General features: G+C 54.3%; 107 protein-coding genes, 3 tRNA genes and 2 pseudogenes (1 of these 112 cut by a window edge). 61 read left to right on the plus strand and 51 right to left on the minus strand.

All coding sequences use genetic code 11. The features are described 5' to 3' along the window. Together QVF11_RS11950 and QVF11_RS11955 are read left to right on the plus strand one after the other, a co-directional pair. Positions 1-275 (plus strand): hypothetical protein (locus QVF11_RS11950; protein WP_287857093.1); only part of this gene is annotated, 275 nt, incomplete at its 5' end. Continuing rightward, positions 272-1012, plus strand: coding sequence for a substrate-binding domain-containing protein (locus QVF11_RS11955; RefSeq protein ID WP_287857095.1), 741 nt, complete (start codon positions 272-274; stop codon positions 1010-1012). The genes QVF11_RS11950 and QVF11_RS11955, both read left to right, overlap by 4 nt. On the opposite strand, the gene QVF11_RS11960 is transcribed toward QVF11_RS11955, so the two are convergent. The 4 genes from QVF11_RS11960 to QVF11_RS11975 all read right to left on the minus strand — a co-directional run bounded on the left by QVF11_RS11960 (position 996) and on the right by QVF11_RS11975 (position 4705). Beyond that, positions 996-1745 (minus strand): ABC transporter ATP-binding protein, encoded by a 750-nt coding sequence (locus QVF11_RS11960; protein WP_287857097.1) that lies wholly within the window; start codon positions 1743-1745, stop codon positions 996-998. The genes QVF11_RS11955 and QVF11_RS11960 overlap by 17 nt on opposite strands. Next, positions 1745-2749 carry a FecCD family ABC transporter permease gene (locus tag QVF11_RS11965; protein WP_287857099.1) on the minus strand — a complete coding sequence of 335 codons (1005 nt, stop codon included), beginning with the start codon at positions 2747-2749 and terminating at the stop codon, positions 1745-1747. The genes QVF11_RS11960 and QVF11_RS11965 overlap by 1 nt, the downstream gene beginning before the upstream one ends. Beyond that, positions 2739-3800 (minus strand): ABC transporter substrate-binding protein, encoded by a 1062-nt coding sequence (locus QVF11_RS11970; RefSeq protein ID WP_287857101.1) that lies wholly within the window; start codon positions 3798-3800, stop codon positions 2739-2741. The genes QVF11_RS11965 and QVF11_RS11970 overlap by 11 nt, the downstream gene beginning before the upstream one ends. Positions 3801-3898: 98 nt before the next feature. After that, the gene (locus tag QVF11_RS11975; protein ID WP_112213437.1) at positions 3899-4705 is read right to left on the minus strand and encodes a DNA-binding transcriptional regulator; all 807 of its coding nucleotides are present in this window, start codon (positions 4703-4705) and stop codon (positions 3899-3901) included. 190 nt (positions 4706-4895) lie between these two features. On the opposite strand from QVF11_RS11975, the gene QVF11_RS11980 reads away from it, so the two are divergent. The 9 genes and pseudogenes from QVF11_RS11980 to QVF11_RS12020 form a co-directional block, all read left to right on the plus strand. Further along, positions 4896-6560 carry a bifunctional 3-(3-hydroxy-phenyl)propionate/3-hydroxycinnamic acid hydroxylase gene (locus QVF11_RS11980; protein ID WP_112213438.1) on the plus strand — a complete coding sequence of 555 codons (1665 nt, stop codon included), beginning with the start codon at positions 4896-4898 and terminating at the stop codon, positions 6558-6560. A gap of 1 nt (position 6561) precedes the next feature. Next, the gene (gene mhpB / locus QVF11_RS11985; protein WP_287857104.1) at positions 6562-7506 is read left to right on the plus strand and encodes a 2,3-dihydroxyphenylpropionate/2,3-dihydroxicinnamic acid 1,2-dioxygenase; all 945 of its coding nucleotides are present in this window, start codon (positions 6562-6564) and stop codon (positions 7504-7506) included. Between the two features lie 17 nt (positions 7507-7523). Beyond that, entirely contained in the window at positions 7524-8390 is an 867-nt protein-coding gene (gene mhpC / locus QVF11_RS11990) for a 2-hydroxy-6-oxonona-2,4-dienedioate hydrolase (RefSeq protein ID WP_287857106.1), read from the plus strand. A 9-nt stretch (positions 8391-8399) separates the two neighbouring features. Beyond that, the gene (mhpD, locus tag QVF11_RS11995; RefSeq protein WP_142514023.1) at positions 8400-9206 is read left to right on the plus strand and encodes a 2-keto-4-pentenoate hydratase; all 807 of its coding nucleotides are present in this window, start codon (positions 8400-8402) and stop codon (positions 9204-9206) included. Then, positions 9199-10149, plus strand: coding sequence for an acetaldehyde dehydrogenase (mhpF, locus tag QVF11_RS12000; RefSeq protein ID WP_142514022.1), 951 nt, complete (start codon positions 9199-9201; stop codon positions 10147-10149). Before mhpD ends, mhpF begins: the two co-directional genes overlap by 8 nt. Continuing rightward, positions 10146-11162 carry a 4-hydroxy-2-oxovalerate aldolase gene (gene mhpE, locus QVF11_RS12005; RefSeq protein WP_181485926.1) on the plus strand — a complete coding sequence of 339 codons (1017 nt, stop codon included), beginning with the start codon at positions 10146-10148 and terminating at the stop codon, positions 11160-11162. Before mhpF ends, mhpE begins: the two co-directional genes overlap by 4 nt. 74 nt (positions 11163-11236) lie before the next feature. After that, entirely contained in the window at positions 11237-12433 is a 1197-nt protein-coding gene (gene mhpT / locus QVF11_RS12010; RefSeq protein WP_287857109.1) for a 3-(3-hydroxy-phenyl)propionate transporter MhpT, read from the plus strand. 251 nt (positions 12434-12684) lie between these two features. Next, the gene (locus QVF11_RS12015) at positions 12685-13443 is read left to right on the plus strand and encodes a purine nucleoside phosphorylase YfiH/LACC1 family protein (protein WP_287857111.1); all 759 of its coding nucleotides are present in this window, start codon (positions 12685-12687) and stop codon (positions 13441-13443) included. 60 nt (positions 13444-13503) lie between these two features. Beyond that, positions 13504-13730, plus strand: a pseudogene (locus tag QVF11_RS12020) (hypothetical protein); the annotation flags it as partial. Positions 13731-13950: 220 nt separating this feature from the next. Here the strand turns inward: QVF11_RS12020 and QVF11_RS12025 are convergent. Both QVF11_RS12025 and QVF11_RS12030 read right to left on the minus strand, forming a co-directional pair. Beyond that, positions 13951-15531 carry a rhodanese homology domain-containing protein gene (locus QVF11_RS12025; protein ID WP_287857113.1) on the minus strand — a complete coding sequence of 527 codons (1581 nt, stop codon included), beginning with the start codon at positions 15529-15531 and terminating at the stop codon, positions 13951-13953. Position 15532: 1 nt separating this feature from the next. Then, positions 15533-16129, minus strand: coding sequence for a cysteine dioxygenase family protein (locus tag QVF11_RS12030; protein WP_112213447.1), 597 nt, complete (start codon positions 16127-16129; stop codon positions 15533-15535). 107 nt (positions 16130-16236) lie between these two features. Here QVF11_RS12030 and QVF11_RS12035 point away from each other — a divergent pair, with 107 nt between their 5' ends. The 7 genes and pseudogenes from QVF11_RS12035 (at position 16237) to QVF11_RS12065 (ending at position 23281) form a co-directional block, all read left to right on the plus strand. Next, the gene (locus QVF11_RS12035) at positions 16237-17130 is read left to right on the plus strand and encodes a LysR family transcriptional regulator (RefSeq protein WP_287857115.1); all 894 of its coding nucleotides are present in this window, start codon (positions 16237-16239) and stop codon (positions 17128-17130) included. 145 nt (positions 17131-17275) lie between these two features. Continuing rightward, positions 17276-18380 (plus strand): annotated as a pseudogene (locus QVF11_RS12040) (LLM class flavin-dependent oxidoreductase). 34 nt (positions 18381-18414) lie between these two features. Then, on the plus strand, positions 18415-19503 hold the full coding sequence (locus tag QVF11_RS12045) for an acyl-CoA dehydrogenase family protein (RefSeq protein WP_353738520.1): 1089 nt from the start codon (positions 18415-18417) through the stop codon (positions 19501-19503). Positions 19504-19514: 11 nt separating this feature from the next. Continuing rightward, positions 19515-20489, plus strand: coding sequence for an ABC transporter substrate-binding protein (locus tag QVF11_RS12050; protein ID WP_287857118.1), 975 nt, complete (start codon positions 19515-19517; stop codon positions 20487-20489). After that, entirely contained in the window at positions 20486-21523 is a 1038-nt protein-coding gene (locus QVF11_RS12055) for an ABC transporter substrate-binding protein (protein WP_139537493.1), read from the plus strand. Before QVF11_RS12050 ends, QVF11_RS12055 begins: the two co-directional genes overlap by 4 nt. Next, the gene (locus QVF11_RS12060; protein WP_287857122.1) at positions 21504-22499 is read left to right on the plus strand and encodes an ABC transporter permease; all 996 of its coding nucleotides are present in this window, start codon (positions 21504-21506) and stop codon (positions 22497-22499) included. Before QVF11_RS12055 ends, QVF11_RS12060 begins: the two co-directional genes overlap by 20 nt. After that, positions 22493-23281, plus strand: coding sequence for an ABC transporter ATP-binding protein (locus tag QVF11_RS12065; protein ID WP_287857124.1), 789 nt, complete (start codon positions 22493-22495; stop codon positions 23279-23281). Before QVF11_RS12060 ends, QVF11_RS12065 begins: the two co-directional genes overlap by 7 nt. A 176-nt stretch (positions 23282-23457) precedes the next feature. Here QVF11_RS12065 and QVF11_RS12070 read toward each other — a convergent pair whose 3' ends face one another. After that, entirely contained in the window at positions 23458-25530 is a 2073-nt protein-coding gene (locus tag QVF11_RS12070; protein ID WP_112213504.1) for a TonB-dependent siderophore receptor, read from the minus strand. Positions 25531-26035: 505 nt separating this feature from the next. Between QVF11_RS12070 and QVF11_RS12075 the strand changes: the two genes are divergently transcribed. The 9 genes from QVF11_RS12075 (at position 26036) to QVF11_RS12115 (ending at position 33718) form a co-directional block, all read left to right on the plus strand. After that, complete coding sequence (locus QVF11_RS12075) at positions 26036-26857, plus strand: ABC transporter ATP-binding protein (protein ID WP_142514012.1); 822 nt, start codon at positions 26036-26038, stop codon at positions 26855-26857. After that, a complete protein-coding gene (locus QVF11_RS12080; protein ID WP_112213455.1) occupies positions 26854-27879 on the plus strand; it encodes a FecCD family ABC transporter permease in 1026 nt (341 codons plus the stop codon). Before QVF11_RS12075 ends, QVF11_RS12080 begins: the two co-directional genes overlap by 4 nt. After that, on the plus strand, positions 27876-28928 hold the full coding sequence (locus QVF11_RS12085; RefSeq protein WP_142514011.1) for a FecCD family ABC transporter permease: 1053 nt from the start codon (positions 27876-27878) through the stop codon (positions 28926-28928). The genes QVF11_RS12080 and QVF11_RS12085 overlap by 4 nt, the downstream gene beginning before the upstream one ends. Positions 28929-28943: 15 nt before the next feature. Continuing rightward, positions 28944-29891, plus strand: a complete 948-nt coding sequence (locus QVF11_RS12090) for an ABC transporter substrate-binding protein (RefSeq protein WP_112213457.1) — start codon at positions 28944-28946, stop codon at positions 29889-29891. Next, positions 29888-30787, plus strand: a complete 900-nt coding sequence (locus QVF11_RS12095; RefSeq protein WP_110277275.1) for a MurR/RpiR family transcriptional regulator — start codon at positions 29888-29890, stop codon at positions 30785-30787. Before QVF11_RS12090 ends, QVF11_RS12095 begins: the two co-directional genes overlap by 4 nt. A 95-nt stretch (positions 30788-30882) precedes the next feature. After that, a complete protein-coding gene (locus QVF11_RS12100) occupies positions 30883-31650 on the plus strand; it encodes a basic amino acid ABC transporter substrate-binding protein (RefSeq protein WP_182239302.1) in 768 nt (255 codons plus the stop codon). 65 nt (positions 31651-31715) lie between these two features. Further along, positions 31716-32483, plus strand: coding sequence for an amino acid ABC transporter permease (locus QVF11_RS12105; protein ID WP_287857129.1), 768 nt, complete (start codon positions 31716-31718; stop codon positions 32481-32483). Continuing rightward, positions 32467-33189 (plus strand): amino acid ABC transporter ATP-binding protein, encoded by a 723-nt coding sequence (locus QVF11_RS12110; RefSeq protein ID WP_142514147.1) that lies wholly within the window; start codon positions 32467-32469, stop codon positions 33187-33189. The genes QVF11_RS12105 and QVF11_RS12110 overlap by 17 nt, the downstream gene beginning before the upstream one ends. 79 nt (positions 33190-33268) lie before the next feature. Next, complete coding sequence (locus QVF11_RS12115; RefSeq protein ID WP_287857131.1) at positions 33269-33718, plus strand: methyltransferase family protein; 450 nt, start codon at positions 33269-33271, stop codon at positions 33716-33718. A 48-nt stretch (positions 33719-33766) separates the two neighbouring features. Here QVF11_RS12115 and QVF11_RS12120 read toward each other — a convergent pair whose 3' ends face one another. Continuing rightward, the gene (locus QVF11_RS12120) at positions 33767-34972 is read right to left on the minus strand and encodes an MFS transporter (protein WP_142514008.1); all 1206 of its coding nucleotides are present in this window, start codon (positions 34970-34972) and stop codon (positions 33767-33769) included. Between the two features lie 282 nt (positions 34973-35254). On the opposite strand from QVF11_RS12120, the gene QVF11_RS12125 reads away from it, so the two are divergent. Next, positions 35255-36406, plus strand: coding sequence for a M20 aminoacylase family protein (locus tag QVF11_RS12125; protein WP_142514007.1), 1152 nt, complete (start codon positions 35255-35257; stop codon positions 36404-36406). A gap of 141 nt (positions 36407-36547) precedes the next feature. Here the strand turns inward: QVF11_RS12125 and fdhF are convergent, their stop codons facing one another. Both fdhF and QVF11_RS12135 read right to left on the minus strand, forming a co-directional pair. After that, the gene (gene fdhF / locus QVF11_RS12130) at positions 36548-38698 is read right to left on the minus strand and encodes a formate dehydrogenase subunit alpha (RefSeq protein ID WP_287857133.1); all 2151 of its coding nucleotides are present in this window, start codon (positions 38696-38698) and stop codon (positions 36548-36550) included. A gap of 238 nt (positions 38699-38936) precedes the next feature. Continuing rightward, entirely contained in the window at positions 38937-40019 is a 1083-nt protein-coding gene (locus QVF11_RS12135; RefSeq protein ID WP_287857135.1) for a malate/lactate/ureidoglycolate dehydrogenase, read from the minus strand. A gap of 237 nt (positions 40020-40256) precedes the next feature. Here QVF11_RS12135 and QVF11_RS12140 point away from each other — a divergent pair, with 237 nt between their 5' ends. Continuing rightward, a complete protein-coding gene (locus QVF11_RS12140; RefSeq protein WP_227015994.1) occupies positions 40257-40382 on the plus strand; it encodes a small membrane protein in 126 nt (41 codons plus the stop codon). 20 nt (positions 40383-40402) lie between these two features. Here QVF11_RS12140 and QVF11_RS12145 read toward each other — a convergent pair whose 3' ends face one another. Next, on the minus strand, positions 40403-41368 hold the full coding sequence (locus QVF11_RS12145) for a helix-turn-helix domain-containing protein (protein ID WP_112213464.1): 966 nt from the start codon (positions 41366-41368) through the stop codon (positions 40403-40405). Positions 41369-41704: 336 nt separating this feature from the next. Between QVF11_RS12145 and nqrC the strand changes: the two genes are divergently transcribed. The 8 genes from nqrC (at position 41705) to QVF11_RS12185 (ending at position 50449) form a co-directional block, all read left to right on the plus strand. Next, complete coding sequence (gene nqrC, locus QVF11_RS12150) at positions 41705-42466, plus strand: NADH:ubiquinone reductase (Na(+)-transporting) subunit C (RefSeq protein WP_142514005.1); 762 nt, start codon at positions 41705-41707, stop codon at positions 42464-42466. Between the two features lie 251 nt (positions 42467-42717). Next, complete coding sequence (locus QVF11_RS12155; RefSeq protein ID WP_287857139.1) at positions 42718-44658, plus strand: FTR1 family iron permease; 1941 nt, start codon at positions 42718-42720, stop codon at positions 44656-44658. 27 nt (positions 44659-44685) lie between these two features. Further along, on the plus strand, positions 44686-45213 hold the full coding sequence (locus tag QVF11_RS12160) for an iron transporter (protein WP_064176588.1): 528 nt from the start codon (positions 44686-44688) through the stop codon (positions 45211-45213). A gap of 278 nt (positions 45214-45491) precedes the next feature. Beyond that, complete coding sequence (locus QVF11_RS12165; RefSeq protein ID WP_139537467.1) at positions 45492-46871, plus strand: Fe-S-containing protein; 1380 nt, start codon at positions 45492-45494, stop codon at positions 46869-46871. A gap of 2 nt (positions 46872-46873) precedes the next feature. Beyond that, on the plus strand, positions 46874-48157 hold the full coding sequence (locus QVF11_RS12170) for an ABC transporter permease (RefSeq protein WP_142462901.1): 1284 nt from the start codon (positions 46874-46876) through the stop codon (positions 48155-48157). Beyond that, a complete protein-coding gene (locus QVF11_RS12175) occupies positions 48147-49277 on the plus strand; it encodes an ABC transporter permease (RefSeq protein ID WP_287857143.1) in 1131 nt (376 codons plus the stop codon). The genes QVF11_RS12170 and QVF11_RS12175 overlap by 11 nt, the downstream gene beginning before the upstream one ends. Before the next feature lie 4 nt (positions 49278-49281). Further along, on the plus strand, positions 49282-49977 hold the full coding sequence (locus QVF11_RS12180) for an ABC transporter ATP-binding protein (RefSeq protein ID WP_064176584.1): 696 nt from the start codon (positions 49282-49284) through the stop codon (positions 49975-49977). After that, positions 49964-50449, plus strand: a complete 486-nt coding sequence (locus QVF11_RS12185) for a TlpA family protein disulfide reductase (protein ID WP_287857146.1) — start codon at positions 49964-49966, stop codon at positions 50447-50449. The genes QVF11_RS12180 and QVF11_RS12185 overlap by 14 nt, the downstream gene beginning before the upstream one ends. A 155-nt stretch (positions 50450-50604) precedes the next feature. Here the strand turns inward: QVF11_RS12185 and tal are convergent, their stop codons facing one another. The 5 genes from tal to ptsP (QVF11_RS12210) form a co-directional block, all read right to left on the minus strand. Then, on the minus strand, positions 50605-51555 hold the full coding sequence (gene tal / locus QVF11_RS12190; protein ID WP_287857148.1) for a transaldolase: 951 nt from the start codon (positions 51553-51555) through the stop codon (positions 50605-50607). An 84-nt stretch (positions 51556-51639) separates the two neighbouring features. Next, entirely contained in the window at positions 51640-52893 is a 1254-nt protein-coding gene (locus QVF11_RS12195) for a class II D-tagatose-bisphosphate aldolase non-catalytic subunit (RefSeq protein WP_139537463.1), read from the minus strand. A gap of 9 nt (positions 52894-52902) precedes the next feature. After that, positions 52903-54006 (minus strand): PTS fructose transporter subunit IIC, encoded by a 1104-nt coding sequence (locus QVF11_RS12200; RefSeq protein ID WP_112213471.1) that lies wholly within the window; start codon positions 54004-54006, stop codon positions 52903-52905. A 172-nt stretch (positions 54007-54178) separates the two neighbouring features. Beyond that, complete coding sequence (locus tag QVF11_RS12205) at positions 54179-54499, minus strand: PTS fructose transporter subunit IIB (RefSeq protein ID WP_112213472.1); 321 nt, start codon at positions 54497-54499, stop codon at positions 54179-54181. A gap of 61 nt (positions 54500-54560) precedes the next feature. Then, entirely contained in the window at positions 54561-57071 is a 2511-nt protein-coding gene (ptsP, locus tag QVF11_RS12210; RefSeq protein WP_287857152.1) for a phosphoenolpyruvate--protein phosphotransferase, read from the minus strand. A 333-nt stretch (positions 57072-57404) separates the two neighbouring features. On the opposite strand from ptsP (QVF11_RS12210), the gene QVF11_RS12215 reads away from it, so the two are divergent. Genes QVF11_RS12215 through QVF11_RS12225 form a run of 3 tightly spaced genes read left to right on the plus strand, consistent with a single transcriptional unit; the run spans position 57405 to position 60861 of the window. Beyond that, positions 57405-58070 (plus strand): HAD-IA family hydrolase, encoded by a 666-nt coding sequence (locus QVF11_RS12215; protein WP_287857154.1) that lies wholly within the window; start codon positions 57405-57407, stop codon positions 58068-58070. Beyond that, positions 58071-60065: a transketolase gene (gene tkt / locus QVF11_RS12220; protein WP_287857155.1), complete on the plus strand. Its 1995-nt coding sequence runs from the start codon at positions 58071-58073 to the stop codon at positions 60063-60065. It begins immediately after the preceding gene. A 55-nt stretch (positions 60066-60120) separates the two neighbouring features. After that, positions 60121-60861 carry a phosphatase gene (locus QVF11_RS12225; protein ID WP_287857157.1) on the plus strand — a complete coding sequence of 247 codons (741 nt, stop codon included), beginning with the start codon at positions 60121-60123 and terminating at the stop codon, positions 60859-60861. A gap of 136 nt (positions 60862-60997) precedes the next feature. Here the strand turns inward: QVF11_RS12225 and QVF11_RS12230 are convergent, their stop codons facing one another. The 7 genes from QVF11_RS12230 to QVF11_RS12260 all read right to left on the minus strand — a co-directional run bounded on the left by QVF11_RS12230 (position 60998) and on the right by QVF11_RS12260 (position 67790). Beyond that, entirely contained in the window at positions 60998-61387 is a 390-nt protein-coding gene (locus QVF11_RS12230; protein ID WP_112213477.1) for a PTS fructose transporter subunit IIB, read from the minus strand. Further along, positions 61384-62238: a helix-turn-helix domain-containing protein gene (locus tag QVF11_RS12235; protein ID WP_112213478.1), complete on the minus strand. Its 855-nt coding sequence runs from the start codon at positions 62236-62238 to the stop codon at positions 61384-61386. The genes QVF11_RS12230 and QVF11_RS12235 overlap by 4 nt, the downstream gene beginning before the upstream one ends. A 1-nt stretch (position 62239) precedes the next feature. Further along, positions 62240-63259 carry a PTS fructose transporter subunit IIC gene (locus QVF11_RS12240; protein ID WP_139537455.1) on the minus strand — a complete coding sequence of 340 codons (1020 nt, stop codon included), beginning with the start codon at positions 63257-63259 and terminating at the stop codon, positions 62240-62242. A gap of 23 nt (positions 63260-63282) precedes the next feature. Beyond that, the gene (gene ptsP, locus QVF11_RS12245; RefSeq protein WP_287857160.1) at positions 63283-65784 is read right to left on the minus strand and encodes a phosphoenolpyruvate--protein phosphotransferase; all 2502 of its coding nucleotides are present in this window, start codon (positions 65782-65784) and stop codon (positions 63283-63285) included. Between the two features lie 413 nt (positions 65785-66197). Then, positions 66198-66410, minus strand: coding sequence for a cold shock-like protein CspF (gene cspF, locus QVF11_RS12250; RefSeq protein WP_112213481.1), 213 nt, complete (start codon positions 66408-66410; stop codon positions 66198-66200). 186 nt (positions 66411-66596) lie between these two features. Then, complete coding sequence (locus QVF11_RS12255) at positions 66597-66800, minus strand: YnfU family zinc-binding protein (protein WP_323808951.1); 204 nt, start codon at positions 66798-66800, stop codon at positions 66597-66599. A gap of 141 nt (positions 66801-66941) precedes the next feature. Next, positions 66942-67790, minus strand: coding sequence for an HAD-IIB family hydrolase (locus tag QVF11_RS12260; RefSeq protein ID WP_287857165.1), 849 nt, complete (start codon positions 67788-67790; stop codon positions 66942-66944). Positions 67791-68046: 256 nt separating this feature from the next. Between QVF11_RS12260 and QVF11_RS12265 the strand changes: the two genes are divergently transcribed. From QVF11_RS12265 to QVF11_RS12290, 6 genes are all read left to right on the plus strand, one after another. Next, a complete protein-coding gene (locus tag QVF11_RS12265) occupies positions 68047-68865 on the plus strand; it encodes a GntR family transcriptional regulator (protein WP_287857167.1) in 819 nt (272 codons plus the stop codon). A gap of 201 nt (positions 68866-69066) precedes the next feature. Further along, the gene (gene deoC / locus QVF11_RS12270) at positions 69067-69810 is read left to right on the plus strand and encodes a deoxyribose-phosphate aldolase (protein ID WP_139537450.1); all 744 of its coding nucleotides are present in this window, start codon (positions 69067-69069) and stop codon (positions 69808-69810) included. Positions 69811-70338: 528 nt separating this feature from the next. Beyond that, positions 70339-71526, plus strand: coding sequence for a trans-sulfuration enzyme family protein (locus QVF11_RS12275; RefSeq protein WP_139537449.1), 1188 nt, complete (start codon positions 70339-70341; stop codon positions 71524-71526). Next, a complete protein-coding gene (locus QVF11_RS12280) occupies positions 71519-72937 on the plus strand; it encodes a Na+/H+ antiporter NhaC family protein (RefSeq protein ID WP_110273939.1) in 1419 nt (472 codons plus the stop codon). The genes QVF11_RS12275 and QVF11_RS12280 overlap by 8 nt, the downstream gene beginning before the upstream one ends. 26 nt (positions 72938-72963) lie before the next feature. Further along, positions 72964-73350, plus strand: coding sequence for a RidA family protein (locus QVF11_RS12285; protein ID WP_110273940.1), 387 nt, complete (start codon positions 72964-72966; stop codon positions 73348-73350). A 64-nt stretch (positions 73351-73414) separates the two neighbouring features. Continuing rightward, entirely contained in the window at positions 73415-74407 is a 993-nt protein-coding gene (locus tag QVF11_RS12290; protein ID WP_110273941.1) for a D-cysteine desulfhydrase, read from the plus strand. 157 nt (positions 74408-74564) lie between these two features. On the opposite strand, the gene QVF11_RS12295 is transcribed toward QVF11_RS12290, so the two are convergent. After that, positions 74565-75875, minus strand: coding sequence for an L-cysteine desulfidase family protein (locus QVF11_RS12295; protein WP_287857170.1), 1311 nt, complete (start codon positions 75873-75875; stop codon positions 74565-74567). Between the two features lie 281 nt (positions 75876-76156). After that, positions 76157-76297 carry a hypothetical protein gene (locus QVF11_RS12300; protein ID WP_004102786.1) on the minus strand — a complete coding sequence of 47 codons (141 nt, stop codon included), beginning with the start codon at positions 76295-76297 and terminating at the stop codon, positions 76157-76159. Positions 76298-76666: 369 nt separating this feature from the next. Here QVF11_RS12300 and QVF11_RS12305 point away from each other — a divergent pair, with 369 nt between their 5' ends. The 3 genes from QVF11_RS12305 to QVF11_RS12315 all read left to right on the plus strand — a co-directional run bounded on the left by QVF11_RS12305 (position 76667) and on the right by QVF11_RS12315 (position 81055). Continuing rightward, complete coding sequence (locus tag QVF11_RS12305; protein WP_112216990.1) at positions 76667-77578, plus strand: DUF535 family protein; 912 nt, start codon at positions 76667-76669, stop codon at positions 77576-77578. A gap of 326 nt (positions 77579-77904) precedes the next feature. Continuing rightward, positions 77905-80310, plus strand: a complete 2406-nt coding sequence (locus QVF11_RS12310; protein ID WP_287857174.1) for a membrane-bound PQQ-dependent dehydrogenase, glucose/quinate/shikimate family — start codon at positions 77905-77907, stop codon at positions 80308-80310. Between the two features lie 232 nt (positions 80311-80542). Next, entirely contained in the window at positions 80543-81055 is a 513-nt protein-coding gene (locus QVF11_RS12315; protein ID WP_182239230.1) for a DUF1543 domain-containing protein, read from the plus strand. Positions 81056-81058: 3 nt separating this feature from the next. Here QVF11_RS12315 and QVF11_RS12320 read toward each other — a convergent pair whose 3' ends face one another. The 3 genes from QVF11_RS12320 to QVF11_RS12330 are packed head-to-tail and all read right to left on the minus strand — an operon-like array spanning position 81059 to position 82507. Continuing rightward, positions 81059-81445 carry a GFA family protein gene (locus tag QVF11_RS12320; protein WP_287857330.1) on the minus strand — a complete coding sequence of 129 codons (387 nt, stop codon included), beginning with the start codon at positions 81443-81445 and terminating at the stop codon, positions 81059-81061. Positions 81446-81454: 9 nt separating this feature from the next. Continuing rightward, the gene (locus tag QVF11_RS12325) at positions 81455-82093 is read right to left on the minus strand and encodes a CatA-like O-acetyltransferase, family 1 (RefSeq protein WP_185930830.1); all 639 of its coding nucleotides are present in this window, start codon (positions 82091-82093) and stop codon (positions 81455-81457) included. Between the two features lie 30 nt (positions 82094-82123). Then, positions 82124-82507: a VOC family protein gene (locus tag QVF11_RS12330; RefSeq protein WP_142513962.1), complete on the minus strand. Its 384-nt coding sequence runs from the start codon at positions 82505-82507 to the stop codon at positions 82124-82126. Between the two features lie 91 nt (positions 82508-82598). Between QVF11_RS12330 and QVF11_RS12335 the strand changes: the two genes are divergently transcribed. After that, positions 82599-83369 carry a DeoR/GlpR family DNA-binding transcription regulator gene (locus tag QVF11_RS12335; RefSeq protein WP_112216996.1) on the plus strand — a complete coding sequence of 257 codons (771 nt, stop codon included), beginning with the start codon at positions 82599-82601 and terminating at the stop codon, positions 83367-83369. 45 nt (positions 83370-83414) lie between these two features. Here the strand turns inward: QVF11_RS12335 and QVF11_RS12340 are convergent, their stop codons facing one another. Further along, positions 83415-84044, minus strand: a complete 630-nt coding sequence (locus QVF11_RS12340; protein WP_112216997.1) for a LysE family translocator — start codon at positions 84042-84044, stop codon at positions 83415-83417. A gap of 379 nt (positions 84045-84423) precedes the next feature. On the opposite strand from QVF11_RS12340, the gene QVF11_RS12345 reads away from it, so the two are divergent. Continuing rightward, the gene (locus tag QVF11_RS12345) at positions 84424-85059 is read left to right on the plus strand and encodes a carbonic anhydrase (RefSeq protein ID WP_110273955.1); all 636 of its coding nucleotides are present in this window, start codon (positions 84424-84426) and stop codon (positions 85057-85059) included. A 134-nt stretch (positions 85060-85193) separates the two neighbouring features. Here QVF11_RS12345 and QVF11_RS12350 read toward each other — a convergent pair whose 3' ends face one another. The 5 genes from QVF11_RS12350 to QVF11_RS12370 all read right to left on the minus strand — a co-directional run bounded on the left by QVF11_RS12350 (position 85194) and on the right by QVF11_RS12370 (position 92746). Next, the gene (locus QVF11_RS12350) at positions 85194-86804 is read right to left on the minus strand and encodes an FAD-NAD(P)-binding protein (protein ID WP_287857180.1); all 1611 of its coding nucleotides are present in this window, start codon (positions 86802-86804) and stop codon (positions 85194-85196) included. A gap of 133 nt (positions 86805-86937) precedes the next feature. Then, the gene (locus tag QVF11_RS12355) at positions 86938-88509 is read right to left on the minus strand and encodes a carbohydrate porin (RefSeq protein ID WP_287857182.1); all 1572 of its coding nucleotides are present in this window, start codon (positions 88507-88509) and stop codon (positions 86938-86940) included. 123 nt (positions 88510-88632) lie between these two features. After that, positions 88633-90030: a PTS transporter subunit EIIC gene (locus tag QVF11_RS12360; RefSeq protein ID WP_142513958.1), complete on the minus strand. Its 1398-nt coding sequence runs from the start codon at positions 90028-90030 to the stop codon at positions 88633-88635. A gap of 7 nt (positions 90031-90037) precedes the next feature. Then, entirely contained in the window at positions 90038-91702 is a 1665-nt protein-coding gene (locus QVF11_RS12365; RefSeq protein ID WP_287857185.1) for an alpha-glucosidase, read from the minus strand. A 45-nt stretch (positions 91703-91747) separates the two neighbouring features. Then, positions 91748-92746: a LacI family DNA-binding transcriptional regulator gene (locus tag QVF11_RS12370; protein ID WP_287857187.1), complete on the minus strand. Its 999-nt coding sequence runs from the start codon at positions 92744-92746 to the stop codon at positions 91748-91750. Between the two features lie 190 nt (positions 92747-92936). On the opposite strand from QVF11_RS12370, the gene QVF11_RS12375 reads away from it, so the two are divergent. Beyond that, on the plus strand, positions 92937-93428 hold the full coding sequence (locus QVF11_RS12375) for a GNAT family N-acetyltransferase (RefSeq protein ID WP_112214420.1): 492 nt from the start codon (positions 92937-92939) through the stop codon (positions 93426-93428). Between the two features lie 64 nt (positions 93429-93492). After that, a complete protein-coding gene (locus QVF11_RS12380; RefSeq protein WP_287857189.1) occupies positions 93493-93870 on the plus strand; it encodes a RidA family protein in 378 nt (125 codons plus the stop codon). A 145-nt stretch (positions 93871-94015) separates the two neighbouring features. On the opposite strand, the gene QVF11_RS12385 is transcribed toward QVF11_RS12380, so the two are convergent. From QVF11_RS12385 to mdtK, 4 genes are all read right to left on the minus strand, one after another. After that, positions 94016-94092 (minus strand) — tRNA-Val (locus tag QVF11_RS12385). Positions 94093-94096: 4 nt separating this feature from the next. Next, positions 94097-94173, minus strand: a tRNA-Val gene (locus QVF11_RS12390). 4 nt (positions 94174-94177) lie between these two features. Then, a tRNA-Val gene (locus tag QVF11_RS12395) sits at positions 94178-94254 on the minus strand. A gap of 397 nt (positions 94255-94651) precedes the next feature. Next, positions 94652-96025 carry an MdtK family multidrug efflux MATE transporter gene (mdtK, locus tag QVF11_RS12400; protein WP_110273962.1) on the minus strand — a complete coding sequence of 458 codons (1374 nt, stop codon included), beginning with the start codon at positions 96023-96025 and terminating at the stop codon, positions 94652-94654. A gap of 231 nt (positions 96026-96256) precedes the next feature. Between mdtK and QVF11_RS12405 the strand changes: the two genes are divergently transcribed. Beyond that, a complete protein-coding gene (locus QVF11_RS12405; RefSeq protein WP_142513954.1) occupies positions 96257-96892 on the plus strand; it encodes a riboflavin synthase subunit alpha in 636 nt (211 codons plus the stop codon). A gap of 123 nt (positions 96893-97015) precedes the next feature. Here QVF11_RS12405 and cfa read toward each other — a convergent pair whose 3' ends face one another. Then, positions 97016-98164 carry a cyclopropane fatty acyl phospholipid synthase gene (gene cfa / locus QVF11_RS12410; protein ID WP_112214416.1) on the minus strand — a complete coding sequence of 383 codons (1149 nt, stop codon included), beginning with the start codon at positions 98162-98164 and terminating at the stop codon, positions 97016-97018. Positions 98165-98462: 298 nt separating this feature from the next. After that, positions 98463-99647 carry a purine nucleoside transporter PunC gene (gene punC / locus QVF11_RS12415; protein WP_181421791.1) on the minus strand — a complete coding sequence of 395 codons (1185 nt, stop codon included), beginning with the start codon at positions 99645-99647 and terminating at the stop codon, positions 98463-98465. Positions 99648-99768: 121 nt separating this feature from the next. On the opposite strand from punC, the gene punR reads away from it, so the two are divergent. Next, positions 99769-100680, plus strand: a complete 912-nt coding sequence (gene punR / locus QVF11_RS12420; protein WP_287857192.1) for a DNA-binding transcriptional activator PunR — start codon at positions 99769-99771, stop codon at positions 100678-100680. Positions 100681-100698: 18 nt separating this feature from the next. Here punR and purR read toward each other — a convergent pair whose 3' ends face one another. After that, a complete protein-coding gene (purR, locus tag QVF11_RS12425; protein ID WP_110273968.1) occupies positions 100699-101724 on the minus strand; it encodes an HTH-type transcriptional repressor PurR in 1026 nt (341 codons plus the stop codon). A 296-nt stretch (positions 101725-102020) separates the two neighbouring features. Between purR and cydH the strand changes: the two genes are divergently transcribed. Both cydH and QVF11_RS12435 read left to right on the plus strand, forming a co-directional pair. Beyond that, complete coding sequence (gene cydH, locus QVF11_RS12430) at positions 102021-102110, plus strand: cytochrome bd-I oxidase subunit CydH (RefSeq protein ID WP_110273969.1); 90 nt, start codon at positions 102021-102023, stop codon at positions 102108-102110. 167 nt (positions 102111-102277) lie between these two features. Further along, positions 102278-103444, plus strand: coding sequence for an MFS transporter (locus QVF11_RS12435; RefSeq protein WP_110273970.1), 1167 nt, complete (start codon positions 102278-102280; stop codon positions 103442-103444). A 77-nt stretch (positions 103445-103521) separates the two neighbouring features. Here the strand turns inward: QVF11_RS12435 and sodB are convergent, their stop codons facing one another. Continuing rightward, positions 103522-104103: a superoxide dismutase [Fe] gene (gene sodB / locus QVF11_RS12440; protein WP_004102696.1), complete on the minus strand. Its 582-nt coding sequence runs from the start codon at positions 104101-104103 to the stop codon at positions 103522-103524. A 313-nt stretch (positions 104104-104416) separates the two neighbouring features. Then, positions 104417-105301 carry a C40 family peptidase gene (locus tag QVF11_RS12445; protein WP_287857196.1) on the minus strand — a complete coding sequence of 295 codons (885 nt, stop codon included), beginning with the start codon at positions 105299-105301 and terminating at the stop codon, positions 104417-104419. Positions 105302-105640: 339 nt separating this feature from the next. Here QVF11_RS12445 and QVF11_RS12450 point away from each other — a divergent pair, with 339 nt between their 5' ends. Continuing rightward, positions 105641-105988 (plus strand): Grx4 family monothiol glutaredoxin, encoded by a 348-nt coding sequence (locus tag QVF11_RS12450; protein WP_112214411.1) that lies wholly within the window; start codon positions 105641-105643, stop codon positions 105986-105988. A gap of 54 nt (positions 105989-106042) precedes the next feature. Here the strand turns inward: QVF11_RS12450 and rnt are convergent, their stop codons facing one another. From rnt to QVF11_RS12470, 4 genes are all read right to left on the minus strand, one after another. Continuing rightward, entirely contained in the window at positions 106043-106687 is a 645-nt protein-coding gene (gene rnt, locus QVF11_RS12455) for a ribonuclease T (RefSeq protein ID WP_112214410.1), read from the minus strand. A gap of 111 nt (positions 106688-106798) precedes the next feature. Continuing rightward, the gene (gloA, locus tag QVF11_RS12460) at positions 106799-107206 is read right to left on the minus strand and encodes a lactoylglutathione lyase (protein ID WP_112214409.1); all 408 of its coding nucleotides are present in this window, start codon (positions 107204-107206) and stop codon (positions 106799-106801) included. 84 nt (positions 107207-107290) lie between these two features. Continuing rightward, on the minus strand, positions 107291-108388 hold the full coding sequence (gene nemA, locus QVF11_RS12465; RefSeq protein ID WP_287857200.1) for an alkene reductase: 1098 nt from the start codon (positions 108386-108388) through the stop codon (positions 107291-107293). A gap of 53 nt (positions 108389-108441) precedes the next feature. Next, a complete protein-coding gene (locus QVF11_RS12470) occupies positions 108442-109041 on the minus strand; it encodes a TetR/AcrR family transcriptional regulator (RefSeq protein WP_112214407.1) in 600 nt (199 codons plus the stop codon). A gap of 91 nt (positions 109042-109132) precedes the next feature. Here QVF11_RS12470 and QVF11_RS12475 point away from each other — a divergent pair, with 91 nt between their 5' ends. Both QVF11_RS12475 and QVF11_RS12480 read left to right on the plus strand, forming a co-directional pair. Beyond that, positions 109133-109423, plus strand: coding sequence for a DUF1289 domain-containing protein (locus tag QVF11_RS12475; protein WP_182240796.1), 291 nt, complete (start codon positions 109133-109135; stop codon positions 109421-109423). Positions 109424-109471: 48 nt separating this feature from the next. Beyond that, on the plus strand, positions 109472-110368 hold the full coding sequence (locus tag QVF11_RS12480) for an aldo/keto reductase (protein WP_112214405.1): 897 nt from the start codon (positions 109472-109474) through the stop codon (positions 110366-110368). Positions 110369-110431: 63 nt separating this feature from the next. On the opposite strand, the gene QVF11_RS12485 is transcribed toward QVF11_RS12480, so the two are convergent. From QVF11_RS12485 to QVF11_RS12495, 3 genes are read right to left on the minus strand one after another with little or no spacing between them, the layout of a single operon-like run. After that, positions 110432-112456, minus strand: a complete 2025-nt coding sequence (locus tag QVF11_RS12485) for an FUSC family protein (protein ID WP_112214404.1) — start codon at positions 112454-112456, stop codon at positions 110432-110434. Continuing rightward, positions 112456-113352 (minus strand): efflux RND transporter periplasmic adaptor subunit, encoded by an 897-nt coding sequence (locus QVF11_RS12490; protein ID WP_110273980.1) that lies wholly within the window; start codon positions 113350-113352, stop codon positions 112456-112458. The genes QVF11_RS12485 and QVF11_RS12490 overlap by 1 nt, the downstream gene beginning before the upstream one ends. Positions 113353-113362: 10 nt before the next feature. After that, positions 113363-113599 (minus strand): DUF1656 domain-containing protein, encoded by a 237-nt coding sequence (locus QVF11_RS12495; protein WP_112214402.1) that lies wholly within the window; start codon positions 113597-113599, stop codon positions 113363-113365. Positions 113600-113769: 170 nt separating this feature from the next. Here QVF11_RS12495 and slyA point away from each other — a divergent pair, with 170 nt between their 5' ends. Then, entirely contained in the window at positions 113770-114210 is a 441-nt protein-coding gene (gene slyA / locus QVF11_RS12500) for a transcriptional regulator SlyA (protein ID WP_110273982.1), read from the plus strand. Positions 114211-114255: 45 nt separating this feature from the next. Here slyA and QVF11_RS12505 read toward each other — a convergent pair whose 3' ends face one another. After that, positions 114256-114931, minus strand: the 3' portion of a protein-coding gene (locus QVF11_RS12505; protein WP_112214401.1) for a sensor domain-containing diguanylate cyclase. It continues 677 nt past the right edge of the window; the window shows 676 of its 1353 coding nt (coding positions 678-1353); its start codon lies beyond the right edge, outside the window — the gene reads right to left on this strand; its stop codon occupies positions 114256-114258.

Here is a 114931-nt window from a genome sequence, read left to right on the forward strand (position 1 = left end):
AATTTATCGTCAAAATCGGTGTTGCAAAAACGGGAGTGACCATAGATTCCGTTTTATATACCCGTCATACTTCAAGTTGCTTGTACGTTGGCTACGGATTACTCGGCCCATCCATGGGCCTCGCCCTTACGGGCCGTCGCAAGCGACGTTCAAATCTGCTCCCGGCAGATTTGTCGTTCACCCCAGTCACTTACTTCAGTAAGCTCCTGGGGATTTTCTCACTTGCCGCCTTCACGCAACTCGAATTATTTAGGGTAGAGCGATTGTTCTTATGACCATCTCTTTAACGCTGCTGGCGGCGGGAAGCCTGAAAAGTGCTTTTATCCCGCTGCTGGCACGTTTTCAGCAGCAAACCGGCATCCCGGTCGATGTTCATTTTGGTCCAGCAGGCCTGCTGCGCGAGCGCATTGAGGCCGGAGAACCCTGTTCGGTGTTTGCTTCAGCCAACGTTCAGCATCCGCAGGCGCTGCGCCAGGCCGGGCTGGCCGGGGAGTGCCATTCGTTCGCCCGTAATCAGCTTATGCTGACTGCCCGGCGCGGCGCGGAAACAGACCGGCGGGACTGGCTGGCGCTTCTCAGCGATCCGAGCTTACGCCTGGCAACCTCCACTCCGGGCTGCGACCCGTCGGGTGACTATACCTGGCAGCTTTTTTCCCTGATTGAACAACGTTGCCCCGGCGTGGGGGGCGCCATTATGGCCCGCGCTCAGCAACTGGTGGGGGGACGAGACTCTCTTACCATACCTGCCGGTGAAACCGCCGGAGCGTGGCTGATTCGCGAAAACTTAGCCGATTTGTTTATTGGCTATGCGCATTACGCTACGCAGATGACGGCGTGCGATGACCTGCTTACCCTCGTCATACCGCCGTCGTGGAATATTTGCTGTGACTATCAGCTGGCGCAGATTGAACAGAGTGCCGGTGCGCAGCAGCTGTGCCGCTTTATCCTCGGCGCAGAGGGCCAGCGCTTCCTGAAAAACGCCGGTTTTTTAGCTATCAACGATGAATGGTAAACTGCGGGGCCAGCAGCGGAACCGCCGATCCGGGATGATTGATTTTGCGCACCGGTAAACCATAAGCGCGCTGAAGGTTCTCTTCCGTCAGCACGTTGGTGGATTCGCCTGCCAGCCATTGCCCATCCGGTAACAGAAGCAAGGTATGGCTTGCCACCTGCAGAGCATGGGTCGGGTCGTGAGTGGTAAACACCACAGTGCGCCGCTGGCGGTGGGCGAGGTCGCTGATTAATTGCAGTACCACCTGCTGGTTGGCCAGATCCAGCGCCGAGCAGGGTTCATCCAGCAGGATATTCTGGCTGGCTCCCACCAGCGCTCTGGCGATCAGTACCAGCTGCTGCTGGCCGCCGGATAGCGAACGAAACACCTTACCGGCCAGCGACGCGATGCCGAGCTGCATCAGCGCTTCCTGCACCTGGCGCTCATCTTCCGCTGACGGCTGAGCGAACAGATTGACGTGGCGGGCACGGCCCATCAGCACCATGTCGCGCACCTGCCAGCTAAAAGCCGGGCGAAAAGATTGCGGCACAATAGCAATACCGCCCTCGCAGGTAAACTGACCGCCGAGCGGCGTCAGCACCCCGGTCAGCGTATCAAGCAGGGTGCTTTTGCCGCGCCCGTTTGCGCCGAGTACCGCCCAGATATCGCCGGAACCGCACTGTAAACTCAACGGCGTAAACAGCGGCTGGCTATGACCATATAACAGGTCGGTTAAACGCAAGGAAAGCGTCATCAGAATGCCCCTCTGCGCCGTGAATGTACCAGCAGATAAGTGAACAGCGGCGCGCCAAGCAGGGCAGTAATAATGCCAATGGGGATTTCGGCCTGGGTTAGCGTACGGGCAAGGTCATCGACGACAATCATAAAACCGCCGCCAAGCCAGAAGGCGGTGGGCAGAAGACGCCGATGATCGGCCCCCACCAGCAGCCGCGCCAGATGCGGAATAACCAGTCCGACCCATGCAATGCTGCCGCTTACCGCCACCTGGGCGGCAACCAGTACCGCGCAGCATACCAGCACGCCGCGACGTAAAGCGGTAACGGAAACCCCCAGCCCGCGCGCATCTTTGTCCTCCAGCGCCAGCAGGTTGATCCGCCAGCGCAGCTTAAAGAGCACCGCCGCCGCGCAGCCCACTGGAATTGCCATGATCAGCACTTTGTGCCAGTTGGCGGTGGCGAAGCTACCGAGCAGCCAGAACACAATATTCGGCAGCGTTTCTTCAGTATCGGCCAGGTACTGCATCAGGCTCACCAGGGCAGCAAAAAATCCGCTGAGGATAATCCCTGAGAGGATCAGCACCAGCGTGCTTTCCCGACCCTGAAGCGCGGCAATCAGGTACACCAGAATCAGTGCGGCAAGACCGAAGAAAAAGGTTGAGGTCATCATCAGAACGGTATTAAGCCCCAGCAAAATCGCCAGCGTACCGCCGAAAGCGGATCCGGAGGTGACGCCGATGATATGCGGATCCACCAGCGGGTTCTGGAACACTCCCTGTAAGGTGGCTCCGCACAGCCCCAGCGCGCCGCCGGCCAGCAGCGCCATCACAATCCTTGGCAGCCTCACTGACCAGACAACCTGTCCGGCCACGCCGTCAACGGGCGAAAGATGCGCCAACTGGCGGAAAACTTCCGCCAGACTTAATGGATATTGGCCAAAACAGATTGAAGCGACGGCAATTAACAGCGTAACCAGTGCGAGGGTGCATTGCAGCAGGGCCGGGTGGCGATTACTGAGCATCTGGGGTCCACTTCACGCGATAGAAACGCTGATAGTAATCCTGCGCTTTCGCATCAACATCGACGTTGTTATAGCGGGACGGGTAGAGCTTTTTCGCCATCCACAGTTCGCCAATAGCCAGCGCTTCCGGCATCGGGTAGCCCCACGCCTTGGCGTATTCCGGCATCAGCCACACGCGGTGGTTTTTCACCGCGTCAATGCTTTGCCACTGCGGGTCGTTCTGGATCTGTTTGACGACGTCCGGATAGCGGTCCTGGACAAAAATCACCTCAGGGTTCCACTGCAGCACCTGCTCCAGCGAAACCTGGCGTGCGCCTTTCACGCTGGCGGCAGCGACGTTCAGCGCCCCGGCGTGCGTCATCATCAGGCCGGTATATTTACCTGAACCATAGGTGTTGAGATCCGGATTGGCCATATATACGCGCACCCGCTGGTTTTCCGGGATATCGGCGACCGGCGCATTGGCCTGCTTACGGGCGCTAAAGGTGTAGTTAATCAGATCTTCGGCCTGCGTTTTGCGATCGACCACTTCGCCAATCAGGCGGATACCCTGTTTCAGGCCCTCGTTGTAGGCCTGCTCTTCATCGGCCATCGTCGGGTTCATTTTGTTTTTCTCGCCAGCGGCATCCTGGCGCAGCGAGACGGCCACCACCGGGATCCCGGCGTTCTGGATCTGCTGGATCATCGCCTGCGGCGCATAGTTGGCGACGAAGACCACCTGCGGATGCAGCGCCAGCAGACTCTCGATATTGACCTGAGTCAGATCGCCCGGCATCGGCAGTTTCTCAATACCCGGCATAAAGCGGGCAAACTGCGGGCCGAGCTGCTTTTTCCAACTGCTCATGACGCCGACGATATCGTCAGCGGCGTTAAGCTGCACCAGCAGGTTTAAGGTCTGGTGCTGAAGCACCACGGCGCGGGTGACGTGGTCGGGGAGAGTGACTACACGACCTAACTGGTCGGTGACGGTACGGTCGGCAAAAGCCTGGCTGGCGAACAGGCTGGCGCTGAAAAGCGTCAGGGCGAGGAGAAAACGCGGCTGTTTTGACATGGAATGGCTCGGTTATATAAGGATTATCGCTATGCATTAAAATATATAGCGACGCCGAGCGCAATTGTTACCGGGCCATTTACCCCTTCAGGACAAGGCTATTCGTAAAAAACCTCTTCATCGGCCATGCGTTCTTCGAGCTGGCTGGCCACTTTTTGCAATGAGGCGAGATACTTTTGTGCCGCCTGGTCGATGGTCATGGCTTTGGCCATATATACGAGGTTCAGGCAGCCAATAACCCGCTGTTGGCTACGGATAGGGACGGCAATTGAGGCGATTTTTTCCTCCTGCTGCCAGCTGCGAAAGTTCTCACCGTAGCCGTTTTGCCGGGTGCGTTCGAGAATGGTGGTCAGTTTTTCCGGCTCACGCGCCAGTTGGTACTCCGCTTCCGGGCGCGCGGCCAGCATCTCGATGATTGGGTTTCGTTCATGTTCCGGGGCGAAGGCCAGCCAGGTCAGCCCGGACGCCGTCAGCAGCAGCGGCAGACGGCGGCCGACCATCGCACGGTGGAAGGAGAGGCGGCTGAAGCGGTGGGTGGTTTCGCGCACCACCATCGCATCGACGTCAAGCGTGGTGATGTCAGTTGGCCATAGAACCTCCCGCAAAAGCTCACCAAGCAGCGGCGTGGCGAGGGCAGAAATCCAATGTTCGTCACGAAATCCCTCACTTAACTGACGAACTTTAATCGTCAATCGAAAGCTATCATCGGAGCGGCTGCGGCGAACATATCCTTCATCCTGTAGCGTTTCCAGCAGTCGTCTGACGGTGGTGCGATGCAGGCCGCTAAACTCGGCCAGGGTGCCAACCGTCGCGCCTCCGTCGAATTTATTTAACAAGTTTAATAACAATAATCCGCGGCTTAATCCGCGTACCGTCTTGTAATCTGCTGACGAATTTTCGCTCATGTTGCCTCGATAAAAATCATTTTAAACAATCATGTGCACCTGGTGCATATCTGATGATGTTTTGATTGTAGCGCAAATTACCAAACCTATACTGACCTCACTATAAAAATATATTCACATTTAATTAACAAATTGCCGCATTGATGTTTTCCAGATAGCGGCAATTTGTCCGAAGCGTGAGGTTTTGAAAATGACAACATCTAATCCTGATATCCAACCGGCCGTGCAGCATACCGCCCAGGTGGCGATTGCCGGTGCTGGCCCTGTTGGTCTGATGATCGCCAACTACCTGGGGCAAATGGGCGTCAGCGTGCTGCTGATTGAGAAGCTGGATTCACTGATCGATTACCCCCGCGCCATCGGTATCGACGATGAAGCGCTGCGGGCGATGCAGGCCGTCGGACTGGTGGACAACGTGCTGCCGCACACCACGCCGTGGCACGCCATGCGCTTTCTGACTCCGAAAGGGCGCTGCTTCGCCGATATTCAACCGATGACCGACGAGTTTGGCTGGTCGCGGCGTAACGCCTTTATTCAGCCGCAGGTTGACGGGGTGCTGTACGAAGGCCTCAGCCGTTTTCCCCACGTCCGTTGCCTGTTTTCCCGCGAAGTTGAAGCCTTTAGCCAGGATAGTGACGGTGTCACGTTAAATCTGCAAGGCAGCGATGGCGAGCACGAAACCGTACGCGCCGACTGGCTGGTGGCCTGCGACGGCGGTGCCAGCATTATTCGCCGCACGCTGAATATTCCCTTTGAAGGGAAAACCGCGCCAAATCAGTGGATTGTTATCGATATCGCTAATGATCCTCTGGCCACTCCGCACGTCTATCTGTGCTGCGACCCGGTGCGCCCGTATGTCTCCGCCGCGCTGCCACATGGCGTTCGGCGATTTGAATTTATGGTGATGCCCGGTGAAACCGAAGCCCAGCTTAGCGAGCCGGGCAATATGCGCCAACTGTTGAGCAAGGTACTACCGGACCCGGACCACGTCGAACTGATCCGCCAGCGCGTCTATACCCATAACGCGCGCATTGCCGAACGCTTTCGCGTGGATCGCATACTGCTGGCGGGCGACGCCGCGCACATCATGCCGGTCTGGCAGGGGCAAGGTTACAACAGCGGCATGCGCGATGCCTTCAATCTGGCGTGGAAGCTGGCGCTGGTGGTGAACGGCAAAGCCGGAGAGTCGCTGCTCGATAGCTACCAACAGGAGCGACGGGACCACGCGAAAGCGATGATCGACCTGTCGGTCACTGCCGGTAACGTCCTGGCACCGCCGAAACGCTGGCACGGCGCAGTACGCGACGGTATCTCGTGGTTACTCAACTATCTGCCGCCGGTAAAACGCTACTTCCTCGAAATGCGCTTCAAGCCGATGCCGCAGTATCGCGACGGCGCGCTGCTGGCGGAAGATGAAGGTAAAAGCTCCCCGGTTGGCAAAATGTTTATCCAGCCAAAGGTAACGCTTGAGAACGGTCAGGTCACGCTGCTGGATGAGGTGATTGGCGCGAACTTCGCCATCCTCTGCTGGGGTTGCAACCCGCTCTGGGGACTAAATGAAGAACAGATTTCCCGCTGGCACGCTGTCGGGGTGCGTTTTATCCAGGTGGTACCGGAGGTACAGATTCATTGCGACCAGGACAACGTGCCCGGCGTTATCCGCCTCGGCGACACGCAAAACCGTCTGAAAAGCTGGTTTGCGCAGCACGATACCGCCATCGCCGTCGTGCGTCCGGACCGCTTCGTCGCCACCGTGGCAATACCGCAAACCCTGGGCAATAAGCTTGATGCGCTGGCGAGCAAAATGCAGTTAGCACCCGCGCCATCCACAACAACGATGGAAAAGGTGGCCTGATATGAATGCTTATCTTCATTGTCTCTCGCATACCCCGCTGGTGGGCTATGTTGACCCGGAGCAGGCGGTGCTGGACGAGGTCAACGGCGTGATTGCCGAGGCGCGGGCGCGAATTGCCGCCTTCGACCCGGAGCTGGTGGTGCTGTTTGCCCCGGATCACTACAACGGCTTTTTCTACGACGTGATGCCGCCATTCTGTCTAGGCATTGGCGCAACCTCTATTGGCGATTTCGCCAGCGCCAGCGGCGAGCTGCCGGTACCGACGGCGCTGGCAGAGGCCTGCGCTCACGCGGTGATGAAAGACGGTATCGACCTGGCGGTCTCTTACTGTATGCAGGTGGATCATGGCTTTGCGCAACCGTTGGAGTTCCTGCTCGGCGGGCTGGATAAGCTGCCTGTTCTGCCGGTGTTTATCAACGGCGTGGCGACGCCGCTACCGGGCTTTCAGCGCACCCGGATGCTGGGCGAAGCCATTGGTCGCTTCCTTACCACCCTCAATAAACGCGTGCTGATCCTCGGTTCCGGCGGGCTTTCGCATCAACCGCCGGTACCGGAGCTGGCGAAAGCCGATGCCCATATGCGCGACCGGCTGCTGGGTAGCGGCAAACAACTGCCGCCTGATGAGCGCGAGCTGCGTCAGCAGCGGGTAATCGGCGCGGCGAAGCAGTTTATTAAGGATCAGAACTCGCTCTATCCGCTCAACCCCATCTGGGATAACCGCTTTATGAGCCTGCTGGAGCAGGGACGACTGGCTGAGCTGGACGCCGTGAGTAACGAAGAGCTGTCGGCGATGGCGGGGAAATCGACGCACGAGATTAAAACCTGGGTGGCTGCCTTTGCCGCGCTATCCGCCTTTGGCAACTGGCGCAGCGAAGGCCGCTACTACCGGCCAATCCCCGAGTGGATTGCCGGATTTGGCTCGCTGAGCGCCACCACGCAGAACTGAACTAACGGGAGAATATCATGAGTTACCAACCGCAAACCGAAGCCGCCACTAGCCGTTTTCTCAACGTTGAAGAGGACGGAAAAACACTACGTATTCATTTTAACGACTGCGGCCAGGGGGATGAAACCGTGGTCCTGCTGCACGGCTCCGGCCCCGGTGCCACCGGCTGGGCCAACTTTAGCCGCAATATCGATCCGCTGGTCGAGGCGGGCTACCGGGTGATTCTGCTGGATTGCCCCGGCTGGGGGAAAAGCGACTCTATCATCAACAGTGGTTCCCGTTCAGACCTGAACGCCCGGGTGCTGAAAAGCGTGATTGACCAACTGGATATCAGCAAAGTGCATCTGTTGGGCAACTCGATGGGCGGCCATAGCGCGGTGGCCTTCACCCTGAGCTGGCCCGAGCGCGTCGGCAAGCTGGTGCTGATGGGCGGCGGAACCGGCGGCATGAGCCTGTTTACGCCGATGCCGACGGAGGGCATCAAGCTACTGAACGGCCTGTATCGTGAGCCGACCATCGAAAATCTGAAAAAGATGATGAACATCTTCGTTTTCGATACCCGCGATCTGACCGAAGCGCTGTTCGAAGCGCGCCTCAACAATATGTTGTCGCGGCGGGATCACCTGGAAAATTTCGTTAAAAGTCTGGAAGCCAATCCGAAGCAGTTCCCGGATTTTAGCCCGCACCTCGGCGAAATTAGCGCCCGGACTCTGATCGTCTGGGGGCGCAACGACCGCTTTGTACCGATGGACGCCGGGCTGCGTCTGCTGGCGGGCATTAACGGCTCCGAGCTGCATATCTATCGCGACTGCGGCCACTGGGCGCAGTGGGAACATGCGGAGAGCTTCAACCAGCTGGTGCTCGATTTTCTGGCGCGGAATTAAGGAATCGTGATGACAACGTTATCTCTTGAACAACTGGCGCAGCGTCTGCGTGAGGCGGAAACCCACGGGCAGGCCATTGAACCGCTGCGCGATATTCTCGGCGTCGACAACGCCGAGGCAGCCTACGCCATCCAGCGTATTAACGTACAGCACCACGTCGCCATGGGGCGCCGGGTGGTAGGGCGTAAGGTGGGACTGACCCATCCTAAAGTGCAGCAGCAGCTGGGCGTTGACCAGCCGGACTTTGGCACTCTGTTTGCCGACATGTGCTACGGAGATAACGCCAATGTGCCGTTCTCCCGCATCCTGCAGCCGAAGGTTGAGGCCGAAATCGCCCTTGTGCTCAAGCATGACCTGCCGCATGCCGACACCACCTTTGATGAGCTGTACGCCGCTATCGACTGGGTGCTGCCCGCGCTGGAAGTGGTCGGTAGCCGCATTCGCGACTGGTCGATTGGTTTCGTTGATACGGTAGCCGACAACGCTTCCTGCGGTGTCTACGTGATCGGCAGCCCGGCGCGCCGACCGGAGGGGCTGGATCTGAAAAACTGCACCATGCGCATGACCCGCAATCAGGAGGAAGTCTCCAGCGGACGCGGCAGCGAGTGCCTGGGCCATCCGCTGAACGCGGCGGTATGGCTGGCGCGCAAAATGGCCAGCCTTGGCGAGCCGCTGCGGGCGGGCGATATCGTGCTGACGGGTGCGCTGGGGCCGATGGTGGCGATTAACGCAGGAGATCGTTTTGAAGCCCATATTGAGGGTTTAGGTTCAGTGGCGGCAACGTTCGTCGCGCAAGAGGAAGGTCGTCATGAGTAAACGTAAAGTCGCAATTATCGGCTCCGGCAATATCGGTACCGATTTAATGATCAAAATTCTGCGCCACGGGCAGCATCTGGAGATGGCGGTAATGGTCGGCATCGACCCGGAATCCGACGGCCTGGCCCGCGCCCGGCGCATGGGTGTCGCCACCACCCACGAAGGTGTCGGCGGTCTGATGCAGATGGCGGAATTTGCCGACATTGACTTTGTTTTCGACGCCACCAGCGCCGGGGCGCACGTGAAAAACGACGCCGCGCTGCGCGAAGCCAAACCGGGAATTCGCGTTATCGACCTGACTCCGGCGGCTATCGGTCCGTACTGCGTACCGGTGGTCAACCTTGATGCCAATCTGCAACAGGGAAACGTCAATATGGTGACCTGCGGCGGCCAGGCGACCATCCCGATGGTGGCCGCGGTGTCTCGGGTAGCGAAAGTGCACTATGCGGAAATCATCGCCTCGATTGCCAGCAAATCCGCCGGGCCGGGGACGCGGGCCAATATTGATGAATTTACTGAAACCACCTCACAGGCCATTGAAAAAGTCGGCGGCGCGGCGAAGGGCAAAGCGATTATCGTGCTGAACCCGGCGGAGCCGCCGCTGATGATGCGCGATACCGTTTATGTGTTAAGCGAAGACGCGTCGCAGCAGGACATTGCCGCCTCGATTGAGAAAATGGCGGCGGCGGTGCAGGCCTATGTGCCGGGCTACCGCCTGAAACAGCAGGTGCAGTTTGAAGTGATCCCGGAAGATAAGCCGGTGAACCTGCCGGGCGTTGGCCGCTTCTCCGGCCTGAAAACATCGGTTTATCTCGAAGTCGAAGGGGCAGCGCACTACCTGCCAGCCTACGCGGGCAACCTCGATATTATGACCTCGGCGGCGCTGGCAACGGCGGAGAAAATGGCCCAGGCAATGAACGGCGCAGCGGGAGAAGTAGTATGAACGGTAAAAAACTCTATATCTCAGACGTGACCCTGCGCGACGGGATGCATGCCATTCGCCATCAGTATTCACTCGATAATGTGCGCCAGATTGCCCGGGCGCTGGACAGTGCGGGGGTGGATTCGATCGAAGTGGCGCACGGCGACGGCCTGCAAGGCTCCAGTTTTAACTACGGCTTTGGCGCGCACAGCGACCTGGAGTGGATTGAAGCGGCGGCGGAATCGGTCAGCCAGGCGAAAATCGCCACTTTACTGCTGCCCGGTATCGGCACCCTGCACGACCTGAAAAACGCCTATCAGGCTGGGGCTCGGGTGGTGCGCGTCGCCACTCATTGCACCGAAGCGGACGTCTCGGCACAGCATATCGCCTTCGCCCGCGAGCTGGGCATGGACACCGTTGGCTTCCTGATGATGAGCCATATGACCACTCCGGAACAATTGGCACAGCAGGCGCTGAAGATGGAATCTTATGGCGCGACCTGTATCTACGTGGTCGATTCCGGCGGGGCGATGAATATGAACGACATTCGCGATCGTTTTCGCGCCCTGAAGGCGGTGCTGAAACCGGAAACTGCCACCGGTATGCATGCGCACCATAACCTCAGCCTCGGCGTTGCCAACTCCATCGCCGCGGTGGAAGAGGGTTGTGACCGCATCGACGCCAGCCTGGCAGGGATGGGCGCAGGAGCAGGCAACGCGCCGCTGGAGGTGTTTATCGCCGCTGCCGACAAACTCGGCTGGAACCACGGTACCGATCTCTACGCCTTAATGAACGCTGCCGATGAACTGGTGCGCCCGCTACAGGACCGTCCGGTGCGCGTTGACCGCGAAACGCTGGCGCTGGGCTATGCCGGGGTGTACTCGAGCTTCCTGCGCCATAGCGAAGTGGCGGCGGCGCGCTACGGCCTGAGCGCGGTGGATATTCTCGTCGAACTCGGCAAGCGGCGGATGGTGGGCGGTCAGGAAGATATGATCGTCGACGTCGCGCTGGACCTGCTTAATCGTAACAAATAGAAGAAATGCGCGGCTGGCAACGTATCAGCCGCCATTCACCTGCTCCGATTGTCCGGATATCGCAAAGGTACCCTATGACCCAAACCACGACTGCAAGCAATTCACGCCTGATGTTAACCGTCGGGCTCTGTTTTATGGTGGCCCTGATGGAAGGGCTGGATCTGCAGGCGGCAGGCATTGCCGCCGTCGGCATGGCGCAGGCCTTCGCGCTGGATAAAATGCAGATGGGCTGGATTTTTAGCGCCGGGATCCTCGGCCTGCTGCCCGGCGCGCTGGTGGGCGGCATTCTGGCGGATCGTTATGGCCGCAAGCGCATTCTGCTGGGTTCGGTTCTGCTCTTTGGCCTGTTCTCCATCGCCACTGCGCTGGCGTGGAATTACCCGACGCTGCTGCTGGCCCGGTTGTTGACCGGCGTTGGGCTGGGCGCGGCCCTACCCAATCTGATTGCTTTAACTTCCGAGGCCGCTGGTCCGCGTTTTCGCGGCAGGGCGGTGAGCCTGATGTACTGCGGCGTGCCGATTGGCGCAGCGCTGGCGGCGGCGCTGGGTTTTTTCGGCCTCGCTTCGGCCTGGCAAACGGTATTCTGGGTTGGCGGTGTCGTTCCGCTGCTGCTGGTGCCGTTATTAATGCGTTGGCTGCCGGAATCGCCGGTCTTTCAGCGCAGCGTGGAAGGCGTGCCGTTGCGTACGCTGCTCGCGCCGGGTAACGCCACCGCCACGTTGCTACTGTGGCTGTGTTATTTCTTCACGCTGCTGGTGGTGTATATGCTGATTAACTGGCTGCCGATGCTGTTAGTCGGTCAGGGTTTCAGCGCCAGCGAGGCGGCGGGCGTGATGTTTGTTCTCCAGTTTGGTGCTGCCTGCGGCACGCTGCTGCTGGGGGCGCTGATGGATAAGCTCAGCCCGCTGTGGATGTCGCTGCTGATATACACCGGCATGCTGGCGTCGCTGCTGGCGCTGGGCACTGCATCGTCTCTTGGCGCGATGCTGTTTTCAGGATTCGTCGCAGGGCTGTTCGCCACAGGCGGGCAGAGCGTACTGTATGCCCTGGCGCCGCTGTTTTATCGCACCGAAATCCGCGCGACCGGCGTGGGGACTGCGGTGGCGATAGGGCGTTTAGGGGCAATGAGCGGCCCGCTGCTGGCGGGAAAAATGCTCGCGCTGGGCACCGGCACCCTTGGCGTGATGGCGGCTTCTGCTCCCGGTATTTTGCTGGCAGGTGCGGCGGTGTTCTGGCTGATGAGCCGACAAAAACGCGCGGCGCTGGCCTGAACATTTTGGCCAGTGCGGAGATATTCCCGGGGGCGGCGCGGAAAAGCTGCGCCTTGCCCGGGCTACCTGACTGCGGACGCTTGTCGCTTGTAGCCGGGGGAGCGCCATAATAAAAAGGCGCTCAAAACCGTTCCCTCGCCCCTTTGGGGAGAGGGTTAGGGTGAGGGGAAACCGGTGCGCTGTCCTCCACCTTGCGCATCCACCCACTTTGACATACGTTAAATCATCATCCATTGATTCTTTCGGGCATCATGTCTTTTACATCCCGCTTATTGAGCGATATCCCCGGCATCCGCTACGCCTTTCTCGATGTTCATGAAACTGCCGCCTTTCCCTACGGCGAAATGGCGCCGGTCAAGCTGGTTCACGGCAACGTCGTACATCACTATCAGGCCCCGCAGGCCGAACGTCCCCACGCCGACGCGATGTTTACCGCCGTCAGGGGGCAGAAGGTGGGGGTGATGACCGCCGATTGCCTGCCGCTGCTGATGGCTTCGCGAGACGGGCGCTATATCTGTAGCGTCCACGCAGGCTGGCGCGGCGCAGCCAGCGGGATCATCGAAAATAGCCTTGCGCTATTTCGGCGTTATCAGGTTTCTCCCGAAGAGCTGGTGGTGGTGAGCGGGCCGCATATTCATCCGTGTTGCTACGAAGTCTCCAGCGATTTTTATCAGATGCTGCTGGCAATGCCCGCGGGCGAACTGGCAAAACGCCATCATGAATCGCTTTTCCTCTCTTGTCAGCCGTCTTCTGATGGCGAACAGGCCCCTGCAACCGTTAGCGAGAATTTATGGTTCGACCTGCAAGCCTTTGCCCATCTTTTGCTGCGCAATGCGGGCGTGCCGGATGAAAATATGGAGTGGCTGGGGAGCTGCACCTACTGCACGCCGCAGTCGTTGGGGTCGTTTCGCCGCCGCACCCATACGCCGGCAGAGAAGTCGTTCCAGTACTCCTGGATCATGCGCGAGCCGGACAGTGATGTGTCGATGAGACGAAATGATGATTGCTGATGTGTAACATCGGCGGGCGTTTGCTATCTCTGCACTCCTTCAAATAAGGAGGAGTGCAAAATGAAATTGAACTCGTTTGCTCTAAGTCTCACCCCGCTGCTGGCCGCCAGTACTTTTCCCCCCATACCGGTCCGCAAGCGCATGTGGTCTGTGCGTATCACCATACGCTCGGCGATGACGCCATTATGATGTTCGGTAAGCCGAATCAGGCCATGTGGCATGACTTTTTCGGCAACACTCATACCGATGCGGTGTCTACTTACCAGACTTTACGCGACCAGCCGGAGATCTGATTTCGGTAGGTGCCGAGAAACTCCCGGGGCGGTGCGATAAAGTCATGGGTTATTCAGGTTCACAAACGACGGTTGACCTGTAGCCCGAGCAGGCGCTTTGCGCCGCCTCCGGGAGCCAATTTCCCGGAGGCGATGCTACGCATCTGTCCGGGCCACCGGCCCGCAGGTGGCAGTGAATTGGTAGCCCTGCTAAGCGCAGCGCGAGCAGGGGGATTCACAATACCTTAAACCCGTGCGTGCCATCGCGTGCCAGCTGCTCCACCAGGCCGAACTCCCAGTCGAGGTAGGCCTGCATTGCCGCAGGGGAGTTATCGGTTCCTTCATATGGACGGCGATAGCGATCGCTACGCGGCGTCGCCAGATGCGTCTCGCCATGCTCCAGCGCCAGCCCGGCGCTAATCCATGCCAGCGTTCCGCCGCTCAACAGCCGCACAGGTTTACCGGTTAATGCCGCCACTTCCGGTACCGCGTATCTTGCCAGCAGGCTGCTGCCGCAGGTGACAACGTAACGTTCCGCTGATGGGATTGTCTCCAGCGCCTGATGTAGCTGTGAACGTACCAGCCAGTACGCGCCGGGAATATGTCGGGCGACATAGTTGGCGCTGGTGGTGAAATCCAGCACCACGGTACCTGGCTCCCGTAGCTGTTCCGCCAGTTGCAGTGGCGAAATCTCCTCCGCCTGCGGTCCCGGAGGGACGCTGATGGCCGGGGTCTCGCGCTCGCTAAAATCATCCCGCCGTACATCGTTTAATACCGCCACCTCCCAGCCCATCTGCGCCAGCCAGGAAGCGGTTATCGGTGCACGAATCTCATCATCGGCAACCAGCACAATCCGCGCCCCGCGCACGCTGGCGAAATGATCGGTTTCCTGCACCAGTTGCCCGCCGGGAGCGCTCACGCTCTGCGGCAGATGGCCCGCCGCGTACTCTTCCGGGCTGCGTACATCGAATAGATACGTGGTACGTTCGGGCTGCCGCTGCCAGCGTTTAACGGTGTCAGTATCGATAAAAATCACACCCGCGCGTTCGGCCAGCTGTTTCACCTGCGCCACGCGTTCGGCTGAGGTGTGAAAATCTGCATCATAGCGTCGCTGCTGACCGTGTTCGAGTTCAAGCCCGGCTAAGGTCCAGCCAATGGTGCCGTTACGCAGCGCGTAGACCGGATTGGGCAAACCGGCGTTAAGTAACGACTGCGTACCGATAATGCTGCGGGTGCGGCCTGCGCAGTTGACGATAACCGTGGTCTGCGGCGAAGGGAGCAGCCCCTCAATACGCAGCGCCAGCTCTGCGCCAGGCACGCTGATGCTGCCGGGAATATTCATGGTTTGATACTCATCGAAGCGGCGCGCGTCGACGATAACCACCTCCTGAGGGCTATCGATTAATGCTTTCACTTCTTCGGCGCTCAGTGAGGGAGTATGCCGTTTACTCTCCACCAGCTCACCAAATGCCTTGCTCGGTGAGTTGACGTCCTGAAACAGCTCTCCGCCGCTGCGCTGCCAGCCCTGTAGACCGCCCTCCAGCAGCGCAACATCCTGATAACCCCAGTTTTTCAGGCGTTCCACGGCATGTTCCGCCAGGCCTTCGCCGTTGTCATAAACGGTAATCGGCGTTGTCAGGAGCGGTACACGACGGAAAATGTCCAGCTCCAGTTTACTAAGCGGCAGATTGGCGGCAAACAACGGATGATTACGGGCGAATTCCGCTTCTTCGCGAACGTCGAGCAGCGCCAACTCCGTGCCGTCAAGCAGCGCCTGGCGCAACTGTGCGGTCGGGCGATAAGAATAGGTGGGCATATTAATTGTCCTTAGAGAGATCCCAGATATTGGGTAAGTGGCGATTGGAGTAGCCAGAGACAAAAGGTTTAACCAGGCCTTCCGGGGTATACACCGCGCGTTTGACGCCGCCGATATTGCCGCCGTACACGTGAATACTGATAGAGACGCTATCCGCCAGGGCGTTGCTTACCCGGTGAATGTCGCCGTCGCGGGAAGATACCTTTTCCACCTCGCCGGGGGAGAGGCGCTCGGCAAGGCCGCTGGCCACCGGCTGACCGCGCCCGTCCAGACGGTAGCGCTGATTCTCCTCCGCGCCGCGCAGCATACCGATGGCACCCCACACCCGATGGTCGTGAATCGGCGTTGATTGCCCCGGCCCCCAGACGAAACTTACAATGGAAAAACGCTGCCCGGAGTCGGCATGCAGCAGATACTGCTGATAGTGGTGGGGATGCGGCAGGGTGTACTCCTCCGGCAGCCAGTCATCTTTTTTCACCAGCGTCGCCAGGCGGTGCGCTACGGCATCAAGCAGGGCGGGCTCATCGGTAAAGTCGCGATGCAGGGCATCAACGTCTTGAATAAACTGGCGTAATTTCTCCACTCGCGGTGTGGTCATCGTCGCTTCCTGTTGTCGGGACTGGTCTTTACGCTAGCAAAGGCGTTAATATAATTAAAATGCAATTTCCGCATATGTTAATATGCAAAAATCACATTAAGGATTCTATGCGCATCGACGACATCGACGCTCTGCTGGCCACCGTGCAGTTTTCCTCCCTGAATCAGGCTGCAGAATATCTCGGTATTACCCAATCGGCGATTACCCGCCGTCTCCAGCGTCTGGAGCAAACCCTGAACGTGACGCTGCTGGAGCGCCAGACCCGACCGCTTACCCTGACCGCCGCCGGGCACCGGGTTTACGAGCAGTGTCTGAGCATCAAGCGAGAAACCAAAAAGCTGTATGGCCTGCTTGACCCTGAGGCGGAGCCGCACGGCATCCTGCGTCTCGGGGTGCCGCAAAGCGTGGCGGAAATTGCGCTGCAACCGGCGCTGGCCGCGCTGCGCCAGCAGTTTCCCGCTCTGCAACCGCAGGTCACCTGCGGCTGGAGCGGGCTGTTGCAAAGGCGGCTGGAGAGCGTCGAACTGGATGGGGTGCTGGCGATGGGGCCTGAGCAACTGAGCTTTGCTGAGGGCTACAGCGGGCGGCTGCTTTGCCCGCTGGATATCGTGGTGATTGCGGCGAAAAGCTGGCGTCTGCACGCCGGATCGCTGCGGGACTGCGCGGAGAAAGGCTGGGTGCTGAATCCCGACGGCTGCGGCCTGCGGGCGGGGCTGATCCGCGAGCTGCAATCGCAAGGGCTGCGTTTAGCGCTGAATGTGGAAACCGCAGGCGCCCAGCTGCAAATTAGCCTGGTGGCTCAGGGGCTGGGACTGGGCCTGGTACCGCGCGCGGCTCTGGCCGCCAGCCCTTGGCGCGATGAAGTGACGGTGCTGACGCTGGCGGATTTTCAGCCAGAGGTACATCTGTGGTTGGTTAACGCGCAAAATCTGGCTAACCTGAGCCAGCCGCTGACTTTTTTTGCCGCTAAGGTCGTGCAGCTACTTAATGCATCTGACTGAAAAGCAAATATAATTTATTTAAATGCCTGTCTTGCATATTAAGATATGCTAAAAATGCATTTTGTTCATTAAGAGCCTGTGTATAGGGTAATGAAAACGCGCCGCCGCTGCGGCCCATTCGTTATCCTGATACAAGGAGTTCTGTATGAGCATTCAGTTTCTCGGCATGATCGGTCATCGCCTGTCGTCGGAAACCATCGCCCCGGTTGGCCCGATTTTTGACCGCGACTACATCGTGCGCTTTGCGCAAACCCACGAGGCTGCCGGGTTCGACCGCCTGCTGGTGGGGCACTGGTCCGATCAACCCGATGGATTTCTGGTGACCGCGCTGGCCGGGCTGTCGACGCAAAATATCAGCTTCTTGCTGGCTCATCGCCCCGGTTTTGTCTCGCCAACTCTTGCGGCGCGTAAATTTGCTACCCTTGAACACCTGCTGGGTGGACGCCTGGCGGTGCATATCATCAGCGGTGGTAATGATGCCGAGCAGCGCCGCGACGGTGACTATCTCGATCATGACCAGCGCTATGCCCGTACCGATGCCTTCCTCGACACCCTCCGCAAGGTCTGGACTGCCGAACAACCGGTGGATATCGCCAATGATTTTTATCAGGCGGAACAGGCCTGGTCGGCGATCCGCCCGCTGCAAAAGCCGCATATCCCCCTGTATTTCGGTGGCTCGTCGGAAGCGGCCATTGCCGTGGCCGGAAAGCACGCCAACGTTTTCGCCCTGTGGGGGGAGTCGCTGGCGCAAACCGATGAAACCATCCGGCGCGTGCGGGCCGAGGCGGCAAAACATCAGCGTGAGATTGACTTCAGCGTCTCGTTCCGCCCGATTATCGCCGACACCGAATCCGAAGCCTGGGAAAAGGCCGAGCATATTCTGCACGTCGCCACCGAACGAGCCGCGCAGACTGAAGGCGGTTTCAAAGCCAAGCCCGATAGCGTCGGCGCGCAGCGCCTGCGGGCGACGGCGGCGCAGGGCAAGGTGGTGGATAAGCGCCTGTGGACCGGGATCGCCCAACTGGTCGGCGGCGGCCACAACTCCACCGCGCTGGTGGGCACGCCAGAACAGGTCGCCGATGCGCTGCTCGACTACTACGACCTTGGCGTGCGCAACTTCCTGATCCGCGGATTCGATCCGCTGAATGATGCCCAGGAGTACGGGAAAGCGCTGCTGCCGATAACCCGTGAAAAAGCCGCTTTGCGCTCCGTTGCGGAGCGCGCATCGTGACCGATTCCGCATTCGATGATTGGGCGCGGCGGCTGACGGAGATCCGCCAGCTGATGGCAGAGCAGGCGGCCAGCCTCGACGCCAGCGGTGAATTTCCTCACCACAATATCGAACGTTTACGCCAGCGCGGCTTTTTAAGCCTTGCCGTGCCGCGACAATATGGCGGGGCGGGAGCCGATTTAGCACGTCTTCAGCAGGCTATCGCCGCCATTGCCTGGGGGGAACCGGCGACGGCGCTGATCGTTTGCATGCAGTACCTGCATCATCTACGGCTGGCGGAAAATGAAAACTGGGCCGAGCCGCTGCGCCAGCAGGTTTTTCAGGATGCCGTTGAGCGGGGCGGGTTGATTAATAGCCTGCGCGTGGAGCCGGAGCTGGGATCTCCGGCACGTGGCGGCCTGCCGAAAACCGTGGCGAGCCGCAGCGCGGAGGGCTGGCGAATTAGCGGCCACAAAATCTATACCACCGGCATCGAAGGCCTGAGCTGGCTGGCACTCTGGGGTCGCAGTGACGACAGTACGCCGCTGGTCGGTACCTGGCTGGTACCCCGCGATAGTGACGGCATCAGCGTGGTGAAAAGCTGGGATCACGCCGGAATGCGGGCAACCGGCAGTCATGAAGTCATTCTGAAAAATGTGCAGGTGTCCGCAGAGAATGCGGTGGACGTATGGCCTGTCGATGCGCCCCCCGCGCCGGATGCCGAACAGTTTCGCCTGTTCGCTAACCGCCATACGGCGCTGCTGACGGCGATTTACGACAGCGCCGCCCGCGCTGCCCGCGACTGGCTGGTGGCATGGCTGAGTGCGCGTATTCCGGGAAACCTTGGGCACCCGCTTTCCAGCCTGCCACGAGTGCAGGAAAAGGTCGGGCAGATTGACGGCTTACTGCTGGTGAATCGCAACCTGCTGGAGAAGGCCGCGGAGCTGGGCTTTTCCGCCATCGAGGCGAATCTGGCAAAAGTCACCATTACCGACAACGCCATTCAGGCGGTGAACCTGGCGCTGGAGCTGACCGGCAATCATGGTCTGAGTCGGCAAAACCCTCTGGAGCGCCACTATCGCAACGTGCTGTGCGGGCGGGTACATACCCCGCAGAGCGACAGCGCGTGGCTGGCGGCAGGCAAATATGCTTTTCAAAAATAAGGATAATTCATATGCGCATACCCAAATTCACCCGTTTAGCCGGGGCGGTGATGCTGTTGGCTCTGAACGGCTATGCGGTGGCTCAGGAGCGAATCACTCTACGCATCGCCGATCAAAAAGGCGGCATGCGTTCGCAGCTGGAAGCCGCCAACGCGCTGCAAAATCTCTCGTACGACATTAAGTGGGCCGAGTTTCCGGCTGCCGCGCCGCTGGCGGAAGCGTTGAACGCCGGTGCGGTGGACGTGGGGATTATCGGCGATGCGCCGCTGCTGTTTGCGCTGGCAAACGGTGCGCCGGTCAAAGCCATCGCTGTCGATAAAAGCAATCCGGCGGGGACCGCTGTGCTGGTCTCTCCCGGCAGCCCGCTGAAAAGCGCGGCGGATTTAAAAGGCAAGCGTATCGCCACCGGTAAAGGGTCGATTGGTCATTTCGTGGCGCTGAAAGCGCTGGAGCAGGCGGGCATTTCACCCAAAGAGGTGCAGTGGGTATTTCTCGGCCCGGTGGACGCCAAAGTGGCGCTGCTTAACGGCTCGGTGGATGCCTGGGCCACCTGGGAGCCGTACACCACTCAACTGGTCAAGACCGCTGAGGGGCAGATTCTGGTGAGCGGCAAAGGGCTGCTGCCGGGCAACACTTTCCTTGCCGCCACCGATGATGCGCTGAACGATCCGCAAAAACGCGCGGCGCTGCAAGATTATCTCAATCGCCTGGCCGGCGCCGAGCGCTGGGCCTATGCCAACCTTGATAGCTACGGTAAAACGCTGGGAGAAATTATCCGCTTCCCGGCGGATATCGCCCGCGCGCAGTTTGCCAATCGTCAGTCGCAGTGGCTGCGCCTGGATGCGCAAACGGTCGCCCAGCAGCAGTCAACGGCGGATTTCTACCTCGCTAACGGCCTGATCCGCGCAAAGCTCGACGTCACACCGACATTTGATAACGGTTTTAGCGTGCCTGCCGCGCAGGCTCATGCGGAGGTCGCGCCATGATGCGTTCCGGTTTTTCCCGCCGTCGTTTCTTAAAACTAACCGGCGGCGTGGCGCTGGCGGGGGCATCCCTGCCGTTATGGGCTCACGATATGGCGGCGATGGCGAGCAGCGACGAGCATCCGGCGCTGCGTCTGGCACAGCCGTACAAAATCAAGCTGGCGATAAACAAAAGCGCGGTGTGCCTCGCGCCGGTCGCCGTCGCGGAACAGCAGAAGATTTTCAGTAAATATAATCTCGACGTTGAGTTTGTTAACTTCGGCAACTCAACGGACGTACTGCTGGAGGCGATTGCCACCGGGAAGGCCGATGCCGGGGTTGGCATGGCGCTGCGCTGGCTGAAGGCGCTGGAACAGGGCTTCGACGTCAAGTTGACCGCCGGAACCCACGGCGGCTGTCTGAACTTGTTGACGGCGAAAAACTCACCGTTCGGCGACCTGGAGAGCCTGAAAGGGCAAACCATTGGCGTCACCGATATGGCCGGGCCGGATAAAAACTTTTTTGCCATTCTGCTTAAGCGCCACGGTATCGATCCGATAAGCGATGTGCAGTGGAAAGTCTATCCCGCCGATCTGCTCAGCGTGGCGCTGGATAAACGTGAAATCGCCGCCATTAGCGGCAGCGAACCGTTTAGCTATCGCCTGCTGGAAACCGGTAAATATCAGCTTATCGCCAGCAATATGACCGGCGATTACGCCAACCTGAGCTGCTGCGTGCTGGGCGTCAGCGGGACCCTGGCGCGAGACCACAAACCCGCCGCCGCCGCGCTCACTCAGGCGATTCTTGAAGCGCACAGCTACGCCGCTGAACACCCGGAAAGCGTGGCGCAATCCTTCCTGGCCCATGCGCTCAATACCAATGAAGCGGAGGTCAGCGGGATCCTTCATGGACAAGGGCACGGACATCACGCGGTGGGCGAGGCGTTTGTCAAAGAGCTGACGCAGTACGCGGTGGACCTTCAGCGCGTACAGGTAATCAAGCCGGGGACCGATCCTCATCAGTTTGCGGAGAGTATTTATGTCAACGTTTTCGCCTGAACGGGTTCTGTCGCGCCAGAGCAGCGGCAGGCCGCTGTGGAATGAAGGCCTGCTGGCTGGCGTATTGTGGCTGCTGGGTGGTTTTTTTACTCTCGCCTGGCCGGATGTCGGTCGGCGCTGGCCGTTTAGCGAAGGTTGGGCGCTGGCTCAGCTCACCGTCGGCGGGGGATTACTGCTGCTGGCGCTGAGCTACCGCTACTGGCGGCAGCGGGGCGCGCGGTTGCAGCATGCCGGGAAATGGCTGGCGCTGCTGCCGGTGCTGTTTGCTATATGGGAAGGACTGACGGCGAAGACGGCGTTTCTGCCGGTACCGTTTTTCGCGCCGCCGCAGGCGCTGATTGAAGTGCTGCACGATGACTGGCCGCGCCTGCTTGACAGCCTTCTGCATTCGCTGGGGCTGCTTGGGCTTGGCGTGCTGCTCGGCACCAGCTGCGGTTTTATCAGCGGTCTGGCGATCGGCTGGTCTCAGCGTATCGGCTACTGGGTACATCCCGTTTTGCGCCTGCTGGGGCCGGTGCCGTCCACCGCGCTGCTGCCGCTGTGTCTGTTTATTTTCCCTTCGAGCTTCGGCGCCAGCGTTTTTCTGATTGCGCTCAGCACCTGGTTCCCGGTGACCGTGCTGACCTGGTCCGGGGTGATCGGCATCGATAGGGCATGGTATGACGTGGCGCGGACCCTGGGGGCCAGCCAGCGCTTTCTGATCCTGCGGGTGGCGATCCCCGCCGCGTTGCCAAACGTGTTTGTCGGCCTGTTTATGGGCCTCGGCGCGTCATTTTCGGTGCTGATCGTCGCTGAGATGGTGGGGGTAAAATCCGGGATTGGCTTTTATCTGCAATGGGCGCAGGGCTGGGCGGCGTATCCCAATATGTACGCGGCGCTGCTGGTGATGGCGTTGCTATGTTCCGGCCTGATTAGCGGGCTGTTTATGGTACGCAACAGGCTGCTGAGCTGGCAGCGGGGAGGGATGAAATGGTAGCCGCGATGCTAAATTCTCAGGCGATATCTACCGGCGCAACGGTATCGATTAGCCATCTTCATCATGCTTTTACGCTTGGCAAACAGGCGGTTCCGGTGCTGGAAAATATCAACCTGCAGCTGCGGCCCGGAGAGAGCGTCGCGCTGCTTGGGCCGTCAGGCTGCGGTAAATCAACCCTGCTGCGGCTGCTGGCGGGGCTGGAGGCGCAGCAGAGTGGGCAAATTCAGATTGATGAGACGGCAATGGACGGACCAGGGCCCGATCGAATTCTGGTGTTTCAGGACCCGACGCTCTACCCGTGGTTGACGGTACGGCAAAACGTGCTGCTGGGGCCGCAGGCGCAGGGCAAGAAGGGGCTTGAGCCGAAGGCCGACGCGCTGATTTCACGGATGGGGCTTGAGGCGTTCAGCGAGGCCTGGCCACGACAGCTTTCCGGCGGGATGGCGCAGCGTGCGGCGCTGGCGCGCGCGTTGCTAAATGAACCGCGCCTGCTGCTGCTTGATGAGCCGCTGGGCAAACTCGATTCGCTCACTCGCATCAGCATGCAGCGGGAGCTGATCGCTCTATGGCAGCAGCAGGGCTATACCAGCCTGCTGGTGACCCACGATATCGAAGAGGCGCTGCTACTTTGTGAGCGGGTACTGGTGATGTCGCCGCGCCCGGGCAGAATTATCGCCGAGTTTACGCTCCCGCTTGAATTTCCCCGCCATCGTGACAATCTGCTGCTGTTACAGCACCGTCAGGATATTTTGCGTATTCTTGGCCAGGAAGAGGATTGGTAAGGTAACGCGCTAACCAGGGACGCGCTCATTCTGACCGTTCGGTGGGGAGTCCCGGGGGCGGGGCGGTGGGACCGCGCTGCCCCCGGGCTACAGGGAGTGTGCTGATTCAGACCGTTCGGTGGGGAGTCCCGGGAGCGGTGCTGCAGGGACTGAGGGTGTGGTAGCCTGGATAAGGCTTAAAAATCCATTTTCACCGTAAACTGCACTTCACGCGGATCGCCAATCTGGTTACCGAGGTTATTGGTGCCGATAGATGACGTGTAATAGGTTTTATCGAACAGGTTCTTCACGTTAACCTGCAGAGTGACCGGATATTGCAGCTTCATCTTATAGGCCGCGAACACATCCGCTACCGCATAGCCCTGCAGATAATAATCCGCGCCGTTGGTGCCGGAACGCTTGCTGACTGCCCGACCGCCGCCGCCAACCGTCAGGGTATTGCTGTCGTAGACGTTATGAATGTCATAGCTCAGGAACAGCGAACCGGTGTGCTTCGGCACGTTCGGCAGCGGTTTGCCCTGGTAATCCGGATCATCGGTAACTTTCGCGTCGGTATAGCCGTAGCTGGCGATCACGCTCAGATTATCGGTCAACGACCCAGCCACATCCACTTCAACGCCGCGCGAGCGGACTTTACCGGCGGTTTTCGCAATGGTTTCATCGCCCACCGCTTCGGTATAGAGGACGTTGCGCTTATCAATATCGAACAGCGCGATATTGGCGGTAACACCGTTGAACAGCTCAAACTTCGCGCCTAATTCGTAGGAAGTGGACTCTTCCGGCGGCAGGTTGCCAATATAGCTGGCGATAGAGGACTGCGGCATAAACGACTGCGCCACGTTACCAAACAGCGAGACGGACGGCGTCAGCTTGTAGACCAGGCCAACTTTCGGCGTCCATTTCTGATCGCTGCTGTCGGTGTTGACGTTAAATGGGCGGCCCTTACCGGCATATTGGGTGTAATACTGATAGCGTACCCCGGCAACGGCAATCCACTTATCGGTCAGATAGAGCGCGTCCTGAACATAGCCCGCATAGCTCTCCTGCTGAATACGCTGGTCGCTATCGGATGCCGAAACGCTGGAGCACTTGTCGACCGTGCCGTAGACCGGATTATAGATATTGAACCCTTTCACGTTCTTACAGCGGATCATATCGGTACGCAGCAGATCGTAATTCTCGTACGCCAGGCCGGTGAGGATCTCGTTATAGAAACCGCCGATAACCACGTTACCCTGCAAATCTGCCCGCGTGGAGTGCATTTTCTGCGTTGAACCGTGGGTGGCGTCGACGCGGCGGGTCAGGTCTCCGGTCGCTGAATCATAGGCCATCACGCGGGCCTGGTTATCGTTGTAGTGATCCTGGCTGTAGCTGTAGTCAAAGCGCGCGGTCCAGGCATCACTCAGCCGGTATTCCGCATTTAGCTGTGCGAGGTCGGAATAACCGTCGGTGATGTTAAACGGTTCATCAAAACGCGTTTTGCGATCGACGTTAACCGCATGACCGGTGTTCAGATCGAAGATAGTGCCGCGATCGAACGGGGTGCTGTAGTTACGGTGTGAATACGAAACGTTAACCGTCGCCTGTTCGCCGAACCAGGTCAGGGAAGGGTTGATAAAGCTGCTCTTCTCTTTGCCAAAATTGCGCCAGTAGTCTTCATTCTGATATTCGCCAATCACCCGGTATGCCAGCTGCGTCCCTTCAATGGGGCCGGTTACGTCAAACTGACCGGTGCCGCCGCCAAAGCTGGTGGACGTAGCGGAAACAGAGCCGCCGAAGGTGCGCTCCGGGCGCTTGGTGACGACGTTTATCAAGCCGCCAGGGTCGAGAATGCCGTATAGCGTTGAGGCCGGGCCTTTCAGCACTTCGACCCGCTCGGTGGCGGCGGTAAAGCTGCGCGGCAGCACGGTGCGCAGTCCGTTAGTCATGATTGAACCATCGCGGTTAGAACCGAAACCGCGGCGGCTAAAGGCGTCCTGGGTGCCGCCTAACGTATTGGTTTGTACGACGTTAGCAACGTTATACAGCGCCTCATCAAGATTGGTGACGTGCTGATCTTCCAGCACTTTATCGCTCACGGTATTGACCACCTGCGGAATATCCAGCATCGGCATCGAGGTCAGCGTGGCGGTTGAGGTACTGACCGGTTGATAGCCGCTAGTGGCGTTCTGCTGCGCGCCGTCAGCTACCACTGTAATCGTCTCGTCAGCGGTTTTTTTTGTTTTATCGGCGCTATTTTCTGCCGCCAATAATCCCGGTGAGGTTAAAAAAATCAGTGAAAAAAGCGCACGCCCTTTTAATGCCGAAAAAGGGACATTCAATTGAGTCATTTTCTTGTTTCTCGTGAACGAACCTCGCCTTTGCGGGAGGTAAAGCCAATAAAATCATTGCCCTGGAAAATAGATCTATCTGTTTTTCACGCTATCCTGCGTCCAGATATGTAATTGAGAATCATTCAATCACGAAGAAATGTAGTAGTAAACGTTATGTAAGATAAAAAATCAGCAAAAATAATAATCAATGAATTAGCCGTATCGGGGAGCGATGATTTTCTTTTATTTCATTGTTTTTACTAACTATTAAATCTAATTCTTGTTGTGTGGTTTTTGGTAGTCACTCATCGTAGCCTACGTGATGATAGGGTATTGACTACTACATTCATCCACCGCATGATCAAAAGAGAATGAGATTTATTTTTGTTTGAGTGCGGAACGAGCGGGCCAGGCGCCACGCCGTTGGGCGCGGGAGCGAGTTATGCCACAGCGGGTGTTGCCTGCAGAGCAGGGGATCGTCCTGGATTCCCTGTCGGCCGGATATGGCCAGACGCTAATTGTCGATAATATTCATCTGACCATCCCCCACGGGAAAATGACGGTACTGGCCGGAGCCAACGGCTCGGGTAAGTCGACGCTGCTGTCGACCATCGCCCGGATGCTTAAGCCGCTGGGCGGCTGTGTACGTCTGGACGGTGAGGTGATTCACCAGATGCCGACCCGGGAGGTTTCCCGCCGCTTGGGTATTCTGCCGCAGTCGCCGCTGACCCCCGAAGGGCTAACGGTTTTTGAACTGGTCTCTCGCGGTCGCTACCCCTGGCAGGGGCTGATGCGTCAATGGTCCGACGCCGATGAAAGGGCCGTAGAAGAGGCGCTCCGGCTTACCGGCACCGCCGAATTTGCCCATTTACCGGTTGATAGCCTCTCCGGCGGTCAGCGCCAGCGCTGCTGGATTGCGATGGCCCTCGCGCAGCAAACGGCGACTATTCTGCTGGATGAACCTACTACCTGGCTCGACCTGCGCTATCAGGTCGATATCCTCGAATTACTGCAAACCTTAACCCGCGAACATGGTCGCACCGTAGTAACCGTTCTGCATGACCTGAACTTTGCGGTGAACTATGCCGACACGCTGGTATTTCTCAAAAAAGGGCAGATCGCCGGGGTGATTAGTGAAGAGGATGTTTGTACCCCAGAGCTGATTAAAACCGTCTTTGACGTTGATGTGCAGATGTCGTTTAACCCGCAGACGGGTAAACCCTTCTTCATGCCGTTTCGCGTTCGCGAGGAGAGCGCTTTATGAGCGCCTCTGCGCTGCTCCTGCATCGCCGACAATCCCGGCCCCGGCTGGCGCTGGTACTGCTGAGTCTGTTGCTGCTTGGCGGTTCGCTGGTGCATCTCGGGCTCGGCGCGCGCTGGATTGCGCCGCAAACGGTGATTCAGGCGCTTTTTCATTACGATCCGCGCAACTTCGATCACCGCATTATTGTTGATTTACGCCTGGTACGCCTGGCGGCAGCGCTGCTGACCGGCGCGGCGCTTGGTGTGGCGGGCCTGCTGCTGCAAACCGTGATCCGCAACCCGCTGGGCGAGCCGCATATTCTTGGCCTGAACGCCGGAGCCTCGTTGGCGGTGGTGGCAACTTCGGCGCTGGGAATTAGCCTCGGCGGTGTGGCGTTAGCCAGACCGCTTACCGCGGCTTGCGGCGCAGCGCTGCTGTTTGGCGGCGTGATGCTGCTGTCGTCGTCAGGGCGCGGCGGGGTGACGCCGCTACGCATAACCCTGTGCGGGGTGGCGCTGTCGGCGTTTGCCTCGGCGGTGACAGCGGCAATTCTGATCCTCGATGAACAAACGCTGCTGGCGATGCGCACCTGGCTGGCGGGCGACCTGGCCGGTCTTAGCTGGCAAACGCTACGCTCCGCGCTGCTCCCCGCACTGGCGGGGCTGACGATTGCGCTGGTGCTGGCACCGCGCCTGAACGTGCTGGCGCTGGGCGATAAGGTTGCGCTTGGGCTGGGTGTGAAGATTGTGCAGACCCGGCTGCTGGGGCTGGCCGCTATTGCTTTACTGTGCGGTTCCGCGGTGGCGGTAGCCGGGCCGATTGGCTTTGTTGGCCTGGTGGTGCCGCATGTGGTGCGTCGTTTGGTGACTGAAGATATTCGCCTGGCGCTGCCGCTGGCCGCGCCGGTTGGCGCGCTGGTGCTGCTGTTAGCAGATATCGCCGCCCGCACGCTGGTGGCTCCTCAGGAGCTGGCCACCGGGGCGATGACCGCGCTGGTCGGCGCGCCGGTATTTATTTTTATCGCCGCGAGGTTCTTTAAATGAAGAGCGCCGCCCATCGCGCCGGGTTTCGTCCATTTACTGCCGGTTCTTATCGGTTGCTGCTGCGCCCGGTGGCGCTGAGAATCGCTGGCGGATTGTTGCTGGTGATCCTGCTGCTGGCGCTATTCGGCTTGACCCGCGGTAGCTTCCCCATGCCTTCCGGAACTTTATTTCGTGCGCTGCTGGCCCCGGAAAACGTGGCCGAGCAGCAGCGTTTTATCCTGTTTGATATCCGCCTGCCGAGACTGTTTATGGCGCTACTGTGCGGAGCGATGCTCGGGCTGGCCGGAGCGGCGATGCAGAGCATTACCCGCAACGGCCTGGCGGATCCCGGGCTTATCGGTGTGAAAGAGGGGGCCAGCATTGTGGTGCTGGCGCTGGTGCTGTTCTTCCCGGCAGTGGGACTCGTCTGGCGGCCGCTGGCGGGGATGCTCGGCGGCGTGCTGGTGGCGCTGCTGGTTCTGCTGCTGGCCCGCGACTGCTCGCGGCCGCGCTTTATTCTGATCGGTATTGGCGTGTCGTGGACGCTGGCGGCAGCGGTTGGCATTTTCATGACCACCGCAGACGTGCGTGACGTGCAGACCGCGATGATCTGGCTGGCGGGCAGTCTACATGCGGCGACATGGCCGCTGCTGATTGTGGCTTTTTGCTGGGCGCTGCCGGGGGCGCTGATTCTGTTTCTTACCGCCCGGGCCGCTGATGCGGCGCTGCTGGGCGACCGGACCGCCATCGGCCTCGGCGTGCGTTTGCAACAATTGACTCTGCTGCGATTTTTCGCGCCGGTACTGCTGACTTCCGCCAGCGTTTCCTGCGTCGGCAGCCTGGGTTTTGTGGGCCTGATGGCACCGCATATGGCGCGTTTTTTACTGCGCGGCGGCCAGGTCGCGCTGCTCAGCGGCAGCGCGTTGATTGGCGCGCTGCTGGTATTACTCACCGATACTATTGGTCGCCTGGCTTTTGCTCCGCTACAAATTCCGGCGGGAATTGTGATTGCCCTTGTCGGCTGCCCGTTTTTTATTGTGCTGCTTTGGCGTCGTCGTGACGCCTTGTAAATCAGAAGGATTGCTATGCGCTGGTTCATTTCTCTGCTGGTCTTAATGGCGGCGGTCGCTACGGCGGCCGATACGCAAACCTTCACCGACGATTTAGGTCGCACGGTGACCGTTCCGCTGCATCCGCAGCGCATTGTGTCGATGCACGATCTGGATATCACCATTCCGCTGATCGAGCTTGGGGTGCCGCCGGTCGCCAGCCACGGACGGACCCGTCCTGACGGCAGCCATTTTCTCCGCTCCAGCGCGCAGTTAACCGGGATTGATTTCGATAACAGCGCGATTCAGTTTATCGGCACGGCGGATATCGACCTTGAAGCCGTCGCCGCCGCAAAGCCGGATTTAATCATCACCGAGAACAGCCGCCACGTTTCGGTTGAACAACTGGAGAAGATTGCCCCGACGGTGAGCATTGACCACCTGCAGGGCAGCGCGCCGCGCATTTATAGCAAGCTCGCACAGTTGACCGGCACCCAGCCGCGGCTGGCGATCCTCGAACGTCGCTATCAGGAGCAGATTAAGCAGTTGAAGGCGACGGTGGATACGCAAAAGATTGTCGTGTCGGTGATTCAGGCCAATAACGGCAAGGTTACTGTGCATCACTCTTATCATGCGCTGGGACGCGTGCTGCGCGATGCCGGGTTCCGCTTCCCGCCGTTTATAGACAAGATTTCTGATGGTCAGCGCATTGACGTCAGCGCCGAACAGCTGCCGGAGCTGGATGCCGATTTCGTGTTTGCCACCTGGCGCTCCGACACCGGTGGTAAGCCACAGGACGAACTGCAGGCGATGGAGGGCGTGATGCCGGGCTGGTGCGACTTTATGCGCGCTTGCCGCACCGGGCGCTACATTCTGCTACCGCGTGAGGATGTTATTTCTAACTCGTTTGCCGCGTTAACGCTGATGGTCGCCCAGGTGCAGTCGCATATTGCCGGGCGACCGCTGCCTGAGGGATTGAAATGAAAACGGCAATAAAGAGAGAGAGGGGACGGGTTGACCTGTTCGGCGAGCGTTTTCGCGCCCGCGCGCATCAGTTGTCGCCGCGTCTGCGGGCGGTGGTCAGCTACATCAATGATAACCGCGAAGTAGTGCTGGAGCGCACGGCCATGGAGATAGCCACCGCGACGAACACCTCAGATGCCACGGTGGTGCGGGCGATTCAGGCTTTGGGTTTTGCCGGGCTGCGTGAATTAAAGCAGACCATGGAGCGCTGGTTTGGCCCGTCGGTGACCTCTTCGGAAAAAATGCTCTCGACGGTGAGTGAGCTCTCCAGCGATATCAATTCAAGTATTGATTTCGTGCTGGAGGGGCATCAGCGGGCCTGCGAGGTACTCTCTCGTCCTGATAACCGCGCGGCGGTGGCTCAGGCGGTGGCGTTGCTCACCGATGCGCGCCAGGTGGGGATTTTTGGTATCGGCGCGTCGGGCATTCTGGCGGAGTATACCGCCCGGCTGCTGAGCCGCATTGGTCTGCCTTCGTACGTGATGAATCGCACCGGATTTAGCCTTGCCGAGCAGCTAATCAGCCTGCAGCGGGGTGACGTGCTGATTATGATGGGACAAAAATCACCGCATCGGGAGGGAATGACCACCCTGCGTGAAGCTCGCCGACTGGGGATCCCGACCATTCTGCTCACCCAGGCGGTGGATTCCCGCTTTAGCCAGGAAGCGCAGGTGGTTATCGACGTGCCGCGCGGCGGCGACAATGGACGGGTACCGCTGCACGGTACGGTGCTGGTGTGCCTGGAGATGATCGTGCTGTCGGTGGCCTCCACCGCGCCGCAAAAGACGGTAAAATCGATGAAGCGGATCAATGAATTGCATCGGGCTATTGGTAAGTCTGGCGGTAAACGAAGCTAAATAGAAGATAATTCACCGCCGGGAAGGTTTCCGGTTGCATGCTCTGCTGACTCTGTGTATTTTTATGCAAAATAAATGCATAAAACGGAGTTGTTATGGTTAAGAATTGGATGAAAGCGTGCTGCCTGATGGCAGCGCTGATTGGCACCGCTCAGGCGGCCCAGCAAACTTACGTGGTCGGCTCCGGCGGAACCTATCGTCCGTTTGAGTTTGAAAACAGCCAGAAACAGCTGGAAGGTTTTGATATCGACATCATCAAAGCGATTGCGAAAGCGGAAGGTTTTGATATCAAACTGATTAACACCCCGTGGGAAGGGATCTTCGCCACCCTGGGAACCGGCGACCGCGACATTATTATCTCCGGGATCACCATCACCGATAAGCGCAAGCAGATGGTTGATTTCTCCGCCCCGTACTTCCCGGCTGAACAGTCCATCGTGGTTCCTGCAGACTCTAAAGTCACTTCACTGGAAGCGCTGAAAAGCGAGAAAGTCGGGGTGGTGAACTCCAGCACCGGCGATATCGTGGTTTCCGACGTGTTGGGTAAAAACAGTACCTCAATCAAGCGCTTTGATAACACCCCGCTGATGCTGCAGGAGCTGTTTGAAGACGGCGTGAGCGCGGCGGTAGGCGATGTTGGCGTGGTGAAATACTACATCAAGCAGCACCCGGAGAAGCAGTTCAAACTGGTGCCGGACGCCAAATTTGAACGTCAGTATTTCGGCATTGCGGTAGCGAAAGGCAACAGCGAACTGCAGGCGAAAATCAACGCCGGTTTACAGAAAATCGTTGCTGATGGCACCTACGCCAAAATCTATAAAACATGGTTCGACGAGAACGTTCCGACGCTGCCAGCACAATAATCTGTATTTTTGTTTTCATCACGGCTATCGACATTAACGATAGCCGTATTTTTTAGGGAAGGGTTATGACGGGATTCCGTTGGGAGATCATCGAGGAGTACGGTCCGCTGTTTATGGACGGTGCCCTGATGACCATTAAATGTACCATTATCTGCGTGATCCTCGGCACCCTGTGGGGTCTGACCCTCGGTCTGGGGCGAATGGCGAAAGCCGAGCACGGGGTGTGGAAATACGTTCTGCATTACCTGGTACAGTTTCCGGTGCGCTTTTACGTCAGCGCGTTTCGCGGTACGCCGCTGTTCGTGCAAATTATGGTGGTGCACTTTGCGCTGGTGCCGCTGTTTATCAACCCGCGCGATGGGTTGCTGGTCACCAGCGGCATGATGAGCGCTGATTTCGCCCGCGAGCTGCGCTCCAACTATGGCGCGTTTCTCTCCTGTATCGTGGCGATAACGCTCAACGCCGGGGCCTATGTTTCCGAAATCTTCCGCGCCGGTATCCAGTCTATCGATAAAGGACAGATGGAAGCCTCCCGCGCGCTGGGGATGCCGTGGTGGAAAACCATGCGCCAGGTCATTCTGCCGCAGGCGTTTCGCCGCATTCTGCCGCCGCTCGGTAACAACGCCATCGCCATTGTTAAAGACTCCTCGCTGGCTTCAGCCATCGGTCTGGCGGATCTGGCCTACGCTGCGCGTACCGTTTCCGGCGCTTACGCCACCTACTGGGAACCCTACCTGACCATCTCACTGGTCTACTGGGTTATTACTTTCCTGCTGGCGCAGCTGGTTAACCGTCTGGAAAAGAGGTTTGGCAAAAGTGATTCGCATTCATAATTTACACAAGCGCTTCGGCGACAGCCACGTTCTGCGCGGCATCAGCTGCGATATCAAACCGCAGGAAGTGGTCTGCATTATCGGGCCGTCGGGTTCGGGAAAAAGTACCTTTCTGCGCTGCATGAACGCGCTGGAAACCGTCAGCGAAGGCGAAGTTGAGGTGAACGGTTTTGCCGCCCACGATCGCGCCACTGACATTAATAAGATGCGCGAAAGCGTCGGTATGGTCTTTCAGCGTTTCAATCTGTTCCCGCATAAAACGGTGCTGGAAAACCTGATTATGGCGCCGATGAGCCTGCGCGGTATGGCGCGGGCGGAAGCGGTTCATCTGGCGGAAGAGCTGCTGGCGAAGGTAGGGTTGAGCGACAAACGCGACGCCTGGCCCTCCAGCCTCTCCGGCGGGCAGCAGCAGCGCGTAGCCATTGCCCGTGCGCTGGCGATGAAGCCGTCGATTATGCTGTTCGATGAGCCGACCTCGGCGCTGGATCCGGAGCTGGTGGGCGATGTGCTGGAGGTGATGAAAAACCTCGCCAGCGAAGGGATGACCATGGTCATTGTGACTCATGAAATGGGTTTTGCCCGCGAAGTGGCCGACCGGGTTATCTTTATCGACCAGGGGATTATTCAGGAAGAGGGCAAACCGGCGCAGATCTTTACCGCGCCAGTTAACCCGCGCACTGCTGAGTTTCTGAGTAAAGTGCTGTAATGGCCTTCAGCCCCGGCGGGCGCTATGCCGCCGGGGAACTATCTGAATGAGTTTGTTGCTCATTCCATGGAGGACACTGATGTTAAGGAAAGTTTTCGTCCCGCCGGTTTTACTGCTGCTGTTTGTGCTTTTCGATCTGTTGATTGCCGGGCGCGAGTTCTGGGCGTGGCGGCCACTCTATTTCGGCCTTGCGCTGATCCCTCTTATCATTAGCGCGGTTATCGTCCTCGGGACGCTGTGCCAGTTTCGCACCCACCGTACCACCCTGAATCCGCTTCGAGCGCAAGAGACCACGACCCTGATGACCGACGGCTGGTTTCGCTATTCGCGCAATCCAATCTATCTGGCGATGACTGGCGTACAGCTGGCCCTGATTATTCTCAGCGGCAAACCGCTACTGTTGCTGACGCTACCGTTGTTGATCTATTTGCTGACCGTGCTGCATATCCGCCCGGAAGAAGCGGAAATGGCTCGTCTCTTTCCTCGCCAGTGGCCGGAGTATGCGCGTAAAGTGCGGCGCTGGTTGTAGGATTACCAGCTCCGAAAGTCGCTGATTTTCGAAGCCGGGAGATACAAACTACCGTGCGACTTCGCTAATATCGTCCATCTCTTCTTCGCGTTCACGTGCATCCGCCAGCAGCGCTTTTTCACTTTTGCCGAAGCACTGAATCAGCAGGAACAGCGCGCCGCTGGCAAACAGCGTCATCACCAGACCATCATAGCCCGCGACGCTAATCAGCAGGCTGCTGACCACCGGACCTGCGACGCTGCCCGCAGACCAGAAAAAACCCAGCAGAGCGTTGATCATTATCAGCTTCTGTCCGGAGAAGGTTTTCCCGGCGCGAACCAGCGATAGCGTGTAGAGTGCGCCCGCCGCGGCTCCCAGAATCATACAGCCAACAATAAGCTGAATATTTGACGCCAGCAGGAACGGTAAGGCCAGTAGGGCGAGGCAGAAAACGACCGCGCAGATTAAATGCACGCGGCGGATGCCGAAGCGGTCGGCAATCCAGCCCAACGGAGCCTGGAAAACGGCATCGCCGGTGAGTACCACCGTGACCAGCAGCACCGCCATCACTTCATTTAGCCCTTTATCCATACCGTAGAGCGGCAGCAGCGCCAGAATGCTGGCATCAAAGAACGCAAAGCAGAACACGCCGGAAGCCAGTACCGGTAAAAAAGCGCCAAGGCTGCGCCAGCTGGCGTGTTCGGCGAGTCGTTCGCGGCTACCTGTCGGCAAGTGACGTAGCATCAGCAGGCAGGCCACGGTGATGCCGCCAATGACCAACAGCGCCCACGGCTGATAGTCTGGCCCGGCGGAAATCAATAATGGTCCAGCCAACTGACAGCCGGTAAAGGCGGAGGCATAAATTCCGGTTAAGGTCGCCCGATTTTTGCCCGCCGCGCCGCCGGTGATCCAGCTTTCGCCAATAACGATAATGACCCCTGAAGCGAGACCGGTAACCAGCCTCGGTAGCAGGAGATGAACGATATCAAAAGAGAGGCAGGAGGCGATCGTCGCCACCGCCAGCGCCACCAGGCTGACCGAGAGCAGAAGGCCCATCTCAAAGCGTCGGCACAGCGCAGGTGAGAGGAAGGAGGAGATCATCATCCCCGCTGGCGGTAGTGCGGCCAGCAGGCCGACGTAGACGGTATCAATCTGCTGTTGCGCCAGCTCAAGACTGATTAAAGGCACCGTATAGCCGGTGATAAATCCCACTAATGAAGCGGCCATGATCATCGCCAGCGTGGGGGCAAGGCGACTCTGGTCTGGGTTGAACATTTTATTCCCGATAACGGAAGTCTGAAGAGTGAATTATTCGGCAAAAGGCCAGTATAGCTGCATAATAATTAATCGCACGCCTTATGTCACCGTTGATATGACTACAAAAAAATGCAGTGCTGGCGGAATGCAGTGGGAATGGGCGTTGGCACCGGATTTTTCGGAAGTTGTCAGCGGGCAGGCGAAAGGATATAACCAATAAGATGGTCGATAACCTATAACCGCGAATTATTGAATAAAACACTGGTTCAGCGCTGATGCTGTACAGGAAAGGAGTAAGACATGGCAGTATCCCCTTCACTGATCGCCGAGGCCATCCGCTGGCGACGTGATTTTCATGCTTGCCCTGAACTGGGATACCAGGAACAGGAAACCTCGCGGCGTATTGCTGAATTACTCACTTCATTTGGACTTCAGGTCCATAGCGGGCTGGCGGGGACTGGGGTCGTCGCGACGCTGGAGAATGGTCCCGGGCCGGTGATTGGCCTGCGGGCTGATATGGACGCGCTGCCGATAACCGAGCAGGGCGACGTCAGCTATAAATCGCGTAATCCTGGCGTGATGCACGCCTGCGGTCACGATGGGCATAGTGCGATGCTGCTGGCGACGGCGGCGCATCTGGCGCAAACTCGCCGCTTTCGCGGCACCGTTCATTTTGTGTTTCAGCCCGCAGAGGAGAATCTTGGCGGCGCACGTAAAATGGTAGAGGAGGGGCTGTTTGAGCGCTTCCCGATGGACGCTATCTACGCGTTACATAACTGGCCGGGTATGCCGCTGGGCCAGGTAGCGATTAACAGCGGGGCGATGATGGCCTCCCTTGATGCGTTTGAAATTACCCTGACCGGGAAAAGCTGTCATGCCGCGATGCCGGAACGCGGGGCGGACCCGATTGTCGCCGCGGCACAGTTAATTATGGCGCTCCAAACGATTCCTTCGCGTCGTCTGTCGCCGCAGGAGTCGACGGTGGTCAGCATTACCCAGATTGTTGGCGGGGAGGCGATTAACGTTCTGCCGGACAAAGTGGTGCTGCGCGGAACCTTCCGCTGCCTGAATAATCAGGTGCGCGAGCGGGTGAGGGGGCTAATTGAGAGCTATGTCGCCGCCCAGCCGCAGGTATCTGACGTCGAAGGAAACATCTCCTGGTATCCGGGTTATCCGGTGACGACTAACGATCCTGTTGAAGCGCAAAAGGTTCGCGATGTGGCGACCGCGCTGCTGGGAGAATCTGCGGTGAGCTGGAACGGAAATCCATCAATGGCATCGGAGGATTTTGCCTGCATGCTGGAAGCCTGTCCTGGGGCCTATTTCTGGATTGGCACCGACGGCGAGACGGCCTCGAAGCCTCTGCACAATGCCGGATATGATTTCAATGATGAACTGATCCCACACGGTGTAACGCTGTGGACGGCGCTGGTGGAAAAGCTGCTGGCTTAAGATGCCTTTCCCGGAGGCGGTGCTGCGCACCTGTCCGGGCCACCAGATGCCTGCACAATCGGTAGCCCGGCAGGCGCATTGCGCCGCCCCCGGGGGCAAAAGTGGATACGCAGGGAGAAATATCCTTCTCCCTGCGTCGTTTTATACGTTAACTGCCGCTTTCAGGCGGGCTTTCATCTCGCTATAGCTTGTCCAGGCGTACTGCTCGGCCCAGCGCTGATCCTCAATCGCTTCCACCTTCACCGCGCAATATTTGGTTTCCGGCGTTTTCGAGATCGGGTCGAGGTTATCTTGAGTCAGCTCGTTACAGGCACCTATCCACCACTGATAGGTCATATACACGGCGCCTGCGTTAATACGATCGCTAATGTCAGCTCGGGTGATCACCTTGCCACGTCGCGAACTAACCCACACCAGCTGTTGGTCGGCGATACCGAGTTTCTGCGCGTCGGCGCGGTTGATTTGCACCCGACCCGGTTCATCGGCGAGCGACTGCAAGGCCGCACAGTTACCGGTCATCGAACGGCAGGAGTAATGCCCGACTTCGCGAACGGTGCACAGCACCAGCGGATATTCTTCATCCGGCGTCTCGGCAGGAGCGCGCCACGGTGCGGCAAACAGCTGGCCTTTACCGGTTGGCGTATCAAAGTGATTATCTTTATACAGCCATGGCGTGCCGGGGTGATCCAGCGTCGGACACGGCCACAGCACGTGGTTCATATCACCCATTTTTTCATAAGTGACGCCATAGAACAGCGGGCAGAGCTCGCGCATTTCGTCCCAGATCTGCTGGTTATTGTCGTAATGCATCGGATAGCCCATTTCGCTGGCCAGCAGGCTAATGATTTCCCAGTCGCGTTTCACGTTGCCGGTGGCAATAATCGCCTGCTCGAAACGCTGGAAACCGCGGTCGGCGCAGGTAAAGACGCCACCGTGTTCGCCCCAGGAGGTAGCGGGCAACAGCACATCGGCGATTTCGGCGGTTTTGGTCATAAAGATATCCTGCACCACCACAAAATCGAGCGCTTCGATACCTTTGCGCACCAGGCCCAGATCGGCCTCGGTCTGTAGCGGGTCTTCGCCCATGATGTAGTAGGCTTTGATCTCGCCGGTGAGCGCCTTGTGTGGTACTTCGGTGATACGCGTTCCGACCTTATCGTCCATTCTCGCCGGGTTAATACCCCAGGCTTTGGCGAATTTAGCGCGAACGCTGGCGTCGGTGACATCCTGATAGCCGGGGAACATATTGGGTAACACGCCCATATCACAGGCGCCCTGGACGTTGTTTTGCCCACGCACAGGTCCCACGCCGACGTTAGCGCGCCCCAGGTTGCCGGTTAGCAGCGCGAGGCTCGCCAGCCCTCTGACCACATCCACTGCCTGACCAAACTGGGTCACGCCCATGCCCCACATAATGGTGGCGGAAGGTGCGGCAGCAAATATACGCATCGCCTGGCGAATCTCATTTGCCGGAACGCCGACTATCGCTTCTACGGCTTCGGGAGAATAGTCTTTAACCATTTCACGATAGGCGTCCAGCCCTTCGGTAAAGCGGTCGACATAATCGTGGTTATACAGATCCTCTTCCAGCAGGACGTGAGCGAAGGCGTTGACCAGAGCCATATTGCTGCCGTTATTAAGTTGCAGATGGCGATCGGCAATGCGGGCGGTTTCGATACGGCGTGGGTCGCAGACGATGATTTTCGCGCCGTTTTCGCGGGCTTTAATCACCCGACGGGCGACAATAGGGTGGGAGTCGGCGCAGTTGTAGCCGAATACCAGCAGGCATTTCGAGTTTTCGATATCGTTAATCGAGTTGCTCATCGCACCGTTGCCAAGCGCCAGATGAAGACCGGCGACCGACGGGCCGTGGCAAACGCGGGCGCAGCAGTCGACGTTATTGGTATTGAGCACCCCACGGGCGAATTTTTGCATCACATAGTTAGTTTCATTGCCGGTACCACGGGATGAGCCGGTGGTCATAATGGCACGCGGACCATGTTTTTCTTTTATTTCACGCAGTTTTTTTGCCGTGTAGCGGATAGCTTCATCCCAGCTGACCGGGGTGAATTTACCGCCTTTCTGGTAGCGAATCATCGGTTGCTGCAGGCGTGGCGTCAGCAGTTGCGTATCGTTGAGGAAATCCCAGCCGTAGTAGCCTTTGAGGCATAGCTGATTTTGGTTAGTCACACCATCGGCCGCTTCGGCGCGGATAATTTTATTGTTATCGACGACCAGCTTTAGTTTGCAACCGGCCCCGCAGTAAGGGCAAACGCTCGTGATTTTTTTCATCAGTAACAGACCTGTTAACAGAGAATAAACAACATTGGACAGACCGGGCCCGGCCCGCCTTTGTCAGGGCGTCATAAGCCAGCGCACCAGCAGATGACGGAAGCGTTATGCATACGCTGTGCCAAAACTTAACGTTATGATTTAATAGGGAATAGGTGGCTGGACAGGCGAGGGTGGTAATGATGTCGACACTAATGACGATGACATGACGCCCGGTTGGGCGTCATTAAGGGGTTGGTCAGGCCAGCTTCAACCGTAGCTGCGCGAGAGTCTCTGCGGGTAATCCCACCTCCTCAGCAGCGGTGCAAATGGCCTGCCAGCTCCCGGCATCCAGCGGAATACCCTGCGCCAGACGCTCCTGACGGTTGGCTTCTTCCCACTCGCCAGGCGCGAGAATCGGCGTCTCCGGGTCGTGCGGCGACTGTTTGCACCAGTCAATAAATGCTTCGGTCTCACGCTGCATATCCGGCGCATCGAAAGCGCCAGGGCTGAGAATAATGGTTGTCATACAGTTAAAAATCGCGTCAACGCTGCCCTGCAGATTCTCTTTATGCGAGGTTTTCCCACCGGATACCGCGCCGCCGATAACTTCACACAGCGTCGCCAGCGCATAGCCTTTATGCTCGGCAAAAGTCAGCAGCGCGCCGAGCGGTGAAGTCTGCATCACTGCGGGGTCGGTGGTGGGAACGCCCTGAGCGTCAATCAATGAACCTGGCGGTACCGGAACGCCTTTGTGCCACGCGACGCGGGTCTTACCAAAGGCGATGGCGCTGGTGGCATAATCCAGCAGCAGCGGAGGATGGCCTTCGCGCGGGAAAACCACGCACAGCGGGTTGGTACCGAAGCGGCTGTCTTTACCGCGAAACGGCGCGACCATAATGTTGCCGACAACGTTCACGAAGTGAATAGAGATCATCCCGGCGGCGGCGCACTGTTCCGCCCAGTAGCCGATGCGGCCTATATGGTGCGCGTTACGCAATGCGACGGCGGCCATGCCGTGCTGTTTCGCTTTTTCGATGCCCATCTGCATGGCTTCATGGGCCACCACCTGGCCGAACCCACCGTTGCCATCCAGCGTGACGACGGCTCCAGCATCTTTCATCACGCTGGCGTGACGGTTGAGCTGTAAATAGCCCAGCGCGTGGGAACGTACGTAGCTCGGGATCATGCCGACACCGTGAGAGTCATGTCCGGCAAGGTTGGCGGCAATCAGATGGTCGGCAATAAGCGATGCTTCGGTGGGAGAGCTTCCCATATGGCTGAAAAGTGTTTTAACAAACTGATGCAGATCCGTGGCCTGGAAGCGATGTCCTGTTTGCACTGATTCTCTCCTGTTACGGTGTCGTGGGTTATTGTTTTATTGTGTTTGCGTTTCCATGCTGCTCTCCGGACCGGAGAAGATCAAGGTTTGCACGTTGCAGGGAAGAAATGAACTGAGGGGGAGGGAACAGAGTTGAGGCCCGGAAGTCTGGTTGTGATGTTAAGAATCATTATTATAAAAATCACATAATAAATATTACCTATCGAGCATGATGGGGATATAAAAGAGAGCGCAACAATGAATATCAGTGCATTTTTTCTGATGACCATCGCTATTTTACTGCTGGGAATATCAGTCTATAGCTTGCTAAGCTATATTAAAGAACGCCGTGCTAAACGTTTTCGCCCTTTTCGCCAGCGATAAGGGCGCTATCGAAAGGCGGGCTAGCCCGCCTTATTATAATTGTCGCGCCATGTTTTCGGTGAGGCATGATATTTCTCACGGAACTGCTTACTGAATAATGGATGACTGACAAAACCACAAATCCATGAAATCTGCTCAATGCGCAGCTGAAGATTATTTTCCAGCATTTCCCGCGCCGCCTCCAGACGTATATCCCTGATTAGCGCCATCACCGAAGTCTTCTGCTCATTAAAGGCTCTGTCAAGACTGGCTCGCGAACAACGAAGGCTTTGCGTCAGGGCTTCCGGCGAAAGGCTATGTTGATGATAGTTCTGCAAAATAAAGGACTTCGCGCCATTATAAAGATGGCTCAGTTTGCCTGGGATAAATAAGCCTTTTTCTTTGGCGACATCGGCTAGCATAATGAATGCCATATTATGTAGCCCATCAACAATGGTCGCCGTCTCTTTAGTCGAAAGCGTTGCGGATTGCGCATCCAGCAATAGCATATGTGATTTCAGAAAACTCGCGAGGTGATGATTTTCTAAAGAGACCATCGGGCTGTTTAGTTTCCCGCTAAAAACCTCGTTAATCTTATCGCTACGAGGAATGACATACAGTTGCTTTACGTCATTACATTGATAGTGGTAATAGTCGTTACGTTGATGAACAATTAACATTCCCTCGTTCACCTGCGACGTAACAGACTCTTTTCGACCACGAATGATTTGGTTACCCTGAACGATCAGCGAAATATAGATCGAGGATTCTGCCGCCTGATGTGGGTCGAATATTGTTTCGTTTCTTGAGCCCATTGCACTACAATAATCTCCGTTAACGCCAGAGATGGTTTTATGCCTGGCAATAATCTCTTCCGGTCGTCGATTGTTAACAACCTCGATACCGTAGCAATTAATATTCTGCGAGAGCTTTTGATAGCGCTCTTCGGGCGCGATATCCGCCGCGCTTAAAACATGTGGAACATACAGCGCCGTAGGTCTGGACATGGTTGTCTCTTATCCCAAGGTGACGGTTGCAGGTGGGTCGTTTTATCCTCCGATTATAAGATTAATCTTAGTAAAAACCAGCGTGCGGGCGTTTTTTTACATTTCTCAGGTGTCCGGCATGCAACGAGTCTTATGACTATTAGTTTTTCTCATAAATTGCCTGCAAGAAAGATTATTTTTATATGTGTAAAAAATAGGGTTGATATTTTTGAGCATAATTTTGATTGTCACGAAATATCAACTCAAGCAAATGCGTATTGTCTGGAGGGCTAGACAAAAGAATGGGAATGGTTGCACTCTATATTGCAGATGCCAACCGATGGGAAAGATGAGCGCATGCGTAAAGGTAAAATTATTGTTTTAGTTTTGATGGTTTTTTGTATTCTGATTTTTGCAATTGTTGCTGCCTGGTTTTTGCTGTCCAAAGACAATTTTGCCGTACCAGAAAACGCGGAAACAGAAAATGCGGTTCTCCAGGTTGCAGGCTTAACGCGCAATGGACAACGCGATCCGCAGGCGCTGAAATCACTCTATCAAAAGCGCGTGACGGTGCGTCAGGTTAATCTTGATAACGGCCAACTTTTAGCGCAGGGGGCCAATAGCGGCGCGCAAAAACGCTGTGTCGAACTGGCCGCTGCGCGCGATCCGGCGCAAATCCGCCAGCGCTGTTCACTGGGTGAAGTTTACGTTGTTCGAGACAATAATAATGAAATTCAGCAAGTTATAATTCCGGTTTATGGCAAAGGGGCCAAATCGATGATGTATGCATTAATCGCCCTTGAGACCGATGGTCGCACGGTAAAAGACCTGATGTATTACCAGCAGAATGAAACGCCGCTGCTGGGCGCTCGAGTGGAGGACCCGGAATGGCGTAGCCAATGGCCAGGTAAGAAAATACGCGATAATAACGGCCAGCCAGCGCTAAAGGTTATTCAGAATAATCCCGGCCAGCATGATGACTATACGGTGGATGGGATTAGCGGCGCGACCCTGACTTCAACCGGCGTCGAGAAGAGTATTAATTACTGGGTGGGTGAGCAGGGATACGGTAAGTTTCTTCAGCGGCTACAGCAAAACCCTGAAATATTAAATCGTTAAAAGCACGGGCGACAAAATACTCGGCAAATAACCGGTGCTATTACAGCGCCGGTTTTTTTATGCTTTCGATGAAGATATTTGGCGAGGAAAAGTCAGGGAATAAAGCTAATAACTTAAAGTTATTAATCTTCGTTTCTTTGCAACATTTTACACAAATTGTCACAGTTTGACATTTTCATGATCCAGGTCATGTACATTACGAGTAAAAATGACAACGATAATCATTATCATTAACTCTGATGGGATGCGTCATGGCTGGTCCTCGTTCTTTTCTGCTGCTAATGCTGTTTGGGCTTTTGTTTGGCAGCGCGTGCGCGATGGCGCAGACTCACTATGCGCCATATATCGAGGACATTGAGCAACGCCTTGATAAAACAGCCGAATTCTATCAGCAGCAAAAAAATACCGAAGCGCGCCGTGAGGTGCAAATGGCCTACTTTGAAGTGTTTGAAAACCTCGAAGGGCCAATCCGCATTAACATTTCGGCGCGTAAAAGCTACGAGATGGAGAGTACCTTCGGTGAGATCCGTCGCATGATCGGCGAGGGTAAGCCGCTAAGCGAAGTTCAGGCGCGTATCGATGGGCTAAAGCAGGCGCTGCGCGAAGTTGAGCCGGTGCTTGATGGCGGGCATCGACTGGTCGCGGAAGAGCAGCATACCGCGCTGTCGCGCGATGACATTGCGCTGCACTGGCAGGACAGCTTCCGCACCATTGACGATATGCTGGCGCAGGCGGTAACGGATTATCAGGCCGGTCACTACGCGCAGGCCAGCCAGCAGGTGCAGCAGGCGCATTATCAGGGCTTCAAAAACTCCGAAATGGAAACCTCCGTGCGGCAAAACCGTTCGGCAAAAGAGGCTGCCGCCATCAACCAGCAGTTTACCGCACTGATTACCCTGACCTCCCAGCCGGACCGCCTGAACGATGTTTCCTATCAGGTCACCACGTTATTACAGGATCTGGAGGATATTCTGCCGGGCCTGCCCACGACCCGTGACGATCAGCCGGTAAGCGCTCCGGCTAGCGCAGACAACGCCACACAGATCGAGGATACAGGGGCGAGGGCGGATTGGGCGAGCGTCGCTGCCGGGATTAACCAAAGCATCAATGCCGCTCTGGTGCGCTATCAGAACGGGGAAGGGCAGGACGCGATTCTTGATGTCCAGGACACCTACTTTGACCGTTTCGAAGCCACCGGAATGGAGAACAAAATCGGCTCCCGCGACTCGGCGTTTAAAACCTCTCTTGAGGCGCACTTTACCCGCATGGTCAGCCTGATGAAGGCCAACCAGCCGCAGGAAAAGCTGGTTGCCGAAGCCGCCGCTCTTGAGCAGGACCTGCAAAAAGCGGTGACCATGCTGGGCGAGGGCGAAGAGACCCAGTGGAGCCTGCTGCTCTACAGCCTGATGATTATCGTGCGCGAAGGGCTGGAAGCGCTGTTGATTGTGGCGGCTATCGTGGCCTATCTGGTTAAAAACAACCATCACGATAAGCTGCCGCTGATTCGCCAGTCGGTGATTGTGGCGCTGGTGGCAAGCGTAGTGACGGCGTTTATCTTCCAGCTGCTGTTTACCAACTCTGGCACCAGCCGGGAGCTGCTGGAGGGGATCACCATGCTGATTGCCGTGGTGATGCTGTTCTTTATGAGCTACTGGCTGCTGTCGAAGGTTGAAGCCCGCCACTGGAAAGCCTGGCTTGAGGGCAAACTCTCCCATTCGCTGTCGCGCGGATCGCTGGTAGGGCTGTGGCTGACCAGCTTCCTCGCGGTCTACCGCGAGGGTGCCGAAACGGTGCTGTTCTACTACGCCCTGATTGGCGATGCCCAGGGGCTGCCGGGTCATCTGGCCATCGGTGCCGGGTTTGTTATCGGCTGCGTGGTTCTGCTCATTGCCTGGCTCGTCATGCGCTACTCGGTGGTCCGACTGCCGCTTAAACCCTTCTTCATGTTCACCGGCGGTTTTATGTACCTGATGGCGTTTGTTTTCGCCGGTAAAGGGGTACTGGAACTGGTGGAGGGCAAACTATTCCAGCCAACGCTGATTAACGGGATGCCCGAAATCAGCTGGCTGGGGATTTACCCCTACGTGGAAACGCTATTGCCGCAGATTGTATTGCTGATCGCGGCGCTGGTGGCGCTATGGATCATGCGCCGCCGCCAGGCACCAGGTGAGACCATAAAAACAAGTTCCTAATCATTTTAAGACGAGAGGATGAGTCAGATGACCATTAAGAAGACCCTGATTATCAGCGCGACCGTTGCCAGCATTTTCACCGCACCTGCGGCACTGGCCTTTAAAGAGTATCCGGCTGGTGAGCCAGTCACCATGAATGAGATGGAGATCGCCGCGGTTTACCTGCAGCCGATCGATATGGAACCGCGCGGTATGGGTTTGCCGGCAGCGAAATCGGATATCCATCTGGAAGCCGATATTCATGCGGTGGAAGGCGGTAAAAATGGTTTTGGCGCAGGTGAATGGATCCCTTATCTGACCATCGCCTATACCCTGGTCAATAGCGACACCGGCGAAAAACAAGAAGGTACCTTTATGCCGATGGTGGCGAGCGATGGCCCGCACTACGGTGCGAATATCAAGATGATGGGCGTCGGTAACTACAAAGTGACCTACCACATTGATCCGCCGTCAAAAGCCGGGATGCACCGTCATACCGATAGCGAAACCGGCGTTGGTCGCTGGTGGAAACCGTTTGATGTGAGCTATGAGTTTAAGTATGTCGGCCTGAACTAATTGTCTCCAGACGCTCAGATAGTTGACAACGTGCGCTCTTCAGGAATTGCCCGGCGGCGCTTTGCTTGCGCGGGTCTACAGAAAGCTCATAACCTGATGATGTTATGGGTTTTGTAGGCCGGGTAAGGCGTCAGCCGCTACCCGGCAGAAATGCGAACACCATAGTTAAAGCAGGCTTGTCATCTGTCTCAGCATCATCAGACGCGAGCGCTATTACGCAGGATGGCCGACGGGTCATCCTGTGGCGTATTTTTCATCCGCCGTACTGAGTTGAAGTCATGAGCTATTTTTTCGTCACGACGCTACAGGTCTTTTTCTGCATTGCGCTGCTCTCCGCCGTACTCTGGGGACGCGGCAACCCTCCCACACTGCGCCCGCTGGTCTGGACGTTGCTCACCGCGCTGGCTGGCGGACTGCTCGCCGGGCTGTTTATTCGCCCGAGCCAGTCGCTGGAGCTTCTGCTGGTTGGCGCGGAGATCCTCGTTTCTCTACTATTTTTGCTGAGCTTCTGGTGGTCAACGCCGCGCGTTCGCTATCTGTGGCAATGGGTTCTGACCTTCGGCGCGGCCCGTCACTGGGCGCTGGATCCGAACCTCGGCGGCCTGACCTCCACGCACGTGCTGAATACCGATCTACTGCTGAATCTGACCGCGCTGGTGCTGGCGTTCGCGCTTTTGTGCCTGGCGTGTGCGCTCTGCGCCATGCTGTTGCGCAGAATGCGCGGGTTCTACTGGCCGCTGACCCTGCTGATGATGGTCTTGTTGTGGCTGCCGCTGAGCGGGAATTTGCTGCTGCTGTTGATGAAGCTACAGGTGGTGCCGCTGCTCAAGCCGCTGCTGAGCTTCGTCGCCAAGGTGACTAACAATGCGGCGATGTATAACTGGGCCGCCGCCGCGGTACTGCTGTTAATGTGCCTGTTCTGGATCCCGGGGCTGCGCCGCTATTACCGCAATGTAAAAGCGACGGAAGAGCCGATTTCCCGCCGTCTGGCGCTGGCCGAACGCCGTGGGGCGACCCGGCTGTGGCTCACGACTATTTGCTGCGCGCTGGCGATTATCGGCGGTCAGCTATGGTGGGATCTGGTAGCTTCGCAGCCGCCGCGTTTGTCCGAGGCGCAGCCGGTCACGCTGGCCGCTGATGGTCAGGTGCATATTCCGGTCGACCAGGTGCGCGATGGCAAACTGCATCGCTTCGTCTGGGTGGCGGATGACGGCAAAGCGATCCGCTTTTTTATCATCAACCGCTATCCCGACAAACTGCGTTTCGGCGTGGTGTTCGACGCCTGCCTGCTGTGCGGCGATCAGGGCTATGTGATGGAAGGCAATCAGGTGATTTGCGTTGCCTGCGGCGTGCACATCTTTATCCCCTCCATTGGCAAACCCGGTGGATGCAACCCGGTGCCGATCGACGACTGGCGCAACGATGACAAAGAGCTGACGATACCCGGCGCGGCGCTGGCCGTGGGGGGGAACTATTTCTCTACCGTCCTGACCATTAAAGTGACCGACCCGGTGGATGGTTCAACGCTGACCAACACCAGCGCCGACTTCAAATACAGCTATGGCGGTAAAACCTGGTTCTTCTCATCAGAAGCGAACTATGACCGTTTCCGCAATGCGCCAGAGCAGTTTGTTCCTGACGCAGTGAAGGAGGAGTAGCGATGCTGTGGCGAATGATCTACCAGTCATGGGGGCGCAATCTGCGGCGTAAAGCGCTGGCGGTATTGACCGTGTTTCTGGCGACCAGCCTGATATCGGCGCTGCTGGCGGTTTCTATCGACATCGGCGACAAAATGTCCCGGGAGCTGAAATCCTACGGCGCCAATATTCTGATTGAGCCTGCAGGGCAGGCGGCGTTGCCCGCGCTGTTTAGCGAACAAAGCAACCCGCTGGCCAGCGACGATTTTCTGGATGAATCCGAGCTGCCGAATATCAAAGATATCTTCTGGCGCAACAACATTGTTGGCTTCGCACCGATGCTCGGCGGCGAAGTGAGCGTGGATGGCCATGATATCCGCGTGCTGGGGACCTTCTTTAGCCAGCCTGTCACCATACCAGATGAAGAGGGATACGAAACCGGGCAGCGGACGGTCAGCCCGTTCTGGCAGGTGAGCGGCGAATGGCCGCAGGAGCCGGTCGGTGAGACACCGCAAACCCTGGTCGGCCACGCGCTGGCGCGAAATTACGGCTGGAAGCCAGGCGATCGCCTGGCGTTAAAGGTCGCGGATAACGTGGTGAACGTGCAGGTGAGCGGTATTTTATCCAGCGGCGGCGATGAAGATAACCAACTGGTCATGCCGCTTAGCGTGGTGCAGCAACTGCTGGGGCTACCGGGGAAAGTGCAGGCGATCCGCGTGTCGGCGCTGACGGTACCGGAAAACGAACTTTCGCGTCGGGCGCGTGAGGATCTCGAAGCGCTGAATGCCGAAGAGTACGATCTGTGGTACTGCACCGCCTATGTATCATCTATCGCCCACCAGCTTGAGGAGGCGATTTCCGGTGCGGAGGTGCGTCCGGTCTGGCAGGTTGCCGCTTCGGAAGGCGTGGTTATCGATAAAATTCAGCTATTAATGGGCGTGGTAACTTTAGCCGCGCTGGCCGCCGCCGCGATGGGCATCGCCTCACTGATGACCAGCACCATTATGGAACGCGCCAAAGAAATTGGCCTGATGAAAGCGCTGGGCGCGCGGCAGTGGCAAATTCTGCTGCTGTTCTATCTTGAGGCGGCGCTGGGCGGCCTGGCCGGTGGAGCATTTGGCTGCATCGCCGGATGGGGGCTGGCGAAGGCTATTGGCCTGATGCTGTTTGATACGCCGCTTAATTTTGCCTGGGTGGTGGTGCCCTGCGTGCTGGTGATTGCGGTGCTGATTGCGTTAATCGGCACCTGGTTCCCGGCGCGGCGTATTGCCCGTCTTTATCCTGTGGAGGTGCTGTATGGCCGCTAAGCGCGACATGCTGTGGTTATTAGTATGGCGGGCGCTGCGGCTGCGTATGCAGCGGGTCAGCGTGGTGTTTGCCGCGCTGGCGGTCGGCGCGACCATCGTCACGGCGCTCTCAGCAGTGTGGTTCGACATTAATAGCAAAATGAGCGAGGAACTGCGCACTTTTGGCGCGAACTTCTATATTGGTCCGGGCCATGGCACCAGCATGCCGCAACCGGAACTGCAGGCGATTCTTGATGGCGCGCCAGCGGGGCTGATTCACGGTGCCAGCCCTTGGCTGTACGGTACCGCGCGCACCGAGCTGGAAAAAGTGGTGATGGTCGGCGTGTGGTTTGAGTCGCTGCAAAAACTGGTGCCCTACTGGCAGGTCAACGGTAGCTGGATCGGCGTTAGTTTTGACGATCGCAACGCGATGATTGGCGTGAAGCTGGCGCAGCGTCTGGCGCTGAATATTGGCGATAGCGTGACGCTGGTGGACCATAGTCGGCGCAAGAAACTGCTGATTAAGGGCATCGTAGAAGCCGGGGACGCGACCGACAATATGCTGATCGTCAGTCTTGACGTGGCGCAGTCGTGGCTGCAAAAGCCCGGCGTTATCAGCCACGGGCTGCTGAGCGTCAGCAATGACCTTGGTCAGGTGGAGAGCTACGCCAGCCAGTTACAGCGGCAATACACTGACCTTGAGATTCGTCCGGTGCGTAAAGTGTCGGCATCCGAAGGGCAGGTGCTGGATAAAATTAAGGGGCTGATGGGACTGGTATCGATAGTTATCCTCGCGCTCTCATCCCTGTGCGTGAACACCACCCTAATGGCGATTGTCGGTGAACGCTCCCGAGAGTTTGCCCTGCAAAAAGCGCTGGGGGCCAGCAACGGCGATATTACCCGCCAGATGTTACTGGAGACCAGCATTATCACTTTTGCGGCGGTGGTTTGCGGTTGGGTGCTGGGCTATCTGCTGGCACAGCTGCTGGGATTAACGGTGTTTAACGCCAGTATCTCGCTGCGCCTGCCGGTGCTGCCGATTACCCTGGTTCTGTCTTTACTGGTCGCCCTGCTGGCGGCCATTGTTCCGGTGCGGCGCGCGGTGAGCGTCGAACCTGCGAAAGTGTTGAAAGGAGAGTAACGCCATGACCGTCACATCTTTGCGTCAGATGGCGATTGAAACGCGTCATTTATATAAGCGGTTCGGGGAAGTGACCGCGCTGGAAGATATCAACCTGCGCATCGCCCGCGGTGAATTTGTTGCCATTATGGGGGCCTCCGGTTCCGGGAAAACGACGCTGATGAATATTCTCACTTGTCTGGATACCGCCAGCGAAGGGCAGGTGATCCTCGACGGAACCGACGCGGCGGCGCTGGACGAAGAGGGGCGCCGCCGCTTTCGCGCGCAGAAAATTGGCCTTGTGTTCCAGCAGTTCCACCTGATCCCGTTTCTGACGGCGCTGGAAAATATCATGCTGGCGCAGCATTACCACAGCGTGGTGGATGAAGCTGCCGCCAGAGCGGTGCTGGCTCAGGTCGGCCTTGAGCATCGCGTGACTCATCTACCGAGCCAGCTGTCGGGCGGGGAACAGCAGCGCGTCTGCATTGCCCGGGCGTTGGTTAACGAGCCGCCGGTTATTTTTGCCGATGAGCCAACCGGTAACCTCGATGAAGAGAACGAACAGCGGGTGCTGGATCTGCTGACCGATTTGCACCGCCAGGGGCGCACCATTGTGATGGTGACCCACAACCCGGCGCTGGGGCAGTTCGCCGATCGCATCGTGCGTTTGCAGCACGGAAAGTATCTGGGAGAGGAGGTGAATCATCATGCGCATGCCTAAAGTGATGCTTGTCCTGCTGCTGGTACTGCTCGGCGGCTGCAAAGAAGAAAAGTTGGCGCGCGGCGAGGCAGCACCCGCGCTGGCGGCGTTTGATTTGCAGGGGGAGTCGGCCAGCCTTGAGCGCTGGCGGGGGAAGGCGGTGTACCTTAATTTCTGGTCATCAAGCTGCGGCGGCTGTCTGGCGGAGATGGATACTTTACAGGCGCTCAGCCAGCGCTGGCCGGATAAGCTGGTGGTGGTCGGCGTCAATACCGATCCGGAATCAGTCGATATCGCGCCGCTGTTGGCTAAGCATGGCGTCAGTTACCCAGTGCTGCGCGATCAGCTCAAAATGACCCAGGAGCGCTATCAGGTTATCGGCACTCCGACTTCGATATTGATTGATAGCCATGGCACGGTGCTGGATTTGCATCAGGGCCTGCGCAAGCCCGAGGAGCTCCAGACGGTATTTAGCCAGCTGGCGCAGAAATAGTTTCCCCACGCGCGAGCAGTCTGATTATTTTGTAGCCCGGACAGGCGCGTGAGCGCCGCCTCCGGGGAAATAGCTTGCTGTGGGCTTTCGTTGATTTCCCGGTGGCGCTAACCGGGCTACAGGTTCGCCATCGTCTGCCATCCGGGATGTTTCACTTACAAATACTGGCTCAGCAGCGCCTCAAGGCTGTTCTGGTCCACGGCAAACAGGCGAATACCTTCGGCGAGCTTCTCCACCGCCATCGCATCCTGATGATGTGCCCAGTTGAACTCAGCCTCGGTCATTGCAGCGGGCTTTGGCTGAACCTCACCTTCATACGTCAACGGTGCAGGTACCGGCCCCTGGGTTTGCTGCAATTGCGCCAGCAGCGCCGGGGAAACGGTCAGACGATCGCAGCCGTTAAGCGCCAGCACCTGTTCCGGCGTACGGAAGCTGGCTCCCATCACCACCGTCCGATAACCGTGCATTTTATAAAAGCGATAGATCTTCTGTACCGACTCGACGCCCGGATCGTTCTCGACGGTGAAGGTGGTATCAGGGTTGTTTTTCTTGTACCAGTCGTAGATGCGACCGACGAATGGGGAAATCAGGAAAACCCCGGCATCGGCGCAGGCTCTGGCCTGGGCAAAGGAGAAAAGCAGCGTCAGGTTGCACTGGATACCCTCTTTTTCCAGCGTTTCTGCTGCGCGGATCCCTTGCCATGTAGCGGCAAGCTTAATCAAAACCCGCTCTTTACCGATCCCTTTCTCTTCATACAGCGCAATGATTTCCCGCGCTTTAGCTATGCTGGCCTGAGTATCAAATGAGAGGCGAGCATCCACTTCAGTTGAAATACGCCCAGGAACGCTTTTCAGGATCAACGCTCCGATACTTACCGCCAGATAATCGGCAATATCCGCAGGCTGTACCGTTTTTCCACTCTGGCGAGACTTTACCGTCGCGACGGCATCTTTCACCAGTTTTTGGTACTGCGGAAGCTGCGCTGCCTTGTAGATAAGCGAAGGGTTGGTGGTCGCATCTTCAGGCTGATAAGCCATAATGCTGTCAATGTCCCCGCTGTCGGCAACAATGGTTGTCCGCTGCTTTAGTTGTTCAAGCTGATTCATCGCTATTACCTGTTTTTCAATAATAGGGCTGGAAACAACAAGGAGAAGGCAAGGCCCGCTCCTTATTGTCGGTTGGGTGGGGGATTATTTTGCCTGCGCGACGCGGGAGGTCAGGCCTGGCATATTGAAGCATTCGGCTTCGTTCTGGATCATATCTTTAATTTTATTGACCACGTAACGCTCAGGCTCGACGCCAAACGACTTCAGATTGGCAAACATGGTTTGCATCTCTTTTACAACATCCGGTTTTTCGTAGTTGTAGTGGCCGCTGAGTTCAAGAATCTCTTTCAACAATTCCGGCTCGTTAAAGATCTGCTCTTCGGACTTGTTTTTGTGCTCATCGGTCATCCATTTTTCCCATTTGTGGCTCAGTACGCACTCGCGGGTCAGGACGGTTTTTAAATCAGACGCCGACTTGATAAAGCCTTTTGCCGCCAGATCTTTCTCGACTTCCGCCAGCTTCAGATAAGCGCGGGTTTCAATGGTGCCGTAGGCCGGAGCGACGTTCATCGCGGTGATGCCCAGACCCGGATGCTTCAGTAAAATTTCATCCGGCAGGTAGTCGCCGTTATGCTCTTTCAGGCCGACGCCGTGACGGGTGCTGATAGCCGAAAGCTCTGCGGACTGCTTATCGTTGAAGTGGCCAACGTTTTTGGTCAGACGGGTCAGGGTGCCGGTTTGGCCGACGATAAACAGCGGCTGCGGCAGCGATTCGGCAGCAAGACGCTTATTCAGCTCGATAATAAACCCTTCATAGGCGCTGACGTCGGTCAGGCCGCCGTTGGTCTCTTCGGTACCGACTTCATAGAAGAACTCTTTCAGGTTATTGGCCTTGCGGTACTCTTCGCAGAAGCGAATCAGCTCAACGGTGCGGCTCAGAACCAGTTCAATATCAATGACTTTACCAACAACGTACGGGTCTTTCGTCGGGTCAATATGCAACAGGTCGAAACCGGCATCCATATCAATCTGATAAGAGCGGCGAGCCAGCTTCATCGCTTCGGCTTCCGGAATGTGGTCTTTACGCTCTTTATCACGCTGCCATGGGCCGCCGTGGTCGCGGCAGAGGAAGTAATCGCCGTCGAAGCCGACTTTTTCCGCCATCGCTTTCAGGTCGGCAGCAAAGCGGAATTGATCCCAGTTATTAACGTAACCCGCGCCAAATTCATCGGCATCAACCTGGTTGCGGCTGGCAATAAACATCAGTGGCAGATCTTTTTCTTTACCCAGCTCAAAGCAGGCCTGAATTAACGCCGGGGACATTGGGCCAATTCCCAACATTGTAGACTTGCCACCGTTAACAATATAATCGACGTACTGTTTCATTGTGTTTTTCATGATAACTCCTCAGACTTTATTCATATCAGAAGTGATTGTTTTTTTAGCCGACTCTTTTTTTACCGGCTCGCTAATGTTGGGGCGCAGAATATGCAGGCAGATGGCGGTGACAATAACGCCGATAATCATATCGATGACGTACCACATTGGTGCTTTATTGACGCCAGCTATGGCAATTAATCCACCATGGGGAACCATAGATTCGACGCCGTGAACCATAGCCAGACCGGCACCGACGGCGCTACCGATAATAATTGACGGCAGTACGGTCTTCAGGTTTTTAACGGCGAAAGGAATCGCCCCTTCGGTAATGCCAATTAATCCCATAAAGGCAGCGGAGGTGCCCATTCGTCTTTCATCTTCAGCCCATTTACGCTGAGAAATAAAAGTCGAGAGAGCAATGCCGAGTGGTGGAATAGCGCAGGCAATACGGTAAGCGCCGTTCGGGCCATAAATACCTTCTGCCATTAAGGCGAGGGTAAATGCCGTTGCGGTTTTATTGACTGGCCCACCCATATCAAAGGCCGCCATGGCACCGAGAATTAAACCTAATACGACGCCGCTGCTTCCCTGCATATTAGAGAGCATGGAAACCAGCCATTTCATGGCAAAACCGATGGGCTCAATCAGTACGTACAGATAGAGCATGCCGACAATGACGCTTGAGACGATGGGAATAATCATGATCGGCATGACCGGCATCAGCACTTTGCCGACCTTCCAGGTTTTTATCCACTTGGCGACGTAGCCACTGAGAATACCGAGCAGCATTGCCCCCAGAAAACCGGTTACCACGTGGTCTGCGCCCAACGGCGTGCTGGCCATAAAGCCGGTGATTAAACCCGGCGTCAGCCCCGGTTTACCGGCGATAGAGTAGGAGATATAGGCCGCCAGCACCGGGATCATCATTCCCAGCCCGGCGCTGCCGATAGCGCCAAGGTTCAATAAGAATGGGTTGGTGACGACCATGCCTTTGCCCGCAACCGGCTCGCCGCCAATCAGGGAAAGCGCCAGACAGATACCGCCGACCACCACCACCGGCATCATATATGACACACCGGTGCTAAATGCTTTAACTAAATCATCCTTAATGGCTTTTGCTTTTTCCGACATTTTTTATCCTCCCGATACCCTGTATTTTTATGGGGTGACATACGGTTTACGGGCGTAGTCATCCCCGGGCGCTTTTGCGTCATAATTGAAATACAGCGTTCGCAAAAATTTAATTAACGTTATTATTCGCCGGTACCGAATGCCGAAAGTAAATCAGGACCGACGGGTTGGTTTATTGCGCCAGTTTCTCAGCCCGGTCAATAATAGCCGCCGGATCGCGAACCACTTCCGCTGGGTTGAGTGAAATAACCAGTCCGGCGTCTTCTTTTTCTTCAAAGCGTTCGACGCCCTCAATACCGATGGCAATCGCCAGAATAACGACATCAGCTTCGGCAATCTCATCTTCACTTAATTCATTTTCAATCCCCATGCCGCCCTGAGTTTCGACTTTGACGTCATAACCTCTTTTTTTACACTCCTGCTCAATCGCTTCCTGGGCCATATAGGTGTGGGCGACTCCGGTAATGCATGCTGCGACTCCGACAATTTTCATGAGTGACTCCTGATTTTTTATTTGGCTGTAATTTTAAATGTGGCTTAATAATTTCCTGATTTCATACGGCCAGAGTATTGGCCATCAGGTTGTAGAGTACGTTGACGTTTTCGGCCTGTTTTATTTCATTGCGGAAATCCTCTTTCATTAGCTTTCTGGCAAGCGTGGAGAAATATTTCATATGCTCATTAGGGTCGGCGGATTTACTCACCGTCAGCATGAATACGGTTTCGACTTCCTGATCGCCCCACATGATGGGCGACGCAAGAGTTGCCATACTGATGGTGGAGTAGTGAATATGGTCCGACTTGGTGTGCGGAATGGCGAAGCCATAACCCACGGCAGTGGAGAATGAGTCCTCGCGCGCCCAGATATCGTCGGTTAATTGCTCTCGATTCTCGGTGCGATGGTGCAGCCACAGATTGTCGGTCATCTTTTTGATAACTTCGTTTTTGTCGCGGGCCTGTAGTTCGCAGAGAATGAACTCCGGGGCGAGGATCGGCATTTTGCTGACCGCTTTTACGTCCGGAGAACGCAGTGCAACTTTGACATCAGCGGAGCGTTTTAACGCCACGATATCCTGCGCCACTCTCTGGCATTTAGCGAAACTCAGCTCCCGCAGCGTATGTTTAACGCCTGGAATCGAGGTGCCGCTCATGCTGAGTTCGTCAAAACCCATGCCGACGAACAGCGGCAGAAAATCTTTGCTGGCGCCCAGCTCCCCGCAGATACCTATCCACTTGCCTGCGCGATGGACTTCATCGGCGGCATACTGCATGGCGCGAAGGAATGCCGGGGCATAGTTGTCGTACACCGCCTCAACCTGGGTGTTTCCGCGGTCGGCGGCAAAAAAGTACTGCGTCAGATCGTTGCTGCCTACGCTAAAGAAATCCGCGTATTCGGCTATTTCACGAATTGCGAAGATGACGGAGGGCACTTCCAGCATCACGCCGAGCGAAATCTCATCGTTGAACGCCAATCCCTCGCTGCGCATCGCGCTTTTCACCTCCTCCAGCACTTCACGGCACCAGATAACTTCATCAACGTTAGCGATCATCGGAATCATGATTTTGGCATTGCCAAATGCCGAGGCGCTGAGGATAGCCTTGAGCTGCATGGCGAAAAGGTCGCGATAGCGCGGATAGGTGCGTACTGCCCGGAAGCCGAGAAACGGATTTTCCTCTTCACCGAGGTTCATATAGTCGACGGGTTTATCGCCGCCAATGTCAAAGGTGCGGAAGATAACTGGCTTCCCATGCGCAACCTGCATCACCTGACCGTATAGCTCCGCCAGTTCACGGTAGTCCGGTGCAGTTTCGCGGTCCATAAATGACATTTCGGTACGGAACAGCCCAATACCTTCAGCGCCGTTGTTGAACGCGGCTTCGGCTTCCGCCAGGCTAGCGATATTGGCGGCTATCTCAATGCTATGATTATCGTGGGTCACTGCCGGTTGGTGGACGTTAGCCAGCATTTGCTGCTGCATGCTCTGCTGGACGGCAATTTCATTTTGGTAATAGCGCAAGACTTTTTCATCCGGCGCGGTAATCAGAATTCCCGGATTACCGTCAATAATAATGTCATTTTCCGCATTCAGCGGCAGGGATGAAAAATCAATATCCGTCAGGGTTGGGATACCAAGCGAACGCGCGAGGATTGCGGTGTGTGATGTTTTACCGGTGGCGGATAATACCATCCCGGCAAGATACTCTTTATTGATGCCGAGGAACTGACTTGGCGTCAGGCTATTGGCCAGAATAATCGATGGCTGTGTTAATTTAAGGTTGTTTTGTGGTAATACGCCGGCGCCATAAATCGACGTGAGCAATTGACCTGTAATGTCAAGAACGTCAAGGGTCCGCTCTTTAATATATTTACTCGATGAGCGATTAAGAATTTCACAGAAATCTATGGCAGCCTTAATGACCGCATCCCAGGTGTTTTCTCCGCCAACAATCGCGGTGGAGATATGGCTCTGGAAGGTTGCGTCGGTAATTATTGATAAATGCGCTTGCAGGATATCATGCTCAACGCCTTTTTGGGTTTCCAGGGCGGTCTGTTTATCATGTTTGAGCGTTTCTAAACCCGCCAGAAAAATACGCTGCTGGTGCTCAGTGGAATATTCACCGCCCGGGTTACGCGCCAGCATTTCATCCAGTGACAGGCTCTGAATACGAACGGGTCTGGCAATGGCAACACCGCCGCTGATGCGTGAACCCTGAATAAAACTGAGCTGAGTTTCCCGCAGTGAACGCGGGAGATAGCCCGCAGGCGCTGCGGTTTCGTCCGCCTGGCTAACCTCGAAGGAGGGCAGTTTTTTGAGCAGCGCACTCAACTGCTGAGCAGCGCTTGCAGCATCTTTTCCGCTGATTGTAATTTCACAGGCGTCGTCGAATAAGGTATCGGTAGCGACAATCGAGAGGGCACTTTTACCATTACCCTGAATGCCGCTGCGAATATTATTCCAGCACACCGCAGATTGAAATGTATTGCACAGCCGTTCGATATGCCCCGCCGGTCTGGCGTGAATACCATCCTTTAGATCACATTGATACGTTATTATCTCTGACATCATTGCTCCCGATAATCGTTTAGCCAGGGCTAATTAATTTTCTCTGCAGATGTGGGTGTCTGCATTTCATGTTTTATATCCTTCATCGTTCTCAGTTAGCTTTGAATAGAAAAAAAGTGACCTTTGCTTGAATAAAAAAACCTGATTATTATTTTGTGATCGCAGTCATAAAATTAGATAATATTAACCCTTGTGATTGCTATCACACTCTTATTAATCATCGGATAGTGGTCACCCAATTGCTATTAAAGTGTCTTTCTTTCTATTTATTGGCTACCGGTTAATGGAGTACAAAATAAAACACACTCTATTTATTTTGCCGTGGTAAGTACGATGCATTTTCGTGGAATATTACTGGATTTAGACGGGACGCTGGTAAACTCGCTGGATTTTGTTGAGACCTCCTGGCGTTTATGGGCGACTAAAAAAGGGCTGGATCCGCAGGCAGTATGCCATTTTCTCCACGGTAAGCCCGCCCTGAGCACGCTGCGCCATTTTATGCCCGATGCCAGCGAACAGATCATTTACGACGAATTTCTCGCGCTGGAAGAGTTTGAAGCGCGCAATACTGACGGTATTACCGCAGTGAACGGCGCGGTTGATTTTCTCCGCCAACTGGAGCAGTTGCAGGCCCTCTGGGCTATTGTGACTTCCGGATCGCTGAAGGTGGCTTCGGCACGGATCCGACAAGCCGGTTTTCCGTTCCCGCCGGTGCTGGTGACCAGCGAAGATATTCATCACGGCAAGCCGCATCCGGAACCGTTCCTTACGGGTGCAGCCCGACTCGGTCTTTCACCCGCTAATTGCCTCGCTTTTGAAGATTCCACTGCCGGTCTGCTTTCCGCCACTCAGGCTGGATGCGTGGTGATTGAAGTGTTGACCCGTCAGTCGGTGGTTCACGATATCGATATCTGGCAAACCATTGATAACTACCTTGACCTGAGCGCAACGCGAAAGGATGAGGCGGATTTTTTCCTTAAGATTCAGAGGGAGTTTTAAATGTCATCACGAAAAACCCTGGCCAATGCCATCCGTATGCTGAGCGTTGATGCCGTGCAGCGGGCGAACTCAGGGCATCCGGGCGCCCCTATGGGAATGGCGGATATTGCCGAAGTGCTGTGGCGAGATTTTCTCAACCACAACCCGAATAACCCCGTATGGGCCAACCGCGACCGCTTCGTGCTCTCCAACGGTCACGGCTCGATGCTGATCTACAGCCTGTTGCACCTTACCGGTTACGATCTGCCAATGGATGAGCTGAAAAACTTCCGTCAGCTGCATTCGAAAACGCCGGGCCACCCGGAAGTTGGCTACACCCCAGGCGTGGAAACTACCACCGGGCCGCTGGGCCAGGGGATCGCCAACGCGGTCGGCATGGCGATTGCCGAGAAAACTCTCGCGGCACAATTTAACCGTCCGGGCCATGAAATCATTGATCACTTCACATATGCCTTTATGGGTGACGGCTGCATGATGGAAGGCATTTCACATGAAGTGTGCTCTCTTGCGGGGACGTTGAAGCTCGGTAAGCTGGTGGCGTTCTACGACGATAACGGCATCTCTATCGATGGCCACGTTGAGGGATGGTTCACCGATGATACCGCTAAACGCTTCGAGGCCTACGGCTGGCACGTGGTGCGCGGAGTCGATGGTCACGACCCTGAATCCATTCGTGCCGCGATTGATGTTGCAAAGTCGATTACCTCCATGCCGACGTTAATTATCTGCAAAACGGTGATCGGTTTTGGCTCGCCGCATAAAGCGGGTACTCATGATGTCCACGGCGCGCCGCTGGGCGAGGCCGAGGTGGCGGCGACGCGTGACGCGCTGGGCTGGCCGTATCCGCCGTTTGTCATCCCCTCTGAGATAGCCGCGCAGTGGGATGCTCGCAAATCAGGGCAGACGAAGGAGGCTGCGTGGAATGAGAAGTTTGCCGCCTACGTTCAAGCTTTCCCTGAACTGGCTGGTGAATTTACCCGCAGAATAAAGGGGCAACTGCCCGCAGAATTTGCCAGCAACGCGCAGGCGTTTATTGAAAAATTGCAGGCCAAACCGGCGAAAATTGCCAGCCGTAAAGCGTCGCAGAATGCGATTGAAGCCTTTGGTCCGCTGTTGCCGGAATTCCTCGGCGGCTCTGCGGATTTGGCTCCGTCGAATCTGACCTTGTGGTCCGGGTCTAAAGCGAGTAACGAAGAGCCCGCCGGGAACTACATTCACTACGGCGTACGCGAGTTCGGTATGACCGCCATCGCCAACGGGATTGCGCTGCACGGCGGCTTCCTGCCGTATACCTCGACCTTCCTGATGTTTGTCGAATACGCGCGCAACGCGGTGCGCATGGCGGCGCTGATGAAGCAGCGCCAGGTGATGGTTTATACCCACGATTCTATTGGTCTGGGGGAAGATGGTCCGACCCATCAACCGGTCGAACAGATTGCTTCGTTGCGCCTGACGCCGAACCTCAGCACCTGGCGGCCCTGCGATCAGGTGGAATCGGCGGTAGCGTGGAAGTATGGCGTTGAGCGGCAGGATGGCCCGACGGCGCTGATTTTCTCCCGGCAAAACCTGACCCAACAGGAACGGACCTGGCAGCAGGTGCAGGATATTGCGCGTGGCGGCTATGTCTTGAAGGATTGTGACGGGCAACCGCAGTTGATTCTTATCGCGACCGGTTCCGAAGTTGAGCTGGCGGTAGCCGCATGGCAGCAACTGATGGCTGAAGGTGTGAAGGCGCGGGTGGTCTCGATGCCGTCCACCGATGTCTTCGACAAGCAGGATGCGGCGTATCGTGAAGCGGTACTGCCTCAGGCGGTGTCTGCGCGTATCGCAGTGGAAGCGGGGATCGCGGATTACTGGTTTAAATATGTCGGGCTGAACGGCGCGATTATCGGTATGCAGAGCTACGGTGAATCCGCTCCGGCGGAACAGCTTTATCAGGAGTTCGGTATTACCGTTGAGGCGGTGTTGCAGCAGGCAAAAGCGCTGCTGGCTTAATCTTTGACGGCCCCTTATACGCGAAGGGGCCGCTTTTCATTAAGGGAGAGATAACATGTATCCCGTCGATCTTCATATGCATACCCTGGCCAGCACCCACGCCTACAGCACGGTGCATGACTATATCGCCGCCGCGGTGCGGAATCATATTCGCCTGATCGCCATCACCGACCATGGCCCGGAAATGGTTGATGCGCCGCATCCGTTCCACTTCAATAATTTGCGCGTACTGCCGCGGGTGGTTGATGGGGTGGGGATCCTGCGCGGCATTGAGGCCAATATCAAACCCGGTGGTGAGACCGACTGCAGCTACAAAATGCGCGCGTCACTGGATTTAGTGATTGCCGGATTCCACAAGCAGGTGTTTGCGCCTGCGGACATTACCACCAATACCGACGCGCTGATTGCAGTGATAGCGAGCGGGAAGGTGCATATCATCAGCCACCCCGGTAACCCGGAGTATCCGATTGATATCCCGGCGGTGGTGGCCGCGGCGAAGGAGTGTCATGTGGCACTGGAGGTCAATAACGCCTCTTTTGTCCAGTCGCGTCAAGGCAGCGAGGGGAACTGTCGCAAAATTGTCGCCGCTGTACGCGATAGCGGTGGGCTTCTCTCGTTGGGTAGCGATTCACACAGTGCGTTTTCTCTGGGGGACTTTAGCGCCTGTCAGCATCTGCTGGTGGAGGCTGATTTTCCGCCATCAAGGATCCTGAATACCTCAGTGCGTCAGGTGTTAGCGTTTCTTGAACAGCGCGGAGGGGAGAGAATTCAGGCGCTTTATACTTTGCTGGATTGAAATGGTTTGTGAATTAAACCCCCACCCCAACCCTCTCCTTTAAAAAGGGAGAGGGTGTACGCCGTGCCCGTGCGGCTTTGAGTCTGGACGATTATAGCCCGGAACAGGTGTGCAGCACCGCCTCCGGGAACACCGTCTACAGGTCAATAACGTTGCCTCTCGGCAGATTCAGCGACTTGCGCATGGCGGCGATAACCTCCGCTGGTTTAAGCAGCAGTGAATTAATGCAGACGTTCAGAATACGACAGCCGTCGAAACGTGAGGGGTTATCGATCGTAATGTCGGAGGCAATAATAGCGAGCTCTGACTCGAAAATATCTTTATCGGTAATTGGGTTCTTAAGCCCCAGCACGCCCTGGGTTTCTATTTTGATCGCAAAGTGATACTGCTTCGCCAGTTTTTCCAGCTGCTCTGCGGCCATATAGGTGTGAGCCACGCCGGTCGCGCATGCGGTCACCGCCACAATATGCAGATTACGTTCGCTGGAGAAGGGCTGGATCTCATCTCTTCCTGCACGAGTGGTCATAAGCTTGCTCCCTTATTTTTGCGCCGGTACTCGAGCGGCGTACAGTCGTTGATATCGCGAAATACCTTGCAGAAATAGTTGGTATCAGTGAAACCGCACTTCTCTGAAACCTCGTTTATTTTCAGATTGGTATTGGTTAGCAGCGCTTTCGAGCGCGAGATGCGGGCTAACTTGAGATATTCATTAAATTTCACGTCTGACTCCTTCGAAAACAGACGCGACAGATAGCCGGGAGAGATATTAAAGGTCTCGGCGACGCTCTCCCGGCTAATGTCCGTGTGGTAGTGACTATCGATATGACTCTTAATTTCGTCCAGCAGAGAGAAGGGGCCGCGCTGGTTATTCAGGCCATCGGTAATTTGATACAGCAGGTCGTTAATCAGCGCATAGACAATGTGGGCAAAGGTCTCGCCGGTATTGTCCTGCGCCCACGCCAGGGATTCGGCAAGTTCAAGCAGCCGGTCGCGAACCGTACTGCTGGAGTTTTGCAGATTATACTTCTCCACTTCTTTAAACTGCGTACCGTCCCAGTTGCTGATGCTAAAACCAACGTCCTGCTTCCAGAAAACCACCGACATGCAGATAACCGGGCTTTCCCACTGCGGCGAATTCCAGCTGTTGGCGGGAATATAGGTGATGGTGCCGACCGGACGTTCATATTTAACGATTCGGTCCACGCCTTTCGGCAGCAGCATGCTGAGCGCACCCTTTACCGTCAGCTCGATGCGCGGTACGTGCAGATGATAGGCCATCGCCGGGGCCTGTGCGTTGCCGTTGGCCACCAGTAAGCCTTCGTTTATCGAGCCCTGGGCGCTGAATTCACTGAGGATCGATTGAATAAAAGTCGCCATATTATGCCCGTGGTTTGATAACGGTTTTCAGGACCTTCACCGCAACGGCGGTGGCGATGGTTCCGGCTATCACCGAGACGATATAACCAAAATGGTTACTGACCACCGGTAATACAATTAGCCCGCCCCAGGGCGCGGCGTTAGTTGCGCCAAACCATAAAGAAAGGATCGCTGCGACCGCGCTACCGAACATAATCGCTGGGATCACTCGTACCGGATCCGCCGCCGCAAACGGAATAGCCCCCTCCGTAATCCCCATAAAGCCCATAATCACGGCAGGTTTTCCGGCTTCCCGCTCAACATCATTAAAGATGTCTTTAAACAGAAAGGTCGCCAGCGCCAGCCCCAGCGGCGGCGTACAGTCGGCGGCGGCAACCGCCGCCATCAGCTGCGGATTCGTTGAGATCAGCGCAACGGCAAAGAAAAAGGCGGTTTTGTTCATTGGCCCGCCCATGTCGACGGCGATCATGCAGCCAAGAATAGTACCGAGGATAATAAACGACGCGCCCTGCATATTGCCAAGCCAGACGCTAAGCCACTTCATCACTCCGGCAATCGGATCGCCAATAATGTAATACACCGCCATACCGGTGAGGAATGTCCCGATCAGCGGAATAATAAATATCGGTAATACCATGCGCAGAAAATGGGGGATCCTGAGTCGGGCGATCAGGTTCAGCAGGACATAGACTACCAGCCCGGCAATAATCCCTGAGAGCATGCCGCCTAAAAATCCAGCGCCCATTTGATACGCCATTAACCCGCCGATGGCACCCGGCGCGATGCCCGGTTTATCGACCATCGAATAAGCGATAAACCCTGACAGGATGGGAATAAACAGGGTTAAACCCGCCATACCGATTTGCGACATGGCCTTCAGAAAGCCGTGGTCCGGTACTGCCGCTTCTCCGTTGAACATTACCGCCAGCGCCAGCAACACGCCTCCGGCCACCACGAATGGGATCATGTACGACACGCCGGTCATGAAATGCCGCTTGGTATTTTTTAATAGTTTTAACATGTCAGCCTCATAACGTTTGGTGATCAGAAGGCCAGAGTTCTGGATATCAGGTTGTAAAGCGCTTTCGGGCTTTTTGCCGCTTTAATTCGGCTGACAAATTCATCATTCATCAGCATGCGCGCCAGGGTGGAGAAGTACTTCATATGCTCATTATCCTGCGCGGAATTGCTGATCGTCAGCATAAACAGGGTATCTACCATCACGCCGCCCCAGGCTATCGGTTGCTTAAGCGTTGCGACGCTAATAGCAGAGTCGTGGATGTAGTCCGTTTGGGCGTGGGGGATGGCAAACCCCGAGCCGACAACGGTAGGAAAAGGCACTTCCCGGGCCCAGATGTCGTCACATAGTCTGTCCCGTTCATCGGTACGCTCACGCAGCCACAGGTTATCGACCATCATTTTGATCGCTTCGTTTTTATCGGCGGCGTCAATATTCCACAGGATCATCTCCGGTGACAGAAGCGGTTTTTTCGCCACTCCGCCGCCCGAGCTTTGCAGTATGGCTTTGACCTGGTCTGCGCGTTGGCTCGCGAGCAGGGTTTGCGTGAGCGTCTGGCAATCGGCAACGTTAAGCTTTCTGAGCGCATTTTTAATCCCTGGGATTGCGGCGCAGTTCATACTCAATTCATCAAAACCGATGCCGATGAGCAGGGGGAGAATGGGGGCGTCGGCGGCTAGTTCGCCGCAAAGCCCGATCGGTTTACCGGCGCGATGAGCTTCGCTGACCGCAAACTGCAGGGCGCGTAAAAACGGCGGCGCGTAGCTGTCGTAGAGGCTCTTTACCTGAGTATTTCCCCGGTCGGCGGCGAAAAAGTACTGCGTCAGGTCGTTACTGCCAACACTGAAAAAATCGGCGTGTTCAGCCATTTCCGCCATTGCGAACAGCACCGAGGGAACTTCCAGCATGATACCGAGCGCGATCGCTTCATCGAATGCCAGCCCTTCACCGCGCATCTCCTGTTTGACCGACTCCAGTACCTCCCGGCACCAGATAAGTTCTTCAACTCGCGTAATCATCGGCAACATGATTTTGGCCTGACCTGCCGCCGATGCGATAAGAATCGCCTTCAACTGGGCAACGAAAAGGTCGCGATAGTGCGGATAGGTACGCACTGCCCGGAAGCCGAGAAACGGGTTCTTTTCTTTGTCGCTGCTAAGGTATTCGACGGGCTTATCACCGCCGATGTCAAAGGTGCGAAAGATAACCGTTTTACCCGCAGCCAGAATCACCACCTGTGTGTAAAGGTCGGCCAACTCCTTGCTGGTGGGGGGCGTATCGCGGCCCATAAAGGTTATCTCAGTGCGAAACAGCCCGATGCTTTGTGCGCCATTATCAAAGGCGGCCTGTGCTTCGGCGAGGCTGGCAATGTTCGCAGCGATCTCAATGCGCTGCCCGTCGCTGGTCTGTGCCGGCGTTGAAGCGTTTGCTCGTAACAACTGCTGCATGGCCTGCTGTACGGCAATTTCCTGACGGTAATAGCGCAGCATCTTCTCATCCGGATGGGTAATCAGAATTCCGGGCTCGCCATCAATAATTATCTGCCGCTCAGGCTCAAGCGTGAGCGACGACATATCGATATCAGTCAGGGTTGGAATACTCAATGCTCGCGCCAGGATCGCCGTGTGCGATGTTTTTCCCGTGGACGATAGCACCAGACCGACGATCTGGTTTCTGTCGAGAGCCAGAAACTGGCTGGGTGTCAGGTGGTTGGCGAACACAATCGCCGGTTCTTTGAGCGTAAGCGGCGAGTGTGCCAGCGCCTGTTCGCCATACAGCGTGCAAATAAGCTGCGTGGCGATGTCGAGGATATCCAGCGTTCGCTCCTGAATATAATGGCTGGATGAGCGCTCAAGCATGTGGCAAAAATCGAGAGCGGCCTGGGCGATGGCGGACCAGGCATTGATATTGTTATTAAGATAACCGATCGCCTTATCCCGAAAGGTCATGTCGGTAATTAGCGAGAGATGGGCTTCGATAAGCTCGCGTTCAACGCTGTGGGTTTGTCCAAGGGCCGTCTCTTTTTCTGCGCGCAAAGTGTCTAAACCAGCGATAAGTCGGGCCATTTCATCTTCAAGGCGATCAATGTGGCCCGGATTTCGCGCGATGATGTCGGCGAAAGTGAGGCTTTGCACTACCCGTGGTTTGGCGATCGCCGCGCCTTTATTTATGCGGGTTCCCTGAATAACCTGCGGGTTCAGCTCCCGCAGGCAGCGGGGCAGATAGCCCTGGCTGGTCACTGGTTCAGATGCAAGGCTAAATGTCGGCAGGTCGCAAAGCAGAGCGTGAAGCTGTGCGGCGGCGTTCTGTTCATCATTGCCGCTCAGTGAGATACGACATTCGTCATTTAACAGCGTGTCGGTAGCTATCAGCGAAAGGGCGCTTTTCGCGTTGGCCTGCAGGCCGGTGCGGGTGTTCTCCCAGTCGATAGTGGCCTGGAATAAATGACATAATCGCGCGATGTATCCAGCAGGCCTGGCGTGTATACCTTCACTTAGCTCGCATATATAAGTTAGGACCACCGCCATTTCGACTCCTGAGCGCTTTCGTGCACGACAATGAACTGCTGGATCCCGCTATCTTTCCCTGTTCGTGCTGGCGATGACATAGTAAAAAAGTCACCTTTACTTAAAAATAGTAACCTGATTGTGATTTTGTGACTTTTGTCATATTTATAGCGGATGAATCCTCGGCTTATTTCTTTGATTTACGTTGCTTTTTTGTTTCTGAGTTTTACGATGAGTTTGAGATGTGGGTCACAAATTTTAAGCGGAAGGATGGATTAATTAGTGCGAATTCTACTTATAGAAAACGACTTCACGGCGTTGCTCGTGGCAGGTATTTTTTTTCATTGGGGAAAGCCAAATATTCGGGGTGGATATCCTAAGACTTCTGGCAGCATTAATTATGCTGGGCGGGAGGGCCAGCATTTTGGGTAATTTCAGGAAAGATAAACATTCGCGGCGGTCGGACCACACAGTCCGTTTACTCGACGAAACTCTACGCGAATACCGGGACGGATTGTGGTTGACTCACCGGGGGATAATGCGGAAATATGAACCTGAACGTCTTTACGACCATCGGAGGGGATTATCAGACCTTTGCCTGTTTTACTATCAAATGTTTTGACAATACCTGTCATTTTTTGGAACAAAGAAATACCTTTTAAATATGCAAGCCGGGACGGCTATACAGTAAGTAAACGGGATGTCTATTTAAATCGAAATAAAACCCGCATGCTTGCGGGCTTTACCGCAGCCCAAAAAATTTAAACGCGTTATCAGCGCTGGCTGATTATTGTTCAATCATGCGAAGCAATCGGCATCTGGTAAGGGATAGGTTATGCGGCGGTTCTGGATGAAGACTGGAAGAGCTTATGGCAATAGGGGCAAATGAGCTGAGCACCTTTTTGTACTCGGCTAAAACTGTGCTCTGAATCCTGGGAGCAATTAGGACAGGAGCATTTTACGAGATAATTACGGCGAGTTTTAGCATCTTTGCGTTCTGACATATGATATTTCCTGATTGAAGGGCTTACGACCATACAGTACTTTGCTGTAAATAGCTCTTTCTGATTACCCTGTGGTGGAAATAGTTGCTATTAGCCTGGTGTTAAAAGCAGGCATATTGAAGTATTCACCATACTGGCTCGTATAGAGCCAGCATCTGAATTTGTTTGAATTCATTATCTCTGCGTTTCCGCTTCGATGAATTTCACCACCGAATCCTGGTCACAGGAGGGGATTACCTGCGTTGCTAGCTTTTTGGCTTCCGGAATCGCATTTTGCGGAACGTAGCATCGATCGGCGCTGGCAAGCATCGGCAGATCGTTATAGTTATCGCCAAAAGCCACCACTTCATCAACGCCCAGATGCTGTTTGAGATGGTGAATTGCCGAGTGCTTAGATGTTGAATCGGTAAGAATATTCATAAAATAAACATCGCCCTGCGCGTGATACAGGTCACGATTTAACAGGCAGTGAATATCATGAATGGTATTGACCGACTTTTGCAGCGGCGTCAGTCTGTCGTACTCATCGTAGGCGACAAAATACAACGGTAGGTATTCTGGTGGTAGCGCTGAGAAGTGCTCAATTTTAAAAATATTGTCTTTTAAAAAGGGTGCTTTGCTCTTAATAAAATGCTGACTTAGGGCATGGCTTTTTGCGGTATAAAAAAGCGCATATTCGCTACCGTTGATGCAGTACAGGAAGCCGTCATTATTGAACTCATTCAGCTTTTCCGCTATCTGTTCAATAAGTCGTTGCGGCAGGACGGAGGCTTGAATAATGGTGTTGGTCTGCATATCAAAGGTTAACAGACCGTCGCTGAATACGCCCGGGCAGGAAAACTTAGCATCGCCCAACAGCATTTTGACTGAGCTTAACGTTCTGCCGGTGGCGCAAGTAAACAGAACGCCATTTTTAGCGAAGTTGCCAATGGCTTCGCGGGTATAGGCGGAAAGTTTTCCTTCTTTGTTTAGCAGGGTACCGTCAAGATCGCTGATATAAAGGGTTTTCTTTATTTTAGTCATCGGCATATACCGTCATTGAAAACTGATAGAATTTGGGATTCATGGTGGAGAAACTCTTCAATTGCTGAGTTTATCACTTAAGCTGGTTAAAACCTCTCCCCATGTCAGTGAATCGCTATCGTTAACCGGTATATCAAAGAGTTAGCGCACAGTTAGCAGGCAGGTAAGATGCTCTCATCACCGCGTTGCCGTTTCCTGCCAGCGTCATGTATTGTATGATACGTATAGGGCATATTTTTAACATGACGGGAAATCTATGGACACCGGACTCTATATTAAAGAGAACTTTCGCTTCAATGATGATGCCGGACCATCAATGTACTCTCAGATCGCCTCTTTTATCCGGCATCAGATTCGACTTGGCGTGTTCCGGGTGAATGACAAAATGGTGACTGAAAACGAACTATGTGACATCCTGAAAATCAGCCGAACCACTGTCAGGCTGGCAATGAATGAGCTGCTGGATGAGGGGCTTATCGTTCGTCAGCGCGGGAAAGGTTCATTTATTGCCGACAAGAAAATTAACCGCAAATTAAACTCGCTGTATAACTTTACCGACAGCATGCGCGAGCAGGGAATTAAACCCCGCTCGGTGGTGTTGCAATCCGCCATTGTTGAAGCCGATGAGGTTGTCGCCAACAAATTAAATCTTCCGGAAGGCCAGAGAAAAGTCTTTTTGCTTAGGCGTGTTCGCTACGGCGACGATACGCCTCTACTGCTTGAAACAACGGCGATTCCTTATAATCTTTGTCAGGGTATAGAGCAGCATGATTTTGAAGTGGGCTCACTCTATGACGTGCTGAAAAACCAGTATGGCCTGAATATCGCCCATGCGACGGAAAATATTGATGCCATCATCATTAATAAACCGGCGGCGCACCATCTACAGTGCCACGATAAAGTGATGGCGGGATATCAGATAGAACGTATTTCCTTCCTCGAAACGGGGTTTGTCTTTGAATACACCACATCGGTAACCCGGGCCGATAAATGCAGCTTCAGGATCGATCTTTTCAATGCTAATCAGAATGCGGGCAAGTCGCGAATCGATTTTTCCCGTCAGCTAAAACGCTAGGGCCGCTCCGGCCCTTTCTTTTTCTCTGCCAATTATCTCCGTCATACATTCTGCGCTAACTTGCGGCGTGCTTCCATTTTTCACCTTTTCTCTCGCGCGCGTTGCAAAAATTCGATCTGGATCAACTCATAGCCGGCATCATATATTGCATGATATGTATCATACAAATGATACAAAATGCCACTTAAAAGGAACTATGCTATGAAACCGAATAAAAAAGCCGCAGATATGACCCCCGCAGAACTGGGCCAGTACATTGACCAGTCGGTGCTGAAACCTGAGTTTACCCTGCAAGAAGTCCGCAAATACATTCAGGAAGGGATTGATTACAAATGCAAAACGGTCTGCATCAACCCTGCTTATCTGGACGTTGCCCGTGAGTTGTGTAAAGGCACGGGAACAGGCATCTGCGTGGTCTGCGATTTCCCATTTGGCAACTCGTCTACTGCTTCAAAAGCCGCGCAGGCCGACATTATCTGTCAGCAGGGTGATGTAGAAGACCTGGATATTGTCGCTAACTACGGCTTTATCCGCAGCGGTATGTGGGAAGAGTTTGAAAAGGATATTCGTGCGGTTGTAGACGTTGCCCACCGCTACGGCTCGCTGGTTAAAGTGATTTTTGAAACAGATGCGCTCACTGCCGAGCAGGTGGCAAAAGCAACCGAATATGCCTGCCGCGCTGGTGTTGATTTTGTGAAAACCTCAACCGGCTTCTATACCGGCGGGGAAAGCAAAGGGGCAACGCCTGAAATTATTGCCGTCATGATGAAGGCAGCAGAAGGTCGCTGCAAGGTCAAAGGCTCTGGTTGCATTCGCACCCGCGAACACTTCCTGCAACTGATTGATATGGGCATCGACCGGATGGGGATTGGCTACCGTTCCACTCCGGAAGTGCTGGGCCTGAGCGCTCAGAGCAGCAGCGTCGATTCAAAAAGTTCTTACTAATTGCCCGCCTGGGATGCCGTTGGCAATCCCGGGCCTGTTTGTATATAGAAAATTCCCCGCTAGTGAGCTGTCCCCAAAAATTGGATATCTAATGGGCACACTGTTCGCCTGTCGATTATCGTTCACTACATTCAGCGGAACGTACCAGTTTCATCTGTAGCGATCTCGGATAAAGATGTTTTCGAGGTGTAAAAGAGTGCATTTATTCCCTTTTTTTTTGTGATTCAAATCACCATTTGAAATTGAATTGTTATTTATCAATCAGTTAGTGATGTTATCCTTTGATTGGTGGAGAACAATTTTCTCCATTTTTGCCTTATTAGAGGGAAAATAGGTAAGATTTTCTTCCCCGCCTAATATACATTTTAACTGTGGTTGAAGGATAACAATCATGATGTTCACAACCCAATGGCTATTTATTTTTAGCCATTAAGCGGAGTTTTGGCTGCTGTTTTATTCGCCAGCTTCGGAAGCAGCGTAAATATAGCTCACGATATTTTATGACTAATAATAGTTTGAGTGTACCCTATGAAAACAAGAACTAAAGATATTGCTACCCTGGCAGTTCATGCAGGAAGCCAGTCCGACCCGGTAAACAATGCCATATTTACACCAATAGTTACGGCTAGCTCATTTATACAACCCAACCTTCACGAAGGTGGTGATTTTTGTTATTCCCGTGTTTCTAACCCAACGCGTAAAGCTTATGAATCTGCCCTTGCTGAACTGGAAGGGGGGATTTATGCCACCGCTACGGCATCGGGAATGGCCGCCACGAATATTGTGATGGAACTATTGCCAAAAGATGCCCATATTATCGCCATGAAAGGTGTCTATGGAGGAACGTGGCGGCTGTTTGAAAAGTTAAAAACGCTCACCACCGGGGCGACAATTTCCTATATTGATCTTAATGATGAAGAAAGTCTAATTGATAGTATCCAGGAGAATACGGCCTTAATCTGGATTGAAACGCCGACCAACCCATTGCTGGAGCTGGTCGATATTGCAAAGGTTTGTCGTATTGCTAAAGAACACGCCATTATGACCTGCGTGGATAATACTTTCGCCAGCGCCTGGAATCATAAGCCGCTTGAAATGGGCGCGGATATGGTGATGCTCTCGACCAGTAAATATGTTGGCGGACATTCTGATTTAATTGGCGGCGCAGTCATCACCAATAGTGAAGCATTAGCTTCACGCCTCGACTTTATCAAAACCACCATTGGTTCTATTGCTTCACCCTTTGATGCCTATCTTGCCCTGCGTGGCATGAAAACGCTGGATCTACGCATGGAACGCCAGTGCAGCAACGCGCTGCGCGTGGCGGAATATCTGGAGAACCATCCAGCGATCGCCAGCGTCTATTATCCTGGTTTGCCGTCGCATCCTCAGCATCAGCTGTGCAAGGCGCAAATGCGCTCAGGCGGCGCGGTGGTGACCGCAACGTTGAAAGGCGACCTCCAGAGTCTGAAGCGCTTTATCGGCGGGTTGCACTATTTTGTGTTGGCGGAATCGCTGGGCGGGGTGGAGAGCATGATTAACCATTCGGCCTCCATGTCCCACGGTTCGATGTCAAAAGAAGAGCGAGAAGCTATTGGGGTTTATGACACCACGCTGCGTTTTTCCGTCGGCATTGAACATATCGATGATCTGCTACAGGACCTGGACATTGCCTTCGCCGCTATGGACCTCACACAGGATAACCATCATGCATGATTATGGCATCTGGACGATTATTACCCCGCTGGTTACTATTATTCTGGCGATCCTGACCCGCCAGGTCATCCTCTCTCTGCTGACCGGTATTTTTGTCGGCTACGCGGTGATTAACCACAGTATTATCCAGGGGGTTGGCGGCACCCTGAACGGAATTATCGAAACATTCGCTTCCGCCGGTAATGCGCGAACGATTATTTTTATGGTGATGATCGGCGGTATTATGCGCCTGATTGTGGTCACCGGCGGCGTGCGTAAGCTGGTGCAGTTTCTCTCGGAGAAAAATGATTTTGTCACTAATAAAAAGTCGGTGCAGCTGCTGGCGATGGTGGTGACATCATTAATCTTTATTGAGAGTTCAATAAACCAGCTGATCGCCGGTGCATCCACAAAAAATCTTGCCCGGCGCTACAAAGTCTCGCCGGAAAAGATGTCCTATATTATCCAGACTTCCTGCGTTTCCGTCTGCTCATCGGTGATGATCAACGGCTGGGGGGCGGCGATGATGGGGGTTATCGGCGTACAGATTGCACAGGGTTATTTGACCGGTGAACCTTTTGAAGTATTGGCCAGCTCGATGGTCTGGAACACCATGGCCTGGTTTTCATTAGCCTCAGTGCTTTTTTACATCCTCTCTGGCTGTAGCTGGGGACCGATGAAAAAGGCTGAGATAAAATTTGAAACCGCATTAACGGAAATAGAGCAAGAGCATGGCGAAGAAGATGTGGACCCGGTTATTGATCACCCAGCATGTAATTCAATGCTTAACTTCTTTATTCCGATTCTATCCACAGTATTAATGGTGCCAGTGGTGCTGTATATCACCGGCGATGGACAGTTTTCCAAAGGCAGTGGTTCCATGTCGGTCTATTCCGGCGTGATGTTCGGTACCGTGGTTTCTTTTATCTGGTTCAGAGTGCGCGGTATTCTCAACGTTGAGAACTTTTTCAAAGAGCTGTATATCGGCTATGCCAGCATGGTCAAAATTAGCTCAATTATGATTCTGGCCTTCCTGATGGGGCATATTTCGGCGGAACTGAATACCGGGCAGTATATTGCCTCGATTACCTCCGGCGTTATTCCATCCGGTTTCTCGATTGGCTTTATCTTCCTGATTGCAGCGGTGATGTCGCTGGCGACGGGCACCTCCTGGGGAACCTTCGCTATTATGATCCCGATTGGCGTTCAACTGGGCGTGTCATTAGGTATTGACCCGCATTTTATGATCGGTGCGGCTATTTCCGGTTCAATTTTTGGCGACATGACTTCACCTATCTCCAGTGACGCTATCGTCGCATCGATGGCGACCAACTGCGACCATATTGAACATATCCGCACCCAGATGCCTTATGCGCTGGTGACGGGAAGTCTGGCGCTAATTGTCTATTTAATTGTTGGGTTCACCCTCTAACGCTAAACATGATTTAAGGATTGACGATGACTAAGATTATTACGACTGAACAGGCTCCGGAAGCGATTGGCCCTTATATTCAGGGGGCGCGAACCGGTAATTTCATTTTTACTTCGGGCCAGTTGCCGATTAATCCGCAAACCGGAAATATTCCGGAGTGCGCTGAAGGTCAAACCCGCCAGAGCCTGGAGAATGTTCAGGCGATTATCGAAGCCGGTGGGCTTACGGTTGGTAATATTTGCAAGGTCACTATTTTTGTCAAAGACCTGAACGAGTTTGCCGCGATTAATAATGCCTATGCTGAATTTTTTACTCAGCGCAATGCCTCTTTCCCGGCGCGCTCTTGCGTGGAAGTCGCCCGGTTGCCAAAAGACGTCAAAGTGGAAATTGAAGCCGTGGCCTCGCAGAGCTAATCGAGCATCAATAAGACTCTACGGCGGCTGATGGCCGCCGTTTTTTTGAGAAAGGATAGTGTCTATGTCCATAAAAGAGTTTTTGAATACGTTACCGCGCGTAGAGTTGGTCGGTGGCGTTACGCCTGTTCAGCATCTGAAGCGGCTGTCGGAATATTTACAGCGCGATATCTATATTAAACGCGATGATGTTTCACATCTTGGTATGGGCGGCAATAAGCTCAGAAAGCTGGAGTTTCTGGCGGCCGATGCCCTCAGTAAAGGCTGCGATACACTGGTGACTGCCGGGGCGATTCAGTCCAACCATGTACGTCAGACCGCCGCCGTGGCCGCACATTTAGGACTGAAATGCGCAGCGTTGCTGGAAAATCCAATTCAAACCACAGAATCCAACTATCTCTACAACGGTAACCATCTGTTGTTTAGTCTGATGGGCTGCCAGATTGAAATGGTTGATGAGCTTAATGACCCGGATGCGCAGTTGCAGGCGCTTAGCGACCAGCTTTCGGCAAAAGGTGCGAAACCCTATATTGTCCCCGTTGGCGGCTCGAATGCGCTGGGTTCATTGGGCTACGTTGATTGCGCTTTAGAAATCGCTGAACAGTGCGACCAGATGAGCCTCAATGTTCAGTCCGTCGTGGTGCCATCAGGGAGCGCGGGGACGCATGCCGGATTGGCGGTGGGGTTTGCTTACTGCCAACCTGATATGAAGGTCATAGGGGTAACTGTTTCTCGCCAGGTCGGCGATCAACAGCCTAAGGTTGAGAAGCTGCAGCGCGAATTATCCGCTATGTTGAAGGTCGAATCACTGTCGCCGTTGGCGCTATGGGATGACTACTTCGCGCCGCGTTACGGGATGCCGAACACTGAAGGGATGCACGCGGTGGAGTTGCTGGCGCGGCTGGAAGGGATCATGTTAGATCCGGTTTATACCGGCAAGGCAATGGCTGGCTTGATTGATGGCGTGAAAAGGTCGCGGTTCGTCGGTAACGGTCCGGTGATGTTTATTCATACCGGTGGTGCTCCGGCGCTGTTTGCCTATTATCCTCACGTTTAGTTTACAGCTTTAAACATGAGTTCGAACCACCCTGATGCCAGCGGGCAAGGGTGGTTTTTTTATGCGTAATCGCAGGGAGATAAAGCGAGAGTGGGCATTTTTGCCGGGCTGCGGTTGACACCTTGCCCGGACGATAGGTTAGTCTCGAGTAGACAGCTTAATAACGTTTATGCGCCATGATTTCGATGATTTGCCGGTCGGTATGCTGCATGGCGCGTCCGGCTATATCACAAAGGTTGCGGATGGAATTTTCCACGTCGCGCTCAACAATTCCGTCATTCCCCGAGACCACCGAGTTATCCAGCGCCAGCAAAATGGCTTTCCAGGCAGAAGAGATACTGGTCGATACTTTCATTGAACAACTGCTGGAAGCGCCATCGCAAATCATGCCGCTGACGTCGCCAATCATGTTATTCACTGCCATGGCGATATTGTCAAAGCTGCCGTCCATTAACCAGATAATCCCCGCCGCAGCGCCCATCCCGGCGGTGGTGGTCGCGCACAGCGCCGATAGCCTCGGGAGTTTGCAATGGATATAGATAGCCACCAGATGTGAAAGCGCCAGCGCGCGGGCCAACTGCTGCTGGCTGGCATTGAGACGTTCGGCAACCACCACCACCGGCATGGTGGCGGTGATCCCCTGGTTGCCGGAGCCGGAATTTGTCATTGCTGGTAGCGTCGCGCCGCCCATTCTGGCATCTGACGCGGCGCTAGTTCGGTAGAGGATCTCGGTAAAAATGTCGTCGGAAACGAGCCCCTTATCGACCTGGCGTTTGAGCGTTGGGCCGATGTGCAGGCCCCAGTCTTTAGACAGGCCTTTCTTCGACAGGGCGTTGTTCATTGAGCCGGCGTCGAGAATAAAGTCGAGCTCTTCACAAGGAACGACGCTCACGAAGTCATAAATGTCGCGCAGTGAACTGTGGGCGAGCCGTTCCAGCGGATTAATGATGTCGTCACTGACCCGGCTTTCATCTTTGATAAACAAAGGCTGACCCATTTTTTCAATCGAAATTACGTTGGTGTGGTCGCCAACAATGGTGACCGTGGTGTGCTGATCCCCGGCGTAGACTCTGGCGCGAACGTAGAGTATTTCATCACAGGGATCCTGTAATACCACGCGCACGGCTCCGACTTCTAACAACGCTCTGGCGGCATCAATTTCCCGTTGGGTGGTTTTTTTCAGCACTTCGAGCTTTGCCTGAGGATCGCCGGCGATAGCGCCCAGGGCGGCCGCGATGGGCAGGCCGGTCATTCCGGTACCCGGGATAGTCACGCCCATACCGTTTTTCATTAAATTCGGTGATACCGCAACTTCAATACGCACAATCGCGCCGGACAGCTGCTGCGCCGCGACGGCACAGGCGAGGGCGACCGAGACCGGTTCGGTGCATCCTAAAGCGGGTTTAACTTCCTGTTTCAGAGCATTAATGAAGATATTCCATTTAACGCGGCTTTCCCGGTGTGACATGACTGAGCCTCTGGGTCGGTACAGAAAATTCCGTCGAGCAATGGCGTGATTTCTCGACGTTGATGTGCGCCTGTGGGGCGCGTTTGTCAATGCGACCGGCAGGAACGATAGTGGGAATATTAGCGCACTCGGCAGAGAAAAAAGTTGCTAGTTAAGTCTGTAAAACAGAGCATTCGGAGGAAATTTTTCTTCTTATTGGCGAACAATAGAAGTTTTTTTACCGTGTCCGATCCGGCGATAGGGGGAGATAAATAAAACCGGCAGGGCTGCCGGTTTTGCAATTAGATTTTGCAGGCGTCGCCGCAGTCGTCATCGGCAACGATTGCCTGGGCTTTTTTGTCAGCATCTTCAAGACGTTCAGCGTTACGCTCTTGCGCTTCTTCCAGGCCGCTAAAAACCAGGTTGTCGAGATCAATTTCCATGAGTTACCCATTTAAGTTCAGTTTTGACCGTAAGCAAGTATAGGTAAATCGGTCAGCGGATGCACCCGGCGTGAGCGTGGACAGCACATACCGGTAAGCGCTGGCGCTATTTGATGCAGTTTAAACGGATAAAAATAGCTGGACGATCGCCAATGATAATTGATAACCAGATATCAATTACTAGAACACAATACCCTAAATAATTCGAGTTGCAGGACAAGGCACTCGTGCCTTGAACAGCACATGCAGCTTGAAGTATGACGGGGATATTTATTAAACGAAACGACAACGAATGTTGGTTTAAACATTGACTTGCGGGGATTATGTTAATATTGCTGCGGTTATGGATGTATCTATGGATCTTAGTCAATGGTATCGACAACAGCAGTAGCCGCCATCAAAGAATGGCGGAAAAATAATAAAGTCATTTGTCATTTTAAACTCAAATATAAAAAGGTATTACGTAAATGCAGAGAGATACCTTTAACCGGAGGTAAATACAAGGAATATCAGGCTCTATGTGAAAAATACGCTTGTTCTAAATTAACCGGTGCAACGAAGGGGCTGGTTAGCTTTGAGGATAAACCCTTTAAAGCTTATCTAAACAAGAAAATGTCAAAAAGGGCGAAGCTCGACATCGCTTATGGCGCTTTGAATTTTATAGAGAAAACCTTCCACCCTGAGGTATTGCCGCAGCTGTATGATGTGGCGGCGTTTGGTCGTTCGATGATTGCCATTCCCCTGAAAAACGGCTCCAGTATTGAAGTGAAGCTGCTGGCGTCGCCTTTTCAGGAAGAAGGGGAACTGATGCTATTAATGTTCCTGGACGATAAACGCGTTTACAGCATCTGTTTTTCCTGTACCGAAGATGGCCGTGCCTATATCGGCGGTATTCAGGGAGGGAAAGATATTGATAATGAAGAGGTCAAAGTACTGACCAAAGAACTTTATGGTACTCGACCGAAAAATTTAATTATCACTCTGCTGTATGGTTTTTTAGCACATTATAATATCAACGACATTTATGCTATCGACAGCCATTACCATGTTAAGTGTGACAGAGTAAAAACCAGCTATTCTGAGCTGTGGCTGGAAATAGGCGGCGTGAAGCATCATCGCGGCTGGTATAAATTACCGCCGACTGAGATAAAGAAAAGCCTGGAAGAGGTTAAGAGCAAGCATCGTAGTCAGTTTATCAAGCGAGAAGGCTTGAAAGAGCTGGCGCAGCTGGATCTTGCCACTTCACTACGCGAGATTGGCGTGAGTCAGCACGCGAGTTAAACGTTGAGGCTCAATTGCCGGCCAGCAGGGGGCTGCTGGTCGGCAAGTCTTTCATCATCGCCGTCTCCTCTTCATTTCGATACCCCCTCATAGCGCTTAAAACGGTTTTGACTATCAACTTACTTTTATAAATTAAAAAATTTTAAACATTTCATGCTGTATAATTTTACATAACATTTACAAATGCATATGATTTATTACGTTCTTCGCTCTGGTCTTGAGCGTCCAACCAACATGATATGCGGTCCGTGCTTTTATCATCTTGATAACGCACTGTTTAAAATAAATGTTTTGGTTTTTTCGACTGACGTCGTATGGGATGAAATATGGACGAACGACAAGGTAGCGGGAGAGGGATTTTCTTCACCATCTACCGGTTACTCTTTGTACTCCTAAGCTTTGGCATAGGGCTCTTTTTCACTATCTGGGGCGGCAAACTCCTCTCTCTTGGCGGTAGCGCCTGGTATCTGCTAGCTGGTGTGGCTTATCTGCTTATCGCCATCGGCTTTATCACTCGCAGTAAATATGTTCTCCCTTTCGCTATTCTGACTTTCCTGTTAACCCTGTGCTGGGCACTGTATGAAGTGCAGTTCAGCTACTGGGGCCTGATCCCGCGGCTGGTGGTTCCGGCGCTAATGCTGATGCTGGCGCTGTGGCTAGCGACCACGCTGCCGGTGAAACGCGCTCGGGTGCGCTACGCCAACTGGAGCGCGTCGGCGATTTTCCTCATACTGCTGGCGACGCTGGTATCGGCGTTTTACCCGCATGGTGGCATTCATAACGGCGTGGTAAAAGCGAGTAATGACAAAACGCCAACGCTGGCGTCGAAAAGCGATAACTGGGAATTCTTTGGTCGCGATGCGTCCGGTACCCGCTTCGCGCCGTACGATGACATCACCCCAGAGAACGTTAAAAACCTGAAGGTGGCCTGGACATACCACACCGGACGACGTCTTACCGGTGCCGGGATTGGCGTCGATGAAAATACTCCGCTGCAAATTGGCGACACGCTGTACTCTTGCACGCCGCTAAACGTTGTCACCGCACTGGATGCGGATACTGGCAAACCGCGCTGGCGTTTTGACCCACAGGCGCAGACCGCCGAACACGTGACCTGCCGCGGTGTGGGTTATTACGATGTGCAGAGCGACGATTCGCTGAGCGCGGAAGAGAAGGCCAGCCCGGCGTTACAGCAGTGCCCGCAGCGTATTCTGATCTCTACCGTTGATGCACGCCTGATCGCGCTGAACGCCAAAACCGGCGAATTGTGCGATGACTTTGGCGACCACGGCAGCGTTGATCTGAAACAGGGCATGGACAATACCGAAAACAGCAAACGCTACCACCCGACCTCAACGCCGGTGATCATGGGGCACATTGCGGTGCTTGGCGGTTGGGTGCGCGATATTGTGCACGGCGAGCCGTCTGGCGTGGTGCGCGCGTTTGACGTGCGTACCGGTAAAGTAGTCTGGGCCTGGGACGTGGGCCAGCCGGAAAACATTACCGACCCGGAAAAAGGTCGTGTCTACACCCTCGAAACGCCGAACGTCTGGACGGTGCCGGGTTTTGATAAAGAGCTGAACCTGATTTATCTACCAACCGGTAACGGTCCGCCGGATTACTGGGGCGGCGATCGCAACGAGGCTAAAGAGAAATACGGCTCATCCGTCGTGGCGGTAGATGCCAGCACCGGGGAGACAAAGTGGGTCTTCCAGACCGTGCATCACGATATCTGGGACTATGACCTGCCATCGCAGCCGGTGCTGTTCCATATGAAAAACGACAAGGGCGAAGAGATTCCGGTTCTGATCCAGACCACCAAAACCGGGCAGATTTACGTCCTTGACCGTCGGACGGGCAAGCCGGTGACCCGCGTGGAAGAGCTTCCTGTTGCTCACGATGGCGCAGAAGGTGAACATCTCTCGGCGACTCAACCGTTCTCCACCGGAATGCCGCAGTTGGGCGTTGAACCGCTGACTGAGAAATCGATGTGGGGCGTCACACCGTTTGATCAGTTGATGTGCCGTATTGACTTCAAAGAATCGACGTATCTGGGGATGTACACTCCGCCGTCAGAGAAGCCCTATATTGAATGGCCTAGCCTGCTGGGCGGTATGAACTGGGGTGGCATCACCATCGATGAGCGTACCGGTTCGCTGTTCGTCAATGACATGCGGATGCCGTTGAGAATGTCGCTGGTGCGCCAGGAAGATATGGCGAAATACAAAGTCTCCACCGATGAAGTTCCGGGCTTTATGGGCACCGTGCGTCCGCAGGTTGCCGGGCCTTACGGCGGCGTGCGGATCGACATTCTGCAATCGGCGCTGGGCGTACCGTGCAATACGCCGCCGTTTGGCACCATGAGCGCGATTGACCTCAATACCCGTCAGTTGATGTGGCAGGTGCCGATGGGGTCGGTTGAGGATACCGGTCCGCTGGGCCTGAAAACGCATCTGCATATTCCACTGGGTATGCCAACGCTGGGCGGCCCGACTTCTACCGCTTCCGGGCTGGTATTTTTTGCCGGGACTCAGGATAACTACCTGCGCGCGCTGGATTCATCGACCGGTAAAGAGCTGTGGCGCACCCGCCTGCCGGTAGGTGCCGTGGCGGCTCCGCTTATCTATAAGTCACCGAAGACCGGGAAAGAGTATGTGGTGATCTCCGCAGGCGGCGCCAGCCACTCGCCGGACGTTGGCGATGATATTATCGCTTACGCGCTGGAAGAGTAAGCTACGTTTCTCCTTTATTGCATGATTGCATGAGCAAAACCGCTCCTTAGTGGGCGGTTTCACACTCTTTGGCGGCTCCTCTGGCTGTTGCACTAACATTTCTGCCGGGTGGCGGCTGACGCCTTACCCAGCCTACAAACCCTCCTTTGCTCTGCTTCATGTTAGTGACAGGTTGCTGAATATTTCGTTATGTAGTCTTATATATATCGAATCGTTTTTCAGGGAGCGTAATGTGAATTTGTTTATGTTTTATGTTGGTGGCAATGCAGGGAAATCGAATATTGAAGTACATGATATTCAGTTTGTGGTGGCAGAGACGCCAGAGGCGGCCTGGCCCGCGTTACGTCAGGCGTGGTTTGGTGATGCGGATAAAATTCATGTTGATGGCTACAGCCGTATTAGCTGGGCTGATGGTTATGACGTGACGCTGGCAAAAGAACCGTCATCCAGTGATGTGAAGTTATTTTTTGTGAATGCTGGTGGCTATCGCCCGGACACGCTGGCGGAGTTACATGAATTCGATCTTTTCGTCGCACATGATGTGAAAGACGCGAAGCACAAAGCGTTGCAAAAGCTGCTTTGTGGCGTCGATCAGCAGCATAAAGACAATCTTAAAGAAGTGGATGATTGCCTACTGTTGGAAAAGGTTGGTGACTGGTATCTCCATCTCACGCCCAACGCCAAAGGTGTGGCTCCGAAACCAGAATGGCAGGGCTACCAGCCGATTGGCCTGGTAGCTGGTTAATCATTATTTGGCATCAGGGCATATCTGCCGCCACCATGACGGCTTCATGTCCTCAAATGAGTGGAACTCAGGGGCAAAGATTTTATCATTAGGCTGGTCGAACACGCCGGTCAGCAGGGCGATAACCGGGCCGTCATCAATGGCCCCCAGTGAACTGCCGCAACGTGGGCAAAAGGCGCGGCAGGTGTTCTGTGACGATCGCCATGCTGCTGGCGTGCCGCCATCGCCGGTCCAGTTGACGTCTTTGGCTGTGAACTCCAGCCACACTGCCGTCTGAGCACCGGTATGTTTCTGACACATATCGCAAGAACAGCTGTGCGGGCTGACTGGGTTAACGGCGCTGAAGCGAATATAGCCGCACAGGCAGCCGCCGGTTAGCGTTTTGCTCATCATGTCCCTCTATTGTGGCTGCCACAGCGTGTCGGGTTCAGCAAAGCCTTCTTCCACTCGTGCGAAGAAGCGGCTGGCGTGCAGGCCGTCGACAAAAGCATGATTAAACTTGCCTGCTACCGGGATAATGCCGTTTTTTAGCTTACCCCAGGTGAGGGCGGGAACCGCCGCGCCGACATAGTATTCAGCGTGGGTAATCGCGCTGAAATGCAGCCACGGCAGGCAGCTGGCGCAGAAAAAGTTCTCGCCTTTGACAATTAGCGGAGCCGGCGCGGTGTGTTTGGCGGCATTAATGCTCGGCGTCGCTGCCCGGCTGAAGGTACTAAAATCGGCGGCGTTGTCGCACCATACCTGGCGGAACCCTTCCTGAGCGGTCATCACCGGCGTCATCACCGCCAGTTCATCATATTCGATAATATCGTCGCCCAGCAGGCGCTGTTTAAGCTGTGGTACCCCGTTTGCCGCGCGAATCAGCGCATAGAGCGCCAGTTGGAAGAAAGAGACGTCGCGGTCTTTTGCGCACTCGTATAACCGCTGTGCTTCTAAGGGTACGCAGAGGTTAAAACTGGGATTGGCAAAACCGCGATAAAAATCAAAATGATCTTTTCGCGGCCAGCTTTGTTTATCTATCACGCGATAGTGGGCCACGGGCATCTCCTTTTTAGCATTTGTCCCACACTATGCGACGATTTCAACCAGGTTGCCATCAGGGTCTTTGATAACCGCTTCGTAATAACCGTCGCCGGTAGTACGCGGAGCAGAGACCAGGATACCTTGCGCCTCGGCGCGTTTAGCCAGCGCATCGACTCTTTGCGCGCCGTCAACGCTTATCGCCAGATGAACCCAGCCGGTGTGGTTATTATCCTGTTTCAGCTCGCTAAGACCCGGTTTGGTCATCAGTTCAATGGCAATATCATCACCGATTTTGACAAAGTAAGATTCAAACCCGAGGTTAGTCTGGCTGCAATACTTTTCATTTATTTCGCCTTCAAAGAACGACACCCAAAAACGGGCCTGTTGCTCAAGCTGGCGGGTCCATAGGGCGATATGGGCAATTTTCATTTCAAACCTCTTCACACGGTGTGTTGACAGTCAGGCACAGAATGCACGATCATGCACTTTGTTGCTCGATAAAGATTTACCAGGAGTTATTGTGCTCGATTATGCTGCTTTCCCTAAACAACGACAAGCGTTGATTTGCCAGATCCTGCAAGAAAACGGTAGGGTGGTTTGCGCTGAGCTGGCCAGCCGTCTGAGCGTATCAGAACACACAATTCGCCGTGATTTACATGAACTTAGCAAAGAGGGTTTTTGCAAGAAGGTTTACGGTGGGGCGGTTATGACTCTGCCTGAGTCGGGAGACTACAGCGAGCGCAAGGATAAGAATACGGCGATAAAAAGCAGAATCGCGCAGAAGTGCGCAAGGCTGGTTAAGCCCGGCGGCTGCATTTTTATCGATACCGGCACCACTAATCTGGCGATGGCGGAGGCGCTGCCTGTTGAGCTGGCGCTAACGGTAGTGACCAATTCTCCGGAGATCGCCGCGGTGCTGCTCAAGAAACCACTGTATGACGTGGTGATGCTGGGCGGCCAGATCCAACGGGCTACCGGCGGCTGCGTGGGGGCATCCGCCGTGGCGCAGATCCAGGGGATGTTGTTTGACCAGGGCTTTATCGGCGGCTGCGCGATGGCTCCGGAGTCTGGTCTCACTGGATTTGATTTTCCCGACTGCGAGTTTAAAAAAGCGGTTATTAAGCAGTGCAGCGAAATCATCGTGGGCCTGACTTCGGATAAGATCCCCGCGGTGGCGCGCTTTGTGGTGGTCGAAAGCGGCGACATTGATGTGCTGGTGGTGGAAGAGAATGTTAGTCGTGAATATAGCGATGCGTTCCGCGAGCACGATATTCGTATTTACACCGTTTAAGTGGGAAGCGCTAGCCCGAGCAGCGAGTGCGCTCGGGCCATGAGGTTATTTCGACAGCGAAGTCGCTATCAGGCGCAATCCCAGCGCACCCAATACCGTGGCGGTGACGATATCGATTTTGTGCTTCAGACGCAGATAGACGCTGCGCGGTCGGGAGGAAGAGAGCACCAGGGCCACCAGTGAATACCAACTGACATCAATCAGAAAGCTCATCAGCGGTACGATATAGTAAAAGGCTACCGGGATGCGCTCTGGCAGCAGGGCGGTAAAAATAGAGGCGAAGACCAGCGCCGTTTTCGGGTTGCTGAGCTGGGTATAGAGACCGTCACGGAAGGTTTTCAACAGCGAATGTTCTGCCGCTATGCCCCCGGCGGTGAAGTCCATTGGCTGTGCCGCGCTGCGAAAGATTTTATAGCCTAACCACAATAGATACAGGCCACCGGCAACCTTCAGGCCGATAAACATCTCTGGTACCGCCGTCAAAAACTTCTGTAGACCCATCATTGCCATAATCGAAAAGATAGCTGCGCCGGTACCGGTCCCCAGTGCGGTGACCAGGCCATGAAGGCGTGAACGGGCCACCGCGTTGCGGGCGACATAAATAAAGCTCGGTCCTGGGCTTATCACGCCCACGATAAGGACTGCGGCAATGGCCATCAGGCTGGATAAAAACATAAACGCTCCCGATTAATGTTTAGTGCTGAAGTCATCAATGACCTTCGCTCATCGTTGTTTTCTAGTGAAAAAATAAACAATCTTTACCGCAATGTCACCACGCTTGCATGGGCCGGCAAAAATGGCGGTTGTTTTCCCGGAGGCGGTGCTGTACACCTGTCCGGGCTACGGGCCCGCAGACGTCGTTGATCCTATAGGTCAGTTCAAGCACTCGCCGCTACTTGGTAAAATACGGGGCCGGTCTTCAAAATCGATTTGCCATCAGTCTGATCTTTAATCTCTTATTCGAATAACGATTCCCATTCTGCTCTTCAGTGATACACTGACTAAATGTGATCTTTGTCATATCGTCATTAAAACAGAGAAAAGAGACACTGCTATGCAACATATCATTGAGGGTTTCCTCAACTTCCAAAAAGAGATCTTCCCGCAACGTAAAGAGCTCTTCCGCAGCCTGGCGTCCAGCCAGAATCCCAAAGCGCTGTTCATCTCCTGTTCGGATAGCCGCCTGGTGCCGGAGCTGGTGACTCAGCAGGATCCGGGTCAGCTGTTTGTTATTCGTAATGCCGGTAATATCGTTCCCTCTTTCGGACCGGAGCCGGGTGGGGTTTCCGCCACTATCGAGTACGCTGTCGTCGCCCTGGGCGTGACCGATATTGTGATTTGCGGCCACTCCAATTGCGGAGCGATGAAGGCGATCGCGACCTGTCAGTGTCTGGATACGATGCCCGCAGTTTCCCATTGGTTGCATTATTCCGATGCGGCCAAAGCAGTGGTTGATAAAAAGACCTGGGCGAATGAGACCGATAAGGTGAATGGGATGGTGCAGGAAAACGTCATCGCCCAGTTGAATAATATCAAAACCCACCCGTCTGTTGCCGTTGGCCTGCGCGACAATACCCTGCGTCTGCACGGCTGGTTCTACGATATTGAAAGCGGTGATATTCGCGCGTTGGATAAAAACAGCAAAAACTTCGTTTCGCTGTCGGAAAATCCTGACGTTTTCTTCGAGTAAATCTCTCTTTTCAGGGCACGGAGGCCCTGAGAGTCGCGCCTTCCAGTCTAAAACCTTCTGACACCCCATCGAATGTACTCAAGAACCAATGCGCGTACATGCGACGAAGCGTCGGCAGCTAAATCCATGTGAACTTAAAGGTCAATTAACGGCAAACGCCTGCGTGAGCGGCTCGCCGGTTGCGATATTGCTTTCGCTATCGCCGCACCGATTTCCGCGCAGGCGGTGATGCCCTGGACAAACGGCTGGTCATGCATCAACCAGGGGATTGCGCCAAATGCAATGCGCCCGCGCACCTCAGCCGGTTCCTGCAATGTGTAGTCGTCCCCGACGTCTGGAATATCGTCGCTGGTCGCCAGTAATTGCTTTCTTAAATGTGGGAAGGGGAGATCGGTGGTTTTGAGCGGTTTCTGCCCCCGCGCATCAATAAACACATCGTATAAATAGCGGTTATCGCGGCTAATAATCTGCGTTTTATCTTGCTCAACTGATAACTCATAATCCGCGCCCAGAGCGAGAATGCTGATGACCCCGGCTTCACGCAGCGCCAGTAGCCGGCGAATAGACTCGGAGGGAATGGCGGCGTAACAGTCAATAAACACCCGGGCGAGACCATGGCTGAAGCGCTCGCGGTCCCGAGCGTTGAGATGCGGAACCATCGCCTGAACGGCTTCGTGTAGCCGCAAAATAACGTAGCGCCAGGGCACGGTGTAACGCTCTCGCTTATGACGTTCAACTTCGTCGAGATTCGCCCGCGCCCAGTGAAACGGGTTGTGCTGCTGGCGTTTTTGAAACCACGCCTCGCTGAAGGTGTCGGCGTCCAGCGTGTTAAGGGCAATGTTCTCGCTCCAGCACGGGTCGGCCAGTTCGATTTCCTGCGCCATCAGCAGAAATACCCGGTCGAGTAAGCCGTCGGCACCCGCCGCGATCTCTTTTTCGACAGCACTTTCGCTGACGATATGCAGCGGTTCCCAGGGAATAGGGCAGTAAAAATCGGCTTCGGGCAGAATGCCGGAGCGGGACATCAACACAATACTGAGCGCCTTGCTGTCATTATCCAGTCTGAAGGTCAACGCTCCATCGTCCGAATCAGTAAATCTGCCATGCTGAACGACGACGGCCATTGCTGCATCAATCCCGCTGAGCGAGGTGCCCATAATCCCCACCCGACAGGGCGGAATGTTGGCTTCCATCAGGCCAGACCACGGGCTGGGAAAATAAGTTCGGGTCGACTCCTCTTGCGCAGGCCACACGTGGCCGGTGGCGATTGCTGCGAGACTGAAAACGTCTGCTGTTTGCTCACCTTCGGCCCACAGCCTGACGCCTTGCGCGGTGGCCTGCAGGTCGGTGACAGCGCAGGATTCATGAACCTGCACCCGGAAGCCTCGTTCTTTAGCTTGCGCAACCAACCCAATAAACTGGTCGCGAAAGTATTCGCCTAGCAGGATACGCGGCAAAAATTGACGATCATGCAAAGCGTCATAATTTACGCCATAGCGCGCAAGGTGCGCCTTGTCCTGGGCTTTTAGCCACTCGATGTAGGTGCACAGAATAGGCGGGATCTCAATACTGGCGATATTCGCCAGCATCATGCGTGAATTTTCTTCATCACTGTAGGGCATGCCCACGCCCGCTTCATTGGCTTGCTCATAAATCGACACGTCCAGCGCTTCGTGGTGTTTAAGGAGTGCAAACAGGGTATAAATTCCGGTAGGCCCTGCGCCGATGATGGCAATTTTTTTCATATAGAATGGCCCGCTGTTGTGTTGATGTTACATAGATTCGCTGTCCTTACGCAGATTTAGTGTGGTTGAAAATGGTGAGAGAGGCCAATTCAGAGACTCCTCTTCCGAAGTTGAGTCAGAAGAGGAGCCGATTTTAGAACCACGTTTCGAGCTGAGCGCCGAAGAAGAGCGTCCCGGCGCCATGGTAACCGGCGCTGCCGAAGGTATCGGTGGAAGAGTAATTATCCAGTGATTTATCCCAGGTCATCCATGTAGCAAAGAAGCGAATTTCCGGGCGTTCAAAAAAGTCCGTCACGTTCTGCATTTTAAAGGTCGGGGCAAAGGTGAGCTTGTAGTAACTGCCGCTGGCGGCTTTATTGCCGTTAAAGCCTTTCGGGTCGATATCCATATATTGATAGCTGGTCTCATATTGCAGCGCGAAATTTTGGTTAATTTGCTGGATCACTCTGGCATTAAGCGTCACCCAGTCGTAATGGTCGGAATCGATATAGCGATTATTGCTGCTCTGAGCGACGACCAGGGGCGCGAGGCTCAGGCTATCAGTGAGCGAAGTAATGCCGTAAGAGGCAAACTTCACCGTCCAGGCCGGATCAATCAGGTAGCCGTCGGAACCCGGCCCGCGCACTTCCGCACCCAGCGCGCGGCCATAAAGCAGCACCGTTTTAGTCAGGCCGGGGCGCAGGCCATAGAAACTGTCGCCATGATAAGCCACCATGGTGTTAAAGCCACGCGAGGCGGCTTTATCTGTGGCCAGCCCGTCGTTAATCCGCTTATCGTTATCCTGCGAGTAAAGACCATTGAACATCCACTGCCAGTTATCCAGGCGGTTATTGAGCGAGAAGGTATAGTTCTGAATATAGGTGTTATCAGCCCCGGTCATGTTGTTATATTCAACGTTCTCCATCGTATCAATATCATTAAAATTACGTCCGTAAACCGCAAGGTTGGTCTTAATATCGCCCCAGACGTTCACATCATAAATGCCGGCCCCGGTACCGATTAAATTCATCATGTCGGAGTCGAGCCAGTGAATATCGAAATTATCCCGGTCTTCACGTTTCCCGGCCCATAGCGTGGCATTTTTGAATGCGCCGCTGAACGAGGGAATGTCGCTCATTTCCACAAACGCCTGACGCACGTTCATCTGACCATTGAATGAGCTGTCGGTATTATAGGTTTTATCCCATTCGGCAATTTTCATGTAATAACGCAGCTGGCTATTATTGTCATATTTACGCCGATAGTTGATGTCAGCAGTGACGTAGGTATCGGATTCGTTGCCAAGGCGACCAACGCTTCCCCCGGTGCTTCCCGCTGGCGTCAGAGAAGGACCGACGGTGCTAGTGGTGCCTTTGCTGGTCAATATCCCCGTTCTCGCATAGCCGCCAAATGTTATTTCCGAGCGATCGTCTTTTTTTTCTGCGCTAGTGGCTGACTGACTTTTGATTAACGCAAGATCTGCATCGGTTTTTTGTTCAACGGCTTGCAATCGTTCTTCTGCGCGAGCGGCATTTTGCTCGGCTCTGGCGGCTCTTTTTTCCGCATTATTAATTTTGCTGCTGGCATCTTGTAATTGTATTCGCGACTGTTTCAATTCGGCCTCAAGCTTTTCCAGTCGGGCGTTAATTTCACTTAAGGTTGTATCCGTCGCAAGGGCAGGCGCTGGCAAAGCCAGCGCGCAGAGCGTAAGCATGTAGGCTTTCATTATTAATACCTGTACAGGAGGAAGCGGTGCTCTGAACACAGGGGTGCAGAGCACATATTACTGTGCCATTGAAAATGGATTGTTTAACTGCTTGTTAAATTAATAATTGGGCTTTGTTATCCCCTAAGACTTTTTCGTGGTTTTATTCGCATTGACAAAAACGAACGTCATTATGAAGGCGAAGATAAATACGGAGACTCCGACGGTAATATAGGAAATAAACTGATAACGATCATACAAATACATTAATGGCGACAGCAGAACCGCCAGGCCGTAGGAGTTGGCTTTTATTGACAGCAAAGAGAGGACCATTCCACCCAGCGCGGAGCTGGTTAACATTACGATAATAGCGCGGAGTCCGGACTGCATCACAATCCCGAACAAAGCGGGTTCAGAAACGCCGAGTAGCTGGGTAATAGTGGCGGAAATACCCGCGGTTTTAAACGCGACATTTTTGGATTTTAACGAAATAGCCAGACACACGGCGGCGTTGGCAAAACCGTACATCGCGCAAACGGTAATTAATGGATTGAAGCCAGTACCCGCAATTAGCGAGGTTTCAATCATAATGAACATATGATGCATCCCGGTCATCACCGCAATCGGATAGATAAAACCAATTAACAATCCGCCAATACCTGCCGGTAATGTCAAAAATTGCTGGATGGCCATTACCGCATAATGTTCAAAACCATGTACCAGCGGCCCTAGAATTAATAAGGCGATGGCGACCGCGATCAGAATGACAATAAATGGTGTAAAAATAAGATCCATAGAATTAGGCATCACCCGGCGGAAAAATATTTCCAGTTTCGCGCCGATAATACCGGTGATGAGCGCGGTCAGAATCGACCCCTGATAACCCACCAGCGGAATAAAGCCAAAAACATAAATAGGACTGCTGTTGCCATACGCTACGTCGTAGGCGTTCGGTAGTGCGGGAGAGACCAGCATCAGGCCGATCAAAAAGCCGATAATCGGGGTTCCGCCAAACTTCTTAAACGCCGACCAGCAGATAAATGCCGCAAGAAAGGCAAAGGCGGTATCGCAAAGTACCGTGGTCAGCGTTTGCAGGGCCACGGGAATATCCGCGACGCTGCCGCCAAACCAGGCCTGCACCGTGTCATTAAAGATAACGCCCTTCAGGCCGAGGAACAGACCGGTTGCCCCGAGCACCGGTACTATCGGCACAAAGACGTCGGATAAATTGCGTATCCCTCGCTGTAAGCGTCCTGTGCTTTGCTTCGTCATCTCATCTTTGCTGACTTCGGCGACTTGATATTCGTTAACGAACTCCTGGTAGACTTTATTCACAATGCCGGTACCAAGGATTATCTGATACTGACCCGAATTATAAAAAACGCCTTTCACTTCGCTGATGTTGCGGATTTTTTCATCATCAATTTTTTGCCGATCTTTCACCTGCAAACGTAAGCGAGTGGCGCAGTGCGTCGCGGAGGCAATGTTTTCCTTGCCAATGGTATTAACAATTTCGATGGCAATATTTTTATATTTGTTCATCTTTAACTCATTCCTTCACGAGAATGGTCTGATAGGGTTGCAGGGTTGCGCCAATATCGGCGTAATTATTGAGGAGCACTTCGCCCGCCGGAAACGTAAAAGGCAGGTGTTGGGCACTTAAATTAGTGATAGAGACAAAGCGTTGGGTGTCCGTTTTCCGTTCATAGGCCACGATGCGGTCGTCTACGTTCTCTATCGGCGCGAATGAACCGTAGATAAGCGCTTGCGGGTAGCGCTTATTTCTTAAGTCGATCATCGTTTGATAAAAAGAGAAAACGGAATGTTCATCAGCAGCCTGGCTTTGCGCATTGACGCTAAAGTCAGGTGCGGAGAAAGGCAGCCAGGGCTTCGCGCCCAGGTTAAAGCCAGCATTAACGCCATCGGACCACGGGAAGGGGGTTCGTGAGTTATCCCTTGAGCGCTGGTTGATAAAGCCTAAAGCCTGTTCGCCGGTAAATCCTTCCGCCAGAGAGCGATGGTAGTTATCCAGGCTTGAAATATCATCAAATTCATCAATGCTCGTGCGCTGGAAGTTTTTCATCCCCAGTTCCTGGCCCTGGTAAATAAACGGCGTTCCCTGCATGAAAAAATACATACCGGCTAGCGCCTTGGCACCAATCGCATTTTGATACTCAACGTCGCGGATGAGTTTTGACAGCGCGCGCGGCTGGTCATGATTTTCAATAAACGTCGTTCCCCAACCGGTCTGGCAAAATGCCCGCTGACTGGCAAACAGCGCTTCTCTGAATTCGCTAATACGCCAGTCGCGCTGTTTAAACCACTCTGAACCGTTTTCGACATCGATATCCGCAGCGTGGAAATCAAAGATCATATCGAAGTAGCCATTGGGGCCAATATAGCTATCATACTCATCCAGAGGGACGCCCGGCGCTTCGCCCACGGTTACGCAGCGGTGGCGGTTGAACGTTTTTTCTTTCAGCTCATTGAGAAATAGCTCAATCCCCGGTCGATTACGTGATTTACTTTTAATGGACGCCAGGCCATCAACGCCATCGGCAGGCAAAGAACCGTAGTTCTGATCTTTTTTAATAAACGTAATTGCGTCAATACGAAAACCGGCAATGCCTTTATCCAGCCACCAGTTGACCATGGAGTAGATTTCCTCACGCAGTTGAGGATTTTCCCAGTTCAGGTCCGGCTGTTTTTTATGGAAAACGTGAAGATACCAGGTCTCTTCGCCCGCGACTTTTTCCCATGCGCTGCCGCCGAAGATGGAGCGCCAGTTATTCGGCGCGCCCCCCGCAACTGCGGGTTTGAAAATGTAGTAATCACGATATTTTGATTGAGGGTCAGCAAGGGCCGCCTGGAACCAGGGATGTTCGTCACTGGTGTGGTTGACCACCAGATCGATCATTACCTGTATTCCCATTTCTGACGCCTGCTTGATAAGGTCGTCAACATCCTGCATTTTGCCTAAATCAGGGTTCACCGCATAGTAGTCGGCAATATCATAACCATTGTCCGCCATCGGTGACTGATAAAAGGGCGAGACCCAAATCATGGTAATACCTAACTTCTTGAGATACGGCAGTTTGGCAATAATACCTTTGATATCGCCGATACCGTCGTTATTACTGTCATAAAAGCTTTTTGGGTAAACCTGATAAATAACGGATTCTTTCCACCATGCGGTCTGTTGCGGCTGGTTCATAGCTTCTCCTTGGTATGAAATCGATACCATATTACGATAAAAAAATTAAGCGGATGCCCTGACGATTAATTCAGACTGCAAATCTTCTTCATCATAGCGATATTGAGCGTGGTTAATCATCGCCAGCAGGCGCTCTACGGAAATTCGGCCTAGCTGTTCAATGGGCTGGTTGATGGTGGTCAGTGGAATAGGGATCATCTCGGCAATGGGTAAATTATCAAAGCCCATAACCGCCAGTTCACCGGGAATGCTGACCCCTTTGGCTGAAAGCGCGGAAATTAATCCGCAGGCGATTTCATCGCTACCGGTAAAAATAGCATCAGGGCGCTCGCTTTTATCCATTTTCAGGATTTGCTCAGCCAGATGCCGCCCGTCGCGGTAAGTATGAAGATGGCGGAAAATAAGATGATCGTGAATTGGCTGATGTGCGCTTTGCATAGCGGTAATAAAGCCACGGTTTCGTCTGCTACCGTGCCCTTTTTGCTCAAAGCTCCCGCCCGTAGAGTAGGCGATTTTTTGATAACCTTTGTTGAGCAGCCAACTGACCGCATTGTAGGTTGCCAGTTCGTCATCCACCTTAACAACCGGCAGACTGGTGTCATCAATGCTGGTGTTGCACAGCAGAATAGGGCCATATTTCTGATATTGCTCGATGACGTTTTTATCGTTCTCAACGGCACATAAAATAAGACCATCAATAATCTTTTTCTTCAGCAGATCGAGGCAGCTTTCCTCTTCCCCTGCGCTGTCATGGTTTTGCACGATCAGTACTGAATAGCCATGCTTGCGTGCGGTCACCTCAAGGGCATCGACCAGGCTGGCAAAATAGGGGTTGGTTATCCGTGAGATCAGTATGCCAATCCGGTGGGTTTTCACGCCGCGCATCTGCTGTGCGACGGTGCTCGGCTCATAATCCAACGCCTTCATCGCTGCGAGGATTTTTTCCTTTTTATCTTCAGAGATATAAGGATGATTATTCAGGAAACGAGAAACCGTCGTTACCGATAAGCCTGCTTTTTCCGCTACGTCTTTTATGGTTGCCATGGTTTTTATGAAATCGATATCACATGGGCGTAAAATATTTTTTGACGTCATCTAAGTCAACTGTATTTTTAGAAAATATGATCTGATTCACAATAAGATTGCAGGGTGCAAGAAGCTTACCCGCGTGCGTGAGGGCGACTTAAAAGGTGTATTATGTGGGTCACAAAATGGATGCTGAAAAGGAAAAACGATGTCTACACCCATCTTTCGCCAGGCGACGCTCGCCGATGTTGATCGCTGCTATACGATAGAAATCACCGCCTATGAAGGCGATGAGGCCGCGACCCGGGAAAAAATCGCCACCCGTATTAATCGTTACCCGGAAGGTTTTATGTGCATGGAACTGGACGGCGAAGTGATTGGATTTATCAATGCGGGCTGCGCCTGGGACGTGGTGATGTCGGATGAAGAGTTCAAAGAGCTTATTGGACACGACCCCGCGGCACCGAATGCGGTCATTATGTCGGTGGTGTTAGATCCTGATTTTCAGGGGCAAGGCTATTCATCGCTCATGATGCGCGAATTTGTCTCTCGCATGAAAGCCATGAACAAGCAAACTATCCATTTAATGTGCAAAGACCGGCATGTCGATCTTTACGCGCATTTTGGCTACCGCTATATCAGACCTTCTGAGTCCGATCATGGCGGCATGGCCTGGCATGAGATGATAATGGAGCTGTAAAAGAAACTACACAGACGTTAAGCCGCAACAGGGGGGGCTGGTTCCCCTCAATAAGGAAGTCAGTATGGGTATGATAGAACGGAAGAATTATCCGGAATTGGGTGAGGTTAAGGCCCCCTACGTCCACTCGGTAAGGCATGGTAACACGCTCTATATTTCAGGACTGACCGCGTTTGGCACGGCTGCGCAGCGTTCAGGCATTGCCGGACAGGCTGAAGAGATCTTCAGCCAGATCGGAAAAATCGCCAGCGCAGAAGGCACGGATTTTTCAGCCCTGATTAAGGTGACCATATTCATTACTTCTTTTGAAGAGATCGACGAGCTGCGTGAAGTGCTCTACCGACACTACGGCGCCAGCTTGCCTGCCAGTTCTCTGGTTGAAGTTAGCCGCCTTTTTTCACCCGATCTCAAGATAGAAATTGAGACTGTATTTGGCCTCTGATTGATAGTTTATCGCCGGACGGCCTGATAGGTTTTTGCCGAATGTAGAGACAAACTGATGAATCAATAGATTTTGTCAGGCACGATGATGAGGATGGTGAAGTAAAATCGTGATGAAGAAGAGAGGGAATAACCGGAAAATAAAATGGTGCGTCTGAATGGACTCGAACCATCGACCCCCACCATGTCAAGGTGGTGCTCTAACCAACTGAGCTACAGACGCATTATGGTGCGTTTAATTGGACTCGAACCAACGACCCCCACCATGTCAAGGTGGTGCTCTAACCAACTGAGCTATAAACGCATTATGGTGCGTTCAATTGGACTCGAACCAACGACCCCCACCATGTCAAGGTGGTGCTCTAACCAACTGAGCTATGAACGCAATGTTGCAGTGGCAACGGGGACGCATATTAGCGGCAGGGAGGGGTTGTGGCAAGAGGCAAACGTCACTTTTCTTCCAGATTTCACGCGATCGCAGAAGTTTTATCCATGTTGCTTATATTTTGCTGATGCAAAAGAAGATTTCTTCGTCGATTACGGACAATGGCGCTCAATCAGCGCCGTTGTCATATACCCGTCATACTTCAAGCTGCTTATGTGTTGGCTACGGATTACTCGGCCCATCCATGGGCCTCGCCCTGACTGGCCGTCGCACGCGACGTTCAAATCTGCTCCCGGCAGATTTGTCGCTCGCCCCAGTCGCATAGTTATCTATGCTCCTGGGGACTCACTCCCTTGCCGCCTTTAAGCAACTCGAATTATTTTGGGTATAGATCGGATTAGCGCGCCGCGCGCTGCAAAATCACGCTGGAAGGCTGACGTTGCAAAAAGCGCATACGCAGCATCATCATGATGGCCGCAGAGGTTAAACCGATAATAAATCCGCACCAGAAGCCTGCAGGGCCCATGCGCGGAACCACGACATCGGTTAATGCCAGCAAATAGCCGCTTGGCAGTCCCAGCACCCAGTAGGCGGTAAAAGTGATAAAAAAGATGGAACGCGTGTCTTTATAGCCACGCAGGATCCCGCTGCCGATGACCTGAATCGAGTCGGAAATCTGGTAGATCGCGGCTAACAGCATTAACTGGGAAGCCAGCGTGATGACCTCAGGATTGTCGTTATACAACAGCGCGATTTGCTTACGCATCAGGACAGTAAAAACTGCCGTGATAACCGCCATGCACACCCCGACACCAACGCCGGTTCTTGCTGACGTTTGCGCTTCCAGGGTTGAGCCCTGACCAAGGCGGAAACCTACGCGAATGGTCACTGCTGCCGCAAGAGACAGAGGCAGAACGAACATCAACGAGCTGAAGTTAAGGGCTATCTGGTGTCCGGCCACGTCGACAATGCCCAGAGGGGAGACCAGCAGCGCGACGACGGCGAACAGGGTCACTTCAAAAAACAGCGCCAGCGCAATCGGCAGACCCAGTTGTACCAGTCGCTTGATGACTTCGAAATCTGGTTTGCTGAACGGCTCTGGGCTGCGAATATCACGCATTGAGCGTGCCCGGCGAACCCAGGAGATCATGCTGAAAAACATCACCCAGTAAACCGAAGCTGTTGCGACGCCACAGCCAACGCCGCCAAGTTCCGGCATCCCGAAGTGACCGTAGATAAAGATGTAGTTAACCGGAATGTTGACCAGCAGGCCGATAAACCCCATGACCATTCCAGGTTTAGTTTTTGCCAGGCCTTCGCACTGGTTACGTGCGACCTGGAAGAAAAGATAGCCCGGCGTACCCCACAGCAGCGCGCGCAGATAGCCAACGGCTTTATCTGCCAGCGCTGGGTCGATGTTATGCATCGAACTGATGATGTAACCGGCATTCCACAGCACAACCATCACCAGAACAGAGACGAAGCCCGCCAGCCAGAATCCCTGGCGTACCTGGTGGGCAATACGGTCACGACGACCAGAACCATTCAATTGGGCAATGACCGGAGTCAGGGCCAGCAGCAGACCGTGGCCGAAGAGGATCGCCGGTAACCAAATCGAGGTACCAATGGCGACCGCCGCCATGTCGGTGGCGCTATAGCCGCCTGCCATGACGGTATCGACGAAGCCCATAGAGGTCTGGGCAACCTGAGCCAGAATAACGGGTATAGCCAGTGCTAATAACTGACGCGCTTCAATAAAGTACTTCTGCACGTGAACACCTTTATCTTGTTGTTATTTTGAGACTAAAAAAGCCGCCCAGTATGGCAGCAAGAAGAAAAAAGCAGAGGGATTTGCCAGACTATTGTAGCGAGGATTAGCCATTTAGCCAGTGAAAAAATCCCAGTGCACGTTGTGCGCTGGCAACCTGTTTTGCCACCTGTTATTGTTCCGCATAACCTAAAACGGTAATGATACCGTCACGAATTTATACAGGAGCAAAATATGTTTACCGGTATTGTGCAGGGGACCGCGAAGGTGGTGTCCATAGACGAAAAACCCAATTTTCGTACCCATGTAGTGGAGTTGCCTGAGCATATGCTTGCGGGGCTCGAAACCGGGGCGTCAGTGGCGCACAATGGCTGTTGTTTGACCGTCACCGAGATTAACGGCCCTCGGGTGAGTTTTGACCTGATGAAAGAGACGCTGCGTATAACCAACCTGGGCGCGATCCGTGAAGGCGATTGTGTGAACGTTGAGCGGGCGGCAAAATTCAGCGATGAAATTGGCGGCCACCTGATGTCCGGTCATATTATGACTACTGCGGAAGTGGTGAAAATTCTAACCTCGGAAAATAATCGTCAGATTTGGTTTAAGGTTCAGGACCCTACGCTGATGAAATATATCCTCTATAAAGGATATATCGGTGTTGATGGGATTAGCCTCACCGTGGGGGAAGTGACGCCAACACGCTTTTGCGTTCATTTAATTCCCGAGACGCTGCAACGTACAACGCTTGGCGCGAAAAAACTGGGCGATCGGGTCAATATTGAAATTGATCCGCAGACTCAGGCGGTCATTGATACCGTTGAGCGCGTGTTGGCAGCAAAAGACGCCGCGCTGAAAGCGGCGGCAGAGTAATTTATTCGACAGCCCGGTTGACGTGGCCGGGCTGTCGTTTTAGATCATTGAAATCAAATTTTTACTGCCGTCGCGGTGAGTAAAAAAGAAATCCCTGCGCCAGCGGCGCAGGAGGGACAGCGATTAGCGAGCCACGCGCAGGCCGTGTTCGACACCGCGAGAAAAAACCACCTGCCAAAGCTGAATATCGCGGGCGCGAAAAGCACCAGCACAGGCATTCAGGTAATAGCTAAACATACGTTTGAATCTTTCCGAATAGTTGTCAGCGATTTCCGGCCAGCTATTGAGGAAACGCTCATACCATGCCATTAGCGTGGTGTCATAATCGGCACCGAAATTATGCCAATCTTCCATCACGAAATGCGTTTCACTGGCCTGTGCGATGTGGCGTACCGACGGCAGACAACCGTTGGGGAAGATATATTTATTAATCCACGGGTCGACGCTATGGTCGGTTTTTTTCGAGCCGATTGTGTGCAGCAGGAAACGACCGTCAGCTTTTAAATTACGATCCACCACGTCAAAATAGGTGTCGTAATTTTTAGGCCCGACATGTTCAAACATACCAACGGAAACAATGCGGTCAAAACTATCATGCAAATCGCGATAGTCCTGGAGCAGAATTGTTACGTCCAGCCCTTCACAACGCTGCTGGGCCATCTTTTGCTGTTCGGCTGAAATAGTGACACCAACAACGCTGACCTGGTAGTTTTTAGCCATATAGTAAGCCAGACCACCCCAGCCGCAGCCAATATCCAGCACCCGCATTCCGGGTTCAAGCTGCAGCTTTTGGCAGATCAGATCTAATTTTGCCTGCTGTGCATCTTCCAGATTCTGCGCATCTTTCCAGTATCCGCAGGAATATTGCATAAAAGGGTCGAGCATGCGGCTGAAAAGATCGTTACCTAAGTCGTAATGTTCTTTGCCGACTATCCAGGACCTTTTTTTACTTTGCAGATTGAATAAGCGAGCGCTCGCGATGCGGAGGGTATCTTTAAAATGGTGGGGAAGTTGACTTTCCAGCCCGGCACGTAAGACTTTATGGAAAAATAAATCCAGCCGCTCACAATCCCACCAGCCGTCCATATAGCTCTCTCCCAATCCCAGCGACCCTTCTTGTAAAACGCGCTTAAAAAAGAGGGGGTTTTTAATCCGCAGATCGGAGGGGGCAGGACCGTTAATTTCGATGCCCGCACGGCCTAATAATTCAGCGACAATCCGGTACCAATCATCATTTGGTACGCTTACTTCTTCTATACACGATGAACTCATAGCTTCTCCATCACGCCCAAGTGATCAGAACCTTAAAACAGCGTAGACGCTTTTCTGGCTTTGTGAGAAATCTCACGGACAATCCGTGAGGCTGCTATCCGACGTAGAACAGAGGAAGGGAGATAACCCTTGCCGAAAGGCCTTCCATGGAGAAACGGGACGCATCCTGCTCCCGTTAAATCAATTAATCTTTCTATTTATGTGATGCCGGATCCAGTATAGGCCGCTAAAAACAGGCTTTCAATAAAAATATGTTAGCAAGCTAATTACTGGACCTTAACACTATCTGAAGATTACCTTAAGCATGTGACGATTCTGTTGCCAGCGCAGTGGCCTTGTACTGCATACGGTAACCGATACCGGCCAGTACAATGGAGATAAGCATCACGCTGGTGGTGGTTTGCAGCGGTGTTGCTATCAGCGTAGAAACCAGCAGACTGGCGATAAAGCAAAGACCCAACTGTAAGGTATTTTGCAAAGCTGCGGCGCGACCGGTCGCCTGCGGGAACGGCTTCAGCGCCTGAGCAACGACGATAGGATAAATACCGCCATTTACCACCGCCATTGCGCAGAACGGAATCATTAATCCGACAAGCGTGGCATTAGCCTGTAAACCTACCAGCCAGGTAGCGGCAACGCTGATGGAGAAAATCACCAGCAGCCACGGCAGGATCTGCTGCCCTGACCATTTTTGTAAAGCCGCACGGCAGCCGTAACCGCCAACCAGAAACGCAATAGTTTGCGGAACGTAGCTCAGGCCGATAACGGTCGGGCTGTAGCCCATCTCGTGAAGAATAAATGGCGAGCCGGTCAACCATGCGAAAAAGCTGGCGGAGCAGGCGGCATAAATCAGCACGTTGCCGCTGTATTCGCGCGAGCGTAGTAGGGCAAGGAAAGTCAGCTTCTGCTGGGTGCCGACAACCGTCTTTTTCGCCGCTTTCAGACGCAGGGCAGGCAGCATGAGTAACAGGGTTATCGCGAACAGAACGGCGAAAATAGCCTGCCATTCGAAATGAACCAGCAGCCAGCTGCCGAGCAGCGGCGCCAGTGCTGGAGACAAGCCCACCAGCGGCATAATGGCGGCAAAAATACGGTTTGTGCGATGGGCTGGGTAGTAATCGGTCACCATCGCTTGCCAGGTCACGGCGGCGGCGCAAACGCCAATCGCCTGAATGAAGCGCAGCGCCAGCATCAGTGTGGCATCTTGCACCCAAAGCATCCCCAGACAGCCGATAGCGAAAATGACCAGGCCGCTTAGCAGTACCGGCTTGCGTCCGTAACGGTCGGAGAGCGGCCCCCAAAAAAGCTGTCCAATGGCAAAGCCTGCCAGGAACAAGCTCAGGCTGGCGCTGACTGAAGCCGCTGAAGTGTTGAGATCTTGTTGGATCGCGGCGAAAGCCGGCAGATACATATCGGTGGCCAGAAAGCCGAGCACGCTGAGCCCGGCCAGCCAAACTAAAAATCCTTTCCCAGGTTGTTGCAATTGTTGCATAAAATTCTCTTGTTATTGATGCAGGTACGGTGCGGCAGAGTGTAGGGAGTGCATTCGGGCTTGTGAAACGCTAATATTTGTCAGGTGGATTCAAAAATTTTGTAGGCAGAATATGTGGTCAGAATACTCACTTGAGGTGGTTGATGCTGTCGCGCGTAACGGCAGTTTTAGCGCAGCGGCGCAGGAGCTACACCGCGTACCTTCAGCGGTGAGTTATACCGTGCGTCAGTTGGAAGAGTGGCTGGCGGTTCCGCTCTTTGAACGCCGTCACCGCGATGTCGAATTAACCCCGGCCGGGGTCTGGTTTTTGCAGGAAGGGCGCTCTGTTATCAAAAAAATGCAGATCACTCGTCAGCAATGCCAGCAGATAGCCAACGGTTGGCGCGGGCAGCTATCCATTGCTGTCGATGACATCGTCAAACCGGCGCGCATGCGGCAAATGATCGTTGATTTCTATCGTCATTTTGATGACGTTGAACTGATTGTCTTTCAGGAGGTATTCAACGGTGTCTGGGATGCGTTAGCTGATGGCCGCGTGGAATTAGCTATCGGTGCGACGCGCTCAATTCCCGTCGGCGGGCGCTATGCGTTTCGCGATATGGGGATGCTGAGTTGGGATTGCGTGGTGGCCAGCGATCATCCGTTGGCGAAAATGGACGGCCCGCTAAGCGACGATGTGTTACGCAACTGGCCGTCGCTAGTACGGGAAGATACTTCGCGCTCGCTACCGAAACGCACGACATGGCTGCTGGATAATCAGAAGAGGGTGGTGGTGCCAGACTGGGACGCTTCCGCGACCTGCCTCAGCGCAGGGTTGTGTGTTGGCATGGTGCCAAAGCATTTTGCACAGCAGCGAATTGATAGCGGAGAATGGACGGCTCTGGCGCTGGAAAACCCATTCCCTGATGCGGCCTGCTGCCTGACGTGGCAACAAAGCGACGCTTCACCGGCGCTGATGTGGCTGCTGGATTACCTTGGCGACAGTGAAACGCTGAACAGGGAGTGGCTGCGGGCGCCGGAATAGCCGGCCCCGCGAGGAGAATTAACGGCGATAATCGACAAACGGGCCGTCGGCCACGGATCGACGTTCGACCAGGCGCGGATGTACTTCAATAGACTGGGAAATTTCGCGCTTGTTGACGATGCGGTCCAGCAGCATATTGAAGGCCGCTTCGCCCAGAGAATCTTTTGGCTGATGGATGGTGGTCAGCGCCGGGCTGAAGTAGCGGGCGTTGCGCACATTGTCATAACCGATCAGCGAAATATCCTGCGGCACGCGCAGACCCATTTCATCAGCCGCACAGATAGCGCCCATCGCCATGATATCCCCGCCGCAGAAAATCGCCGTCGGGCGATGGTGCTGGCTGAGGATTTGCTGCATCGCGCGGTAGCCGGATTCCGGCTCGAAATCACCTTGCACTACCCAGTTTTCAGGAACGTTGATCTGCGCTTCTTCCATCGCTTTCATAAAGCCGGCCAGGCGGCCGGCACCGGTGTTCCGCTCAAGCGGGCCGGGGATCACGCCAATTTCGCGATGACCGCGTTCCACCAGATAGCGCCCGGCAATATAACCCCCTTCGAAGGCGTTATCGATAACCGAGTCGGTAAAGTCGGCTTTTGCTTCACCCCAGTCCATCACGACCATCGGAATATGGCGATACTCTTCCAGCATGCTCAATACCGACTCAGGATACTCAGAACACATCACCAGCAGGCCGTCCACGCGCTTCTGCGCCATCATTGACAGGTAGGCGCGCTGTTTCTCCGGATCGTTCCATGCGTTGCCGAGAATCAGGGTATAGCCCTTCTGGAAGCAACTTTTCTCAACGGATTCGATAATTTCGGCAAAATAGGCCGCTTCACTGCTGGTCGCCAGCAATCCGATAGACTTAGTGTGATTAACCTTCAGGCTGCGAGCAACGGCGCTGGGGGAGTAGTGCAGTTCTTTAATCGCAGCCCACACAGCGTTGCGCGTCTCTTCCGCAACGAAACGCGTTTTGTTAATTACATGTGATACTGTTGTAGTGGAAACGTTTGCGCGCTTCGCTACATCTTTAATAGTTGCCATTACTTCTCACTCCAGACCTTGACCTGATCGTCCGTTTATCGGTACGTAAACGTTTGCCTGTACACACCCTGATGCCAAAATTAATCATTACATCACGTCGGGAAAACGACACAGAACGACAGGAAGGGGTCAATGGCCGATACGCTTTCAAATTAGCGTGGGATTTTGTCCGATCTTGGGGCAAAGGGGAAGAGCAAAAATGTGCATCCCTCTAAATCTCGGAAGATATTTGCGCTAATCTATGTAAAAATGAGCAAGCTCACTTTTCATGTGGGGATAATCAAGGGGAAAAATTGATGGATACAGATTTAAAGTTTTCGCTGACAACGACGATTATTGTTCTGGGTTTGATTGTCGCCGCAGGGCTGACCGCCATACTGCACTAATTCCAATATGAGGGAGGCATCGTTCTCCCTTTTCTTTTTCCGCCATTATTATCAATTTCGCAAAAATATTTTGCCATTTCGTTTACTTTTGTTTTTCTGTGATTGATGTCATGCTTTTGGCTTCTGATGAGATGCCGTCGCTGAAGACGGCCCGATGGAGTCATTGAATGAAAATCAACTTTCCCCTGCTCGCTCTGGCGATCGGTGCCTTCGGTATCGGTACTACCGAGTTCTCCCCAATGGGGCTATTACCGGTTATCGCCAAAGGCGTGGATGTCTCTATTCCGGCTGCGGGAATGCTTATTAGTGCCTATGCCATTGGGGTGATGGTTGGCGCGCCGCTGATGACTCTGTTGCTTTCGCACCGTGCGCGCAGAAATGCGCTGATTTTCCTGATGGCGATTTTTACTCTCGGTAACGTACTCTCTTCAATTGCACCAGATTACACCACGCTACTGCTGTCGCGCATTATTACCAGCCTCAATCACGGCGCTTTTTTTGGACTCGGCTCAGTAGTAGCGGCGAGCGTAGTGCCGAAGCATAAGCAGGCCAGCGCCGTGGCGACCATGTTTATGGGGCTGACAATTGCCAACATTGGCGGCGTTCCGGCGGCGACCTGGTTGGGGGAAACTATCGGCTGGCGAATGTCGTTCCTTGCAACGGCGGGTCTCGGCGTGGTGGCGATGGTCAGCCTGTGGTTTTCCCTGCCAAAAGGAAGCGCGGGTGAGCGGCCTGATGTTAAGCAGGAACTTTCAGTACTGATGCGCCCACAGGTGCTATCAGCGCTGCTGACCACCGTTCTGGGGGCAGGGGCGATGTTTACGCTTTACACCTATATATCACCGGTCCTGCACAGCATCACTAACGCATCGCCACTGTTTGTGACCGCGATGCTGGTATTGATTGGTGTAGGCTTCTCGCTGGGTAACTACCTTGGCGGTAAGTTTGCCGACCGCTCGGTTTCCGGGACGTTGAAGGGCTTTCTGCTGCTGTTAATGGTGATCATGCTGGCGATCCCGCTGCTGGCCCAGTCACAAATTGGTGCGGCTATCAGCATGGTTGTCTGGGGTGCCGCGACTTTTGCCGTGGTTCCGCCGCTGCAGATGCGCGTGATGCGCGTGGCTCACGAAGCTCCTGGGTTGTCATCGTCGGTTAATATCGGCGCTTTCAACCTCGGTAATGCGTTAGGCGCAGCCGCCGGTGGTGCGGTGATAACGGGTGGGCTGGGCTATGCATTCGTACCCGTGATGGGAGCGATCATTGCGGGCGTTGCGCTACTGCTGGTGTTTTTTAGCGGTCGATCGCAGCCAGAAGAGGCTTTTGCTAACCACTAATCGTTCATGAATAGTATGTGAATTGTCTGTGAAGTGAAAAATAACCGCAGAAGGCGCAATCCTTCTGCGGTTTGCTTTTATGCCGCCAGATTAGCCGCCACAAATTTCCAGTTCACCAGCGCCCAGAAGTGTTCCAGATAGTTCGGACGCGCATTACGGTAGTCGATGTAGTAAGCGTGTTCCCAGACATCCACGGTCAGCAGCGGGGTTGCATCGCTGGTCAGCGGCGTACCGGCGTTGCTGGTGGAAACAATCGCCAGGCTACCATCAGCGTTTTTCACCAGCCAGGTCCAGCCAGCACCAAAGTTTTTCGCTGCCGCGTCGGTGAATTTTGCTTTGAAATCAGCAAAGCTGCCGAAGGATTTAGCGATAGCTGCCGCCAGTTCACCTTCAGGTTCGCCGCCAGCGTTTGGTGCCAGGCAGTTCCAGTAGAAGGTGTGGTTCCAGACCTGAGCAGCGTTGTTAAAAACTCCGCCATCGGAAGAGCGAACGATCTCTTCTAAGGTCTTGCCTTCAAACGCGGTGCCTTTGATCAGGTTGTTGAGATTGGTGACGTAGGCCTGGTGGTGTTTACCGTAATGATATTCCAGGGTTTCTGCGGAAATGTGCGGCGCGAGGGCGTCTTTTGCATATGGTAATGCAGGTAATTCGAACGACATTGCTACTCTCCTTTTTATAGTTATACCCTTCATACTTCCAGCCGCATCTTTGTTGGCTGCCTGCACTTACCCCGGTCACGTACTATTTGTACGCTCCCGGGGATGCGCTTAGTTGCCGCGTTACTCGGCTTAAGCCTCGCCCCTTCGGGGCCAGCGCAAGCGCTGTTCAAAACGGCATAGCGTTTTGTGATACAACTGGAATTATTTTGGGTATAGTTCGCGCAATAACCATGTATTACGCAAGGTAATAGTAGCAAATTAAAAGATGTGGCAAAAGAGAGAGTTACCCCGCCGCAGAAGCGACGAGGCAGAATTAGCGAATGGTTTTTGGCGTCATGACGCGGCGCGCGCCAACGTAATGGCGTTCCCAGTAATCTTCACTCAGCGAGGTTATCTGAATATCGCGACCGGTGCGCGGGGACTGGATAAATTTACCGTTGCCGACATAGACACCAACGTGATCGGCGGTACCGCGCCCACGGGTGCGGAAGAAGACTAAATCACCGTTTTGCAGCTCACCGCGATCGACCGGGCGGGCATCGCGCAGATGATACATTTCATTAGCGGTACGCGGGATGTGAATCTTCACCAGATCTTTATAGGCGTAATAGACCAGACCACTGCAATCAAACCCGGTTCGCGGCGAAGTGCCGCCCCAGCGATAAGGTTTGCCAATCTGATCCATTAACTTTGACATGGCGGTGCTTTGCGCCTTTTGAACCCGAGCTTTATGCGCATCGGCGATGGTCAACTGAGGCTCATCAGTGACAGGTTTACAGCGGGTTTTATAGCCTTTGCGCACGACGCACTTTTTCTGCACGCTTGCTCTGGCGACTTTGCTTTCTGCCACCGATTTTGTCGAGCTAGCGCACTGCTTTTTGTAGCCTTTGCGCAATACGCATTTTTTGCTTGCACCGGCAACCTGACGGTTAAGCGCGGTTTGGCTTGAGGCGGTTGTGCGGGTAGGGGCTTTTGCGCGGCTGGCGGTCGATGTTTTCTTGCTGGAGGTTTTAGCGGTGGTCTTACTTTTGGAACTGGCTGCTTTTTTCTTACGCTCTGCGGTAGCGCCTTTGGCCGGATGTGCTTTTGGCGTAGCCGAAGCGTGCGTATGCCCGGAAGCATGCGCCAGCGGCGTAAATGAGATCGACGTAATAAGTAATGCACAGAGCGAAATCGCGATTTTGTTAAGACGCGCCACTGAGCAATCCCCTGATTAAATTACAGACATATACAGATGCCTGACGATGAATGACAAACCGCATCGATTCTAAAGCATAAAAACCCTGAGAGTTAATATTCTTTTGTATCTAAAGTGTCGTTTGGTTAACGATTGCAAAAAAATACGTCAGACAATAACCATGTCGCATGAAAAATGAGCAAAGCGCTCTTGCGTCAGACGATAAAATGATATTTTTGAGGCAACTTCTGGGCACAGAAGATAAAATGTGGAGAGTGACAAAAATGTTATTATCGGTCCTGCGTTCAGGACGCTACAATGACAAATTACTGCCGTAGAGAAGTTTAAGGAAGCAAGACAATGAGCACGACTTTAGAAAAAATCCAACATCAAATCGCTGAAAACCCAATCCTGCTGTACATGAAAGGGTCCCCGAAACTGCCAAGCTGCGGCTTCTCCGCCCAGGCCGTACAGGCGCTGTCTGCCTGTGGCGAACGTTTTGCTTACGTCGACATCCTGCAGAACCCGGACATCCGCGCAGAGCTGCCGAAATACGCAAACTGGCCGACTTTCCCGCAACTGTGGGTTGATGGCGAACTGGTTGGCGGTTGCGACATCATTATTGAGATGTATCAGCGCGGCGAACTGCAAACGTTGATCAAAGAAACGGCCGCTAAGTACAAGACTGACGAGCCGAAAGCAGATTAATTTTTGCTACCAATAAAAAAGCGACTTCTGGTGGAGTCGCTTTTTTTGTCTCTGCTATTCTTCAGCTACCGGTAACGGCCAGCCGCCAAGTCGTTTCCAACGATTGACGATTTCGCAAAACAGCTGCGCGGTTTGTTCGGTATCGTAAAGCGCCGAGTGCGCCTGAGTGCCATCAAATGCCATGCCCGCAGCAATGCAGGCCTTCGACAACACCGTCTGGCCGAGCGCAAGCCCGCTTAGTGCTGCCGTATCGAATGTTACGAACGGGTGGAAAGGGTTGCGCTTCAGGCTCGCGCGCTCGGCAGCCGCCATGGTAAAACTATGATCGAATGTGGCGTTATGGGCGACCATAATGGCACGGCTACAATCGCTCTCTTTCATCCCTTTGCGGATCATTTTGAAAATCGCGTGCAGAGCGTCATATTCGCTCACCGCACCGCGCTCAGGATCGTTCGGGTTAATCCCGTTAAAGGCCAGAGCTTCAGGCTGCAGGTTGGCACCCTCGAAAGGTTCAACATGAAAATGCAGCGTTTCGTCTGGCATTAGCCAGCCTTGCTCATCCATTTTCAACGTAATAGCGGCGATCTCCAGCAGGGCGTCGGTTTTGGCATTAAATCCCGCGGTTTCAACATCAATTACCACAGGATAGAAACCGCGAAAACGGTCGCACAGACCATTAAGTTGAGCGTTCTCGGACATCAGATTCTCTTAGCTGGAAAAAAGTAGCGCGCATTATGGCAAATTTTGCCACCGCTTGCAGCAGGAAGGGGGATAAAACAGCGGGCGCCGCCGATGGACGCCCGAAGAAGATTAGTTGCCGAGGCCTTTGCCGGCATCTTTCTCTTCAATCAGTTCAATTTTGTAACCATCCGGATCTTCGACAAAAGCGATAACCGTGGTGCCGCCTTTGACCGGACCCGCTTCACGCGTCACGTTGCCGCCGTTCTGGCGAATACGCTCACAGGCTTGCGCCGCGTTATCAACGCTTAGCGCGATATGGCCGTATGCGCTGCCGAGATCGTATTTATCAACGCCCCAGTTGTAGGTCAGCTCGATAACGGCGGTATCGCTTTCTTCGCCGTAACCCACGAATGCCAGTGAGTATTTGTACTCAGTGTTTTCGCTGGTACGCAGCAGTTTCATGCCCAGCACGTTGGTGTAAAACTCAATCGAACGTTGCAGGTCGCCAACGCGCAGCATGGTGTGAAGTAAGCGCATAATGTCCCCTATGCAGTTTATTTTGATACATCAGAGCGTTAAGTATAGCGGCGATAACCCGCCGCTATCAATGCAATGGAGGGATTACAGAGTAGGATAATCGGTATAGCCTTCCGCGCCACCGCCGTAGAAGCTTTCCGGGCGCTGTTCATTCAGTGCGACTTTTTTCTGTAAACGCGCAACCAGATCTGGGTTGGCGATATAGTCCCGACCAAAAGCGACGGCATCAATCAGGCCTTTGCCGATCAGATCGTTGGCTTTTTCTACCGTATACGCGCCTGCGCCGATAATTGCGCCTGGGAAACGGTCGCGCACTTTCTGGCGGAATTCATCGCTATACGGTTGGCCGCCTGCCCAGTCCGGTTCGGACATATGCAGGTAGGCAATACCGCGTTTAGCCAGCTCTTCAATCAGATACAGCGCATCGGCTTCTTCGTCCGGCCCGTTGTCGACATTCTGGAAGCTACCGATTGGCGAGACGCGAATACCGATACGGTCAGCACTCCACTCTTTGCTCACCGCATCAACGACTTCCAGCACCAGGCGAGCACGATTTTCAACGCTGCCGCCGTACTGATCGGTACGATGGTTAGAGGAAGGGGACAGGAACTGATGCAGCAGATATCCGTGGGCCGAGTGCAGTTCAACAAGGTCAAAACCGGCATCGCGAGCGTTCCCGACCGCCTGACGGAAATCATCAACGATCCCGGGGATCTCTTCGATTTCAAGCGCGCGTGGCATAGAGGTATCAACACGAATCGCGTGGCCATGCTCATCGCGCAGCGAAGTGCGGGTACCGGCGCTAAACGCTGATGGCGCAACCGGTGCCTGGCCGCCAGGCTGGATGCTGTTATGCGAAATGCGTCCGGTGTGCCACAGCTGAACGGCAATACGACCGTTTTCGGCATGCACACCAGCGGTGATTTTCGTCCACGCCGCAATCTGTTCCGGGCTGTGCAGGCCAGGGGCGCCAGCATAGCCTTTCGCCTGAGCGGAGATCTGCGTAGCTTCGGAAATAATCAAGCCGGAGCTGGCGCGCTGGCGGTAGTATTCGCCCATCAGAGGGGTCGGAATATCGCCCGGTTCAATGCTACGCAGACGCGTCAGCGGAGCCATGAATACGCGGTTAGGTACGGTGACCGCACCGACTTTCAATGGGGTAAACAATTTAGATTCTGACATAATGACTCCTGAGTAGACCGGTCGTCTTGAAACTGGTTAAATAAAAACGCCTGTTACACGGCAGGCGCAGCAATAATATTTTTAGCGTGGGCAAGGGCGCTTTCCAGCGGCGTCGCGCTACGGGTAATCTTGGCCTGCAAATTGGCCCCCAGCCACAGAGAGTAAAGCACCTGGGACAGAGTCAACGCATCGCCAGCGAACATCAGACTGCCTTCCTGACGGCCTTTCTCCAGGGCATCACCCAGCAGAACGATAATCTGGCTGGCACCTTTATCCATCGCGGTACGCATGTCTTCCGACAGATCGCACACCTCTGCCGACAGCTTCACCGTCAGACAACCGCTGATAATACCCTGTTGGCAAAACTGGGTCAGCGTATGCTGGTAGTAGGCCAACAGACGATCGCGATAGTTCCCCTCGCCGTGGTCGAAATGCTCGACCAGGCGCTGAAGATATCCGGCGTAATGGTATTCAAGCAGGGCCACGCCATACGCTTCTTTTGAGCGGAAGTAGTGGTAGAAAGAGCCTTTCGGCACTTCTGCTGTTTTCAATAATTCGCTCAGGCCCATACCGGTGAAGCCCCGCTGCATGCAGAGCTGCTCGCCGGTGACCAGGATATGTTCGCGGGTCGTACATTCACTGTGCTTGTTCATGGGGCTCACTGTAATAGACCGATTGGTCTAATGCAAGCAATTATTAAAAATGCCGCCTGGCGCAGAGGCTGGTGAACAAAATTTGCGAATGATGAGTGAAACGTCTTCAATAAAGAAAGAGAAAGATGGCAGGAGAGGCGAAGTGGCTGAACAACTGGAGTTCTTTCCGGTACAAAGTCCGTGCCGGGGGATTTGTCAGTCAGATGAACGCGGCTACTGTCGGGGTTGCCTGCGCAGCCGTGATGAGCGTTTTAACTGGCAAAAAATGAGCGATGTGCAAAAGCAGGACGTATTGCGTCTATGCCGGCAACGCTGGCTGCGCAAATTACGCGCAACCAAACAGGATAGTGCGGAAGAACCGCAGCAACCCTCACTGTTTTAAGCACGAAACTGCGTATACTCAGAACACTTTTTTGTTGAGGAAGCTGTTATGGTTCAGCGTATTGCTATGGCTCCGCAGGGGCCGGAATTCTCTCGTTTTGTGATGGGCTACTGGCGTCTGATGGACTGGAATATGTCCGCTAAAGAGCTGGTTGGCTTTGTTGAGCAACACCTGGATCTGGGTATCACGACCATTGATCACGCCGATATTTATGGTGATTATCGGTGTGAGGCGGCGTTTGGCGAGGCGTTGAAGCTGGCCCCGCATCTGCGTAGCCGGATGGAAATCGTCACTAAATGCGGGATCGCCACCCGGGCGCGGGCAGAAAACACCATCGGCCACTATATTACCGACCGCGACCATATTGTGCAGAGCGCGGAACAATCGCTGCGCAATCTGGCTACCGATCATCTCGACCTGCTGCTGATTCATCGCCCGGACCCGTTGATGAATGCCGACGAGGTTGCGGAAGCCTTCCTGGCGCTGCATCACAGCGGTAAAGTACGCCACTTTGGCGTCTCTAACTTCACGCCAGCTCAGTTTACTCTGCTACAGTCTCGCCTGCCGTTTACCCTGGCGACGAATCAGGTGGAAATTTCTCCGGTTCATCAGCCGCTATTGCTTGATGGTACGTTAGATCAGCTGCAGCAACTGCGCATCCGGCCCATGGCCTGGTCCTGCCTCGGCGGCGGTCGCTTGTTTAACGAAGAAAGTTTCCAACCACTGCGTGATGAACTGGCCCGTGTGGCTCAGGAACTAAATGCCGAAAGCATTGAGCAGGTGGTATATGCCTGGATCCTGCGCTTACCTTCGCAGCCGCTGCCGATTATCGGCTCTGGAAAGATTGAGCGCGTGCGCTCTGCGTTGGTGGCTGAGAAGCTCAATATGACTCGCCAGCAGTGGTTCCGCATCCGCAAAGCGGCGTTAGGCTACGACGTTCCGTAACCATTCAAAAGCCTGGTATCTCTGAATTGATTCGCAGAGATACCGTTTATGAGTCAAAGCAAATCAGCTCGTTCTTTCGGTAATCGTTCCGGCAATCGGGGCCTGTTCAAGCTGCGATAGCGCGCACCACAGTCGCCAGATAACCGCCGCCAGCTCTCTTGCCGCGGGCTGGTGGTGGTGATTGAGCGCGTCGCAAATGCGCTGCAATTCCTGAAGTGTTGAGGCGAGCGGTCGCTGCTGCACGCCGCGTTCGCTCATTACGTCGCGCAGCAGGCTAATACACAAATCGCGTACCTGCGAGAGCGGGTCGGACCGTGTTTCCCATTCGCGAAGCTGCCAGACCACGTGGGAGCAGTTGAGCAGCACTACGCCCCAACGCAGCAGCCAGCGGCGTGCCAGCGCATCCTGACTGTTACTGAGTTGGCTGATGTGATGATAAACCAGCGATTCAAATTCGTGTTCGCTATGTTGCGGGCGGCGGCTTAATTGGTCGACAAAGTGACGCCGTAACGCCCGAATGTGCCGGCGACTTTTACGCGCGTCAGAACCCGGACTGATAATTGCGAAGGCCAGCCAGGCAAGACCTACTCCGATGATTTTGCCTAAATTATCGTTGAGAAATGAAGCGTAATCATAGACCGGAGGATTGGTTACCGCGATAAATGAACCCATAAAGACAATCAGTTGTCCCCAGAGTCCGGCGAATTTGGGCATCTGCAATTTAAGCAGTTGCATGGTCGTCAGTAGCGGGAACAGAAACAGCAAAAATTGCCATAAATCGGTTATCTGCACCATCAGACCGAATTTAACCACGAAGCTGAACAGCGAGAGCAGGACCAGCGTGCGCATTAAAAGCGTTAATGACTTAAACGGCGAAGGTGACACCGAGTAGAGCACGCAGCAGATGGCTGCCAGGGTCAGAGCGGCGGCGCAGGCCTGCCATTGGGTGCTAATTCCCCAGGCACCCACCATCACCAGCGCGAAAAACGTACGTACACCGTTCCAAAGCGCTTCAGCTTGATCGGTATGGCGAGTCAGTGCAGGTGCTGAAGGAACGTTAAATTCGGTCACCACGGTGGCGTTTTCGATGCGCTTAATCCATCTGCTGCTCTCCAGATAGAGACGGCAGAAATAGCGCAGACGCTTCCAGAAGGCGATATGTCGATAGTCCGCTTCGGCGGGAGGGGCCAGGGGGGCAATGAGCTTCGCGATGCTATAGCTGTCGGTCCCTGAATGGGTCAACTCGTTCAGCAACGCTTCCAGAACCTCACGGGTGTTGGCGGGTGCCGCAGGCCAGTTGAGTAGCATTCGCCGCAGGCTTGAAATCACGCTAGTCATTCGCAACTGCTGATGTAGTAGGTAGTTGAGCAGTGGATTCTGCCGACGAAAGCGATAGTGACTCCAGAACGCCTGAATGCGCAGCAGATTCATGGTCAGAATTTGCCCAATCACACTTTCATGCGCGGTGCGGATCGCATCAGTGGTTTCCGGAACCCACAACATGCTGGCGTGCTCTAACAGCCGGGCATGCATGTTCTTCAGGGCGGTCAGTAGCGTCGTACCATCTGAGGTGCTCGGTAAAATCATCATCATCAGACCGCCGCAAAGAATACCCACGATCACTTCGCAGACCCGCGACTGGGCGATGGTCCACAGTTCGTTAGCATCAGTGATATTGATAACCGGAAAGGCGATGATGGCGCAGGTATAACCGGCGAGCTGGAAGGCGTAGGCAACGTTGTTGGTATACATTGCGCAGGCCCAGGTACAGAGTGCTATCCACGCCGAAATGCTAAACAGAAACAGCCAGGGATCGTTTAGGGTATGTCCGGCCAGCAGCAACGCCGCGCAGGCGCCGAGCAAGCTGCCCGCAATGCGCCCGAAGCTTTTACTGATCACGCCGCCGACGGTTGGAAAGCTCACGACGGCGGCAGAAGTCATCGCCCAGTAGGGCTCATCGAGATTCAGCCAATAGGCGATGCTGAGCGCCAGGCACATCGCGATTCCGTTACGCAGAGCATAGCGCCACTGCGGACGGCTGGCCTTAATCCACGGGAGCGAGCGCCACGTCAGGGCCTGCACCTTCATTACTGTGGGCCAATGGCGACGGTACAGGTGGTACCGGAAACCAGCGTGGTATCCGATGGTAAGCTGTCAAACTCAATGCGCACCGGGACGCGCTGGGCCAGGCGGACCCACGGAATATTTGGCTTAATGTCCGCAACCAGACCGCCTCCGCTTGCAACGCTTTGATCGACAATCGCACGACCGATACTACCTACGTGACCCTGTAACTTTTGTTTGCTGCTGTAAAGAATGATTTGTGCACTATCGCCCGGACGGATATTGCGCAGCTTGGTTTCTTCAAAATAGCCGACCACGTAAAAAGAGTGACTATCAACGAGAGCAAAAACCGGATGACCCACGGAAGCGTAGTCGCCAACGCGAGTCGATAGGTTGGTCACCCAGCCATCTACCGGGGCTTTAATTTCAGTTTGTGCAAGTTGCCACTGAGCGTGATCAAGGCTGGCCTGCGCGACGTCAATCACCGCTTTTGCGGCCTCAAGGTTAGTATTTGCGGTATTAAGGGCGGTATTGGCATTTTCCAGATCTTCCGCCGAGATAAAATTCTGCGACAAATTACGCCGACGGTTGGCATCGCTCGCCGCTTTCTTCTGTTCAGCTTTGGCTTTCGCCACTTCAGCTTTTGCTTTGGCTAACTGTGCCTGGGCGTTGAGAACGGCAATTTTATAGGGGGTATCGTCAATTCTGAACAGGACATCCCCGGCTTTAACCAATTGGTTGTCGCGAACGTTTAACTGCAGGATGCTACCGGAAACCTGTGGGGTGACTCCCACCTGTTCGGCGCGAACCTTTCCGTCGCGGGTCCAGGGGGATTGGGTGTAGTAATTCCAGACTAGCCAGGCGGCAATGATGGCCAGCGCGACGACCAGTAAAGTGGATAGGTATTTTAATTTCTTCATGGAATGAATATTACCAGGCAGTCAGTAAAACCAGCGCCAGACAGACAGAGAGCGCAAACAGGGACAGGTCCATTAGCAGGGGATGCCAAATCTCACCTGCGTACATCCAGTCGCGAAGCTGACGGTGAATCATCAACCAGATAAAGAAGCCCAACAGGACAGCTTTAAAGATAGGGGGAAAGTAGACAGAAGCGCCAAATACCAGGTCCTGGAGCGACAATCCGGCAGTGTTGAGACTCAGTTTCACAAGCAAAAATCCTTGCCGTTGCAGGAGAAATGTTCAGGTTATGCGATTATTCACATTGTAAATCATTGTCTTGATTTTAGTGAATCAGGTAATTCATTTGTTTTGATAATTTAAATGCTGCACACTATTCTAAAATCAGTATAATAACTTAGCAAGCTAATTATAAGGAGATGAAATTGGAATCGCCACTTGGTTCTGATCTGGCACGTTTGGTACGCGTTTGGCGCGCGCTAATCGACCATCGCCTGAAACCTCTGGAGTTAACGCAGACACACTGGGTCACTCTGCATAACATTCATCAGCTGCCGCCTGAACAGTCGCAGATTCAGCTGGCGAAAGCCATTGGTATCGAACAGCCATCGCTGGTCCGCACGCTTGACCAACTGGAGGAGAAAGGCCTTATTTCTCGCCAGACTTGCGCAAACGATCGGCGGGCAAAACGTATCAAGCTTACGGAAAAAGCCGAGCCGCTGATCAACGAAATGGAAGAGGTGATCGGCAAAACGCGTGATGAAATTCTGGCAGGTGTTTCCGCACAAGAAGTGGAAACGTTGCTCAATTTGATTCGTAAACTTGAACACAATATCCTCGATCTCCAGGCAAAAGATTGACCTTGTGAGGCCTTGAGTAGTTTCAAGGCCTCCTTTTTATTTATATTATTCATGCCAAACGATAACGCGATTGCGGCCGTTATTTTTGGCTTCATACATCGCTTCATCTGCGCGTCGAACGCACTCCTCTGCTGAAATGTCAGTGTTCTGCGTGGTGAAAACCCCCATACTGATGGTCATTCTTTCCGGTAGCTCAGCTCGTTCTTCACTGATGGTCAGGCGGATGCGTTCAGCAATGGCCAGCGCCTCTTTGACACCTGTATTCACCAGGAGTAAAGCAAACTCCTCGCCGCCGATACGTGCGGCTGCGTCGTGCTGCCGTACGCTGTTTTGCAGAACGCTGGCTGCAAACTGAATCACCTTATCCCCCTGTAAGTGCCCGTAGTTATCGTTGATGCGCTTGAAATGGTCGAGATCGCTAACAATGACCGATAGCGGCTGCGAAGCAGAGACCTTCGGTAGTAACCCATTAAGAGTGTCGTAAAAATAGCTGCGGTTATACAGCCGGGTCAGAGGGTCGCGAATAGAGTTTTGGTAGGAGCGGATATACTTGTTATTTGATTCGCGATAGAGCATAAAAACATCGCCGAGCAGCACTAAAATCAGAAACAGGGTGCTTAGCGTTTCAAAGAAGCGAGCCTGATTCCAAGTGTGATTGATATCGTGAACTGTGGAGAGCAGAACGAACAGTGTAAATATATAGGTAGTGCAAAAAAAAGCG

Origin of the sequence: Klebsiella sp., assembly GCF_027492335.1 — a bacterium.
GTDB lineage: Bacteria > Pseudomonadota > Gammaproteobacteria > Enterobacterales > Enterobacteriaceae > Klebsiella > Klebsiella huaxiensis.

What these genes read in the sequence shown, in the direction of transcription:
- QVF11_RS12450 (WP_112214411.1), top strand. Translation starts at nt 105,641, where the DNA reads ATGAGCACGACTTTAGAAAAAATCCAACATCAAATCGCTGAAAACCCA.
- QVF11_RS11970 (WP_287857101.1), bottom strand. Translation starts at nt 3,800, where the DNA reads ATGTCAAAACAGCCGCGTTTTCTCCTCGCCCTGACGCTTTTCAGCGCC.
- QVF11_RS12345 (WP_110273955.1), top strand. Translation starts at nt 84,424, where the DNA reads ATGCAACATATCATTGAGGGTTTCCTCAACTTCCAAAAAGAGATCTTC.
- gloA (WP_112214409.1), bottom strand. Translation starts at nt 107,206, where the DNA reads ATGCGCTTACTTCACACCATGCTGCGCGTTGGCGACCTGCAACGTTCG.
- QVF11_RS12170 (WP_142462901.1), top strand. Translation starts at nt 46,874, where the DNA reads ATGCTGTGGCGAATGATCTACCAGTCATGGGGGCGCAATCTGCGGCGT.
- QVF11_RS12100 (WP_182239302.1), top strand. Translation starts at nt 30,883, where the DNA reads ATGGTTAAGAATTGGATGAAAGCGTGCTGCCTGATGGCAGCGCTGATT.
- QVF11_RS12215 (WP_287857154.1), top strand. Translation starts at nt 57,405, where the DNA reads ATGCATTTTCGTGGAATATTACTGGATTTAGACGGGACGCTGGTAAAC.
- QVF11_RS12255 (WP_323808951.1), bottom strand. Translation starts at nt 66,800, where the DNA reads ATGGTCGTAAGCCCTTCAATCAGGAAATATCATATGTCAGAACGCAAA.
- tkt (WP_287857155.1), top strand. Translation starts at nt 58,071, where the DNA reads ATGTCATCACGAAAAACCCTGGCCAATGCCATCCGTATGCTGAGCGTT.
- QVF11_RS12165 (WP_139537467.1), top strand. Translation starts at nt 45,492, where the DNA reads ATGAGCTATTTTTTCGTCACGACGCTACAGGTCTTTTTCTGCATTGCG.
- QVF11_RS12045 (WP_353738520.1), top strand. Translation starts at nt 18,415, where the DNA reads ATGGCAGAGCAGGCGGCCAGCCTCGACGCCAGCGGTGAATTTCCTCAC.
- QVF11_RS12275 (WP_139537449.1), top strand. Translation starts at nt 70,339, where the DNA reads ATGAAAACAAGAACTAAAGATATTGCTACCCTGGCAGTTCATGCAGGA.
- QVF11_RS11955 (WP_287857095.1), top strand. Translation starts at nt 272, where the DNA reads ATGACCATCTCTTTAACGCTGCTGGCGGCGGGAAGCCTGAAAAGTGCT.
- QVF11_RS11980 (WP_112213438.1), top strand. Translation starts at nt 4,896, where the DNA reads ATGACAACATCTAATCCTGATATCCAACCGGCCGTGCAGCATACCGCC.
- QVF11_RS12305 (WP_112216990.1), top strand. Translation starts at nt 76,667, where the DNA reads ATGGTATCGACAACAGCAGTAGCCGCCATCAAAGAATGGCGGAAAAAT.
- QVF11_RS12060 (WP_287857122.1), top strand. Translation starts at nt 21,504, where the DNA reads ATGTCAACGTTTTCGCCTGAACGGGTTCTGTCGCGCCAGAGCAGCGGC.
- cfa (WP_112214416.1), bottom strand. Translation starts at nt 98,164, where the DNA reads ATGAGTTCATCGTGTATAGAAGAAGTAAGCGTACCAAATGATGATTGG.
- fdhF (WP_287857133.1), bottom strand. Translation starts at nt 38,698, where the DNA reads ATGAAAAAAATCACGAGCGTTTGCCCTTACTGCGGGGCCGGTTGCAAA.
- QVF11_RS12225 (WP_287857157.1), top strand. Translation starts at nt 60,121, where the DNA reads ATGTATCCCGTCGATCTTCATATGCATACCCTGGCCAGCACCCACGCC.
- QVF11_RS12360 (WP_142513958.1), bottom strand. Translation starts at nt 90,030, where the DNA reads ATGAACAAATATAAAAATATTGCCATCGAAATTGTTAATACCATTGGC.
- QVF11_RS12265 (WP_287857167.1), top strand. Translation starts at nt 68,047, where the DNA reads ATGGACACCGGACTCTATATTAAAGAGAACTTTCGCTTCAATGATGAT.
- QVF11_RS12485 (WP_112214404.1), bottom strand. Translation starts at nt 112,456, where the DNA reads ATGAAGGTGCAGGCCCTGACGTGGCGCTCGCTCCCGTGGATTAAGGCC.
- QVF11_RS12115 (WP_287857131.1), top strand. Translation starts at nt 33,269, where the DNA reads ATGTTAAGGAAAGTTTTCGTCCCGCCGGTTTTACTGCTGCTGTTTGTG.
- QVF11_RS12405 (WP_142513954.1), top strand. Translation starts at nt 96,257, where the DNA reads ATGTTTACCGGTATTGTGCAGGGGACCGCGAAGGTGGTGTCCATAGAC.
- QVF11_RS12235 (WP_112213478.1), bottom strand. Translation starts at nt 62,238, where the DNA reads ATGGCGACTTTTATTCAATCGATCCTCAGTGAATTCAGCGCCCAGGGC.
- tal (WP_287857148.1), bottom strand. Translation starts at nt 51,555, where the DNA reads ATGAATCAGCTTGAACAACTAAAGCAGCGGACAACCATTGTTGCCGAC.
- sodB (WP_004102696.1), bottom strand. Translation starts at nt 104,103, where the DNA reads ATGTCGTTCGAATTACCTGCATTACCATATGCAAAAGACGCCCTCGCG.
- QVF11_RS12205 (WP_112213472.1), bottom strand. Translation starts at nt 54,499, where the DNA reads ATGAAAATTGTCGGAGTCGCAGCATGCATTACCGGAGTCGCCCACACC.
- slyA (WP_110273982.1), top strand. Translation starts at nt 113,770, where the DNA reads ATGAAATTGGAATCGCCACTTGGTTCTGATCTGGCACGTTTGGTACGC.
- QVF11_RS12125 (WP_142514007.1), top strand. Translation starts at nt 35,255, where the DNA reads ATGGCAGTATCCCCTTCACTGATCGCCGAGGCCATCCGCTGGCGACGT.
- QVF11_RS12290 (WP_110273941.1), top strand. Translation starts at nt 73,415, where the DNA reads ATGTCCATAAAAGAGTTTTTGAATACGTTACCGCGCGTAGAGTTGGTC.
- QVF11_RS12140 (WP_227015994.1), top strand. Translation starts at nt 40,257, where the DNA reads ATGAATATCAGTGCATTTTTTCTGATGACCATCGCTATTTTACTGCTG.
- QVF11_RS12350 (WP_287857180.1), bottom strand. Translation starts at nt 86,804, where the DNA reads ATGAAAAAAATTGCCATCATCGGCGCAGGGCCTACCGGAATTTATACC.
- QVF11_RS12480 (WP_112214405.1), top strand. Translation starts at nt 109,472, where the DNA reads ATGGTTCAGCGTATTGCTATGGCTCCGCAGGGGCCGGAATTCTCTCGT.
- QVF11_RS12380 (WP_287857189.1), top strand. Translation starts at nt 93,493, where the DNA reads ATGGGTATGATAGAACGGAAGAATTATCCGGAATTGGGTGAGGTTAAG.
- QVF11_RS12340 (WP_112216997.1), bottom strand. Translation starts at nt 84,044, where the DNA reads ATGTTTTTATCCAGCCTGATGGCCATTGCCGCAGTCCTTATCGTGGGC.
- QVF11_RS11960 (WP_287857097.1), bottom strand. Translation starts at nt 1,745, where the DNA reads ATGACGCTTTCCTTGCGTTTAACCGACCTGTTATATGGTCATAGCCAG.
- QVF11_RS11965 (WP_287857099.1), bottom strand. Translation starts at nt 2,749, where the DNA reads ATGCTCAGTAATCGCCACCCGGCCCTGCTGCAATGCACCCTCGCACTG.
- QVF11_RS12370 (WP_287857187.1), bottom strand. Translation starts at nt 92,746, where the DNA reads ATGGCAACCATAAAAGACGTAGCGGAAAAAGCAGGCTTATCGGTAACG.
- QVF11_RS12195 (WP_139537463.1), bottom strand. Translation starts at nt 52,893, where the DNA reads ATGAAAAACACAATGAAACAGTACGTCGATTATATTGTTAACGGTGGC.
- QVF11_RS12015 (WP_287857111.1), top strand. Translation starts at nt 12,685, where the DNA reads ATGTCTTTTACATCCCGCTTATTGAGCGATATCCCCGGCATCCGCTAC.
- QVF11_RS12280 (WP_110273939.1), top strand. Translation starts at nt 71,519, where the DNA reads ATGCATGATTATGGCATCTGGACGATTATTACCCCGCTGGTTACTATT.
- QVF11_RS12030 (WP_112213447.1), bottom strand. Translation starts at nt 16,129, where the DNA reads ATGACCACACCGCGAGTGGAGAAATTACGCCAGTTTATTCAAGACGTT.
- QVF11_RS12160 (WP_064176588.1), top strand. Translation starts at nt 44,686, where the DNA reads ATGACCATTAAGAAGACCCTGATTATCAGCGCGACCGTTGCCAGCATT.
- QVF11_RS12035 (WP_287857115.1), top strand. Translation starts at nt 16,237, where the DNA reads ATGCGCATCGACGACATCGACGCTCTGCTGGCCACCGTGCAGTTTTCC.
- QVF11_RS12230 (WP_112213477.1), bottom strand. Translation starts at nt 61,387, where the DNA reads ATGACCACTCGTGCAGGAAGAGATGAGATCCAGCCCTTCTCCAGCGAA.
- QVF11_RS12175 (WP_287857143.1), top strand. Translation starts at nt 48,147, where the DNA reads ATGGCCGCTAAGCGCGACATGCTGTGGTTATTAGTATGGCGGGCGCTG.
- QVF11_RS12095 (WP_110277275.1), top strand. Translation starts at nt 29,888, where the DNA reads ATGAAAACGGCAATAAAGAGAGAGAGGGGACGGGTTGACCTGTTCGGC.
- cydH (WP_110273969.1), top strand. Translation starts at nt 102,021, where the DNA reads ATGGATACAGATTTAAAGTTTTCGCTGACAACGACGATTATTGTTCTG.
- mhpD (WP_142514023.1), top strand. Translation starts at nt 8,400, where the DNA reads ATGACAACGTTATCTCTTGAACAACTGGCGCAGCGTCTGCGTGAGGCG.
- QVF11_RS12365 (WP_287857185.1), bottom strand. Translation starts at nt 91,702, where the DNA reads ATGAACCAGCCGCAACAGACCGCATGGTGGAAAGAATCCGTTATTTAT.
- mhpF (WP_142514022.1), top strand. Translation starts at nt 9,199, where the DNA reads ATGAGTAAACGTAAAGTCGCAATTATCGGCTCCGGCAATATCGGTACC.
- mhpB (WP_287857104.1), top strand. Translation starts at nt 6,562, where the DNA reads ATGAATGCTTATCTTCATTGTCTCTCGCATACCCCGCTGGTGGGCTAT.
- QVF11_RS12065 (WP_287857124.1), top strand. Translation starts at nt 22,493, where the DNA reads ATGGTAGCCGCGATGCTAAATTCTCAGGCGATATCTACCGGCGCAACG.
- nemA (WP_287857200.1), bottom strand. Translation starts at nt 108,388, where the DNA reads ATGTCAGAATCTAAATTGTTTACCCCATTGAAAGTCGGTGCGGTCACC.
- QVF11_RS12120 (WP_142514008.1), bottom strand. Translation starts at nt 34,972, where the DNA reads ATGTTCAACCCAGACCAGAGTCGCCTTGCCCCCACGCTGGCGATGATC.
- QVF11_RS12080 (WP_112213455.1), top strand. Translation starts at nt 26,854, where the DNA reads ATGAGCGCCTCTGCGCTGCTCCTGCATCGCCGACAATCCCGGCCCCGG.
- QVF11_RS12155 (WP_287857139.1), top strand. Translation starts at nt 42,718, where the DNA reads ATGGCTGGTCCTCGTTCTTTTCTGCTGCTAATGCTGTTTGGGCTTTTG.
- QVF11_RS12180 (WP_064176584.1), top strand. Translation starts at nt 49,282, where the DNA reads ATGACCGTCACATCTTTGCGTCAGATGGCGATTGAAACGCGTCATTTA.
- QVF11_RS12085 (WP_142514011.1), top strand. Translation starts at nt 27,876, where the DNA reads ATGAAGAGCGCCGCCCATCGCGCCGGGTTTCGTCCATTTACTGCCGGT.
- QVF11_RS12200 (WP_112213471.1), bottom strand. Translation starts at nt 54,006, where the DNA reads ATGTCGGAAAAAGCAAAAGCCATTAAGGATGATTTAGTTAAAGCATTT.
- ptsP (WP_287857160.1), bottom strand. Translation starts at nt 65,784, where the DNA reads ATGGCGGTGGTCCTAACTTATATATGCGAGCTAAGTGAAGGTATACAC.
- QVF11_RS12330 (WP_142513962.1), bottom strand. Translation starts at nt 82,507, where the DNA reads ATGAAAATTGCCCATATCGCCCTATGGACCCGCCAGCTTGAGCAACAG.
- mhpE (WP_181485926.1), top strand. Translation starts at nt 10,146, where the DNA reads ATGAACGGTAAAAAACTCTATATCTCAGACGTGACCCTGCGCGACGGG.
- QVF11_RS12310 (WP_287857174.1), top strand. Translation starts at nt 77,905, where the DNA reads ATGGACGAACGACAAGGTAGCGGGAGAGGGATTTTCTTCACCATCTAC.
- punR (WP_287857192.1), top strand. Translation starts at nt 99,769, where the DNA reads ATGTGGTCAGAATACTCACTTGAGGTGGTTGATGCTGTCGCGCGTAAC.
- QVF11_RS12050 (WP_287857118.1), top strand. Translation starts at nt 19,515, where the DNA reads ATGCGCATACCCAAATTCACCCGTTTAGCCGGGGCGGTGATGCTGTTG.
- QVF11_RS12075 (WP_142514012.1), top strand. Translation starts at nt 26,036, where the DNA reads ATGCCACAGCGGGTGTTGCCTGCAGAGCAGGGGATCGTCCTGGATTCC.
- mhpC (WP_287857106.1), top strand. Translation starts at nt 7,524, where the DNA reads ATGAGTTACCAACCGCAAACCGAAGCCGCCACTAGCCGTTTTCTCAAC.
- QVF11_RS12375 (WP_112214420.1), top strand. Translation starts at nt 92,937, where the DNA reads ATGTCTACACCCATCTTTCGCCAGGCGACGCTCGCCGATGTTGATCGC.
- mhpT (WP_287857109.1), top strand. Translation starts at nt 11,237, where the DNA reads ATGACCCAAACCACGACTGCAAGCAATTCACGCCTGATGTTAACCGTC.
- rnt (WP_112214410.1), bottom strand. Translation starts at nt 106,687, where the DNA reads ATGTCCGAGAACGCTCAACTTAATGGTCTGTGCGACCGTTTTCGCGGT.
- QVF11_RS12240 (WP_139537455.1), bottom strand. Translation starts at nt 63,259, where the DNA reads ATGTTAAAACTATTAAAAAATACCAAGCGGCATTTCATGACCGGCGTG.
- QVF11_RS12355 (WP_287857182.1), bottom strand. Translation starts at nt 88,509, where the DNA reads ATGAAAGCCTACATGCTTACGCTCTGCGCGCTGGCTTTGCCAGCGCCT.
- QVF11_RS12295 (WP_287857170.1), bottom strand. Translation starts at nt 75,875, where the DNA reads ATGTCACACCGGGAAAGCCGCGTTAAATGGAATATCTTCATTAATGCT.
- QVF11_RS12475 (WP_182240796.1), top strand. Translation starts at nt 109,133, where the DNA reads ATGAGTGAAACGTCTTCAATAAAGAAAGAGAAAGATGGCAGGAGAGGC.
- nqrC (WP_142514005.1), top strand. Translation starts at nt 41,705, where the DNA reads ATGCGTAAAGGTAAAATTATTGTTTTAGTTTTGATGGTTTTTTGTATT.
- QVF11_RS12105 (WP_287857129.1), top strand. Translation starts at nt 31,716, where the DNA reads ATGACGGGATTCCGTTGGGAGATCATCGAGGAGTACGGTCCGCTGTTT.
- purR (WP_110273968.1), bottom strand. Translation starts at nt 101,724, where the DNA reads ATGGCAACTATTAAAGATGTAGCGAAGCGCGCAAACGTTTCCACTACA.
- QVF11_RS12090 (WP_112213457.1), top strand. Translation starts at nt 28,944, where the DNA reads ATGCGCTGGTTCATTTCTCTGCTGGTCTTAATGGCGGCGGTCGCTACG.
- QVF11_RS12300 (WP_004102786.1), bottom strand. Translation starts at nt 76,297, where the DNA reads ATGGAAATTGATCTCGACAACCTGGTTTTTAGCGGCCTGGAAGAAGCG.
- QVF11_RS12055 (WP_139537493.1), top strand. Translation starts at nt 20,486, where the DNA reads ATGATGCGTTCCGGTTTTTCCCGCCGTCGTTTCTTAAAACTAACCGGC.
- QVF11_RS12435 (WP_110273970.1), top strand. Translation starts at nt 102,278, where the DNA reads ATGAAAATCAACTTTCCCCTGCTCGCTCTGGCGATCGGTGCCTTCGGT.
- QVF11_RS12490 (WP_110273980.1), bottom strand. Translation starts at nt 113,352, where the DNA reads ATGAAGAAATTAAAATACCTATCCACTTTACTGGTCGTCGCGCTGGCC.
- ptsP (WP_287857152.1), bottom strand. Translation starts at nt 57,071, where the DNA reads ATGTCAGAGATAATAACGTATCAATGTGATCTAAAGGATGGTATTCAC.
- QVF11_RS12320 (WP_287857330.1), bottom strand. Translation starts at nt 81,445, where the DNA reads ATGAGCAAAACGCTAACCGGCGGCTGCCTGTGCGGCTATATTCGCTTC.
- QVF11_RS12285 (WP_110273940.1), top strand. Translation starts at nt 72,964, where the DNA reads ATGACTAAGATTATTACGACTGAACAGGCTCCGGAAGCGATTGGCCCT.
- QVF11_RS11975 (WP_112213437.1), bottom strand. Translation starts at nt 4,705, where the DNA reads ATGAGCGAAAATTCGTCAGCAGATTACAAGACGGTACGCGGATTAAGC.
- deoC (WP_139537450.1), top strand. Translation starts at nt 69,067, where the DNA reads ATGAAACCGAATAAAAAAGCCGCAGATATGACCCCCGCAGAACTGGGC.
- QVF11_RS12260 (WP_287857165.1), bottom strand. Translation starts at nt 67,790, where the DNA reads ATGACTAAAATAAAGAAAACCCTTTATATCAGCGATCTTGACGGTACC.
- QVF11_RS12185 (WP_287857146.1), top strand. Translation starts at nt 49,964, where the DNA reads ATGCGCATGCCTAAAGTGATGCTTGTCCTGCTGCTGGTACTGCTCGGC.
- QVF11_RS12025 (WP_287857113.1), bottom strand. Translation starts at nt 15,531, where the DNA reads ATGCCCACCTATTCTTATCGCCCGACCGCACAGTTGCGCCAGGCGCTG.
- QVF11_RS12470 (WP_112214407.1), bottom strand. Translation starts at nt 109,041, where the DNA reads ATGAACAAGCACAGTGAATGTACGACCCGCGAACATATCCTGGTCACC.
- QVF11_RS12145 (WP_112213464.1), bottom strand. Translation starts at nt 41,368, where the DNA reads ATGTCCAGACCTACGGCGCTGTATGTTCCACATGTTTTAAGCGCGGCG.